The sequence below is a fragment of the Kribbella sp. NPDC004536 genome (assembly GCF_042873835.1).
Classification (GTDB): Bacteria; Actinomycetota; Actinomycetes; order Propionibacteriales; family Kribbellaceae; genus Kribbella.
The window spans coordinates 168,946-283,917 of the sequence record NZ_JBIALY010000003.1 but is presented as its reverse complement, the minus strand read 5'-3'; the positions used below and the strand labels follow the sequence as shown (position 1 = coordinate 283,917).

Below are 114,972 nucleotides of genomic sequence, written 5' to 3'. Positions count from 1 at the left end.
CTCCTCGCCGAGCGACTCGCTCGCCGACACCAGGTCGCGGAGCTCCTCGTCGCTGATCACCTCGCGGTTCGCGTTCGGGTCGCCGCCGAGCGCGCGGACCACCAGGTCGGTGGACCTCGACAGCAGCCAGATCACCGGGCGGGCGCCGGACGCGATCCGGTCCACCAGCGGGCCGAGCGCGAGCGCGAAGGTCTCCGCCCGCTGCAGCGCCAGCCGCTTCGCGGCCAGCTCGCCCAGCACGATCGAGACGTACGAGATCAGCATCGTGATCAGGACCAGCGCGACCGTGCTCGCCACGGACTCGGGCAGACCGAGTTTGCGCAGGTGCGGGGCCAGGCCGTCGGCCAGCGTCGCGCCACCGAAGGCGGCGGACAGGAAGCCCATCAGGGTCACGCCGATCTGCACGGCGGACAGGAAGCGGTTCGGGTTGGCGGCCACCTTGGCGACGATCTCGCCGCGCCGGCCGCGGTGGGACAGGGCCTTCAGCTGGCTTTCCCGCAGCGACACGAGAGCCATCTCGGCGGCGGCGAAGACGCCACCGATCAGCACGAAGACCAGGATCAGAACGATGTTGAGCAGGGTGTCGTTCATGGCTCGGAGTTCCTAGCGCCCTCTCGTCTGAAGTCGAGAGGGCGTGCGTTGGGCGTAGTCGTCCATTTATCTACTCTACCGGCGACGGGTCTCACGATGCATGTTCGAGTTTGTTGGTTTACGATGATTCCTGGCCGGACACGTCGTACGGCCGGGAAGGTCACACGATGAACACACCGCGCGGTGTCCGCCGTACCGACGCCACCCTGTCGGACGGCCGCGAGCTGATCTACTACGACCCGGCCGACACGCCGCCGCGGGTGCCGCTCGAGGACACCCGCGGGCTGCCCGCGCCGCAGCCGCAGGTGGAGATGCGGACCGACCCGCTGACCGGTGACGTGATCACGTACGCGACCCACCGCAACACCCGGACCTATCTGCCGCCGGCGGACCAGTGCCCGCTGTGCCCGAGCAAGCCCGGCAACCCGACCGAGATCCCGGACCACGACTACAACGTCGCCGTCTTCGAGAACCGGTTCCCGTCCTTCGCCGGCCCCGGCCGGACCGAGGTGGTCTGCTTCACCAGCGACCACAACGGCTCGTTCACCGGCCTGTCGCAGGGCCAGGCCCGGCTGGTCGTCGACGCCTGGGCCGACCGGACCGCCGAGCTCGGCGCCCGCGACGACGTCGAGCTGGTGTTCCCGTTCGAGAACCGCGGCCGTGAGATCGGCGTCACGCTGAACCACCCGCACGGCCAGATCTACGCCTACCCGTTCGTCCCGCCGCGGATGCAGAACCTGCTCCGGCGGGCGCGCAAGCACCAGGAGGTTGCCGGCAGCAACCTGTTCGCCGACGTGCTGGCCGCCGAGCGCAAGGAAGGCACCCGGGTGATCGGCGAGAACGGCAACTGGACCGCGTTCGTCCCGGAGGCGGCCCGCTGGCCGGTCGAGGTGCACCTGTACCCGCACCGCCAGGTCGGCGGCATCGACGAACTGTCGGTCGGCGAGCGCGACGACTTCGCCGAGCTGTACCTCGACGTCCTGCAGCGCCTCGACGGCCTGTACGGCGAACCCCTGCCGTACATCGCCGCCTGGCACCAGGCCCCGGTCCGCGTCGACCGCGAGCTCGGCTACCTGCACCTGGAGGTGTTGTCGATCCGCCGGGCCAAGGACAAGATCAAGTACCTGGCCGGCTCGGAGTCCGGCATGGGCGCGTTCATCAGTGACACCCGGCCCGAAGACGTGGCCGAGACTTTGCGGAAGGTTGGTTCGTGAGCTCCTTCGAGGATGTTTTCGGTACGGCGCCCGACGGCAGCTGGCGGGCACCGGGGCGGGTCAACCTGATCGGCGAGCACACCGACTACAACGACGGTCTGGTGCTGCCGATCGCGCTGCCGAACCGGATCCTGATCACCGCGTCGAAGCGCGACGACGGCCGGGTCGCGGTCGCGTCCAGCGGGCACGACGGCGTGATCGAGTTCGCGCTGGAGTCGCTGGCGCCGGGATCCGTCGGTGACTGGGCGGCCTATCCGGCGGGTGCCGCGTGGGTGCTGCGCGAGGCCGGGTACGCGATCGGCGGGGCGAACCTGCTGGTCGACTCCGACCTCCCGTCCGGCGCCGGTCTGTCCTCGTCGGCAGCGCTGCTCTGCGCGACCTCCGTTGCGCTGCTGGGGTTGCACGGGATCGAGGCCGACCCGGCCGAGGTCGCACGGCTGGCGCAGAAGGCCGAGAACCAGTACGTCGGTGCGCCGGTCGGGCTGATGGACCAGATGGCGTCGATGTGCTGCACCGCGGGCCATGCGCTGTACTTCGACATCCGGGCGATGTCCACCGACCAGATCCCGTTCGACCCGCCGGCCGACGACCTGACCCTGCTGGTCGTCGACGTCAAGGCTCCGCACCGGCACGTCGACGGCGAGTACGCCGCGCGCCGGAAGAGCTGCGAGCAGGCCGCGGCCGAGCTCGGCGTACCGGCACTGCGGTCGATCGCCTTCGAGGACCTCGACGCCGCACTCGCACGGTTGTCGGACGACGTCGTACGGCGGCGGGTACGGCACGTGGTGACGGAGATCCGGCGGGTCGAGGACGCGGTCGCGCTGATGCGGGACGGGAAGCTGCGCGAGGTCGGGCCGTTGTTCACCGCGTCGCACGCGTCGATGCGCGACGACTTCGAGATCACCGTTCCGGAGCTGGACGTGGCCGTCGACGCCGCGCTGGCGGCCGGTGCGGTCGGTGCCCGGATGACCGGCGGCGGTTTCGGCGGTTGCATCATCGCGCTGGTCGAGGCGTCCGCGGCGGACAACGTACTGTCCGCGATCGAGAAAGCCTTTGCGGAACACGGTTTCTCCGCCCCTGCGTCGCTCGCGGCAACTCCGTCGGCGGGGGCCTCGCGCGTCAGCTAGTTCGCGATCACCAGGTCGCAGCCCGTGTCGCGCATCGCCTTGCGGGCTGCGGTCGACAGGCCGTTGTCGGTGACGATGACGTCCAGGTCCGACCAGTTGGCGAACGTACTCAGGCCGACCGTGCCCCATTTGGTGTGGTCGGCGACCACGACCACCTCGCGGCTCGCGGCGATGAAGGAGCGGTTGGTCTCGGCCTCCATCAGGTTCGGCGTGCTGAGACCGTGCTCCGCGTCGACACCGTGCGCGCCCAGGAACAGCAGGTCCAGGTGCAGCGACGCCAGCGCGGCGGTGGCGATCGGCCCGACCAGCGCGTCGGAGGGCGTACGGATGCCGCCGATCAGTACGACCGTGCGGTCCGAGCGGCCGTTGCCGTGGAACACGTCCGCGATCCGGGCCGAGTTCGTGACCACTGTGAGGTTCTCCACCCGGAGGAGCTGACGGGCCAGCGCGTACGTCGTCGTACCGGCGCCGATGCCGATCGCGCTGTCCGGCTGCACGCGGGTCGCGGCCTCCGCGGCAATGGCCTGCTTGGCCGCGGACTCCTGCGTCAGCTTGGCGTCGAAGCCCGGCTCGTGCGCGGACCGCAGCCCGACCGAGGTCGCGCCGCCGTGCACCTTGTGCAGCAGGCCGCTGGAGTCCAGCGCGTCCAGGTCGCGGCGGATCGTCATGTCCGACACCCCGAACCGGTCGACCAGTTCGGCCACCGTGATCGCGCCCCGGCTGTTGACCTCGGCAACGATCGTGGCCTGCCGCTGGGCGGCCAACTGGCCACCGCGACCGCGGGGCGGTTCTGCTCCGGCTGCGTTCACACCTCACAGATTAGCCCGCCGGGCCGGAAATGTGTTGCTGCGCCGGCGGTCGCAAGCCACCCTGAAGCATGCGTTTTCCCGAAGATGTGCCGGTGCTGACCGACGGCGTGGTGACCCTGCGTGCGCACACCGCCGACGACGTCGAACCGGCGTACCGGATGTGCCAGGACCCGGTGATGCAGCAGTGGACCACGATCCCGGTCCCCTACCTGCGCGAGCACGCGGAGCTCTTTCTGACCGAGCTGATTCCGAGCGGCTGGCGCGAGAACACGATGTGGGCCTGGGCGATCGAGTACGAGGGCCGCTACGCCGGGACCGTCGATCTGCGCGACGGCGACGGCGGGGTCGGCGAAGTAGGGTTCGCGGTCGGGCCGGAGGTACGTGGCAAGGGCGTGATGCCGCGGGCGCTGCGGCTGGCGGTGCGGCACGCGTTCGACGGCATGGGCTGGACGCGGGTGATCTGGAGGGCGTACGTCGGCAACTACGCGAGCCGCCGGGTCGCGTGGAAAGTGGGTTTCCACGGGCTGGTGACGATCCCGGGCGGCGGCAATTCGCGCGGGGTCCGCAAGGACGAATGGGTCGCGAGCGTCGGCCGCGACGACGAGCTCGAGCCCAACGGCAACTGGTGGACCGTACCGGTGCTGGAAAACAACGGGATCCGGCTGCGGGAACTACGGGAAACGGATGCGCAGCGGGTCCAGGAGGCCTGCGGCGACGAACGGACGCAGCGCTGGCTGACGGGGATGCCGTCGCCGTACACACTCGACGACGCGGCGGGGTTCATCGCGAGCCGCCCGGCCGCGGCGGCCAGTGGTGAAGCGGTGTCCTGGGCGATCGCCGACGCTGCCTCCGACGAACTGCTCGGAAACGTCAGCGTGTTCGACCTGACCAACCGGATCGACCGCACCAAAGGCGAGATCGGGTATTGGATGCACCCGGACGCGCGCGGCCGCAAGGTGATGTCGACCGCCGTGGAAATGGTGATCGCACACGCTTTCCGGCCGGTCGAGGAGGGCGGTCTGGGCCGGCGCCGGTTGGTCCTGAAGTGCGCCGACGTGAACACCGCGTCCGCGCACGTTGCCGAACTCAACGGCTTCACGCTGGTCAGCACCGAGCGGGCCGCCGACCCGCGGCGGGACGGCAGCTACGACAACCTGCTGACCTTCGACCTGCTTACGACGGATTGAAGCCTTGCGTGGTGGTGGCGCCGAGCTGTATTGGTCACCGCCCGCAGGCAGCGGTTTACGGCCGGTTGGTGTCATCCGACACCGGTTCCCCTCGCCGTTGCGCGGGCTTGCTGCTTGAATCGACGGGTGAGAGATCGTGAGGAACTCGTCCGCCGTTGGCAGGCCGGGTGGTCCGTCTCGCGGGGCTGGACCACGGTTGAGGACGACAACGACGGCATTCTGATCGTCCGGGCAGGTGAGGAGAGCCGGCCGACCGAGTACGTCGTACTGGACGCGGACGGGAAACCTGACCGGGTGGAACGCGCCGCCCAGCTGGCCTTCGCCGACGGCGGTGGGCGTGGTTCGGGCTGGATCACGCTGGCCACCGACGACAAGGAAGCCCGGATCGAGCAGCTGGAGGAGCTGGGCCTCGAGGTCCAGCAGGACCAGGACTGGCTGATGACGATCCAGCTCTCGGAGCAGCCGGCGTTGAAGCTGCACGAGCGATATGCGTTGCACACCGAGCTCGAGGACGACCTGATCATCACCCGCGCCACCCTGCACGGCGGCGTGGTGTCCAGCGGCCGGATGGCCGTGGTCGGCGAGGACGCGGTCGCGGACCGGATCGAGACCGACCCGGCGCACCGGCGGCGCGGACTCGGCAGCGCGGTGATGGCTTCCCTGGTCGAGGCGGCCGCCGCGAAGGGCGCCAAACGCGGCATCCTGATCGCCTCCATCGACGGCCTGCGGCTGTACCGGAGCCTGGGCTGGAAGGTGATCGCGGACATCGTGATCGCCCGCTCGCGCTGATCTGGTTCAAACGATTGCCATGGTCAGAGTTTTGTGAAGTGCTTGCTCTCATGAGAGTTGGCGCCTGCTGACCTGGGCAAGGCTGCTCAGCATGACGAACCACCGACGGTCAGCCGGCAAGGGCGTGGCCGGTCCGCTCCTCGCATCGTTGTCCGCACTTGTTCTGCTCGCGGGGGTCGGGTGGTTCGTCATGCGCGAGACCGGCACCCCTCGGGCGACCAGCCAGGACACACCGATCACGACCGCCTTGCCCGCTGACGACGCTTCGTCCGCGGCGCCCTCGGCCGCGGCACCTCGTCGTACGACAGCCACGCCCACGCCGACCAGGTCCACGACCGCGCCGAGCCGCGGTAGTACGCGGACGCCTGCCAAGTCGACGTACACGCCGAAGCCCCGGCACACCGCGACGCCGACTCCTACTCCTACGCGGACGACCACGCCGACGCCGACTCCGACCAGGACCAGCAAGCCGACGAAGACGCCGAAGCCGGTCGGTGGATCGGGTCCGGCCGAGGCGCAGGTACTCACGCTGACGAACCAGGAACGCGCGAAGTCAGGTTGCGGTCCACTGAGGTTCGACAAGTCGCTGGTGAACGCGGCCGAGGCGCACGCCGCCGACATGGTCGACCAGCACTACTTCGCGCACGACAGCCTGGACGGACGCAGCCCGTTCGACCGGATGAAGGCGGCCGGGTTCGGTGGTGGTTCGATGGCCGAGAACATCGCGGTCGGATACAGTACGCCCGCCGCGGTCGTTGCGGGCTGGATGAAGAGCCCCGGCCACCGCGCGAACATCCTGAACTGTGCCTACACGATGATCGGCATCGGGTACGACCCCGGCCAGGTCAAGCCGGACTGGGGCAACGGGAGCTGGGTGCAGGACTTCGGCGGCTGACTTTCCATCGTCAGCGGGTTTCAGTCAATCGTTTTCTTCAGGAATCGTTAAGAGGGTTCACGCGCGTGTAACGATGACCTCGCACGTCGGTTAAGGTCGCTGTTCGGTGACCAGGGGGGACCTGGCTGTACCACGGGGAACGACGCGCTGTTTCGGTATCACGAAGAAACGAAGAGGATTCGCCCACCCCATGACGGATTCGCCAACCCCCCGGCGGCACCGCGGCAGTAGACGAGCTCCCCGGCGGAGCCGCGGCCTGGTCGGCCCGGTCGTCAGCGCGCTCTCGGTGCTGGTCGCGATCGGCCCTGTGGTCTGGCTGATGTCGCACGACCAGACCCGTACCGACGACGCCGCGAAGGTGCTCAACGTTTCCGAGGACACCCGGCTGAACGGCGGCTCGTCGGTCGAGGCCACCACCACCGGGTCGCCGCTGATCACGATCACGACGACGCTGCCGAACGGTGTGAGGACGACCGCTGTCGTCGGTACGCCGGCGCACGGCGCGACGGTTGTTTCCACGACGCCGACCTCGCCGGGTACGCCGAGCAGCACGCTGACCACTCCGGCGACGCCGACCGTGGGTGTGACGACGGTGACGGTTTCACCGACCGCGCCGAGCAGTACCGGCCAGACTCCGAGCGTCACGCCGACCCGCAAGCCGGCGCACCGGCCGTCGAGTACGCCGACCAAGACCCGGACGACCGAGCCGACCCCGAGCACCACCCCGGAAGCGCCGACCGGCGGTGGGGGAACGAACGCGCAGGAACGGCAGGTCCTCGACTACACGAACCAGATCCGCGAACAGCAGGGCTGTGGCCCGCTCAAGCTGGACAGCGCGCTCGTCGAGGCCGCCGGCAAGCACGCCTCGGACATGGTCCGCCGGCACTACATGGACCACACCAACCCCGACGGGCAGGACCCGGGCGACCGGATGAAGGCCGCCGGGTACCGCGGTTCGAGCTGGGGCGAGAACATCGCCGCCGGGTACGACTCCGCCGAGAAGGTGGTCGCCGCCTGGATGCAGAGCGACGGCCACCGCAAGAACATCCTCAACTGCCGGTTCACCACGATCGGCGTCGGCTACGACCCCGGCCAGGTGAAGTCCGACTACGGACCAGGCAGCTGGGTCCAGGACTTCGGCCGAAGCTGATGGCTGTCATTGTCCCGAAAACACCAACCGTGGCGAAAACGTTGTCCTACCGCCACAATGTCCGGCCGATTCAGGGCCGGTCGCGGCGGGTATTCCCGTCCTTGTCAGGTTGCCGGACGTTCCTGGGGGGCTCCGGTGAGACGGCTGGTGAGGCTCGTCTCGTTGATGAGGCACGTCTTGGGGGCGCGACTTTGAAGGGAACAACGAAATAATGTCCGAGTCCGGCAACGGCCGGTACAAACCACGCAGGAAGGCGACCCGGGCGGCCCGCTCGTCGCGTTCCGGCAACCGGTCCACTCCGCCGCCCGCGGAGTCCACCCCGCCGACCCCGCCTGAACCCCCGCGCTACGCCCCGCGCAGCGACGAGTCCCCGTTCTGGGCGAACGCACCCAAGGGCAGCGGCAACGAATCCCCGTTCTGGGCCGGCAGCAACCAGTCGCGCCCCGCCACCCCTCAGTACGCCCCCCGAGGCGCCCTCCCCAGCTACACCTCCCCCGACACCACCTCCGGCCTACCCATCCGCGATGCTGGAACTGCGGCCGGATCCGGGGCGCCCGCGGACGGGGCCGGTGCGCGCGCGGACGGGGTCTACCCGGCTGCGACCGACGCCCGCCCAGCCGGCACCTACCCGGCCGCGGCCGGCACCGACCGGCCCAGCGCGGGAACCGCATCCGCGTCCGCGGCACGCACGGAGGGCATCTCCTCGGGCCTCACCGCAAGCCGCGTGGAAGGCCTCTCCTCCCGCCGCGCAGCGGGCACTCCGTCGTGGGTAGACCAGTCCATCGGTACCGACCCAGAACCCCCCACCCGGGCCCGCCGAGCCGCCCGCCGCCCAGAAACCCCCACCTCCCTCAGCGACAGCTCCCGCGCAGAATCCTCCGCTCGTGGGTCGCTCGGGGACTCCTCCGCGCGGGGATCGCTCGGGGACTCCTCCACTCGTGGGTCGCTCGGGGAGACCGCCGGGACCTGGTCGTCCCGCCGGGCAGCCGACGACTGGGCCTCGCTCGGACCAGCCGCGACCTCGGACGCCAGCAGCACGTCGGACACCCGCAGCACGTCGGACGCCCGCAGCGCTTCGGATGGCTGGCGTACGTCGGACGCGTCCGGTGTGTCGGACGCCCGCGGTACGGCGGGTGACGGGAGCCGCAGCTTGTCCGGGAGCGGCTGGACCGCTGACGCTGTATCGGTCAACCCGACAGTGGCAACCGGCTCACCGGCACGGCGCCGTGCGGCCGACACCGACGCAGCCACCGGCCTCGCCGCAGCCGGCGCAGCCGCCGGCGCCCTCGCAGCCGCCGGCGACGCAACCACCCGCGGCACGGCAAGCACCACCGCAGCTGGCGAGTACGACGCCACAAGCCTGTACGCGAACTCAGCAGACGCACGCAACAGCCACGGCACCACAACCACCACCGGCGCGACCGCAGGTGCAGCGTCGGCCGCCGATGCGCTGAGCATGCGCAGCACCTACGGCGCCGCAACCGACACCAGCGCGATCGCCGACTCCGAAGCCACAACTGACGCCGGTGCGACTGCCGGCTGGAGTGCAGACGCGGCAGGCACACGTGGCCCGTACGGCGCGACAGCTGCCAACCCGGCCGCGGCAGCCGCCGGCTCTGGCGCGGAGACGGCCGACGCAGACGGCGCGTCCGGCGCCGCCGCGGGTGCGGGCGCGGCGATCGCTGGCTCCGGCAAGGACGCCGCGGGCTCGCGTAGTGCCTACGGCTCGGCGGCGGGGGCTGCTGGTGCGGGCTCCGCGATCGCTGGGTCCGGCGCGGACGCGGCAGGCTCGCGTAGCGCCCACGGCTCGGCGGCCGGTGCGGTCGGCGAGGGGGAGCATGTTGCTGCTCCGGGGAGTGCTGGTGTTGGTGGGCGCGGTGGGTCTAGGCCTGGTGGGTCTGGGTCCGGTGGGTCTGGGGCTGGGGGGTCTGGGCCTGGGCGGCGTAGTGCGGCTCGGGTGGCGGCTGGGGGGCGGGCTTCGCGGGGGCGGCGGGCGGTCATTGCTGTTGCCTCGGTGTTGCTGGTGATCACGCCGATCTCGTGGATCCTGTTGCACCAGCCGCAGAACGACCCGGCGGACGCCTCGATCCCGATGGTGACGCGTACGGACGACACCTACATCACCCCGTCAACGAAGGCAGCCGTGGCGACTCCGTCGGCGAAGGTGACGACGAAGCCGACCACAACTCCGACGATCACGCCGACGACCTCCCCGACCGAGACCCCGTCGGCGACCCCGACGAACAGCCCCACCGGCAGCCCGACGGACACCCCGACCCGGGAGTCGACGCGCAACCCGACGACCGCCCCGACCTCGGCCCCCACGTCGACCGACCCGAGCACGGCCCCGACGTCCCCCGGCACCACGGTCACCTCCAAGCCGACTCCCACCACCCCACCCCCGACCACTCCGCCTCCCCCGGTCGACGGAGGTATGCAGGGCACCGAGCAGCAGTTGTTCGACATGATCGACAACGCTCGGGTGAACAACGGTTGCGCTCCGCTGAAGCAGGACCCGAGTCTGACCAATGGAGCACGGTCAACGGCCGGCAGCCGCGCCTCCTCCGGAAGCAACCTCAACGGTGGCTCGGGCTCGCAGGCCGGTGCCGGGGGCGACAAGATGACCGTGCAGCAGGCCTACAACCAGATGATGAAGAACAGCAAGAGCACCCTGCTCAACTGCGGTCTGACGACCCTTGGGGTAGGTACGGGTTCGGCCTCGCACGACACGGGCATCCTCTGCCCGCTGCTCTGCGGGACGACCACGCGGAACGCGTGGGTGGCGAACTTCTCGTAGTGGTTCGGCGGCTGTTCCCGGCGGTTGGTGCGACCATGGGTGGTACCTGGTCCACCAACCTGCGGGAGGCTGGATGTTTTCCGAGCGTGATGATGTGGATCGGGCCGGGCCGGCGCATTTCGGGATTCATCCGGACGCGCTGGCCGAGGAGCGGCCGGATCCGCGGCCGGACGAGGCCCGCCGGATGGGGCTGAGCAGGCATACCGAGGAAGGCGCCGTCCTGTACTTCGCCTCGTCCCTCGACCGCGGGAAGACCGGGCACCGGATGATGGCCTGGATCCTGCTGATCACGTTCGCCGCGCCGGTGGTCTACATCCTGCTCGCGCTGCTGTAGAACTCCTGCCGGTGCCGCTGCGGCGTCGTACCGAGCACCGTGTGGAAGTGGTGCCGGAGCGCGTCGCTGCTGCCGAACCCGCTTTCCGCCGCGACCCGTTCCACCGACAGATCGGTTGTCTCGAGCAACAACCGCGCCCGGTCCAGCCGTTGCCGCAACAACCACGCCTGGCCCGAACTCCCGGTCCGCGCCCGGAACTGCCGGGTGAACGTACGCCGCGACAGCGCGACCGCCCCGGCCCATTCGTCCAGCGACACGGGCTGGTCGAGCCGCGCCCGCGCCCACACCATCGCCTTCTCGATCACGTCGTCGGCCGGGTCCGGCGGTACGGGCACCGGGATGTACTGCGCCTGCGACCCGCTCCGGTGTGGCGCCACGACGATGTCCCGGGCAAGTTGTTCCGCCACCTCGAAACCGTGATGCCGCCGTACCAGGTGCAAGCAGCAGTCCAGCGACGAGGCCGTACCGGCGGACGTCACCAGATCGCCCTGATCCGACCACAGCACGTCCGCCCGCACCTTCAGCGACGGGTACCGCGACCGCAGCTCGTCGGCGAACCGCCAGTGCGTGACAACCTCACGCCCCTGCGCAATCCCGCTCTCCGCAACAAGAAACGCCCCCACGCACAGCCCGACCACGGTCGCTCCGCGGACGTGCGCCCGACGAATCGCGTCCAGCAGTACGTCGGACGCCATCAGCCCGGGCTCCCAGCTCGGCAGCACGACGACGTCGGCGGTCTCCATCGCGTCGAGCCCACGATCCACGGTGATCCCGAAGCCCGCGTTGGTCGGGAACGACCCCGGCTCCTCGGCACACACCTGTACGTCGTACAGCGGCGGCAGACCGCGCCGCTCACCGAGGACCAGGCACGGTACGGCGAGGTGGAACGGGCTCATCCCGGGGTACGCGAAGACCGCGACGCTAAGCATGAGAACAGTATGGCCCGATCTTCGGAAACTATGGCTCCCGGGCCAATGGTGAGACGACCCGCCGGGACGGAGGATCGTGGTCATGAAGATCACGCACATCGGCGGCCCGACCGCCGTCCTGAACCTCGGCGGCCTCACCTTCCTCACCGACCCGGCCTTCGACGAGCCCCGCGACTACCAGCTCCCGGGGCGGGTGATGACCAAGCTGACCGGCCCGGCGATCCCGGCCGCGGACCTCGGCCCGGTCGACGTCGTACTGCTCTCGCACGACGAACACAAGGACAACCTCGACGACTCCGGCCGCGCACTGCTGCCGTCGGTACCGACCGTGCTCTCCACGCCCGGTGCCGCGCTGCGGATCGAGGGTGTACGCGGCCTGGAGAACTGGGAGTCGATCGAGCTCCCCCGGCCGGACGGCGGAACCGTCACGGTGACCGGCGTTCCGGCGCTGCACGGACCGGACGGCGCGGAGGCGGTCGTCGGGTTCGTGACCGGATTCGTGTTGCAGGGCGAGGGTTTGCCGACCGTCTACGTGTCCGGGGACAACGCCTCGCTCGGCCACGTGAAGGAGATCGCGGACCGCTTCGCGCCGATCGACGTCGCGGTGCTGTTCGCCGGCGCGGCCCGTACGCCGCTGCTGAACGGCGCGAACCTCACCCTCACCTCGGAGGACGCGGTCGAGGCCGCGCGGATCCTCGACGACGCGACCATCGTGCCCGTACACACCGAGGGCTGGACGCACTTCACCGAAGGCCCGGAACGGTTCCTGGCCGCTTTCCGGGACGCCGGCCTGGAGGACCGGGTGGAAATGCTGACGCACGGCGTTCCGAAGACGGTTGCTTGAGGGCTTGACGAGTACGGAGCGTGACGACTAGCGTGGCCGACCGCCGGGGGGAACCGGCAGCTTGAGTTCATCGGGCCGGGGGGACATCGGCCCACTGCCAAGGGGGACATTTCCTGTGTTCGGAACACGCTTTCGCACGCTCTTCTCCGCTGCCACGGCCGCAGTGGTGCTGGCCGGGACCGCGGTCCTCGCACCACTGACGGCCGACGCGGCGATCACCGCGGTCCTGAGCGGGATCCAGTACGACCCGCCGGGCACCGACACCCGTACGAACGCCCAGATCAACAACGAGTTCTTCACGGTCCGCAACATCAGCTCGCGCCCGATCAACCTGTCCGGCTTCCGGGTCCTGGACGCCGCGAACCACCTGTTCGTGTTCCCGCGCGGCTACGTGCTGCCCGGCCGGTCGACGGTGATCGTCCGTACGGGCAAGAACCGCAACCGCGCGCTCACCCTGTACTGGAACCAGAGCTGGTACGTCTGGAACAACACCGGCGACACCGCCCGCTTCCAGACGCCCGCAGGCAAGACCTTCGACACCTGCACCTACAAGGCAGTAACCGGCCGCTACCGCGTCGCCTGCTGACTATCGTTGCCCTAGGCAATATCCACAGGACGCGCGGCAGACTTGAGATTGTGGATAACCGGATTCCCTTGAAAACAAGGGAATCCGGCTTTGAAACTGTCCGGGGACGTGGGTACCGTTGCGGGGTCTCCAAACGCTACCGCCGCGACCGCGCCGAAACCTGGCGCGACGTCCGCCTGGCCAGAGCCCTGCCGAAGTACGCCGCCGTAGCGTCCGCGCTGGCCGACGGCATCGAAGTCCCCGGACCTGACGACAGCCCGGCGGACGCGACGACCGTGCGTGAAGTGCGGCCGTTGCGGACCGCGCAGGCAGCGGCGATCGTCTCCGAGCTGGAACGGGTCCGTTCCCGCGTACCGGTCGAGCACCTGGACGTCGCCGAGGAACAGTTCGTCGCACTGGCCCTGCACCTGTCCCCGGCCGAACTGCGCTCCGCGGCCCGCGAAGTCTGCGACCTACTCGATTCCGACGGCCCCGAACCCGAAGAGCACAAGGCCGCCGCCCGGGAATCCCTGACGCTGACCTCCGCCGACCGCGGCGTGAAGTTCAAGGGCTTCCTGGCCAATGAGAACGCCGAACTCTTCCGCGCGGTGATCCACGCCGGCGCCCGCCCCCACAAAACCTCCGACGGCGAACACGATCCCCGCCCCCGCGACAAACGCCAAGCCGACGCCCTGTCCACCGCCCTGACCATCGCCGCCACCGCCTGGGACACCAACACCCCCACCCCCAGCTCGCCAACCGCCGCTCCGGCAGGTGATGCGGCACCTGATGGGTCGGTGACAGTTGATGGAGTGGATGCTCGGGTTTCGCGGTGTGGCGGGCAGGTGCCTGGGTACGGCGCGAAGGCGAGCATCTCCGTCACCATCGACCTCGACGACCTGACGGCTGCTACCGCGGACGCGATCGGGCAGACCGTGTACAGCGGCGGGCTGTCGGCGGCCGCGATCCGGCGACTGGCCTGCGACGCCAACGTCATCCCGATCGTGCTCGGCTCGAACTCCGAACCCCTCGACGTCGGCCGCTGCGAACGCCTCGTCACCAAACCCATCCGCCGCGCCCTGAACGCCCGCGACCGCGGCTGCATCGTCTGCGGAGCCCCGCCCGTCATGTGCGACGCACACCACGTGATCCACTGGCTGGACGGCGGCAGCACCACGATCACCAACCTCGCCCTGCTCTGCCGCCGCCACCACGTCGACGTTCACAACGACCGCTGGACCATCACCATCACCAACGGCCAACCCCACGTAACCCGCCCCACCTGGGCCGACCCACCACCCCTACGCCGACCACGAACCGCGACCGGCAACCCTCTCAGACCATCTGGTACGTCCGAGCGGGCGCGAACAACCCCGGCAGGCACGCCCTGGAACGAACCACCTCGCCGTGGGCCGAACGAGGTGGATACGGTCCCGGGCGAGGTCGACGCGATGAGTGGGCGGAGGAGCCGGTTGCGCGCGGACGCAGCTACCTACGCCGAGGCCGCACGGTTCGCAGTCTGGAACGGAAACGCCGCGAACGACCCCAGCACAGGTCCGCCGTCCTTCGTGATGACCTGACCGCTGTGATGCCCCGGCCCAATGCCATCACCTCCCAGTCCTGTCCAGGTAGCTGCTCGCCCCGGGGCAGCGGCTCGGTTGTCAGGGGGTGCGGGTGGCGGGGGCGGGATCCGCGCCGTCCGGGATCCATTCGTGGACGGTGATGTCGTCGCCGACGCGGATGGTGCCGGGGGCAAGTACTGCGGCCTTTACGCCGAAGCTGACGCCGCCGCCGTAGCTGGGTTCGCGGCGGTAGGTGGCCAGGGTCCGGGTCGGTTCGGGGCCGGACTTGGTGCCGGTCGCCTGGTCGACGGTCGGTACGGCACAGCGGATGCCGCGGGCGGAGTACCCGATCTCGACCTCGCCGGCGGTCATTCGCAGCACCTTGTCCTCGGTGTGCGGGTCGGGCCAGCCGGCGATCACGAGGTTCGGGCGGAAGCGGTTCATCGGGATCGGGGCGCCGCCGCGTTCGAGGATGCGGGCGTTCAGGCCGTCGAGGGACGACTGCGACGTGATCATCAGCGCGTGCGCATCACCGTACCCGGTGAGGCCGCGGTGCGCGCCCCAGCCGGGCCGCTCGTGTTCGGGGGTGACGCGGACCAGCGCGGCCGGCGTGCCGAGCCGCTCGGTGAACCACGCGTCCGCGGCCGGGTCCTGGGCGACGCCTTGGCCGAACCATTTACCGAAGAGGCTCACGTCGCGGCGCTTCCCGTCGTACCGGATCTCGACCTCGAGGTCGGGCGCATCAGGTCCGGACAGCCGGAGCGCGGCGCCGCTCAGCGCGGCCCGCAGCGTGGCCATCGCGGGGAGTTTGCGCTGGCTGAGGAACGCACCGTCGGGCTCGACCAGCATGAACAGACGGTCGTTCAGCAACCCGGTCGGGCCGGCTTCGGCGGATTCGACGGGGATCCCGGCCAGACCCTTCACCGGGTAGTAGTTCAGGGCGGCAACCTTCGCGACAGACACGTGGCTAAGCCTAACCGGCGCTTGATCTGTTGAATCGTGTTGAGTTATGTTTGAACACGTGGAGGACGTCGAGGAGTTCGGTGCCGCGTTGCAGCGGGTACGGCGCAACGCCGGGCTGACGTACCGCGAACTGGCGGACCGCGCGCACTACTCGCACCCGCACCTCATCCGCGCCACGAACGGCAAGCACCTCCCGACCTGGGACGTAGCGGCCGCGTACCTGACCGGCTGTGGAGTACCCGCGGACCTGATGCCGGTCTGGCGCCGCCGCTGGGAGGAGGCGAGCCGCGACCCGCGTGACGTCGTCGTACTGCTGGACGAGGCCGAAACGCTCGAACACCTGGGCGCCGCCGTCGCCGCACTCACCCGCCCACGCTCGCTGCGCGCGCTCGCACAGGACACGGGAATCCCCCGGGCGACGATCCAGGCCTGGCTCCGGGGCACCCGCTTCCCCGGCCGGGATCGCCTGGACCAACTGGTCCGCGCGGTCGGCGGAACGCGGGAAGAGCGTGCTGCCGTCGCCCGTACGCTCGACCGGTTGAGCACCAGCGCCGAGGTTCAGCCGCGAAAGACGGCGGCCGGAGCTCGGGGCGTCGGATAGGCCTCGGCGTCGGTCAGGGGTTTGGCCTTGCCGGCCAGTTCCCCTAGCGGTGCCACGTCGTAAGGCGGTTGGGCGTGCCGGCCGGCGTCGGTGAGGTCAGGGACGGGCTGGCGGGAGGCGACGAGGATGACGTTGCCGAAGCCCTTGCCGCGAAGGATTTTCCGCTCGGCCAGCACCGTCCCCGGACCGATCGCCGAGAGGACCGTGGCGGCCGTCCGGCGGATGAAGGGCAGTCCGGCCTGGCCGTCGATCAGGTTGGCTACGAGTACGCCGGTGGGCCGCAGGACCCGGGCACATTCGGCGAAGAACTCAACTGTGACGAGGTTTGCCGGGACTGCTTCGTGTTCGAACGCGTCGAGGATCAGCAGGTCCATCGAGTCCTCGTACACCGAGGTGATCCCGGCCCGCCCGGTGACCGGCCGGACCTTGATGCCGGAGCGTTTCGGCAGCGGCAGCGCCTCGCGGACGAACTCGGTCAGGTCCTCGTCCGGTTCGAGCACGATCTGGCGGGACCGCGGCCGGGTCGCCGCGACGTACCGCGGCAGGCTCATCGCCGCACCGCCGACATGGACGACGGCGACCGGCTGACGTCGCGGGGCGATCGCGTCCACGACGTCGCCGATCCGGCGCATGTACTCGAACGGCAGGTGGGCGGGGTCCGCGAGGTCGACCTGGGACTGGGGCGTCCCGTCCACCCGCAGTACGAACGTACCGTCGGCCTGCGCCTCGACGCCGGCGAGCCCGGAGGCAGTCCTTCGTTCCACCCGCCCATCCTCGCAGCAGCTACTTGGCCTCGCGCTCCTCGGCCACCGCGATGTCGGTGTTGTCGGTGAACAGGCCGTCGATCCCGGCGCGCCGGTAGGCCGCGATCTCCCCGAACAGGTTGCCCGAGTCCGACGGGACCGCCGAGCTGTCGAACTCGGCCGGCAGGAACGTGTTCTCGACCCGGAACGTGTACGGGTGCACGACCAGCCCGGCCCGGTGCGCGTTCGCGACCAGCGCGGTCGGCGTACCGAGCTTGCCCGCCGCGTCCAGCGGGATGACCTGGTCCTTCGACGGACCGACACCGTCGGCGTACGTCGCCACCTCGCGCAGGCCGGCCGCGCTGACGATGTCGGCGTACGTGCGCTTGTCGCCGGCGGCCACGAAATCGTACGGCGCGCCGCTCGAGCTGGTCAGCTGCACGAGCGGGACCCGGAGCTCCTTGTGCAGCGCCTTCAGGTTGCCGACCTCGAAGGACTGTACGTAGACCTTCGCGCCCGGCCGGTTGAGGCCGTTCTGGTTCAGCGCCCGGACGAGCAGCGGCTCGAGCGGAAGACCCTGGGCGCGGAAGTACGTCGGGTGCTTGGTCTCGGGGTAGATGCCGATCGGCCGGCCCAGTTCCTTGGACAGCCGTTTCGACAGATCGATGACCTCTTGGAACGTCGGGATCTGGTAGCGCCCGTTGAACACGGTGTTGTGCTGCCGGACCGCCGGGATCCGCTCGACCGCGCGCAGCGTCTTCAGCTCGGCCAGCGTGAAGTCCTCGGTGAACCAGCCCGTGGTGGCCACACCGTCGAGCACCTTGGTCTTCTTGCGGTCCTTGAACTCCGGGTGGTTCGCGACGTCGGTCGTCCCGCTGATCTCCGGCTCGTGCCGGGTGACCAGCACGTGGTCCTTGGTGGTGACCAGGTCCGGCTCGATGAAGTCGGCACCCATCCGGGCGGCCAGCTCGTACGACGCCAGCGTGTGCTCCGGCCGGTACCCGGACGCGCCCCGGTGCCCGACGATCACGAAGTCGTCGTGCTGACCGGCCGCGTCGACCGACTGTGGGACCAGGACCGAAGCAGCCAGCGCGAGCGCCGAGACGGCAACCGGAACGATCCGGCGGGGAAACTTCATCAGGTACTCCTCACAAGGCAGGGGGCTCTCAGCTCACTCTCAGGTACTCCGGCGTCCGCGAAGTAGCCGCTCGATGAACGATCGCGCCGAATGTGAGCAACCCAGCGTTGGACCCGGGCGCGCGGCTTGCTAGCGTCCGAAGCACACAATCGGATGAGCTAGGAGCTAGTCGTGAGCACTACACCGGTGAAGGTGGCCGTTACCGGGGCCGCGGGGAATATCGGTTACAGCCTGCTGTTCCGGATCGCGAGCGGTGCCCTGCTCGGGCCCGACACCCCGGTGGAGCTGCGGCTGCTGGAGATCACCCCGGCGCTGAAGGCGCTCGAGGGCGTGGTGATGGAGCTCGACGACAGCGCGTTCCCGACGCTGGCCGGGATCGAGATCGGCGACGACCCGAACAAGGTCTTCGACGGCGTCAACGTCGCGCTGCTGGTGGGTGCGCGGCCGCGGACGAAGGGCATGGAGCGCGGCGACCTGCTGGAGGCGAACGGTGCGATCTTCACCGTCCAGGGCAAGGCGCTGAACGACCACGCCGCGGACGACGTCCGGATCACCGTCACCGGCAACCCGGCGAACACCAACGCGCTGATCGCGAAGAGCAACGCGCCGGACATCCCGGCCGAGCGGTTCTCGGCGCTGACCCGGCTGGACCACAACCGGGCGCTGGCGCAGCTGGCGAAGAAGGCCGGCGTGCACGTCACCGACCTGAAGCGGATGACGATCTGGGGCAACCACTCCGCGACCCAGTACCCGGACATCTTCCACGCCGAGGTGGCCGGCAAGAACGCGGCCGAGGTCGTGAACGACCAGGCCTGGCTTGAGAACGACTTCCTCCCGACCGTGCAGAAGCGCGGCGCCGCGATCATCGAGGCCCGGGGCGCGTCCTCGGCGGCCTCCGCCGCGGCCGCCACGATCGACCACACCCGCGACTGGCTGAAGGGCACGGCCGAGGGTGACTGGACCTCGATGGCGGTCGTCTCGGACGGTTCGTACGACGTCCCGGAGGGCCTGATCTCGTCGTTCCCGGTGACCACGAAGGACGGGAACTGGGAGGTCGTGCAGGGCCTGGAGATCAACGAGTTCTCCCGCGGCAAGATCGACGCCTCGACCGCCGAGCTGGGCGAGGAGCGCGACGCGGTGAAGGACCTCGGCCTGATCGGCTGACAACACCCACAGAAGGCCCCCGGGAACCGATCCCGGGGGCCTTCTGCTGTTCTCACCGCAGGCCGTACGCGGCGATCACCGTTTGCTTCGTGGTGTTCCCAGCCGCGTCAGTCGCGGTGGACCGCAACGAGATCGACGAGCCCGCCGGGGTCGGGAAGATCGCCTGCCCGCCGGCGACCTGTGCCTGGCGCCAGGTGGCCCCGCCGTCACCGGAGTACTCGATCTTCACCTTCGGCACCCCGTGCGCGTCGAACGGCAGTACCGTGACCGGCTTGCGCGTCGCCTTGTTGTTCCCGTCCACGTCCGGCCGGAAGCCGACGGTGTGGATCGGGATGCTCGTCTGGTCCGCGAAGGACGTGAAGGTCGCCTCCACGTCCATCCGGGTCGAGAACGGCCAGAGCGCTTGCGTACCGGTCGTGACGAACTTGTACGACGCCTTGCCGGCCGGCTGATTCGCGACCTCGGCGAATCCGAACCGGTCCGTCGACCCGACCTCGGTCCCGTCCCGGTACAGCTTGGTGCTGCCCGTCGTCTGCGTCCAGCCGAAGTGCCCGTCCGCGTCGGTGAGCGAGTACAGCGAGATGCCGAGCGCGCCCCCGGACCGCGTCGCGTAGTTCACCGCCGGCACGAAGGCAGCCGCGTTCCACCGCTCCCGGTAGTGCCGCCCGGCCTTGTACGGCAGCGACTTCCCCTCCATCGACCACCTCCCGAGCGGGAAGGGCGAGCCGTCGGCGTCCTCCTCGGTCATGCCGCCGAACCCGTACGACGTTTCGTCGACGTAGTAGCGGATGGTCCGCGGCGGGTCGAGGCGGATGACCCGGGCCCAGCCGCTGCTGCCCCACGGCCCGGTCGGGAACAACATCTTGAACATCCGCTCGCCGTCCGCGGAGTTGACCGTCGCGTCGACGGTCGCCAGGTCGGACTGCTTCACCAACCGGTCGAACCCGGTCGGGAAGTCGCCCGGGAAGTAGTTCGCGATCCCGTACAGGTACGGCGTGTTCGTGTAGAGCCCGTCCGCGCCCGGGATCCCCCACTGCGACGTGACGTGCCCGACGAACTGGTCCGCGGACAGCTTCGGACCGGCGTTGTAGGTGAACACCGTGCCGAACGGGAAGTTGGCCGCCTCGTACGAGTACGGGGCGATGTGGGCCTGGGGTGCCAGGTCGAACCCGATCGCCGTGTTCGCCTCCTTGGCGGCCGGATCCGGCAGCGAGGTGGTGACCGCCCGAGCCTTCCGTGCGTCCAGTACGACGGTCTGGTCCGCGGTGAGCTTCACGCCCGGTGCCACCAGCAAGAACGAGATCCAGTCGTCCGGGTGTTGCTCGAACTCCTGGTACATGTGGAGCAGGTACTGACCCTGCGGCAGCCGCACGGTCACAGAGCCGTTCGCGTCCGGCGCCAGGTTCGCGTACTGCGGGTTGTCGACGCCGACGAGCGAAACAGGAAAGTCGGGGTCCGGCTTCCCGTCGCGCGCGATCGTCTTGACGGTCAGGTTGTACGTCGGCCCTTCCTTGTTCACCCCGACCGGTACGACGACGGTCTCGCCGCCACCGGTCGCGGTGATCCGCCCGCTGTACAGCCCGTCCGCGCCGCTGAGCTTGGTGTCCGACGTCGCCTGAACGGACGCCGTACCACCGGCCGGAACCGTCACCGAGTCCGCGCTCAGCTTCAACGCACCGGCCGGAGCCGCCGCACCGCCCGGGCCGGTCAGTACCGAGGTCAACGACAACGTGACGGCGGCATCGCCGAGGTTGCGGAACGACACGTCCCGGGTGACCGGCTGGTCGTCGTTGTGCGGAAACTCCGCGCGGCCGAAGGACACGCTGCCCGGCTCCGAGATCACGCTCTGCTTGATCGCCGTGGTCAGGTTGATCCGGCCCGCGCCCTGCTGGAACGAAGTCTGATCCACCGCGACCTTCGCCGACCCCATCAGCGCGGCCTTCACCTCGGCAGGCTTCCAGTCCGGGTGCTCCTGCAGCAGGATCGCGGCAGCGCCGGCGACGTGCGGCGTCGCCATCGACGTACCGGAAAGCCGCAGGTACTTGTCGCCGACCGGCTCACCGATGATCGAGTTCTTGGCCTTCGCCGCGACGATGTCGACGCCCGGCGCGGTCACGTCCGGCTTCAGCGCGTCGTCCCCGGTTCGCGGACCGCGGCTCGAGGTGTCGGCGAGCTGGTCCTGCTTGTCGACCGAACCAACGGTCAGCGCAGCATCCGCGCTGCCCGGCGACTGGATGGTCCCGTCCCCCGAGCCCTCGTTGCCTGCGGCAACTACGAACAAGGTCCCGGTCTGGGCGGTCAGCCTGTTCACCGCCTCTTCGACCGGGTCGAGCTCCGGCGTGTCGGCACCGCCGAGGCTCAGGTTGACGATCTTGGCTTTGACCTCGGTCGCGGCCCACTCCATGCCGGCCAGGATCGCCGACTCCGCGCAGCCGTCGAGCCCGCAGATCTTGCCGTCGTAGATCCGCGCGTCCGGCGCGACACCCTTGTACTTGCCGTCGGACGCGGCGCCGGTACCGGCGATCGTGGACGCGACGTGCGTACCGTGCCCGACCAGGTCGTCGGCGGACTCGGTGGTGAAGTTCTTCTCGCCGGCGAGCTGCGGCGCGAGGTCGGGATGCGTCGCGTCGACCCCGGTGTCGAGCACCGCGACCGAAACGCCCTTGCCGGTGTATCCGGCTCGCCAGGCGTCGGGTCCACCGATCTGTGGCACCGACTGGTCCAGCAGGACCTTCCGCTTCCCATCCAGCCACACCTTGCTGAACCCGGCAGAGCCGAGGAAGCTCTTCGCGTTGCTCTTGCTGATCTTCATCGCGGCGCCGCTGATCGACGGCAGCTGCCGCGTGACCTTGGCGCCGGCTGGTACGGCGCGTTTCGCGGCGGCGTTCCCGCGGTACGTCGTCAGCACCGGGATCGTGCTCGTCGACGCGTCGTCGTACCCGTCCCGCACCAGCTCCGCGACGTCGAACAGCCGGCGGTCGATCCGCCCGCTGCCGACGTCCTTGACGACATCGGCGGGCAGTACGTACGCGTGCCCGCGGCTGCGCTGCTTGAGGAAGCCGACGTGCTGCCGGCCGGCGCCGGGCTCGACGCTCAGCTTGGTGATGGCACCACCGGGCAGCAGCACCCGGTCACCGGTGATCAGCGTGACACTGACATCTTTGGTGTTGTTCTCAGGGGCGGACGGTGCAGCCTGCGCCGGTGTCAGCGCGCCGGCCGCGAGGCCCGCGACCGCCAGGACGGCGATCGCGGGCACTGCTCTGCGCCTGGATCTCGAACTCACAGGGCCTCCAGAAATCGGTTGTCTGCGCACCCTCTAAATGCCGAAACCGATCTCCGGGGTTGCATGGTCAGCGCAACAGGTAGGCCTTCTGCACGGTCAGGTCCGTTCGGTTCCCGGCGCCGTCGACCAGCTGCGAGCGCAACGAGACCGACGACCCGGCCGGTGTCTCGAAGATCGCCTTGTACCGGCCGTGCCCGATCGGCGCGACCGCGGCGTCGTGCCAGGTCTTGCCGTCGTCACCGGACACCTGGACCGTCAGCTTCCGGATCGCCGGCAACTGCTCGCCGTCCTGCGGGTCGACCACGACCGGCAACACGGTGATCGGCCTGCGGACAGCCTGGTTGTGGTCGTCCACCTTCGGCTGGAAACGGATCCCCACCAACGGCAGCCTGGCCGGCTCGGCACTCGCTGCCGACGTGAACGTCCAGCGCAGGTCCATCCGGGTCGAGGACGGACCGGCCGACTGCGTCTGCGTGGATTCCAGCGTGTACGTCGTCTTCGCGGCAGGCAGACCGCTCGCCTCGATGTAGCCGAAGTACGGCGAATCAGCGACGACCTTGCCGTCCTTGATCAGCTTGCTGGACTGCGAGTCGGCGGCGATGAACCCACGGTTCCCGTCCGCGTCGCTGTGCCCGGACGCGGACAGGTACAGGTCCCCACCGGTACGGACCGCCTGGTCCGGCGCAGCCGTGAACGCCGCCGCGTTGAACCGTTCGCGGTACGGCTTGCCTGCCCGGTAGCCCTTCCACGGCGACAGCAGCATGCTCACCGTCTCCGGGAACGGGTTGTTCGGGTCGGCGCTCGGGATCACCTCGTCCACCTCGGACTGCCAGGTGGCCGGCTTGGCGTCGGCGTACAGCGTCGTCGTCAGCGGCGCCTTGCCGTACGTCAGCCCGATCGCCCAGCTGCCGCTCATGCCCGGCGCGACCCCCTGCACGATCCGCTGGAGCGGGTGATCGCTGGTGGCGTTGACGGTCTGCTGGACCGCGGCCTGCTCCTTCGCCCGCACCGCTCGCACGAACCCGGTCGGGAAGACGCCCGGGAACGTGTTCACCTGACCGACGACGTACGGCGAGTTGGCGAAGCGCCCGTCCGCGTCCGGCTTCGCCCATTGCGAGGCCACATGTGAGGTCAGCTGCGCCGCCGGCAGGACAGTGGATCCCACCTGCGCGCTGTACCTGTCGTCGAAGCCGAACGACAGGCCCGAGTAGCCCAGGCCGTACGCGCCGTCGGCGGACGCGCGGTCGAACCCGATGTCGGCGAGGGCCGCCTTCGCACCGGCCTGCGGCACGGTCACCTTGACCGGCTTCGCCGTCCGGGCGTCGAACACCACCGTGGTGTCCTTCGTGAGCTGGATCGACGGCTGTACGAGGTCGTAGCTGGCGTCGGAGTTCTCGGCGTACTGGTTGTTGGTCACCAGGTACTCGCCCTTCAGCAACCGCAGCTTGAGCGTGTCGCTGCCGTCACCGATGAACTGGAACAGGTCCTGGCTCAGTCCGAGCAGGCTGCCGATGAACTCCGTCGGCTTGCCGTCCGTGCCGACCGCCTTGAGCGTCAGGTTGTAGCTCTCCTTCTCCTTCTCGACGCCGATCGCGGACGTGACGCCGACGTCGCCGCCGGTCGCGGTGATCCGGCCCGAGTACAGGCCGTCGGCGCCGCTGTGCTTGGTGTTCGACGTCGCCTGCACGGCGGCCGTACCGCCCGCCGGAACCGTCACCGTGGTCGCGCTCAGCTTCAGCGCACCCGTCGGCGCGGCGGAACCGTCCGGACCGTTCAGGTTCGCGGCCAGCTTGAGCGTGACCGCCTTGGCGCCGAGGTTGCGGTACGTCAGCGTCCTGGTGACTGGCGTGTCGTCGCCGTGCGGCCACACCGCCGTACCGAAGGAGAGGTCGCCCGGTTCGGCGATCACGGTCTGTTTGATGCCCTTGGCAACATCCACCCGGCCGGCGCCCTGCTCGAACGCGGTCTGGTCCGCGGCCGGCTTGGCCGAACCCATCAGCGCGCCCTTCAGTTCGGCGGCCTTCCAGGTCGGGTGTTCCTGCGCGAGGATCGCGGCCGACCCGGCGACGTGCGGGGTCGCCATCGACGTACCGTCGAGGCGCAGGTACTGATCGCCGACCGGCTCGCCGATCACCGAGTCCTTCGCCTTCGCGGCGACGATCGAAACGCCCGGCGCGCTGATGTCAGGCTTCACCGCGCCGTCACCGATCCGCGGGCCACGGCTGGAGAAGTCGGCCAGCCCGTTCTGCTTGTCGACCGCGCCGACGGTGAGCGCGGAGTCCGCGCTGCCCGGCGACCCGATCGTCCGCTCGCCGGGTCCGTCGTTGCCGGCCGCGATCACGAACAGCGTGCCGGTCTGCGCGGTCAGCCGGTTCACGGCCTCCTCGAGCGGGTCGATCCCCGGGGTGTCGGTGCCGCCGAGGCTGAGGTTCACGACCTTCGCCTTGATGTCCTTCGCGGCCCACTCCATCCCGGCGAGGATCGCGGAGTCCTGGCAACTGCCGCCGTCGTCGCAGACCTTGCCGTCGTACAGCCGCGCATTCGGCGCGACGCCCTTGTACTTGCCGTTCGACGCGGCCGCCGTACCGGCGATCGTCGAGGCGACGTGCGTGCCGTGGCCGAAGTGGTCGCCGTCCGGGGAGTCGGTGAAGTTCTTCATGCCGACGACCTGGGTCGCGAGGTCGGGATGCGACTTGTCGATGCCGGTGTCGAGGACCGCGACGGGGACGCCTTTGCCGGTGTAGCCGGCCTTCCAGGCGGTCGGTGCGCCGATCTGCGGGACCGATTGGTCCAGCGTGACCTTGCGCTTCCCGTCGAGCCAGACCTTGTCGATGCCTGGACTGTTCAGCACCCTGGCGTCCTTGGTCACCGTCAACGCGGCGCCGTTGATCACCGGCAACTGCCGCGCGACGGTCGCGCCCGGGACGGCGGACCGCTGCTGGGCCGTTCCCCGGTAGGTGACGATCAGCGGCAGCGTGCTGCTGCCGTACCCGTCCTTGAGCAGCCCGGCCACGTCGAACAGCCGGCTGTCGAGCCTCCCCTCGGCCAGTCGGCCCCGGACGTCCGACGGTATGACGTAGAGGTGGCCCCGCTCGCGGTACGAGCTGAACGCGACCTTGGTCCGGCCGGCGCCGGGGGTGATCGACGCGCGCGCCGGGTCCCCGCCCAGCAGCGTCACGCGGTCGCCGGTGATCAGCGTGACGCTGCGGTCCGGCGACTTCGACTTCGGGTTGGCGGCCGGCGGTCCGGCGGTTGCTTGGCCCGGGGCGGACAGCCCGAGCCCCAAAGCGGCGATCGAGGCGACGGCGGCTACGCCGAGGCGCCTCGATCGTGGTGTGGCTACCACGATGAGTCCCTCCCGATCGTTGTCCTCACATCAGGTCGCGCTAGACCACTTACAGAACGCAGCCGCGCGACCACTCACCGGTAGATGTCCGGACCCGACCGAAAGGTTGCCAGAACCTGCTGCCACGGCAGGTTCCTGCCTGACTACTTTCCGCTACGGAGCCACAAGAGTGGTGGACTGCCCGGCCGCAGCGAGCGAGGCAGCGACGAAACCGGACGACTTCAGCTCGTCGATCAGGTCACTGAGGTACGCGACCGTCTCCTCGCTCTTGTCCTTCGTCGTACCGACGGCCTGCTGGATCTGCATGAACCGCTCGTCGATCATTCTCAGATCGGGGTTCTCGGCGACGTACTGCGTGATCGGCTGCCGGATCCCGGCCGCGACCTCGAGCCCCTCGGCGCGGAAGACGTCCACGCCCTCGGCACCCCGGACGATCTCGGCGTGCTGCAAGGTCCTCGTCAGGTACAGGTCGTACGCAGAACCCTGCTTGACGCCGATGCGTACGCCGGGCGCGTCCACCTCGGCGACCGTGCTCAGCTCGGAGTCCTGCGGTACGGCGAAGACGCCTTCGATCACGACGTACGGCGACGTGAACGCGACCTCGGCCGCCCGGGCCGGCTCGATCGCGAGGAAGCAGAGATCCGCCTGGCCGGTCGTCAGCGCCTCGAACGACTTGCGGGCCGCGTCGAAGCAGACCAGCTCCAGCGGCAGCTCGAGCCGCTTGGCCAGCTCGCGCGCGATGTCGACGGTGATCCCGGCCGGCGCGTCCGGCGTACCCTGCGCGAGCACCGGATTGCCGAGGTTGATCGAGGCACGGAGGACACCGGTGGGCGCGAGGTCGGCGGCAACAGTCGTCATAGCCGCGACCTTATCCAGCTACCCGGGCCGCGACCGCCGACGACTGACGGATCTCGTCAGTCGTGCAGCATCGACGCGGCGGCGCGTGCCGCGGCCGCGAGCTCGTCGTCCTTGGCCGGCGCGAACACGGTCGTCGTCGGCGTCGGGTGCGCGCGCAACAGCCGGCTGCGCTGCCAGGTCGGTGGATGCTCCGCGTCGCTGCGCCCGTTGCTCGCCTGGTCGACGCGTACCAGCCGCGCGAACTCGTGGTCGGGGATCTCGGCAGCGGTACGACGCAGCACGTCGAGCGGATCCGCGGCGCGGTCGAATCGAACGGATCGCTCGAGCGCGCGCAAGCAGATGCCTGCGAGGAGGACCCGTTCGAGCGAGGCCGCCGTCGGTTCGGAGCCGACGTGCTCCGCGACCCGGCGGTCGATCCGGTACTCGCGACGCTGGCGGCCGGCCAGGTCCAGGCGGTGCAGCAGGCGGTGGTACCCGCGGATCGGCGGGCCGAGCACGGCGCTGCCGAGCTTGACGAGCCAGCTGTGCAGGATCTGGTCGTCGCTGCCCTGCCCGACGATCAGACGGCGTACCGCTCCTGGGGACGGAGGACGCTCCAGGTCGGGAGGCCGATCCGGAGCGTACGGCGGTACCGCCATCCGAGCCGGTCGATCGCGATCCGGGTGTCGGTGGTGACCACGACGTGCTGCAGCTTCGGTGTCCCGGTCTGAACGGCCAGCCGATCGAGTACGCCCTGGAGCTCGGGCGCGCCGGTCACCGTCTGGGCGTTGCCAGGCAGGCGGGTGACGCGCGGGCGGAAGATCGCGGTGATGACGAACAGGACCGCCGCGAACGGCGCCGCGAACCAGATCGGGCGATAGAACGCGAGCAGGGCGATCCCGCCGAGCAGACCGGGTAGCGGTACGAGCAGGACCGGCAGCGACAGCAGGAAGGCACCGAGCGAACGCTCCGGCCCGGACGCCGGCCGCTCGGCCAGCGAGTCGGCAAGCTTCCGTTCCCGCTCGAGCTGCCAGGCCGGCTCGTACGGCGCAGGAGCCGGTTCCAGGTTCCACCCGCAGTGCCGGCACCAGACGGCGTACCGCCGATCCGCCGGCAACGGCCGGCTGCACTGCGGGCAGTCGACCGCACTGTCCATCGTCATCCCGCCAGGATGCTGGCGCTTGGGGGCATCGGGCCAGTTTTTGCAGAGACATTGTGTAAGTCGGTGGGTGGTCCTACTGTGTGGCGCAGGAACCGTCCGATGGGGGTGTTATGAGGCGTCGGAGTTTGGGGCTGCTGCTGGCCGGAGCGATGGTCGTACCAACGACTCTCGCGGTGCCGGCGGAAGCGCACGAGAGCAAGCGAGTGGTGGGGTACTACACCAACTGGAGCGGGTACGGCCGGAACTTCCTGGTCAGCGATCTGGTGAAGAACGGGTCCGCGGCCCGGCTGACCCAGATCAACTACGCGTTCGGCTTCGTCGACGCCCAGGGGAACTGCACCAGCAGCGATCCGTGGGCCGACTACCAGCGGCCGTTCACCGCCGAGCAAAGCGTGAACGGCAAGGCCGACGAGCCCGGACAGGTGCTCAACGGAAACCTCAACCAACTGAAGGAACTCAAGCAGAAGTACCCGAAGCTCCGGATCAGCATCTCGCTCGGCGGCTGGACCGGCTCCGCGCACTTCTCCGACGCGGCCCTCACACCGGCGTCCCGGGCCGCGCACGTGAAGTCCTGCATCGACCTTTGGCTGAAGGGGAATCTGCCGGGACTTCCCGCCGGTGCCGCGAAGGGAATCTTCGACGGTGTCGACCTGGACTGGGAGTGGCCGGCCAGCGACGGCAACCCGGGCAACGTGATCCGCCCCGAGGACAAGCAGAACTTCACCGCGCTGGTGCACGAGTACCGCAAGCAGTTGGACCGGCTGCCGGGACGACGGCCGAACCTGACCGCGTTCCTGCCGGCGAACCCGGCGATGATCGACCGTGGGTTCGAGGTCCGGCAACTGTTCAAGGACCTGACGTTCGGTTCGACCCAGGGGTACGACTACCACGGTCCGTGGGAGAACCTGACGAACCAGCAGTCCGCGCTGCGCGGTCCGGCAGGCGATCCGACCACGCCTGAGTTCAGCTCGCAGGTGACGATCGACGCGTACCTGTCCCGGGGCGCGCCGCGGGACAAACTGGTGATGGGCGTGCCGTTCTACTCGCACGGCTGGACGGGCGTGACGAACCAGAACCACGGGCTGTTCCAACCGTCCACCGGTCCGGCGCCGGCGACGTTCGAGGCCGGTACGGACGACTACCGGTACCTGAAGGCGCAGTTGGCGAACTACACGGTCTATCGCGACGATCGCGCCGGCTTCGCGTGGCTGTTCGACGGTACGACGTTCTGGACCTGGGACGACCCGGTCGAGATGGCGCGCAAGGCGACGTACATCTCGCGGCGGGAGCTCGGCGGCGCGATGATCTGGTCGCTGGACGGTGACACTTCAAATGGGGAGCTGATCTCGGCGTTGCACCGTAACCTTCGGTGAGTGGATCTCAACGTTCTCCAGGATCGATTCGGTGCCGACGGCGCCTCGGTGGTCCAGGTCGGACATTCCGAGGCGACCGTCGTCCGGTTGTCCCGCGGGCCGGAACGCCTTTACTACAAGGCCGGTTCCGGAGTACCGGTCGAGGCCGACCGGCTGGCGTGGCTCGGGTCGACCGGGTTCCCGTGCCCACGGATCGTTGACCGCGGCGACAACTGGCTGCTGACGACCGAACTGCGCGGCCGGGACGCGTCCCAGGACTGGCCGGCCGCCGACCGCCCGGCCGTCCTCGCCGCGCTAGCCTCCGGTCTGCGCGCGCTGGACGAGCTGACCGACTGCCCGTTCAGCTCCCCGTTCCCCGGCGCCGGTTCGGCCGTGACCCACGGGGACTACTGCGCACCGAACGTCTTCATCGACCCGGAGTCATTGCGCTTCGCGGGCGTCCTCGACCTGAGCCGCCTCGGCACCGGCGATCGGTACGTCGACCTCTCCCTGATGTTCGGGAGCCTGCGCGGCAACCTGAACCCGCAGTACGGCGGACCGCTCGCGGCACGGCGGTTCGTCGAGTTGTCCGGCGGCGATCCGGACGATCCGCGGATCGAGCACTATCTCACCGTCGACATCGACGACTACTTGCCCTGATACGCCCTTCGGTAGGCACTGGGCGTGGTCTGCAACGCGGCCCGGAACCTCCTGCGCAGATTGGTCGCCGACGACAACCCGACCTTGATCGCGATCGCATCCACCGACAAGTCGGTCTCCTCCAGCAACACCCGGGTGCGTGCGATCCGCTGCGCCAGCAACCACTGCCCCGGCGAAACCCCCAACTGCTCCCCGAACCGCCGAGCCAACGTCCGCTCAGAAACGTTCCCCCGCCGAGCCAACTCCCCCACAGTCAGCGGTTCCCCGAGCCGCTCCCCCGCCCACTCCAACACCCCACCCAACCCCTCCCCACCAGCCCCCGGCCCACCCACCCCACCAAAACCCGACGCGGCGCCCCCACCAGAACCTGAGGCAGCGACCCCACCCACCCCACCAGAACCTGACGCGGCGCGCCCACCAGAACCTGAGGCAGCGGCTCCTCCCACCCCTGCATCATCCAGTTCTGGGCTCTCGGAGCGGTACTGCAGCTGACCACCTTCGCGATGCGGCGGCATCACCATCCGCCGCGCAACCCTCGCCGCATACCCCGCCCCAAGATCCCGCCGCACCAACTCCAAACAAAGATCGATCCCGGTCCCCGACCCACCACTCGTCGCCACATCCCCGTGATCGATGTACAGCACATCAGCATCCACCCGCACCGCCGGAAACCTCCGCTGCAGCTCATCGGCATACCGCCAATGCGTAGCCACCCGCCGCCCGTCCAGCAACCCAGTTGCCGCCAGCAAGTACGCACCCGAGCAGATACTGACCAACCGAGCACCCCGCCGATGCGCCCGCCGGAGCGCCCTGAGCACAGCCGCCGTCGGCTCACGACTGATCGGCAACCACCCCGGCACCACGATCGTGTCCGCGCGATCCAGCGCCCGCAGCCCCGACGTCACGACCATGTCGAACCCCTCGGTCGTACGGACGTTGCCCGGCACCTCGGTACACACACCGAATCGGTACGGCGGATCGCGGAACACCACCGCCGCACACCCGAACTCGAAGCTCGCCTGCGGCGCGGTCACCAGCGCGACAACCCGATGCATGGCAGAAAAGTACCGCACAGAGACTATCCAGACACTGGGTACGACCCTGTGGACAACCAGACAATCGACCCATGGAAACCTACGAATGGGCGTCGCTGCACGACGCTCCGGTCCGCGAACTGTTCCCCGGCATCCGCCTCAGACCGCTCTGGTCCGGCGAAGTCGCCAAGGCGTACGTCCTGCAGATGGATCCCGGCTCCAGCTGGCAAGGCATCGACGTCCACGACCCGGGCCCCGAGGAGGTCTTCGTCGTCGACGGCACGTTCAACGACGGCGAACGCGACTACCCGGCCGGTTCGTTCATCCACGCCCCGGCCGGTTCGTCGCACGTCCCGCAGTCGACGACAGGCTGCACCCTGTTCCTCTTCTACCCCGAGGGCTGAGTCAGGGTTTGTTCAGCTGCACCACGTTGAAGTCGGTACCGGGCGGCGCGCCGGGCCCCAGCGGCGGCGGGAAGCCGAGGTCGAAGCGGGCGTTCACCAGCGCGAGCCGGTGACCGTCCGCGCCGATCGCCGTCGGCACCCGGAACAGCGCATTGGTGGTGACGCCAACGATCCGCCCGGTACTCAGATCCGGGGCGAGCTCGATCTTCACCAGCTGATTGGCGAAGTTCTGCACCACCCACAGGATCCGGCCGTCGAGCAGGATGCCGTCCGGCGTACCGGGCGTGAGCGCTCCGCCGGTCAACGGAAGCGGCCGGCTCGAGCCGGTCCGTGGATCGACCAGGTACAGCGCGGCCTGCGACGAGTGCCCCACGATCAGCACGTGCCCGTCGCTGGGCGCCGCGATCCCGTTCAGGTTCGGGAAGTCGCCGATGAACGCCGCGGGACCGGTCAGCGGAATCGTCCGCGGGCTGCCGATCCGGCCACCCGGCCCGATCGGGACCTGGTAGAGCACCGGCCGGAACGAGTCGGTGAAGTACGCCGCGCGGTTGGTGACCATCACGTCGTTGATCAGCGTCCCGGCACCGGTACTGAGGACGAGGTTCGCCAGCGTGGACCCGTCCCGGGTGCTGTATACGTATGCATGGCCGCCGAAACCGCCCGCCACCCACAACCGCTGCGCGGACGCCTCGACCTTCATCCCGGTGGCCGAACGTCCAGGCGGCGCATCGACGAAGACCGCACCCTTCCCGGACCGCAGACTGCCCCGGTAGATGTCACCAGTGGTGATCGACCCGGTGTAGAACGTGCTCTCCGGACCGACGGCGAGACCCTCCGGCTGGAAGTCGTTCGGCAGCGCGATCGACGCCGGGAACGGCGCGGCCGCGGCGACCGTCAGTGCCACTGCGGACACGATCAGCGCAAGTTTCCTGAACATGACGACACCCCCTGAATCCCCTTGTTTTGAAGGTAGATCCGGGGGTGTCGGTCGTCCAGAGCAACTACTCGGTACTACGCAGTTCGGTCGGCGCGCCGTGCACCGCGGGGATGCTGCCGAGCTTGCCGGCCTGGAAGTCCTCGAAGGCCTGGATCACTTCGGCGCGGGTGTTCATCACGAACGGCCCGGCCATCGCGATCGGCTCGCGGATCGGGCGGCCGCCGATCACCAGTACGTCGAGGTTCGGTTCCGCCTGCGGCTGGGTCGTGCTCGCGGCCGTACGCAGCACGTCACCCGGGCCGAAGACCGCCAGCTGACCCTTGCGGATCGGCCGCCGGTCGGCGCCGGCCGTACCCTGGCCGGCCAGCACGTACACGAGCGCGTTGTAGTCCGGCTGCCACGGCAGCACCAGCTCGGCGCCCGGGCTGACCGTAGCATGCACCAGCGTGATCGGGGTGTGCGTCGACCCCGGGCCGTCGTGCCCGTCGACCGTGCCGGCGATGACCCGGATCAGTGAGCCGCCGTCCGGCGTGGACAGCAACGCCGAGTCACCACCGCGGATGTCCTGGTAACGCGGCGGCGCCCACTTGAGCGCCTTCGGCAGGTTCACCCAGAGCTGGATGCCGTGGAACAGGCCGCCACTGACGACCAGGTGCTCCGGCGGCGTCTCGATGTGCAGCAGGCCGCTGCCTGCCGTCATCCACTGGGTGTCACCGTTGGAGATGACGCCGCCGCCTCCGTTGGAGTCCTGGTGCTCCATGATGCCGTCGAGCATGTACGTCACGGTCTCGAAGCCGCGGTGCGGGTGCCACGGGGTGCCCTTCGGCTCACCCGGCGCGTACTCCACCTCGCCCATCTGGTCCATGTGGATGAACGGATCCAGGTCGCGCAGGTCGACCCCGGCGAAGGCGCGCCGTACTGGGAAGCCCTCGCCCTCGTAGCCGCTCGGCGCGGACGTCACCGACTTCACGGCGCGCTCGTGCACCACGGCAGGGTCCTGCGGGCTGATCCGGGGCAGGACGGTGATGTCGCTGACGGTCACGGCGGGCATGCTGTGCTCCTCGGTGGTCGGTAGTTCAAGAATAAACTATCTCCTCGAACCACGGCAAGATCGCGGGCATTCCCGGCTCACAGCAAGCTCCCAGCCGGCGCCCAGGGTCGCGGGAGTCCCAGTTGGCACCGTCGTAGACGCAAGCCGTCCGCGAACTGGAGACGATCATGACAACGCTGCTCGACAGACCCACCGCAAAGGACTTCGCCGAACCACCGACCCGGCCACCCGGGCGACTCCGGCGGATGCTGCGTGGACCGGCCGCACAGGCGGCGTACGTCCGGCCGGCTGCGCTGGCGATGCTCGTCGGTACGGCCTTCCTGTATCTGTGGAACCTGACCGCATCCGGGTACGGCAACAGCTTCTACGCGGCCGCCGTGCAGGCCGGGACGCAGAACTGGAAGGCGTGGCTGTTCGGGTCGCTCGATGCGGGGAACGCGATCACGGTCGACAAGCCGCCGGGCGCGCTGTGGGTCGCGACGGCGTTCGCGCGGGTGTTCGGGTTCAACAGCTTCACGGTGCTCGCGCCGCAGGCGTTCATGGGAATCGGCGCGGTCGGGCTGCTCTACCTGACCGTTCGCCGGGTCGCGGGACCGATCCCCGGGCTCGTTGCCGGTAGTGCGCTGGCGTTGACGCCGGTTGCCGTACTGATGTTCCGATTCAACAACCCGGACGCGTTGCTGGTGTTGTTAATGGTGGCCGCGGCGTACTTCGTCGTACGGTCACTCGAGAAGGCTTCGGCGCGGTGGCTGGCGCTGGCGGGCGTCGCGATCGGGTTCGCGTTCCTGACGAAGATGGGGCAGGCGTTTCTGGTATTGCCGGCGTTCGGGCTGGTGTACCTGATCGCGGCGCCGACCTCGTTGCGGAAGCGGTTGCTGCATCTCGTTGGTGCTTTCGGTGCGGTGATTGTGAGTGCGGGGTGGTACGTCGCGCTGGTGGAGTTATGGCCGGCGTCGAGTCGTCCGTACATCGGTGGGTCGACCAACAATTCACTGCTGGAGCTGGCACTCGGGTACAACGGGCTCGGGCGGTTGCTCGGCGGCTCCGGCAACGGTGGTGGGGGCGGTGGCGGTGGTGCCGGCGGGAACACCGGGTTCGGTGGGAGCACCGGGATCACCCGGATGTTCGGCGCTGCGTTCGGTACCGAGATCTCCTGGTTGTTGCCTGCGGCACTGATCGCGCTGGCCGGCGGTCTTTGGGTACGGCGGCATGCGCCGCGGACCGACCTCCTGCGCGCCGGACTTGTCCTGTGGGGCGGCTGGCTGCTCGTGACCGCGGGGGTCTTCAGCTTCATGAGCGGAACGATTCACCCGTACTACGCAGTCGCACTCGCACCGGCGATCGGCGGTCTGGTCGGCCTGGGCGCGTGGATCGGGCGCAAGCACCGGTGGTTGCTCGCGGCAATGGTTCTGCCTACTGCGCTGTGGGACTACGAGCTGTTGACGCGGACGCCGACGTTCGCGCCGTGGCTCAAGTACGCGATCGTGGCGGCTGGTGTCCTCGCCACCCTGTTGCTCCTCCTCGGCCGCGGCATCCGCCGGTCCTTCCCGGCGGCGGTCCTCGCAGTCACCATCGCGCTGGGCCTGGGCAGCACGGCCTACGCCACCTCCACCGCCTCCCACCCCCACAACGGCTCCATCCCCACCTCAGGCCCCACCACCAGCACCACAGGCGGCGCCAGCACCCGAGCCGGGATGGACGGAACCCCACCCTCCCGCACCGCCACCAGCACCGGGGTGGGCGGCACCAGCTCCGGCTCTGCTGGTGCGGGGAGTTCGGAGGTCGGTGGGCCTCAGGGTGGTGGTGGAACGGGTGGTGAGTCAGCGAACAGCGAACTGACTGCTCTGCTCTCGAAGACCACGACGACTTGGGCCGCCGCGACCAGCGGCTCCCAGTCCGCCGCCTCCCTCGAACTGGCAACGGGCAAACCCGTCATCGCCATCGGCGGCTTCAGCGGCACCGACAACGCCCCCACGCTCGCCCAGTTCAAGCAATGGGTGGCCGAGGGCAAGATCACCTACTACATCTCCGGCGGCCAATCCGGCGGCGGCCCCGGCGGCGGCACCACCTCGGCCGCAACCCAAATCCAATCCTGGGTCGAGTCCACCTACACCGCCACCATCGTAGGCAACACCACCGTCTACAACCTCACCTCCTGACCGCCCGGCCGCCCCGCCACCACTCAGCAACCCTCCGCACCCACCCGGCTCGGGCAGCTGTCACGGCTGCGGACCGCAGCCGCGGCGAGGTTGGTGAGTGGTGGGCGTTCGGGGCGTCGCGATCATGGCGGTTCCGCTGGCTCGTGTCGGGCCGGTGCGTCTGCGTCGGCCCGGGGGCTCGGGACGTCGGGGGTGGGTGGGGGAGCTCGGCGTGGGAGACTCTTGCCGTGACGGCGCAGATTTTGGATGGCAAGGCGACGGCAGCCGCGATCAAGGACGAGTTGAAGGTCCGGGTTGCGAAGCTGGCCGAGCAGGGTGTGGTACCGGGGCTCGGCACGATTCTGGTCGGCGACGACCCGGGCAGCCGCGCGTACGTGGCGGGCAAGCACCGCGACTGCGCCGCGGTCGGGATCTCCTCGATCCAGGTCGAGCTGCCGGACACCGCGACCCAGGACGAGATCGCCGCGAAGGTTCGGGAGCTCAACGAGAACCCGGACTGCACCGGCTTCATCGTCCAGCTCCCGCTGCCGAAGCACGTCGACACGAACACGATCCTCGGGCTGATCGACCCGGCGAAGGACGCCGACGGTCTGCACCCGGTCAGCCTCGGCAAGCTGGTCCTCGGGCAGGACGGCCCACTGCCGTGTACCCCGAAGGGCTGCGTCGAGATCCTCCGCCGGTACGACGTACCGATCGCCGGCGCCCACGTGGTCGTCGTCGGACGAGGCGTCACCGCAGGCCGCCCAATGGGCCTGCTGTTCACCCGCCGGAGCGAGAACGCCACGGTGACCCAGTGCCACACCGGTACGAAGGACCTGGCCGCGGTCGTACGCACCGGCGACATCGTGATCGCCGCCGCGGGTTCGGCCGGCCTGATCACCGCGGACATGGTGAAGCCCGGCGCCGTACTGCTCGACGTCGGCACCAGCCGCAGCGCCGAGGGCAAGATCGTCGGCGACATCGACCCGGCGGCCCGCGAGCAGGCGTCCTGGATCGCCCCGATGCCCGGTGGGATCGGCCCGATGACCCGCGCGATGCTCCTCACCAACGTGGTCGAGGCCGCCGAAGCGAGCCTTCCCCGGTGAACCGGGCCAGCACGAGAGGCGTGACGTGCTGATGGCCGGCGAGGCCCAGCGCCGCAGCCAGTGGCCGCTGGCGTTGACGCTCCTGGTCGCCCTCACCGGCCTGGTGGTGATCTGGTTCTACAACTGGCGCAACGGCGTACTGGTCTTCGCCGCCTCCGCAGGCCTCGCCGCCGTCCTCCGCGCCACCCTCTCCGACACCGCAGCCGGCCTCCTCCGCGTCCGCGGTCGCATGTTCGACACCGCGTTCCTGTTCCTCACCGCCATAGCGATCGCGGTGCTAGGCCTGATCGTCCCCAACTAGATGGCAAACGGAGCGGGGAGCACCAGTCGGGCGTTGCGGTCCGCGGCCGTTCCACGGCGGTGATTGCCCGCGGAGACAGCCCCGCCGTACGTCGACTGCCAGTCGTTGGAGGCCAGCTCTCTCGCCAGCGACGCAAGGTTCGCCGGCGTACTCAGATCACCGCCGTACGAGACAGGGGCATCCGCGTCGATCATCGTCGTGTACATGATCAGCTGGTCGCCGGCTGCGCCCAACTCGATGACGCGACTTTGTTGCGGCCAGTCGATGTGTGACGCAGTGTTGACCTCCCAGAAACCACCAGGGATCAGCGATCCGGTCGCACGAGAATGCGCGGTGATCTTGTTTGCATGCGTGTGTCCGTTGGCAATCAGCACAACGTTGGGGAAACGCAGGAGGAGCCGGCGCAGTTCGGTGCCGGAATACCGCGTCGTCCAGTCGAAAACGCCGGTGCAGGTGTTTCCCATCGACGACAACGTGTGGTGACAGAACACAACGATGAGCTTGTCCTGGACAGATTGGTTCACGACAACGCCGTCCGAGCGTAGGTACCGCGAACTGGATGCCTTGAGCTGACCTTCCAGCCATGCCCATTGATCTTCGTCGACTGATCCGTCTGCTCCACCGTGCGGATTCGTCGTGTCCAGAACCACGCAGCGAATGGGCACGTTGCCTGCAGACTGTTCGAAAGCGTAATAGGCACGAGAGGTACCGGTCGCGAAGCCGTGCCCATGCGGCAGACCACTGGTGTTGAAATGTTCTTGGACGAACTGGCGGCGGTCGAGCAACCTCCGAGCCGGGTCAGCGGTAACGGTTGTCACGGCAAGATCGCCTTCGACCAACTTGAGTACCACATCAAGGTAATAGTCGAAACCCGGATCGTACTGCGCTGCCAAGGGATATGAGGTCGGCTTGGTTCCACTGGTTGCCAACCAGATCAGCGGATCACCTGGGCCTATGTCGATCGGCGCATTTCCTTGCACGAGGGCGTCATGGTTCCCGTACGCCGCATACCAAGGCATCGACAAACCATGGCCTGTGAATGCACGGCGCGCGGCGGAGAGCAAGCCACCGACGACGGGATAGCCCAGCCCGATCCGAAGATCTGGCAAGCCACCGGCGGGCGGACCTCCTGGATGCCAGTACCGCCTGTCGTAAGGTAAGCGATAGCCCGAAACGGATTCGTCCAGCGCACTCCCGCTGTTCGGAACGACAGGCTCGCCGTCGAGCAGATCGATGTACCACCGGGTTTCGTTGTACTGGCAATTGTCCGTCATGTCCCCGGTCACCACGGTGAACGCAAGTGGCATCTGAGTCACCGGCCCCGCGCCCAGATTCGCAATGGCTCGGCACATCGCGTCCACGGTGTGCAACGTCAGCATTTCGTTCGGCCGATAGGCAGAATCGAAGAACGAGTAGGACGCCTGGTACGGATCGCCTGGGTCGGCGCCGCGGTCCAGGAATTCCACCCGGGCCGGTGACTGATCATCGACGATGTGGAGGTCGCTCATCTGAGCGAAGGCAAGCAGTGGCCGTGCAGTTGTTGACGGCGGATGGCCGACCAAGTCCAGACGAACCAGCTGCGGCTCGCCAGGCCCTTCGGCGACAGGGCCGTACGATGTCGAGTCCGCCGTGCTTCGGTGCAAGGTCCGATCGAGCGTTGTGAGTTGGACGGTCCGGGTCGCTGCCTGTGATCGGACCGGCAGCGATGTCGTTGCTCCGATAGCGCTGACGCCGGCCACCCGTAGGAGATCACGCCGTGACAACTTCATCTACGCCTCCCTGGTGGGTGAAGGTTCGATGCAGGGGTAGGGCCGACAGTCGGAGCCCGCGCTGATCTACGACTGAGGCAGAGCTGAATCGTGCGCCGGACCTTCAGCCGGATTTCAGCTCGGCTTCAGCGGACCTCGTGCAAATGGGTAGTCACGGGAGTACCAATCGTGATCGGCGAGGTGCTGCGCTATGAATGACCGATTGTTCGATCCACGATGGCGAGGACGTCCCGGACGCCTCGACATCTCGTACGCGACACTCACAGATCAACGAACCGGAACCGGACTCTGGTTTCACCGCCAGCTGAGTGCTCCGACCGGGGCAGGCCACCCGACCGTCCATGGATTCGCCGGGATATTTCCACCGGACGGCAAGCCTCGCGTCGAGCACTTCGGCCCCGTCCAGTGGGGCGCCGGTCTCGAATGGCCAATGGCGATGGGCAAGCACTCGTTGTCGGGCACGGTGAACGACATCAGCTGGTCGCTCACATGCCACCCACAAGGCCCTCCGCTGTACACATTTCCGGCCTGGTCCTGGCGAGGCGAGATTCTTCCGGCCACCCACATGGTGCCGATTCCGGCCGGGAGTTTCAGCGGAACCGTCGACGTCGGCGGCGAAACGCTCGTGCTCGAAGACGCGCACGGAGCTGTAGGACGTATCTACGGGCGGGGCATGGGCCGCAAGTGGGCGTGGCTCCATGCCAATCTCGGCTACGGCGACGCCCTGGAGGTGGTCGCGGCTGTGTCGAATCACGGGCCCTTCCGCCGACTGCCTGCGATGGGATTCAGCCGGCTGCGACTGGCCGGCAAGGACTGGCCCACACACGGGCTGCTGGCGGCCGCCCTCAGAATGCGCGCGGACATCGAGCTACCGACGTGGACGGTGATCGGACGCATCGGCAATCGCCGGCTCACGGTGACGGTTCAGCTGCCTGCCGAGGAGGTCCTTCAGGTGCCGTTCCGGGACCCGGACGGCACCGAAGGGGTCTGCCACAACAGCGAACGAGCAGATGCCGAGATCAAGCTCGAGTCCAGGCGGCGAGGCGCGTGGACGACTGAGCGCCGTTGGTCACTGCAGAAGACGGCCCACGCCGAGGTGGGCCTTCGCTACGAGCAGGAGTGAGGCCAGTCATGTTGAGAAAATTGTCGATCTTCGCCAGCGCGGGACTGCTTGTCGCCTCTTTGCTGGTAGCGCAGAGCTCGCCCGCGGCCGCCACCGGTTACACACCTCCGCCCTTCGGGCCGACCTGCGAGGTGCACGAGTTCGGCGAGGGAGTGCAGCCACCGCTGTGGCTGTGGTTCGTCGATCCGTTGTGTGTCGAGTACCAGAAGCGGGACATCACGTTCGACAACGGCGGCGCAGTCGCGTTCCTGTTCGCGGAGCCGTCGCGCTTCCTGCTTGCCACTGGCCCTTGCAGGTACTGGCAGCAGGATCACTGGAGCATCCAGGTGACGACCGGCGCAACGCCGATCGTCACCTGGGACGGCAACTACTGGTTCGACAAACATCTGCGCTACGCGGCGGCGCACCTTGCAAACTTTCGCATCAATGGCGCCTCGGTGGGCATCGGAGATGTCGTCATTGCCCTGCAGGACTACGCTCCTGAGCTGGCAACCGCGCTGTCGGAGTACGGCAGTACCTATGGCGAGACGGGGATGTCGTCCAGCCTGCCGTTCTCCTTGCGGTGCCCCTGATGAGACGCCGCCAATTCATCGGCACGTTGGCCGCGGCCGCCGGCGCCAGCATCATCGAGGTCGGGCAGCAGTCGGCGTTCGCGAACACGGACTGGACCGGCGACACGCTCGACGCCTTCGCGGACACGATCATCCCAGGCGTCAAACGGTATGGCGGAGATGTTGCAGTCGCAGGCGCCGCAGCAGGGCCAAGCGGAGCCGCGACCGGGTATCTGACGCTCCTGTCGGCGCCCCAGACCGGACTCGGCCCGTTGTTGGACGGCATCGCGGCATTGCTGAACACACGCTCGTCGGCGTACGCCGTCCTCCACGGGATCCTGTTGCCGCCGTGGCGACCACCGTTCGTCGGCCTTGGTTTCAATCACCGATGCACAGTTGTGTCGGACCTGTACCAACCGGACGACCCTGATCGCGATCTGTGGGCGATGATGGCTTTGCTGGCCGGCCTCGCCTTCGATTGCGCCGCACACCTCAATACGGCGACGGCTGTGAGCCAATCACACCCAGGCCTTGCGTGGCTCGGCTTTCCCGCCCCAGGCGCCGACGGGCTGTGGCGGTTTCCCGATTTCTCGTACGGCCTCGTCCTCGCCGGCACCCATCCGGGGACCACCTCCGACGGGCAACCAGCATGAGCTCCACAGAGGTGTACGACGTCATCGTCATCGGCTCCGGGTTCGGTGGCGCGATCCCCGCCTATCGGCTGGCTGCCGCTGGTTGCCGTGTAGTTCTGCTCGAACGCGGGCCGTACTTGACCGCCCAGGACTTCAGACATGACCTGCGGCTGGGCACCTTCACCCGCATCGTCGATGCGATCAAGGGCGATGGACTGACAGTCATCGCGGGCAACTGCGTCGGCGGATCAAGCGTTGTCTACTACGGAGCATCGCTACGAGCGCCGTCGTTCGCCTTCGACAGAACAGGCGGATCGGGTCGACGGCTCTGGCCGGCAGCGATTTCACGGTCGACGCTCGACCCGTACTACGACCGCGTCGAACGAGTGTTGCCCGTGTCCCGGCAGAGCTGGAGTGATGTCAGCTACGCAGGCGGCCTGTTCGCTGCGGCATGCCATCATGCCGGCCACACGGCCAATCCGATCCCGGTTGCAGTCGATCTCAACCGCTGCACAAATTGCAACTGGATGCTCTCCGGCTGCAAGTTCGACGCGAAGCGATCGCTGTTGCTCAACTACATACCTGCAGCCGTCAACGCAGGCGCCGAAATCCGGCCGCTGCACCAGGTCGAACTGATCTCCCGTGCCGCGCTCAGCACATCCCGGTACCGCGTGACGTACACCAAGCTCAGCGCCGACGACTACCGACTACCCGTCGGGACTGGTTGCCTCGAGGCCAACACGATCGTCTTGGCAGCCGGCGCAATAGGCACACCGGTGATCCTCCGGAGGTCCGAGCTACTGCTCGATTCGATTCCGGATGCCGTCGGCAAGTACCTGTCCGGAAACGGCGATCGCATCCACGCCGCGGTGATGAACGAAGCGGCGATCAAATCCGTCCTCGGTCTGCACCGGACCGCCGGCATCGGATACGAAGCGCACCACATCGGTAAGGCCATCAACACGATGTCGTACGACTACCTCGACCCTGCGCTACCCGAGTTCGGACGGTTCGGGTTACAACAGATCGCGCTTCCAGCCCTCACGAACCTGCTTGCGGGATGGCCCGACTGGTTTGGCGTCAACAAGAAATCACTGCGCTCGCTGTGGCGCTCATGGCTGACGTTGCTCGCTATGACCGAGGACGGCAATCCCGGCTACCTCAACGACGTTCCCGTGACGGGGAGCTTCGTGCGTCTCGCACAGGGCTTCGGCACGGGTACTTTCACCTATCAACCCGACAGCCATACCCGCGCCGGCTGGGCCACTGCAGATGACAAGCTGCGCACTATCATCGAGCACGACGCTCTCGGCATGACCCATCCGTGGTCAGACGCAACGAGCGGCAGCGTGACAGCACATCCGCTGGGGACCTGCAGGCTTGGAGACGACCCGGCGATCTCCGCCCTGACGTCCGACCACGAGCTGCGCGGTCACCCCGGACTTTACGTCACCGACGCGGCCGCGATACCGGCTGCTCTGACCGTCAATCCATCCCTCACAGTTGCCGCCTTGGCCGAACGCGCAAGCGAACGAATCCTCGGCGGCCTGTGACTCCCTGGGCTCAGTGGAAGAAGTGGCGCGTACCTGTGAAGTACATCGTGATGCCGGCCTTGGTGGCTGCTTCGATGGCGGCTTCGTCGCGGATGGAGCCGCCTGGTTGGACGACTGCCTTGACGCCGCCCTCGATCAGGACCTCCAGGCCGTCGGGGAACGGGAAGAAGGCGTCGGAGGCGGCCACCGATCCGGTGGCTCGGTCGCCGGCGCGGGAGACGGCCAGGCGGCAGGAGTCGACGCGGTTGACCTGGCCCATGCCGACGCCGACAGACGCGCCGTCGGAGGCGAGCAGGATCGCGTTCGACTTGACCGCGCGGCAGGCCTTCCAGGCGAAGGCCAGGTCGGCCAGCACCTCGGGCGACGCGGCCTCGCCGGCGGCGAGGGTCCAGGCGGACGGGTCGTCGCCCGGCGCCTGGAAGCGGTCGCGGTGCTGGAGCAGCAGGCCGCCGCTGATCGCGCGCAGCTCGACCGGCTCGTCGTCGGTCACCGCCGGGGCGACGAGCAGGCGGATGTTCTTCTTCGCCTGCAGGATCTCGACCGCGCCGTCCTCGAAGGCGGGCGCCACCAGGACCTCGGTGAAGATCTCCGCGACCTGCTTCGCCAGGTCCACCGTGACGGGGCGGTTCGTGGCGATCACACCGCCGTACGCCGACACCGGGTCGCACTCGTGCGCCCGCCGGTGCGCCTCCGCGATGTCCTTGCCGACCGCGATCCCGCACGGGTTCGCGTGCTTGATGATCGCGACCGCCGGCTCACTGAAGTCGTACGCGGTACGACGAGCCGCGTCGGCGTCGACGTAGTTGTTGTACGACATCTCCTTGCCGTGCAGCTGCTCCGCCGCCGCGAGACCACCGCGGCCGTTCAGGTAGAGCGCGGCCGGCTGGTGCGGGTTCTCGCCGTACCGCAGGACGGCGGCCTTTTCCCACGAAGCGCCGACCCACGCCGGGAAGCCGGAGCCCTCCGAGGAGTCGGTGAGTACGTTGCCCATCCACGACGCGACGGCGATGTCGTAGTCCGCCGTGTGTACGAAGGCAGCCGCCGCCAGCCGCTGCCGCTCCTCGAGCGAGAACCCGCCCTCGCCGAGAGCCGCGAGCAACGCCGGGTACTGCGAGGCGGAGGTGACGACAGCGACGTTGGCGTGGTTCTTCGCGGCGCCGCGCACCATCGACGGACCGCCGATGTCGATCTGCTCGATGCACTCGTCGACCGACGCGCCGGACGCGACCGTCTCGGTGAACGGGTACAGGTTGCTGACCAGCAGGTCGAACGGCTCGACCCGCATCTCCCGCAGTTGCTCGACGTGGTCGGGCTTGCGCAGGTCCGCGAGCAGTCCGGCGTGGACGAGCGGGTGCAGCGTCTTGACCCGGCCGTCGAGGCACTCCGGGAAGCCGGTCAGCTCCTCGACCTTGGTCACCGGTACGCCGGCCGCCGCGATCCGGGCCGCGGTGGAACCGGTCGACACCAGCTGGACACCGGCGGTGTGCAGCGCCGTGGCGAGCTCCTCCAGACCGGTCTTGTCGTAGACGCTGATCAGCGCGCGGCGGATCGGCCTGCGGTCGGTGCTCACTTCAGTCGAACCTTTCGTCCGGTGATGGTCCAGCCGTCGCGGACCAGCCGGCCGACCCACTCCACCAACTGGCGGCGTTCGACCTCCTTGATCCGCTCGGTCAGGGTTTCTTCGGTGTCGTCGTCCTCGACCGGTACGGCGACCTGCGCGATGATCGGGCCGGTGTCGACGCCGCCGTCCACGAAGAACAGCGTCGCCCCGGCGACCTTCACGCCGTACTCCAGCGCGTCCCGGGGACCGTGGATCCCGGGGAAGGCCGGCAGCAGCGCGTTGTGGGTGTTGATGTAGCGGTCGCCGAACGCCTCGAGGAAGTCGTCGCCGACGAGCTTCAGGAACCCGGCCGAGACCACCAGATCGGGCTGGTAGGAAGCGACCGATGAGGTCAGCGCCCGATCCCAGTCCGCGCGCTCGGCGAAGGACTTCACCTTGTGCACGAAGGTCGGCACCCCGGCGGCCGCGGCGCGGTCCAGCCCGGCGATCCCGTCCCGGTCGGCGCCGACGGCCACGACCTGAGCGCCGTACGCCGGGTCGGCGGACGCGTCCAGCAAGGCCTGCAGGTTCGATCCCGACCCCGACACGAGCACGACGAGGCGTGCGGAACCGGAGTCGGAAGCAGCAGCAGTCACGGCGGGCAGCCTACCGTTCGGCGTCGGCCTCGCCGTCAGCCGGGCGGCGCGCGGACACCACCGCGGCCGTGATCGCCGCGCCGATCGCCATCCCGGCGGCCAGTACGCCGGCCGCCGGCACCGCGCCCGGGACGCCCACGACCGACATCCGCCCCGGACCGGCCGAGCCGCCGGACATCGCCAGCAGCGCGAACAGGATCACGCCCGCGAGCACCGCCGCGATCGCGCCGCGGAGCGCGAAGGCGTCCCACCCCAGCGCATCCGCGTCCCGCTCGGCGAGTCCACGCCGGACGACGACGAACCCGGCGACGGCCCCGGCCACCAGCGGTACGAGGGCGGTCAGCGCCAGCAGGTACGTCGGCGTCGACCCGTCGGCCGGTACGGCGGCCAGCAGCGGCAGCGCCGGCAGGTTCCCCACGTCGACGCCGGTCGGGGCGATGGTCGTACCGGTCCCGAGCTGGAACCCGGGCCCGGCGAGGAACGCGATCACGTACAGGATCATGTTCGGCATCAGCATCAGGCAGATCGCGAACAGTACGACCGACCCGATCACGCCGGCGTCGAGCAGTTCGAGCATGCCGGTGATGCGGGAGAAGTGCACCGCGAGGAGTACGGCGTACAGCACCGAGGCGAGCGCGACGATCGTCAGCACCGCGGCGAACGCGGCCGGTACGGTGTCCCGCAGCCCGGCCGGGGTGGCGTCGGCGAGGTCCTCGCCCGCGCCGGACTCGACGACGATGCCTGCCAGGCCCGCGACCAGCGCCAGCGAGAACGCGCCGAGGAACGCTGACAACGCGGACACCTTCAATGCGCCGTCCGCCGTGAGCAACGCCACGACCAACCCGCCGAGGCCGTAGACGACCGCGAACCCCAGGGTCAGCGCGATCAGGTCCCTGGTCCGGTCGGCGCCGCTGGAACGGGCTGCCGACTTGCCGCCGCGGTACAGGCACCAGGCGAAGAACAGGGTCAGGCCGAGCGGCGCGACGCTGATCCGGCCGGTACCGATGGTCACACCTGCCTTGTGCGCGACCAGCCAGGCGCCGGCCCCGGCCCGGACCGCGCCGGAGGCGCCGCCGAAGGTCGCGCCCAGCCAGCCGATCACGGCGACCGCGGCGCAGGTCAGCAGACCCGTGAGCAGGCAGGCTCCGGCGGAGATCACGGCCGACACCAGCAACGGCTTGGTCGGGGCGGCGGCGATCTCCGACGTGGGCGTTTCGCCGTCCCGCGCGCCCGGGCGGCTCAGCATGTCGGTCATCTGACTCCCATCGTCTCCCCGGGTACGGACACCGCTCGTGCTGACACGCCGGGTGTGGGAGACTTCAGCCCGCCTGCTCACGCTCGGTTGTCGCCTGTTCGCCTGGTGGTAGTGGAATGGGAGCGGCATGGGTCCACCCGGTACTGTCGGGTGGAATCAGTCAGGAGGTCGAGCTTTGGCCGGTTCCCACCGTGGACAACGCGGCGGCACACGCGCCGCTGCCCGGGAGGCGCGGCGCCAGCAGGCACGCAAGCGGAACCAGACGATCGCGGCCGGGGTCGCGGTCGTGGTCCTGGTCGGCGGCGGCGGTGTCGCTGCGCTGAACGCGTTCGGCGGCGACAACGGGTCCGGCCCGAAGGCGGGCAACAGCCCGAGCGACGACAAGTCGAGCCAGTCGAACGTCCTGGCCGACGACAAGGTGCTGCTGGATGCCACCGGCGCGAAGGCGCTCGGCGCGACCGGCGCCTGGACCGTGACCGGGACGGCGGGCGGCGACTCGGCCCCGGACACCTCGTTCGCGTGCCAGCTCCAGCGGTTCGCCGATCCGGCCGGTCTCCGGACCTGGGTCCGTACGCTGCAGAACGCGACCACGAAGGACACGGCCGTCCAGTACATCGACGTCTCGAACGACAAGGCCACCGCGGCCAAGACGTACAGCACGGTCGTGCACTGGCTCAGCCAGTGCACCACCCCGCAAACCCGGTTGTCGGCCGGGTACACGACCACCGGCGTCGGCGACTCCGGCGTGATCGCGGTCTTCGGGCAGGTGCCGGGCGCGAAGACGACGAAGTACAAGACCGTCTCGGTCACGCTGACGGGCCAGGCGACGATGGTCGTCGAGCACGACACCACGGCGGCGACCCCGCCGCGGCCCGATCTGGTGCTGGCGGCGACCAGCGCCGCGGCGAAGAAGATCTGCTCCGAGACCGGCGGTTGTGGAACCGGAGCGCCGCTGGCGACCCCGGCCCTGCTGCCGAACGTCGACACGCCTGGATTCATGGCGCCGGTCGACCTGCCGCTGCTGGCCGAGGTCGACAAGCCGTGGGTGAGTGCCCCGGCGCAGACCACCGACGGCACCGGCTGCGAGAAGCTCAGCCTGAAGAAGGCCAAGCCGAAGAAGTACGGCACGATCACGTACGTGACACCGGAGGCGAAGGTACCGACCGAGTTCGGGGTCGACGACACGGTCGCCAAGTTCCCGACCGCCGCGCTGGCGTCCTCGTTCCTGGACAAGATCCGCAAGAACGTCGACGCCTGCGAGAAGAACGTCTCGAACGCGCAGGTCGAGTCGACCGGCACGGTCAAGACCAGCACGGTCAGCGGCAAGAGCTGGAAGGCGACATACGACAGCGGTGACGGCAAGAAGTTCCACTACCGGATCGGCGTCGCCGGGGCCGGGGACCGCGTGGTGTACCTGCTGTTCCCGGTGCTGAAGGACCTGGACATCACCGACGCCGCGTTCAACGACACCCTGGTCCGCGCGGTCGACCGCTCCGCCGCCTACAAATAGAAAACGGGGCCTGCCCCAAAGGGACAGGCCCCGCACCAGGGCTTACTTGCTCAGGCCCTGCATGATCTCGCGCATCAGGTTGGCGGTCTCGGTCGGCGTCTTGCCGACCTTGACGCCGACGGCCTCGAGGGCCTCCTTCTTCGCGGCCGCGGTCCCGGAGGAGCCGGAGACGATCGCGCCGGCGTGACCCATGGTCTTGCCCTCCGGCGCGGTGAAGCCTGCGACGTACCCGACGACCGGCTTGGTCACGTTCTCCTTGATGAACGCGGCCGCCCGCTCCTCGGCGTCGCCACCGATCTCACCGATCATCACGATCGCGTCGGTGTCCGGGTCGTCCTGGAACGCCTGCAGCGCGTCGATGTGCGTGGTCCCGATGATCGGGTCACCGCCGATCCCGATCGCGGTCGAGAACCCGAAGTCGCGCAGCTCGTACATCATCTGGTACGTCAGCGTGCCGGACTTGCTGACCAGCCCGATCCGGCCCTGGCCCGCGATGTCGGCCGGGATGATGCCCGCGTTCGACGAGCCCGGCGTGATGATGCCGGGGCAGTTCGGGCCGATGATCCGGGTCTTGCCGGACGCCTGCGCGGCAGCGAAGAACGCCGCGGTGTCGTGCACAGGAACGCCCTCGGTGATCACCACTACCAGCGGCACCTCGGCCTCGACGGCCTCCAGTACGGCGTCCTTGGTGAACTTCGGCGGGACGAAGATGACGGAGACGTTCGCGCCGGTCTCCTTCACCGCGTCCGCGACGGTGCCGAACACGGGAACCGACTTGCCGTCGAAGTCCTGGCTCTGGCCCGCCTTGCGCGGGTTCACGCCACCGACGATGTTGGTGCCCGAGGCGAGCATCCGGGTGGTGTGCTTGGTGCCCTCGGAGCCGGTCATGCCCTGGACGATGACCTTGCTGTCCTTGGTCAGGAAGATAGACATTGTTCGGCGATCCCTTACTTCGCAGCCAGCTCGGCGGCGCGCTTGGCGGCGCCGTCCATCGTGTCGACCCGCTCCAGACCGGCGAGGCCCGCCTCGTCGAGGATCCGGCGGCCCTCCTCGGCGTTGTTGCCGTCCAGCCGGACGACCAGCGGCTTGGTGACGTGCTCACCGCGGCTGGCGAGCAGCTCGAACGCCTGCACGATGCCGTTCGCGACCGCGTCACAGGCGGTGATGCCGCCGAAGACGTTCACGAACACGCTCTTCACCTGCTGGTCGGAGATGATGATCTCCAGCCCGTTCGCCATCACCTCGGCGCTCGCGCCACCACCGATGTCCAGGAAGTTGGCCGGCTTCTGGCCGCCGAACTCCTCGCCGGCGTACGCAACGACGTCCAGGGTCGACATGACCAGGCCCGCACCGTTGCCGATGATGCCGACGGACCCGTCGAGCTTCACGTAGTTCAGGCCCTTGGCCTTGGCTGCCGCCTCCAGCGGGTCGGCCGCCGAGACGTCCTCGAACTCGGCGTGCTCCGGGTGCCGGAAGTCCGCGTTCTCGTCCAGCGTGACCTTGCCGTCCAGCGCCTCGACGTTGCCGTCCTCGAGCTTGACCAGCGGGTTCACCTCGACCAGCGACGCGTCCTCGGCGATGAACACCTCGTACAGCTTGACGATCTCCGGTACGACGGCGTCGATCACGTCGGCCGGGTACTTCGCGGCCTCCGCGATCTCCCGCGCCTTCGCCTCGTCGACACCCGTGGCCGGGTCGATCGAGATCTGCGCGACCGCGTCCGGGTTCGTGTGCGCGACCTCTTCGATCTCCATGCCGCCGGCGGCGGAGGCGATGCAGAGGTAGTTGCGGTTGGCGCGGTCGACCAGGAACGAGAAGTAGTACTCCTCGGCGATCGCCGCGGCCGGGACGATGTTCAGGATCTTGACGACGTGACCCTTGATGTCCAGCCCGAGGATCTCGCGGGCCTTCTCCTCCGCCTCGTCCGGGCTGCTCGCCAGCTTGACGCCGCCTGCCTTGCCGCGGCCGCCGGTCTTGACCTGGGCCTTCACGACCACCCGGCCGCCGATCTTCTCGGCTGCCGCGCGCGCTTCCTCCGGAGTCGTGACGACCGCACCCACGGTCGTCCGCACCCCGTGCTTGGCGAAGACCGTCTTCGCCTGGAATTCCATCAGATCCACGAGTGTGGTCCCTCTCTCGCCTGTACGGATTCCTGACACTAGCCACCCTTGTGCCGAGAGCAACAGCCGGGGTACTGGCTGAGACGACTGTCACAGGCGCTCGCCACACCGTGCGACGCTTGTTCGCATGACCGATCCTGAGAGCAGACCAGCTGACGACTGGTGGCGTAGTGCCGTCGTCTACCAGGTGTACCCCCGTTCGTTCGCGGACGCGGACGGTGACGGCACCGGCGACGTGAACGGGATCCGCGCCCGGCTGCCGTACCTCGCCGACCTCGGGGTCGACGCGCTCTGGATCAGCCCGTGGTACCCGTCCCCGCTGCTCGACGGCGGGTACGACGTCGCCGACTACCGCGACATCAACCCGGAGTTCGGCACGCTCGCCGACGCCGACGCGCTGATCGCCGAGGCGCACGCGCTCGGGCTGCGGATCCTGATCGACCTGGTACCGAACCACTGCTCCTGGGAACACCCGTGGTTCAAGGCCGCGCTGGCCGCCGGAAAGGGCTCGCCGGAGCGGGACCTGTTCTGGTTCCGCGACACCGAGGACGGCAAGCCGCCGACGAACTGGCCGGCCGCGTTCGGCGGCCCCGCCTGGCAGCAGATCGGTGCCGACTCAGGAGACGGGCAGTGGTACCTGCACCTGTTCGACATCTCGCAGCCGGACTGGAACTGGGAGCACCCGAAGGTGATCGAGGAGTTCGACTCGATCCTGCGGTTCTGGTTCGACCGCGGTGTGGACGGGTTCCGGATCGACGTCGCGGACTCGATGGCCAAGGATCCCGCGATGCCCGACGTGGAGCTGACGCACAACGGCGACCCGACCCACGAGAAGTACGTCGGCCATCCGTTCTACGACCAGCCCGGCGTGCACACGATCCACCAGCGCTGGCGGGCGATCGCCGACGAGTACGCCGGCACGCCGCAAGGCCCGCGGGTGTTCGTGGCCGAGGCGTGGCTGTCGCCGGCCGAGCGGCTCGCGCAGTACGTCCGCCCGCACGAACTGCACTCGGCGTTCAACTTCGACGCGCTGCGGGCGAAGTGGGACGCGAAGGAACTGCGCGAGGTGATCGACCACACCACCGAGAACCTGTGGGCGGTCGGTGCGCCGGCGACGTGGGTACTGAGCAACCACGACACGATCCGGCACCGCACGCGGTACGGACGGAGGCTGAAGGACGCGCTGGAGGGTGCGGGCGTCGTACCCACCGATCTCGAGCTCGGGCTCCGCCGCGCGCGGGCCGCCGCGCTGCTGGAGCTGGCGCTGCCGGGCGGCGCGTACATCTACCAGGGTGACGAACTCGGCCTGCCCGAGGTCGAGGACCTACCGGAGGACAAGCTCGACGACCCGACCTGGGAACGCTCCGGCCACACCGTCCGCGGCCGCGACGGCTGCCGCGTCCCGATCCCGTGGTCCGGCACGGAAGCCCCGTACGGCTTCGGTCCTGGCACTGGGCAACCGTGGCTCCCGCAGCCCGCCGACTGGGCACCACTGACCGCGGAGGCGCAGACCGCTGACCCGTACAGCCACCTGAACCTCTACAAGGCAGCACTCCGGATCCGCCACGAGCACCCCGCGCTCGGCGAAGGCCGCCTCGCCTGGGACCCCGACGCCCCCGAAGGCGTCCTCTCGTTCACCCGCGACCCCGGCTTCCGCTGCATCGTCAACATCACCGACGCCCCCATTCCCCTGCCACCGCTGAAGAAACGCCTCCTGAGCAGCGCACCCCTCACGAACGACGAACTACCTCCCGACACCACCGTCTGGCTGCAGGTCTGACAAACGGAAACGGCCGGAGCCACTGGCTCTGGCCGTTTCCTGGTTCAGCGGTATCGCTCGCGGTCCCTTCGGTCCCGGTCCTCCCGGTCCCGTCGGTCGCGGTCCTCCCGGTCACGCCGGTCCCGGTCTTCCCGGTCCCGGCGTTCCCGGTCCTCCCGGTCCCGGCGGGCACGGTCGTCGCGGTCGCGGCGGGACCAGCTCACTTCACGCCACCTGCCGTCAGGCCGGCGACGATCCGCCGCTGGAACAGCAGTACGGCGATCACGAGCGGGATCGTGACCACCACGCCGGCGGCCATCTGGCTGCCGAACGGCTGGTCGCGGCCGGTCGTACCGGTGAACTGCGAGACGATCACGTTCGCGGTCTGGATCGACTTCTTGTTGGTCATGCTCAGCGCGATCAGGAACTCGTTCCAGGCCGCGATGAACGTGATGATCGCGGTGGTGAACACACCCGGTGCCGCGAGCGGGATGATCACCTTGCGGAACGCCTGGGCCGGCGTACAGCCGTCCACCATCGCCGCCTGCTCGAGTTCCTGCGGCATCTGCCGGAAGAACGCGGTCAGGTTCCACACCGCCAGCGGCAGCGCGAACGACAGGCTGGGCACGATCATCGCCTGGTAGGTGTTGATCCAGTGGATGCTGACGAACAGCTTCAGCAGCGGTACGACCAGCGAGATGCCCGGGAACATCGACGTGGTGATGATGATCGCCAGCACGATGTTCTTGCCCCTGAAGTCCAGCCGGGCCAGCGTGTACGCCGCGACCATGCCGATGATCAGCGTCAGGATCGTCACCGACCCGGCCACGATCAGGCTGTTCAGCAGACCCCGGCCGAAGCCGTTGTCGCCGCTGAACACGTCCTTGAAGTTCTGGATCGAGAACGGCGCCGGAATCAGCTTGTTCGAGAACTGGTCCGACGGTCGCCGGAACGCCGAGACCACCATCCAGTAGAACGGCGCGAGGCAGTAGATCACGATCACCGCGACGCCGATCAGCGGCGCCCACCGGCGCAGCGGGCCGGCCTCGGCCGGCTGCGGAGCTACGGCAGCCATTACTGTCCACCTCCCACGGTGACGGCACCGACCGTGGTGCCCGGCGCGGCCTTGACCGCGTTCTTCCTGCGCCAGCCCTTGCCGCCGCCTCCACCACCGGGCTTCTTCGCCCGGGCTTCACCGATCACGTCGGCGCCGAGGATCTTGACGAACATGTACGCGACCACGGCAACGTAGATGAACAGCACGGTCGCGTACGCCGCCGCCGGCCCGTACCGCACGTTGAACGCTTCGTCGTACGCCAGCATCGAGAGCGTCTCGACCGAGTCCTTGTGCGCGCCGACCAGCACGAACGGCAGGTCGAAGATCCGCAGCGTGTCGAGGATCCGGAACAGCACCGCCACCAGCAGCGCCGGCTTCACCAGCGGCAGCGTGATCCTGGTGAACGTCTTCCAGGCGTTCGCACCGTCGACCTTCGCGGCCTCGTAGACCTCGGCCGGGATGGTCTGCAGCCCGGCCAGGACCAGGAGGCCGATGAACGGTGCGGTCTTCCAGGTGTCCGCGATCACGATCGACAACTTGGCCTGCCAGCCGTCGGTCGACCACAGCACCTGGGTGCCGATGATCGCGTTGAAGATCCCGTCGGCCTGGAAGACCCACTTCCAGAGCAGCGCCGAGATGATGGTCGGGATCGCCCACGGGACCAGGATGCTGGCCCGGACGATGCCACGGCCCTTGAAGGCCTTGTGCATGATCAGCGCCATCGCGACGCCCAGCACGGTTTCCAGTACGACGCAGACCACGGTGAAGAACGTCGTGTTGTAGAACGCGTTCCAGAACCGGTGCCCGGTGTCGCCGCGGAAGATGTCGGCGTAGTTCTTCAGCCCGACCCACTGCGATCCCTGGACCACGAACCCGTTCGCGTCCAGGTGCTGGCCGCTCTGGAACAACGACTCGCGCAGCGCCGAGATGATCGGGAACAGGACCACCAGCGCGAGCACGATCAGCGTCGGGGAGAGCAGGATCGCGGCCAGCCGGCCGGTGCCCTCGTCGAAGCGCTGCTCGCGCTTCGGTTTCTTGACCGGCCGTTCCGCGACCGGTGCACTTACTGTCACCTGAGACTCCTTTGCTCCCCGGGAGACACCCGGGCAGGGACGGACCGGGGCCGGTGCGTGGTCACGACAGCTCCACCCACCGGCCCCGCACCACGATCAGTTCGTGATCAGCGACTGCAGCTTGGTCTGCAGGTCGGCGAGTGCCTTGTCCGGCGCCACCGTGCCGCTCAGCGCGCCGTACGCCGCCGCCTGGATCGCCGCGGTGACGTCGCCGTACTTGACCACCTTCGGCCGCGGCTGCGCACCGAGGATCGAAGCCTTCAGCGGGGACAGGTACGGGAACTGCTTCTGCAGTGCCGCGTCGTCGTACAGGGACGCCCAGGTCGGAGCCTGCGACGTCGCCTCCAGGTTCGCCTTCTGGCGGGCTTCGCTCGCCATGAAGTTGATGAAGTCGACCGCGGTCGCCTTGTTCTTGGCGAACGCGCTGATCGCGTAGTCGTGACCGCCGAGCGAGGAGACGCCCGGGCCGGTCTTACCCGGCAGCGGCGCGACCGCGAACTTGCCGGCGACCTTCGACGAGCCGTCGGTCTTGTTGGCCAGCGAGTACACGTACGGCCAGTTCCGCAGGAAGAGCAGCTTGCCGTCCTGGAACGCGCGGCGGCTCTCCTCCTCCTTGTAGGTGATGGCTTCCTTCGGGATGGCTCCCGTCTTGAACCCGTTCACCAGTTCCTCGAGGCCGGCCTTGGCCTCCGGGGTGTTGACGTTCGGCTTGCCGTCCTTGTCGACGATCACGCCGCCCGCGGAGTTGATCGCCTCGGAGAAGTTGACCGTCAGGCCCTCGTACTTCTCGAACTGGCCCGCGTAGCAGCTCATGCCCTTGGCCTCGGGCAGCGCGGCCACCTTCTGGCAGTCGGTGAGCATGTCGGCCCAGGTCGCCGGCGGCGTGCTGACGCCGGCCTTGGTGAGCAGGTCCTTGCGGTAGTACAGCAGGCCGCCGTCGGACGTGATCGGCACGCCGTACAGCTTGTCGCGGTACTTCGCGGTCTCCACCGTCGCCGGGATCAGCTTGCCGAGGTCGGGAATCTTGTCCTCAGGGATCTGGGTGATCCACTGGTTCGCGGCGAACTCCGACGTCCAGACGACGTCCATGTTGAGCACGGTGTACGCGCCCGCCTTGGTCTGGGCGTCCTGAACCATCTGCTGGCGCTGCCCGTCCGCGCTCTCGGGCAGTTCCTTCACCTCGACCTTCTCGTTCGGGTGAGCCGCGTTCCAGGCCTCGACCTGCTTCGGCAGGAAGCCGGACGTGTCCTTGCCGGTGGCAAACGTGATCGGGCCCCGGCCGTCGAGCGCCCCGGCCGAGCTGCCCCCGCTGCTGCTGCTTCCGTTGTCGCCACTACCACACGCGGCGGCAAGCAGCACCAGGCTGCCTGCGACGGCGACGAACGCCGTCCCACGTGCGTGTGATCGTTCAAACCTCATCGTTTACCTGCCCTCTCCCGATTGGGACGTCGCTTGGGTCCTGCGGCAGCCGGTCACAGTCCCCCACCGCACTGCGATCCGCCCTGTCCGGACAGTAACCGAGAACCGGCCGATGTGTTCTGAGCCACACACAGCCTCACCCACGGTCTCTGAAACGGTCAGCCGCATGGCTGTATGCGACCGCGTTTGGGAAGCCCGCACAACCGGGCATTTCCTAACGATTCGGTATTACCGATCAGTAACGTTGCGGAAACGGGGATGCCTGTTCAGAAGTGTTCCGAACGGTCACGCTGTGGTCGAGGCGTCGCCCACGTTCGCGCGGACCCACTCGACGATCTCGGTCGTGGTCGCGCCGGGCGTGAAGATCTTGTGCACGCCGAGCTCCGCCAGCGGCTGCAGGTCGGCGTCCGGGATGATCCCGCCGCCGAACACCACGATGTCCTCAGCGTCCCGCTCCGCCAGCAACTCGCGGACCCGCTTGAACAGGGTCATGTGCGCGCCGGACAGTACCGACAGCCCGACCGCGTCCGCGTCCTCGGCGATCGCCGTCTCGACGATCTGCTCCGGGGTCTGGTGCAGGCCGGTGTAGATGACCTCCATGCCGGCGTCCCGCAGGGCGCGGGCGACGACCTTGGCACCACGGTCGTGACCGTCCAGACCGGGCTTGGCGACGACAACGCGCAACGGGCTCGTAGCAGGCATGTGGGCAGGCTAACGCGCCCGCTTACTTACGGATAAGACACGGACGCGTGTGTTCGCCCACACGCTTGGTGGGAACCGGTTACCGTTGAAAGTGATCGGACCACCGGGGGGTCTGGTTTGGTGAGGAGTCGCCCATGAGCAGCTGGCAGGACGACATCCGCGGCGCGCTGGACGGACTCGCGTACGGCGCCCGCTCCGCGCTCATGCCGAGCGTGCTGCACGGCGCCGCCGTCGAACTCGGCTGGCTGACCACGCACCTGGCGATGTACCCGCTCGGCCTGGTCGGCCGGGCACCCGCGCCGCCGGCCCGGCTGAACCTGGCAGGCCTCGGCCCGGCGCAGCGTGGCCTGCTGGTCAGCGACGTACGCGCAGCCGGTACGCCGATCCTGCTGGCGCACGGGATCATCGACAACCACACGGTCTTCGCGCTGATGCGCCGGCACCTGGCGCGCCGCGGGTTCAGCAGCGTCCACACGTTCTCGTACTCGCCGCTGACGCTGGACGTACGCCGGACCGCCGAGCGGATGGGCCGCGAGATCGAGGCGATCTGCGAGGCGTCCGGGTCGGACCAGATCCATGTCATCGGGCACAGCCTCGGCGGGCTGATCGCGCGGTACTACGTCCAGCGGCTCGGCGGCGACTCCCACGTACACACCTGCGTCACGCTCGGCACGCCGCACCAGGGCACGGTGGCGGCCAAGCTGCTGCCGTGGCCGCTGGTCAAGCAGGTACGGCCGGACAGCGACCTGATGGCGGAACTCGCCGAACCGGCGCCGGACTGCCGGACCAGGTTCATCGCGTTCTACAGCGACGTCGACCAGTTGATCGTGCCGCAGCGGCGGGCGCGGATCCGGCACCCCGACCTGATCGCGAGCAACGTCCGGGTGCACGGCGTCGGCCATCTGTCGCTGCCGTTCCACGGCGAGGTCGTTCATCGGATCACCGGCGCCCTGACCCACCTCGACGCCGGCACGCCTGATCTTGGGCCGAAAACTGCCTGAGCTAGCAGCGTTCTGGCCGGTTTCAGCAGATGCACGTGCAGGCGCGCATGCAAAAGTTTCGTGAAGGAGCCGCGGAAAACGCTGGGAGAGGGTTTGTAGGTCCGTGACTGATCCGTTATCGTGCGTCAGGTCCCTCCGGGAACAAACCCCCGAAGGGATGGACAGAGAGCCCCTCCCCTGTGACCGAAAGGCCACGTTGTGTCCCAGCACCGTGCCGCGGGAGACCGCGTCACGCCCGGCAACGCTGCGCGCAAGAACGGCGCAGGACGTCACAGTGCCAAGCATCGCGTCGCCAGGCGTAACACCCCCAGCAGTACCCAGATCGTCGGTTTGACCGCTGCGCTCGCCGCAGCCGCGGGAGCTGTCGGCTTCAGCCACAGCGCCCTGTCGGACCCGACCCAGGCCAACTCCGCGGTCAACCTCGCGGCCCTCAGCCTGGACAATGGGCAGCTGTCCGGTATCACCACGGCACGCATCCAGGCGCGCCAGCTCGCCACCCGTGACTCCTCCCGGGTCCAGCTGGCCGACACGACCACCAAGAAGCAGTCCGCCGCCAGCGCACTGGCCAAGGCCCGGGCCGCGAAGCTCACCGCCAGCCAGGCGCTGACCGCGAAGCGGGCGAGCGCGCTCGCCCTCGCGAAGGCCAAGGCGGAGGCCGCCGAGCAGAAGGCCCGCGAGTCGGCGACCCGCTGCCAGATCATGCTGACCGGCTACCACATCACCGCCACCTTCGGGCAGGGCGGCAACCGCTGGGCGCACAACCACACCGGCCTCGACTTCGCCGCCCCGATCGGTACCCGGATCGGCGCCGTGATGAAGGGCGTGGTGATCTTCGCCGACTGGGCCGGCCCGTACGGCCGCCAGGTCCAGGTCCGGCACGAGGACGGCACCGTCACCTGGTACAACCACATGTCGAAGTTCAGCGTGTCGGTCGGCGAGACCGTGTACGCCGGTGACCAGGTCGGCGCGGTCGGGATGACCGGCAACACCACGGGCCCGCACCTGCACTTCGAGGTGCACCCCGACGGCGGCCCGGCGGTCGACCCGGATCCGTGGCTGCGCAACCACTGCGGCCTGAACCCGTACACCTCGATGTGACAATTCCGGAGCGCCGGCCGCGGCGGCGGCGCTAAGCTGCCGCGCATGCGCCCGGCTGCCGGTGAGGTCCTGCACTTCTCCGAGGACCCCACCATCACGACCTTCGAGCCGTACGTCGCACGTACCAACGGCAAGGTCACCCCGTACGTGTGGGCGGTCGGTCATGACCGCGCCCCCGACTACTGGTTTCCCCGGGAGTGCCCGCGAGCGATGGCCTGGGTCGGACCGGGCACCACTGCGGACGACCGCGAGCGGATCATCGGCTCCGGCTCGGGTAGTCGCGTACATGCCGTCGAGTACGGCTGGCTGGACGCGATGCGCTCCGTCTCGCTGTATGCGTACCGATTGCCCGCTCAGCCGTTCGCCGAGCACGACGCCGCCTTTGTGGCGACCTCCGTGGTGCGGCCGCTCGGTCCGCCGGAGCGGGTCGGGGACCTGTTCGCGCTGCACGACGAGGCCGGTATCCAACTGCGGGTGCTGCCCCGGCTGCACGACTTCTGGGCCGCGGCTGTCGCCAGTACGCTCGAGTGGAGCGGCATCCGGCTGCGGAACGCGCGGCCATGACGTACGGCGAACTCGCTGAGACGTCCTGGTCCTGGGTGCTGGGCCAGGTCCGGTGGGACGGGAGCGGGCCGTGGATCCCCGTGTCGGGTGACGGTGGCGAGCCTGACGAGTACGTCGACGGCATGCACAGTGGGATCGGTGGGCTGGCGTACGTGCTCGCCGAGATCCGTCTGATCCGCGAGTGGACTGCGGCCGAGCGGGAGCTGGCGGCCGCGATCGGGGACCGGCTTCGTTCCGCGATCCCTTCGACGACCTCTACCACGTTCTTCGACGGGTTGGTCAGCTCGATCGGGGTGCTGACGGCGCTCGACCAGCCCGGAACGTCGGCTTGTCTGGACCGCCTGCAGGAGCTCGAAACCGAGAACGGCTGGCCGGAAAGCTTCCTCGACGAGCCCCGCTACGCACCGGGCGCGGTTGCGAATGACATCACCCTGGGGACCGGCGCCGTTCTCCTCGGCATGTTGTGGGTGTGCCGGCACAGCACCCACCCCGACAGAGCCGCCGGGCGGGCGGCTCAGCAGCCGCCGGTGCCCCCGGCCCCCGACAGGCCCACAGGACAGACGGCGACCACAGCCCCCGACGGGCTCGCAGGACAGACCGCGACCACAGCCCCCGACAGGCTCGCAGGGCGGGAGGCCTCAGCTGGACAGCGGTTGGCTGTGCGGGCGGTGGAGTTGTTGCTGGGTGCGCGGGAGGTTGTGCCGGGCGGGGTGAACTGGCAGTTCGTGTCGCGGCGGTTTCGGGAGGATGAGCCGACCGAGATGCCGAACTTCTCCCACGGGCTCGCGGGGATCGTCGCGGTACTCGCGGTCGCCGGCGTCGAACTCGGCCGTCCCGAGCTCGTCGACGTGGCGCGGCGCGGGGCCGAGCACCTGGTGACACTCGGGATCACCGACGACCGCGGGTTCCGGGTACCGCGGGTGATCCCGTGGGCCGAGCGGCACGGCGACGAGTACACGTACAACTGGTGCCACGGCGGCGCCGGTACAGCGCTCGCGTTCAGCGCCCTCGAACACGCCGACGTACCCGCGATCGCCGGTGAATCACCGACGACCTGGCGCCGGCGCTGTCTGGACGGCATGCGGTATTCCGGGATTCCCGAGCGGCTGCATCCGGGGTTCTGGGACAACGACGGACGCTGCTGCGGTACGGCTGGCGTCGGCGATGCGTTCCTCGACGCCTGGCTGCGCGACGGCGATCAGGCCGACCTGGAGTTCGCCGTACTGATGGGCGACACGCTCGTCGAACACGCCTACCCGGACGGGTACTGGCGGTTCCTCGAGCACAAGAATGAGGATCCGCTGCTCCCGCCGGGCGTCGGCTGGATGCAGGGTACGGCCGGGATCTCGGCGTACCTGTTCCGCCTGCAACGGATGCTCGACGGGGATCAGCGCACGGTCGAACGGATGGACAACTGGTGGGCGCTCAGACGGTGAGTACCACCTTGGCGCGGGCGTGTTCCCCTTCCAGATAACGCATCGCGTCGGCCGTCGCCGCCAATTCGTAGGTGCGGTCAACGATCGGAGCGAGCTTGCCGGCCTCGGCGAGCTCGCGCAACGTCACCAGGTTCTCCCGGCTCGCCCGGACCGTCAACAGAACGATGCTCCGGGCAACGAACGGGGCCAGCAGCTTGCCCCGGAGCATGAGGCCCATCGGACCGAGGAGGCTGCCGCCGGTGAAGACACCGCCACCGGACAGGACGAGTAAGCCGCCAGGCTTCAGCACCCGGCGGAGTTCGCCGAGCGACCGGTTGCCGACGAGATCGAGAACGACGTCGTACCGGCGAGATGCGGTGGCGAAGTCGGTGCTGGTGTAGTCGACGATCTCGTCCGCACCGGCGGTCCGGACCAGGTCCGCGTTGCGCGTGCTGCAGACGCCGGTCACGGTCGCGCCGTACGCCTTGGCGAGTTGTACGGCGAACGTACCGACACCACCGGAGGCGCCGTTGACAAGGATCTCCTGGCCCGCTTCGAGTTTCGCGACGTCACGGATCCCGATCAGGGCAGTGTTGGCGGCGAGTGGGATCGCGGCCGACTGCTCGAAGGTCAGGTTGGCCGGCTTGCGTTCGATCCGGTCCTCCGCAGCGCACACGTACTCCGCGAACGCGCCGGGCACCTCGCCGTACACCTCGTCGCCGGGACGGAAGCGGGTCACGTCCCGGCCGACGGCCTCGACGGTTCCGGCGAAGTCGGTGCCGCGGATCCGGACGTTGGGCCGGCGCCAACCGAGGTCGGCGGACGCGCGGGCGAGGTACGGGTCGCCGCGGAGGACGTGCCAGTCCCGGGCGTTGAGCGCGGCGGCGTGGACGCGGACGAGCACCTGGTGCGATGCCGCGAGGTCGTACGAGAAGCCGCCCGACCGCATCAGCCCGACGAGCCGGTCGTGGTAGATCACGACGGCCGGGCGCATCGTCGTACGGCTCTGCAGAAGTTGGGGCGCCCACGGGTGCCGGAGCAGAACCGCCCTCGCGGTGAGGATGCGATGCCGCATCGCAGCCTTCCAGTCATTCACCACGGTCAGCCGGTCGACGGCGGAGTTGATCTCGTCCATCACCACGTCGACGAGCCCGTCGAGCAGGGCGTTCTTGTTGGTCACGTGGTAGTACAGCGACATCGCCTCGGCACCGAGCCGGTCACCGATCCGCCGCATCGTGACGGCATCCAGCCCGTCCGCGTCGGCAATCTCCACCGCGGCCCCCAGTACCCGCTCCCGACTCAACGGCGCCCGACTCACCATTCGTACAGCGTAAGGTGCCTAACGCTGCCAGACCTCGGCGGTGGTGAGGAAGGCGGAGGAGCCGGGGCGGTCGGGGGAGCCGTCTACCTGGACGAAGCCGGGGACGGAGGCGCCGCCGATCGAGACGGTGGCCGAGCGGACCGGGGCGATCACCAGGCTGAGGCTGTGGTTACCCTCGGCGAGTTGGAAGCTGTCGGTGGCGAACAGGCGCCGGTCGAGTACGCCGCCCATCTCGATCTGGATGTCGGCGGCCTTCGCGCTCAGCCCGTCGGCGAGGTTCATCGAGACCTGGACCAGGTCCCGCTCGACGGCCGGCTCGTGCCACGGCAGGCCCTGGACTTCGAGGAACGAGCGGACGAAGTACCGCTCCAGCCACGAGGCCAGGTCGACGTCCTCGGACACCACCCGGACGATCCCGTCGAACCACAGGATCACAGCCGTACCGGAGCCGCGGATCGACCAGTCCACCATCCAGATCGACGCGTACGCCGTGACCTTGCCGTTCTCGTCGAACAGCCGCAGGCCAGGATTGGCTCCCGCCAGGATGATCCGGCGGTTGGCGGCCGACGACTTGGGCATAGGGGCGCGCTTCCGGGAGGGGGCCGAAGATCCTTGATTGTCTCAATCTCCGGCTCAGATGCAACGCACCCCGTCCAAAACTTGACAAATCTCTCGGCAAACACCCATTTCAGGCCCACTCCGCTGCGCGGACGCGACTGCAGGCGGGGACCCGGATCGCGGCTCAGGACGGGCGCCAAGGCGCGGCGCGCTCGGCGGAGGCAACAGGGTCGTCGGGCCAGACGATGGGGTGGGTTGCGGTGCCGCGGTGGCCGGGGCGGGCGAGCGCAGACTGTACGGCGGTCAGCAAGGCGGACGAAGTGACAGCGTCCGAGTAGCGTTCGCGGATCCAGTTCCGTGCCTCGGTGCGGATCGGGGCGTCGGGCGGTACGTCGACCAGCTCGAGTGCGCGGTCCGCGAGCAGGTGGGGGCGGGCGTCGTCGATCCGCCAGGTCCCCGGCGCCTCGAACAGTTCCTCGCCACCACCGGCCGGGTATCCGACCACCAGGCAGCCGGCCGCCAGCGCCTCCGCGACCGGGAGGCCGAACCCTTCCGAGATCCCGAGCGCAACGAACACCGAAGTACCGCCGAGAGCCTCCGCGACCTGCACCTCGGTGAGCTCGGCCAGCGCCGCCAACTCGACGCCCCCGGCACCCGATTGACCGCCCAGGGCCCGCGGGTCGGCGCTCGGCGTTCGCGGCTCGTGGCCCGGAGGCCGCGGGTCGGGGCCCGGGGGCCGCGGGGGGTTGGGTTGGGTTCGCGGGTCGTTGCGGAGTAGGCGGTCGAGTACGGTCGCCTCGAGTGGGCGGCGGCGGGGCATCCAGGCGATGCGGCGGGCGCGGTGTGGGGCGGGGCGGAACAGTGCGGTGTCGACCGGGTTCGGGATCAGGTGGACCGGCAGGTCGGGGTGCAACCGGCCGAGGACGTCGCAGCTCTCACGCGACACCGCCCACACCTCCGGCGCCGGGTCCCAGCCCGGATAGTCGCCGGTCTCCCGCCACGACCAGTACGTCAGGAAGTGGTTCTGGTTGAAGATCACCTTGCGCACGCCAGGCGCCGGATCCACACCAGGCAAGAGATACAGCTCCGGTACGACGAGCAGGTCGTCCGCGCCGAACTCGAGCTGATCGCCGCCGACCACCGGCGCGGTGGTGCTGAACCACGGCGGCCGGTACCCGGGCTGCCGGAACCACAGCGCCGCGTCGATCCCCGCCGCCCGGAGCAGCTCCACGTGCTTGGCCTGTACGCGGATCCCGCCGCCGGGCGACTCCGGCTCCTTGACCGCGTAGACGACCCGCGGCCTCAGATCTTCTCCACCGGCGCATAGCGCAGCAGAAGCCGCTTCACACCTTCGGACCCGAAGTCGATGTCGGCCTGCGCCTGCTGACCCTCGCCACGGACCACCACGACGGTGCCCATGCCGAAGCTGTCGTGCACCACCCGGTCGCCCGGGTTGAGGCTGATCACCGGCTTGTCGGACGCCGTCTTGCGGGCGGGTTCGTACCGGCTCGGGATCCCGCTGCCGCGGGTCGTACCGGTCCCGGACCAGCGGGTGATCGCGGACTCGTCCCGGCGCCAGTCGAGCAGTTCGGCCGGGATCTCCTCCAGGAAGCGGGACGGCGGGTTGTGCTGCGGAGCGCCGTACGCCGAACGTACCGCGGCCCGGGAGATCGCCAGCCGCTGCCGGGCCCGGGTGATGCCGACGTACGCGAGCCGGCGCTCCTCCTCGAGCTCCTTCAGGTCGGTCAGCGACCGGGAGTGCGGGAAGACGCCGTCCTCCATCCCGGTCAGGAACACCACCGGGAACTCCAGGCCCTTCGCGGTGTGCAGCGTCATCAGCGTGACCACGCCCTCGGTCGCCGCGTCCGGGATCTGGTCCGCGTCGGCGACCAGCGCGACCCGTTCCAGGAAGGCCTGCAGGTCGGCCTGCTCGCCCGCCGCGGTCCGCTCCTCGACGAACTCGCGAGCCACCGAGATGAACTCGTCCAGGTTCTCCAGGCGGGTCTCGTCCTGCGGATCGGGCGACTTCTGCAGGGCCTCGTGGTACCCGGAGCGGTGCAGCGCGACGTCCAGGATGTCGTCCGGCGGCGCGCCCGAGTCCACCATCGCGGTCAGCTCGTCGAGGATGTCGACGAAGGCCTGGACCGCGTTCACCGAGCGGGACGCCATCGCCGGTGCGTCCTGCGCCCGGCGCATCGCCTGCGCGAACGAGATCCGGTCGCGCTGCGCGAGTGCCTCGATCGCGGCCTCGGCCCGGTCGCCGATCCCACGCTTCGGCTCGTTCATGATCCGGCGCAGCGAGACGGTGTCCTCGGGGTTGACCAGCACGCGCAGGTACGCGAGGGCGTCGCGGACCTCCTTGCGCTCGTAGAACCGGACGCCGCCGACCACCTTGTACGGATGGCCGGTGCGGATGAAGACCTCCTCGAACACCCGGGACTGCGCGTTGGTCCGGTAGAACACCGCGACGTCGGACGGCTTGATCCCGTCGGCGTCCGCGAGCCGGTCGATCTCGTCGGCGACGAACTGCGCCTCGTCGTGCTCGTTGTCCGCGACGTACACCGCGATCTGCTCGCCGGCCCCCTGGTCGGACCAGAGGTTCTTCGCCATCCGGCCCTCGTTGCGGGCGATCACCGCGTTGGCCGCGGTCAGGATGGTCTGTGTGGAGCGGTAGTTCTGCTCCAGCAGGATCGTCTCGGCGCCGGCGAAGTCCTCCTCGAAGGCGAGGATGTTCCGGATCGTGGCGCCACGGAACGCGTAGATCGACTGGTCCGAGTCGCCGACCACCATCAACTCGGCCGGCGGCGCGGTCGGACCGTTGTAATCCGCGGCGTCCTCACCGCAGAGCTCACGGATCAGCGTGTACTGCGCGTGGTTGGTGTCCTGGTACTCGTCGACGAGCACGTGGCGGAAGCGGCGCCGGTAGTACTCCCGGACCTCGGGGAAGGCCTGCAGCAGGTTGACCGTGGTCATCAGCAGGTCGTCGAAGTCCAGCGCGTTCGCCTGGGCGAGCCGCTCCTGGTAGATCCGGTAGCACTCCGCGTACGTCTCCTCGAGATGGTTCTCCGCCTTCGCGGCGGCCGTCTCGTGGTCGATCAGCTCGTTCTTCTGGGTGGAGATCCAGTTCAGCACGGCGCGCGGGTTGTACCGCTTGACGTCCAGGTCGAGCTCGCGGCAGACCAGCGTCATCAGCCGGCGCGAGTCGGTGTCGTCGTAGATCGAGAACGTCGAGTTGATCCCGAACCGCTTGATGTCGCGGCGGAGGATCCGCACACAGGACGAGTGGAACGTCGAGACCCACATGATCTTCGCCCGCGGCCCGACCAGGTCCACCACCCGCTCGCGCATCTCCGCGGCGGCCTTGTTGGTGAACGTGATCGCCAGGATCGAGCCCGGATGCACGTCCCGGGCGGCCAGCAGGTAGGCGATCCGCCGGGTCAGCACCCGGGTCTTGCCCGACCCCGCCCCGGCCACCACCAGCAGCGGCTTCCCGGCATGCACGACCGCCGCCCGCTGCTGCGGATTCAGCCCTTCGAGCAGCTTGTCCGGATCCGGGCGGGACGTCTTCGGCTCCTCCAGCGGCACCGGGAGCTCATCAGGCGAGAACAGCGTAGTCATCACCCAACACCTTAGGCGCTCCCCCGGACAGTTTCCGAAAACCGGTCAGCCGAGCAGCCCTCTGGCGATCAGGCGCTGGTTCGCGGCGCTCCGTTCGGCGAGCGGACCGGGCGCGAACACCGGGGTGTCCAGCGTCGCCGCCAGTACCGGTTCGAGCAGCATCGGGCCGAGGATCAGGAACAGGGCCTGGTACGGCGCCCAGCGGGTGTCGGCCTCGTCCACCGGCCCGGTGCGCAACGCGGCCAGGTGCCGGCGAGCACCGTCGAGCAGGCCTTGGAACACGGCGATCCCGGCCGGCCCGCCCTCCAGCAGGACGCGGCGCAGATAGTTCCGGCGAAGCTCGTCGGAGCCGAACAGCTGGGCGGTCACCTGGCCGAGCGCGGCCAGGTCGTCGGAGTCGAGCTTGGCGAGACCTTCGTCGAAGGTGTTCAGTACGTCCTCGTCGACCGCGGCGCGGAGGCCGTCCTTGGAGCCGTAGTGGTGCCGCAGCAACGCGTGCGACACACCCGCCTCGGTGGCGATCGCGCGCGTCGAGGTCGCCTCGAACCCGTGCTCGGCGAACAACCGCAACGCCGCGAGCCGCAGCCGTGCCCGCGCGGTCAGGTCCGAGGACCGTGCGTCAACCATCAGGCTCCTACCCAGGCTCGGAGGTACGGGACACGGCGCAACCCGGCCGCGAGGACGAAGCTGACCGGCAGCGCGATCGCTCCGACCAGCAGGAACTTCACCAGTGGCGCAGCTGCGAGATCCCGGACGAGCAGTTGCAGTACGACGACCACCGGCACATGCACGATATACACGGTGAACGACGCCGCGCCCAGCCGGGCCAGGAAGGCGTTCGGCCGGTTGACGTACTCGCGGAACAGCACGACCAGCCCGACGCACAAGGTCACGCACATCGCCCCTTCGACCGTCGACCAGACCAACGACCGGAAGCTCGTTCCGCCCGGCGCGTAGTACCGCGACAGCTCCGGATACGCGGCGTACTGCGCGATCGCGAGCGCGCCGCCGATCGCCAGGCAGGTGTAGCCGGTACGGCGGGTGGTGCCGGTCAGCCACGCGTACTTGTACGCGAACAGTCCCGCGACGAAGAGCCCGGCGTACTGCACGAGGTCGGACACCTCCGCCTGGATGAACCCGAGGATGCCGACCCAGGTGTCGACCGGCCACTTGATCCGGATCACGTACGTCCCGAGCGCGATCACCGCAGTGAACCCGGCGATCGTCCGGCCGGTGAGCGGGCGTGGTTCCTGGAGGATCACCGGACGGCGCCGGATCGCCCGCCAACCGGCGTACAGGAGCGCATACACCAGCAGATGCTGGAGGAACCACAGATGCGCGAACGAGAACTCCGGGTAGCTGCCGTACGTGCGGTGGTACAGGTACATCAGCACCGGCACGATCACCGCGACCCCGAACACGAACGGCGCCCCGACCCGCCGGAACCGGTCCGCCAGGAACCGCCGGCCGCCCTTGCGCTCGTACGACCGCGGCAGCAGGTATGCCGAGATCGCGAAGAACAGGCTCATGAAGAACGCCCCGTTCACCACCGTGAACCGCTCCAGCGGCTCCCACCGCTCGGTCCCCTGCACATACCACCAGTCCGGCGGCCCGTACGGCTGCGCCGCGTGATGCAAAACCACCAGCCCGACCAGCCCAAGCTTGAGCCGATCAAGAAAGTCCAGCCGCGCCGACTGTCCGATTGGAGCATTTACTGTCCACATGGACAGTAATCTACCATGCTGCCCGTGGATCAGACCGAGAGGTACGACGACCTCAGCGACCGGGTGTTCGCGTTGTACGAGGCAGCCGAGTACGACGCGGCGTTGCGGCTGCTGGATGCGGAGGCCGCGGGGCTCGAGGAGTGGGGGGCGGAGCTGGCGCAGGTTCGGGCGTGTGTGCTTGCGCTGAACGGGGATCCCGACGAGGCGGTGCGGGTGTTGGCAGAGGCGACTGACGCTGGGGCGTGGTGGGTGCCGGAGATCCTGACCGGGGACGACGATCTGGTGGCGTTGCGTGGGCGGCCCGAGTTCGAGCGCGTGGTCGCGGTGTCGCGAGAGCGGGTCTCGGACGACGTCGTACCGGCTCTGGTCGAGCTACCTGATCGGCCTGCGGTCGGGGTTGTCGTCGCGTTGCACGGCGCCGGACAGACTGCGGCGCATGCGCGGAAGGACTGGGGTGGCGTACTGGATCACGGGTACGGGCTGGTGTGCGTGCAGTCGTCGCGGCGGATGTCGCCGAGGTACCGCACCTGGCCCGACCGTGAGCAGGCCGCGGCTGACATCCGGCGGGCTCTGGCCGAGCTGCAACTGCACGGTCCGGTGATCGCGGCCGGGTTCTCCGCGGGAGGACGGGCGGCACTGGACTGGGCACTGACCGCGCGGCCCGCGCCGGTGGCCGGCGTACTCGCGGTGGCGCCGGCGTTGCGGGAGCTCCCCGACGCCGCCGCCAATCCGTTGTCGCCGGCAACTGTTTGGGTCGGGACGGACGACGACCTGCTCGAAGTGGTGGACGGGAAGGCGGCCGAGTTGACCGCCTTCGGGTGCACGATCGAGCGGATTCCCGGGCTCGGGCATGCGTTCCCGGCCGGGTTCGGAGAGCTGTTGGCGGAGGCGCTCTAGGAGGTCTGGCGGGTGAGCTGGAGGAGTACGGGCGTACCGGTGCCGATCCAGTGCAGCTTCGCGTTGTGGTCGTCGTACGAGGTGATGCGGAGGCCGGGGACGCCTTCGATCGTGCCCTCGTAGTCCTTCGCGGCGAGCTGCGCGACGACGTCGGCGAGCTCCGGGCCGTCCATCCACTCGATCCGGGCCAGGTCCGGGCGGGCCTGCCACATGTCCACCCAGGCGACCGGGTCCGCGGTGAACAGCGTCGTCCGCAGAATCATCGACACCGCACCGAGCAGCGTCGCCGCCGGCGTGGCCGTCAGCTCCAGCAGCGCGCGCTCCTGCTCGGACAGCTCGTCAGTCAACATCACCTGCGAGAGATTGCCACAACAGTGGCTTTGCTGTGAGCAGACTTGCCGTCAGCAGAAAAGCTGGGTTCGGGCGACCGGCGCGGACGACTCTTGGAACATGGCAGAAGACATGAAAGCGCCGCTGTTCAACGAGACCGCGCGGCAGCGGCTGTTCGCGCAGCGGATCGTCGTCCTGGACCGCGCCCTCGACGACGACCTCGGGACCCTGCTGGCCACCCAGATCCTGACGCTGGCGGCCGAGGACCCGGATTCCGACATCGCGTTCTGGATCCACTCGCCGGGTGGTTCGGTGCCGTCGATGCTGGCGATCCGCGACGTGATGCGGACCGTGCCGTGCGACGTGTCGACGCTGGCGATCGGGCTCGCCTGCAGCGCCGGGCAGTTCCTGCTGTCGGCCGGTACGCCGGGCAAGCGGTTCGCGCTGCGGCACGCGCGGATCCTGATGCACCAGGGCTCGGCCGGGATCGGCGGCTCCGCGGTGGAGATCGAGATCCAGGCGAACGACCTGCGGCACATCCGCGACACCGTACTCGGGCTGATCGCGAGCGACACCGGGCAGCCGTTCGACGTGATCCACGAGGACTCCCTGCACGACCACTGGTACACGTCGGAACAGGCCCGCGAGTACGGCTTCATCGACCACATCGTCGAGTCGTTCGACCAGGTGATGCCACGGAGGGCGGCCGCATGAGCAGTTACACGATTCCGAACGTGATCGCGTCGCACCCGCGGGGTGAGCGGATCATGGACGTCTACTCGCATCTGCTGACCGAGCGGGTCATCTACCTGGGTACGGCGATCGACTCCGGTGTCGCGAACGCGATCATCGCGCAGCTGCTGCACCTGGAGACGGACAAACCCGAGGCGGAGATCAACCTCTACATCAACTGCGAGGGCGGCGACATGTCCGCCATGCTGGCGATCTACGACACCATGCAGTACATCCAGTCGCCGGTCGCGACGTACGGTGTCGGCCAGGCGATCTCCGCCGGGGCGGTGCTGTTGTCGGCCGGTACGGCGGGGCGCCGGGCGATCCTGCCGCACGCGCGGGTGGTGCTGCACCAGCCGGCCGGGCGCGGTCAGGGCACCATCCCGGACCTGATCCTGCAGGCCGACGAGGTGGTACGGGTCCGTGGCCAGGTGGAGGAGATCCTCGCGCGGCACACCGGCCAGACCGTCGAGCAGCTCCGGCACGACACCGACCGCGACCACGTCCTGACCGCCGAGGGCGCGAGGGCGTACGGCATCGTCGACCACGTGATCGCCGAGCGAGCCCCGCTCGCCGCGCTGACGTGATGCCGGATCTCCAGGCCACCACAATCGCCCGTCCGGCCCGCGCTCGCGCCTGAGCGCCGCGGGAAACCGTGATTGTGATGGCCTGGCGGTCCTAGTCGGCGGCCGCCAGCACTTTGTCGGCGACCGCGGCGTGGTGCGTCAGGTCGGCGTGCGGGCGGCCGACGCGGTTGGTCAGGTAGGCGTAGGCGATCCGGCGGTCCGGGTCGGCCCAGCCGATGCAGCAGTTGCTGCCGTTGTGGCCGAACGTCCGCGGGCTGCTCAGCGACCCGAGCGACGTCGGCGCACCGTCGAGCCAGCGCGGTCCGCCGAGCTGGAACCCCTGCGACCACCGGATCGGCGCCCGCGCCGTCCGGTCCAACTCACCCTCACTGCTCGGCTCGACCGCGACCGCGAGCGTCTCCGGGTCGAGCAGCGCACCGACAAGCAGCCCTTGGTAGAACGTCGCCAGGTCTCGCGCCGTCGTCGACACCCCGGCAGCCGGTACGACGGCGGCGCGCGTACTCCGCCGGTTCAGCACCGACTGGAAGAACGGCCCGGCCGGACCGGCCGCCTTGATCGGTACGTACGAGTCCAGCCGATCGGCCGGCACTCCGAGGAACGTGTCGCCGAGCGCGAGCGGTTCGAGGACGCCCCGGCGTACCAGCTCCCCGATCGGCACCCCGCTGCACCGCCGAGCGACCTCGGCGAGCACGAACCCGAACGCCAGCGGGCTGTACGCGACGGTCCCGATCGGCCAGCGGAGCTTGGCGTCCTCGATCCGGCGCAGCGACCGCTCCCAGTCGGCCATCGCCCGTGCCTCGCCGACGAACGAGCCGGCGTGCGACAGGCCGGACCGGTGCCGCAGTACCTCGCGGACGGTGATCTCACGCTTCCCGTTCCGGGCGAACTCCGGCCAGTACGCCGCGACCGCGTCGTCGAGGTGCAACCGCCCGGACTCGACCAGCTGGTGGATCACGACAGCGACGAAGGGCTTGCTCGCGGAGAAGAGCCAGAACAACGCGTTCGGTGAGCACCCGAAGGAGCGGTCGAGCACCACCCGGCCGTCGCGGACGACGCACAGTTGGGCGATCCCGCCGCGCGCCTCGACCAGCCCGATCGCCTCCGCGAGCCGATCGGGGTCGAAGCCGGCGTCCTGTGGATCGCAGGTGCCACCGAACTCCATAAATCCCACTGTGCCCGTTCGCGCAAGCAGCTAGTGTCAACCCGTGAGCGAACCACGACCGGACAGTGAAATCGAACGCGTTCTCGTGGTGGTCGCGCACCCCGACGACATCGACTTCGGCGGCGCCGGAACCGTCGCGCTGTGGACCAAGGCCGGCCTCGAGGTGCAGTACTGCATCGTCACCGACGGTCAGGCCGGTGGCTTCGAACCGGACCGCGACCGCGCGGAGATCCCCGGCGTACGGCGGGCCGAGCAGACCGCCGCCGCACAGCACGTCGGCGTCCACGAACTGCACTTCCTCGGCTACCAGGACGGTGCCGTCGAGCCGACCGCGGAACTGGTCCGCGACATCAGCCGGGTGATCCGCACGGTCCGCCCGCAGCGCATCCTCACCCAGTCCCCCGAGCGCTCGTGGAACCGCTTGCAGGTCTCGCACCCGGACCACCTGGCCGCGGCCGAGGCGACCGTCCGCGCCTTCTACCCGGCCGCCGGCAACCCGTACGCCTACCCGGACCTGGACGAAGAGGCCTGGAACGTCGGCGAACTGTGGATGATGGACCACCCGACGGCCAACCACTACGTCGACGTCACCGACACGTTCGACCAGAAGCTGGCCGCGCTGATGTCCCACACCAGCCAGCACCGCGACCCCGAAGGCCTCCGCACCGGCATCCGCGCCAACTTCGCCCGCGTCGCCACCACCGCAGGCTTCCCGGCCAACCACTACGCGGAAGCATTCACCGTCGTCCGTATGTAATCGGTTTGCTCGCCGGTGCCGGCACCGTGGAAGGTGCAGCCATGACGATTTCTTATCAGGTGACCGGGGACGGCCCGGATCTGTTGTTGGTGCATGCCGGTGTGGCCGACTCGCGGATGTGGGCGCGGCAGGTGGCGGAGCTGAAGGACCGGTACCGCGTGATCACGCTCGACCTTCGCGGGTACGGCGAGACGCCGCTCGTACCGCAGTACTCCGACGCGGGTGACGTCCTCGCGCTGCTCGAAGAGCTCGGCGCGAACGACGTGACCGCGGTCGGAGCCTCGTACGGCGGGTACGTCGTGCAGCAGGTCGCGACCCGGCGGCCGGAGCTGTTCTCGCGGCTGGTGCTGGTGTGCGCGCCGACCGACAACGTGCAGCCCGACGACGAGCTCCGCGCGCTGTGGGCCGAGGAGAACAAGCTGCTCGAGGCCGGTGACGTCGACGGCGCGACCGACCTGACCGTACGCCGCTGGATCGGCCCCGACGCGGACGACGACGCCCGTGAACTGCTCCGGGCGATGCAGCAGCGCGCGTACGACGTACAGCTGGCGGCCGGCGACGTCGACAACGAGGAGTGGCCGGTCGAGCCGGAGAAGATCAGCGCGCCCGTGCGACTGATCACGGGCGCGCATGACTTCGCGTTCTTCACCGACAGCGCGGACTACCTCGCCGACCGGCTGCCGTCGTCGGAGCAGGTCCGGCTCCCGTGGGCCGGCCACCTGCCGACCCTGGAGCGTCCGTCCGAGGCGCTGGAACTGCTACTGGGCTAGGGCACCCATCGGGTCCCACGCGGGGAGCACGATCGGTGCGTCGTCCAGGCGCGCCTGCAGCTCGGCCGGCAGTGCGGAGCGGCGGACCGCGACCTCGAAGACGTGCTCGCCGAACCACGAGTCGTTCATGGTCCAGAAGCCGCTGTCGGCCTTCTCGTCGCCCCAGCTGTTCTCGACCCGCCAGCGGCGCGGCTCGCCGTCGACCACGTCCACGCCGGTGAACAGCATCGCGTGCGTCATCAGGGTCTCGTGGTGGACCAGGCGCTCGGCCTTGTCCAGCGTGAACTCGGTGTCGTAGACGGCGCCGTAGTCGTACAGCTTGGCGTCCCAGAAGCCGAGCTCGCCGTTCATCTGCTTGCCGACGTCGCAGCCGAACCAGACCGGCTCGCCGCCGACGATCGCGTCCTGGGTGAGCTTCTTCATCAGGTCGATCTCGACGTTCAGGTACACCACCGGCGGCGCGTCGATGACGTTGCCGAGGTAGTCGACGGTGAAGGTCTTGCCGACCGGGCTGGTGGACCGCGGGTCGTGCACGAGGCAGACGTACTCGTCGACCGGGAGCTGCACGTACGCGGCGGCGAACTCGGTCGGGGTGACCCAGCCGTCGCGGTGGAAGCCCTTGTCGCTGTCCTTCCACTGCCACAGGAACTTCTGCGGCGGCGTACCGAGGTGGATGCTCAGCACCCGGTGCACGGTGGTCAGGATCTCGCCCTTGCGCTCGCGGCGCGCCTCTTCGTCGCCGAGCGCCCGCAGGTCGCGGGCACCCTGGCGGAGCAGCTTGCGGAGGATGTCGTTCATCTGCGCGGTCGCGGACGAGCTCTCGCTCTCCGGCATCGCCGACTTCGGCACCAGACCGTGCTTGCGGACCACCGCGATGAACATGTTCCACTGGCCGCCGTCACCGATCGGGTCGGACAGCAGGTGCGCGACGGTCCGGTCGTCGGCGTCGCGGTCCGCGGTCTCGATGATCGCCTCGAGGAAGAAGTTGGCCCGCTCGAACTTGTCCCAGAACAGCACGTAGTTCTGGGAGAACTCGAAGTCCTTGACCCCGAGCTTCTCGGCCGCGCCGACCCGGAGCAGGTTCAGGCCGGCGAACATCCAGCACCGCCCGCTCTTCTTCTGGTTCGTCACCTTCCAGTCGTCCAACTGGTTCGACACCGAATGGTCGATCGAGGTGAGGACCTGACGGTCGAGGGCGATGCTGTTGACCGGCGTCTGCGTGACGGCGTTCTGCATCACCCGGTACTGCGGGTTCGACGCGAACTCCTTCTCGAAGAGCGCGAGCTGATCGGCTGTGAGATTCCGCTCCATAACAGTCGACGGTATAACAGCCACCAAGCCCGGACCGCCGCCACGGAGTGGCGTATCGATGCCCTGGCCAAAACGCGCCACTCAGGTCAGGCGGACGCGGGGGTCTATCAGGCTGTAGGTGATGTCTACGATCAGGTTGAGGGCTACCAGGAAGACTGTGGCCAGCAGGACTGTGCCCATGATCAGTGGCAGGTCGTAGTTGTTGACGCTGTCCAGGGACAGCATGCCGAGACCCGGTAGGTCGAACAGCTTCTCGGTGAAGATCGCGCCGGACAGGCTGCCGGCGATGTCGAGGCCGAAGATCGTGATCACCGGGATCAGCCCGGCGCGGAGCGCGTGCTTGTAGGTGACCGTACGGTCGGCGAGGCCCTTCGCGCGGGCGGTCCGGATGTAGTCCTCGCTGAGCGTCTCCACCATCGAGCCGCGGGCGAACCGGGCGTAGTCCGTGCAGCCGTACAGCCCCTGCACGAGCCACGGCGCCAGCAGCCCAGCGAACCACTTCAGCGGGTTGTGCGTCGGCGGGGTCCAGCCGCCGCGGGGCAGGATCGGATGCAGGACGGTCAGGTAGAGGACCGCGAGCAGGCCGACGATGTAGTACGGCACGGCGCTGACCAGCAGCGCACCGCTCATCAGCATCCGGTCGCCGAGCGTGCCCCGGCGCCGCGCAGCCATGGCACCAGCCGCGACCCCCACGGTCAACACGATGACGGCCTGACCGAGCACCAGCGACACCGTCACCGGCAGCCGAGTCATCAGCAGGCCTGTCACCGGCTGGTCGTTCTTGAACGAGAACCCGAGGCACGGCACGCTGCAGTGCTGCACCACGCCCGAGGTCTCGAAGTCGCGACCGACCGCGATGCCCTCGACGAAGCGGGCGAACTGCTGCACCTTCGGCTCGTCCAGGTGCAGGTTCGCCTTGATCTCGTTGTACCGCTGCGTCGTGCAGTTGCGCTCGCCGCAGATCGCGCCGGCCGGATCGGTCGGCGCGACGAAGAACAGCGCGAAAGTTGCCACCAGGGTGGCCAGGACGACGCTCAACGCCGCGACCAGCCGGCGGACTATGTAGAACCCCACGCGCCGAATAGTCGCACGGTTCCAGCAGAAGTACCCCGGGGGCGCCTTGTCAGACGCCTCACAGGGCGCGGCGTCACACCAGGCGGCGGTCGGTCGCCCAGCGGGTCAGTTCGTGCCGGTTGGACAGCTGCAGTTTCCGCAGTACGGACGACACGTGGGTCTCCACGGTCTTCACCGAGATGAAGAGCTCGCGGGCGACCTCCTTGTACGCGTACCCGCGGGCGATCAGCCGCAGCACCTCCCGTTCGCGCTGGGACAGCCGGTCGAGGTCCTCGTCCACCGAGGCGATGTCGATCGCGCCGGAGAACGCGTCCAGGACGAAGCCGGCCAGCCGCGGCGAGAACACCGCGTCGCCCTCGGCGACCCGGTTGATCGCGTCCACCAGCTCGGTACCGGAGATGTTCTTGGTCACGTACCCGCGGGCACCGGCCCGGATCACGCCGATCACGTCCTCGGCGGCGTCCGACACCGACAGCGCCAGGAACTTCACCTCCGGGTGCCGCTGGTGCACCTGCTTCATCACCTCGGTACCACCGCCACCCGGCAGGTGTACGTCGAGCAGCACCACGTCGGGCTCGGTGCCGACGATCGCCTTCACGGCGGTGTCGACGTCGGAACCCTCCCCGACGATGTCGACCGAGCTGCCGATCTCGCTGCGTACCCCGGCCCGGAACATGTCGTGATCGTCGACGACGACAACGCGTCTGCTCATCTGTCCATCTCCAGTCGCACTTCGGTCCCTGTCTCCGGATCGGACCGCACCGTCGCGCGGCCGCCGTGCCGTTCCATTCTGCCCATCACACTGTGCCGCAGACCGAGCCGGTCGTCGGGGACGTCGTCCACCACGAAGCCCTTGCCGCGGTCCCGGACGAACATCTCCACCCGGTCGCCGTCCACCTCGACGAACACATCGATCTTCGCCGCACCGGAGTGCTTGGCCGCGTTCACCATCGACTCCCGGGCGGCCCGGACCATCGACGCCAGCTGCTCGGTCAGGTCGCAGTCGCCGACCGTGACCACCTCGATCGGTACGCCGTGCGAGTCCTCGACCTCGGCGGCGGCCTGTTTCGCGGCCCCGGCGACGGTCTGGTCGGCGTCGTGCTCCTCGTCGTACAGCCAGGACCGCAGCTCGCGCTCCTGGGAGCGGGCCAGCCGGGCGACCGCCTTGGGGTCCTCGGCCTGCTTCTGGATCAGCGCCAGCGTCTGCAGTACCGAGTCGTGCAGGTGGGCGGCCATGTCGGCGCGTTCCTGCGAGCGGACCCGCTCGGCCCGCTCGGAGTTCAGGTCGCGGGTCAGCCGGTGCACCCACGGGCCGGCGATCACGCCGATCCCGACCACCGCGAGCAGCAGCGCGATCAGTACGTCGCCGACCATCTGGAGCCGGCCGTTCTGGACCAGGAACAGCGTCACGGCGGTCCCGAGCAGGACCAGGCCGACGGCGATCCGGACCAGCGACTTCCAGCCGCCCTTGCCGAGCACCAGGCCGAGGATCGGTACCCGGATGTCCTGCGTCCACTTGTCCTTCTGGGCCTCGTCCGCCTGTCGCCAGATCAGCGCCAGACCGGTGGCCGCGAACACCAGCGGCCAGAACAGCTTCCCGGCGATGCCGAACCCGGCCACCTGCAGCAGGATCAGCACACCGATCCCGATCGCGATCAAGGCGGGCAACTGGCCGCGGCTCTTCTCCCGCTTGCGCTGCTTCGCCTCGGTCACCGGCGCCGGCGGCTCGTCGCTCCGCATCCCGGAGCGGGTGTGCGCGGCCAGGCCGGGCGCGCCCGGCACGGTTTCGGGCGCGAGCGGCATCAGGAACCACAGGGCCGCATAGATCAGTACGCCGAAACCGCCGGACACGGTGGTCGCGATCAGTACGAGCCGTACGACGGTGTCCGAGATGCCGAGGTGGTCCGCGATGCCGCCGGCGACACCGGCGACCACGCGTCCTTCGGTACGGCGGTACGCCCGGCGCGGCGGCGCGTCCTGCCGCGGCGGCGCGGACTGGTACGACGAACCGCTGAACGGACCGGTGTACCCGCCCGAGACGCCTGCCTGGGCGCTCATCCGCGCGGCGTAGGCGGCGTACGGGCCCTGGTACTGGCCGGCCGGGCCTTGCGGGCCCCAGCCTTTGTAGCGCCACTGGTCCTGGTTCTGCCCAGGAGTGTCCGCAGGCGGGGCTCCGTTACCTTGGTCGGAGGGTCCGCCCGGCGGCGCGGCTGCTGGCTGGCTCATCACCACGATCGTCACATGTGGACAGGCCGGACACCAGCAGGCTTGTCCCCGGCCGCCTCCTCAGCGGGCGCCCGCCGCACTCAGGGTCGGCTCGGGGTGAACCCCGAATTCGGTCCACTCCGGGGGTCGTCAGGGTGCATCCCCGATGTCCGGCGCGGGAACTGGTGTGAGTATCGATGGCATGGAGCAGAACCAGAGTGGACCCGCCGGGTTCGACCGCAACCGCCTGCAGAACCCCCAGAGCTGGCGGCGGAGCAGGTCGGACCGCTGGGTCGCGGGTGTCTGCGGCGGCATCGGCCGTTCGCTGAACATCGACCCCGTGCTGGTCCGCGTGGTGATGGCGGTGCTGATCATCAGCGGCCCGGGCATCGTCTTCTACCTCGCCGCCTGGCTGCTGATGCCCGAGGAGGGCAGCGACCGGGCGCCGGTCCAGGGCGTACTCGGCGACCGGGTCCGGACCGACCACCCGTGGTTCTGGCCGGTGGTGATCGGGATCTGCCTGTTCGCCGCGATCGCGACCATGTCGTCGTTCAAGTTCGGCCACTTCGTGCCCGGTCCGGTGATCGTGGTGGCGGTGATCTGGCTGCTCTCCAAGCACCGCAAGAACAACAAGAACGCCCAGAATCAGGCGCAGAACCAGGCGCAGAACCAGCAACCGCCGCGGCCGCAGGACACGCCCGCGAACGGCCAGCAGTTCACCACGCAGCCGTACTCGTCCCAGCAGTACACCTCGGCGTACACCCCACCTCAGACCGGCCCGTCAGCTCCCCCGGCGGGCCCGTCGTCCTCGGCCACACAGCGACCCCAGGACCGCACCGTCGAACCGGTCCAGCCTGTGTGGACCGAGGACGACCCTCTCGGCCTGTACGTCGACGAGCCCGCCGGCTCCACCCGTACGACCGCCACCCGTGAGCCGGCCGCGCCGCCCGCGAGGGGCATGCGCGGGGTGAAGTCGATCGTCGTCGTCCTGACCGGTCTCGCGATCGGGATCGCCGCGCTGGCGCACGCCTCCACCGCGACCATGCTCGTGATCGGCCTGGCCACGCTCGGCGCCGGCATGCTGATCGGCGGCTTCGTCGGCCGTACGCTCGGCCTGCTGCCGCTCGGGATCCTGCTCGCGCTCGGCGCGATCGCCAGTACGGTCTTCACCAACGTGCCGCGGAACTTCGCCGACACGAACTACGTGGCGCCGGCCGGTACGACGATCACGTCGACCAGCTCGATCTACCGGTTCGACGGCGGGTCGCTGCACCTGGACCTGACCAAGGCGAAGTTCGCGAAGGACGCGAAGGTGGAGGTGCACGGCGGCATCGGCGAGGTGATCGTCAAGGTGCCCGCGGACGTCGACCTCAAGGGGCAGCTGTCGGCCGACATGGGAGACGTGGCCTTCTCCGGCGACGACCACAGCGGGCACAATGCGAGGCTGACGCTCGACGACCTCGGCGCCGACGCCAAGGCCGGCGACCAGGTCACCCTGGACCTGAACCTCAAACTCGGCAGCATCAAGGTGGAACGCGGATGAGCCAGCAGCGCAAGACCAAGCCGGATGTTCCCGGCGTGGTGGCCGGCACCGTCCTGACCGGTGCCGCCACGATCTGGATGCTCACCGACAACGGCGTCCTGCAGACCGACGACATCGGCGTCACCAGCGCCCTCCTGCTGGTGACCGCAGGCCTCCTCGGCCTGGCAGCCTCACACCGCGGCTAGACTTCTGCGCATGTCCAGCCCGGAGGCAGACAAACCGTAACCACCGGCCGCTCGCACGTTGAGCCGGCCGGAGACGACCTCATGCCGTCTTCTCATGGTTGCGGAGTACTTCCATGCCTTTCGTGCTGTATCTGCTCGGCCTGGCCGTTTTCGCCCAGGCGACCTCTGAATTCATGCTCTCCGGGCTCGGCCCGCAGATCGCCCAGGACCTGGGCGTCTCGATCCCGGCCGCCGGCTGGCTGACCTCGGCGTTCGCGCTCGGGATGATCGCCGGCGCACCGGCGATCGCCGTTCTCGGCGCCCGCTGGCCGCGCCGCCGGACCCTGCTCGCGACACTGACCGTTTTCCTCGCCGTGCACGTCGTCGGCGCGCTGACCACGAGCTTCGCCGTACTGCTCACCACCCGCGTCCTCGCCGCCCTCGCGAACGCGGGCTTCCTGGCCATCGCGCTCGCCACCGCGACCAGCCTGGTCCACCCGGACGCCAAGGGCCGCGCGACGTCCGTGCTCCTCGGCGGTACGACGCTCGCGTGCATCGTCGGCGTACCGGCGGGTGCGGTGCTCGGGCGTTACCTCGGCTGGCGGTCCGCGTTCTGGGCGGTCGCCCTGATCTCGCTGCCGGCGCTGATCGGGATCCTCCGCTCGGTCCCGTCACGTTCTCCCGGACCGGCTTCGATCGCCCGGTTCAGCGTGTCGCCGCGGCTCGCCGCACTGCTGCTGCTCGGCGCGCTCGTGAACGGCGCCACGTTCTGCTCGTTCACCTACCTGTCGCCCGTGCTCACCGACGTCACCGGGCTCGGCGCCGGGTGGGTCCCGGTTCTGCTCGCGCTGTTCGGCCTCGGCTCGTTCGCGGGCGTGACGGTGGCGGGCCGGTACGCCGACCGCCGCGACCATCGACCCGTCTTCGTTGCCGGGGGCATCCTCTTGCTCGGCTGGATCGGGTTCGCCCTGACGTCGGCGTACGTCGTACCGTCCGTGCTCCTCGTGCTCGTCCAGGGCGCGCTGTCCTTCGCGGTCGGGTCGACCCTGATCGCGTACGCGCTGTACGCGGGCTCGGAGTCTCCGATCCTGACCGGCGGGCTCGCCACCGCCGCGCTGAACGTCGGCGCGGCCGCCGGGCCGGTGCTCGGCGGGCTCGCGATCGGCGGGTCCGGCTTCCGCGGCCCGCTCTGGGTGAGCGCCGCGCTGATGGCCTGCGCGCTGGTTCTCGCGGGCTCGATTAAACTTGCTGGTCGCGAGGGGCCTGGGTAGAGCGGGTTCCGTGGTCGAGGAGATTCGATGGTGCGCGGCACCGTGAAGTGGTTCAACGCGGACAAGGGGTACGGCTTCCTGGCCGTCGACGGTCAGGACGACGTGTTCGTGCACTGGAGCAAGATCGTCTCCGACGGGTACAAGACGCTCGAGGACGGCCAGCAGGTCGACTTCCAGATCGTCGACGGCCCCAAGGGCCGGGAGGCCGACGCGGTCACTCCGATCTGACAGGCAGTGATGACCGGTAACCGGTAACCTGACCTCTCATCGTGTGAGGGGTGAGACGTGGCCGATCCGGTACCGGTGATCCGGAAGCTCGAGCATGCGCTGGCGGACGACGACTTCGCCTGGTCCTTGCTGCTGGTCGGCGAGGACCAGACCGACAAGCTCGCGACGCTCACCGGTGACCTGCGCGGCCCGTTCTCGGACTCCGGCGACGGCAAGCAGATCACGTCCGGCTTCTCGTACTGGGGCATCGGCCCGACGATCGCCTGGGCGAACGCGACGAACGACCCGTTCTACCTGGTGATGAAGGCCGGCGCGGAGTCGTTCCTGCGGCACTGGCGCAAGGTCCGGCCGCACGTCGAGAACGGCGGCTTCCACCTGGTCAGCCTCGGCGTCGGCACCGGCGTGAAGGACCGGACGATCCTCGGCGACATGCGCCGGAACAACCCGGACATGTACTACATCCCGGTCGACATGAGCTCGGAGATGCTGCGGATGGGCACGCTCGAGCCCGTCCGCGGCGCCCGGTTCCCGGTGTCGCAGGTGCTGCCCGTGCAGCTGGACTTCTCGATCGACGACAACATGGACGAGCTCGGCCAGATGCTCGCCCGGCTGGTCGGCGACGACCCGATCCTGTTCACACTGACCGGCAACACGCTGGCCAACTTCGAGAGCGACCAGGAGCTCCTCGCCACCCTCACCCGGGTGCTCCGCCCGCAGGACCGGCTGCTGCTCGAGGTCGCCAGCACGACGCGACTCGACCAGGAGACCGCCGACGCGGCCGCGGACGAGTACCACCAGACCCGGGCGTTCGCGGAGTTCGTGACCAGCGCGCTGCGGTACAACACCGACCTGAAGATCAGCAACGAGCTGGTCCGGTTCGTCGGCGCGGTCGAGGACGACGACGCGCTGCTGGTGAAGATCCTCTGGCAGAACGACACCGGCGCGGAGATCCGGATGGAGCTGCCGGACCACACCGAGGTGGTGCTGCCGGTCGGCGACACGATCCGGCTCTACACCACCCGGAAGTACTCCACCGACCGGCTCAAGCGGCTCACCGAGGCGTGCAAGCTGACCCCGATCGAGGCGATCCAGTCCCAGTTCCGGTACGCCCGCCGGGCGAACCCGTTCGGCCTGGAGCTGCTGCTGCTCGCCCCGGAGGCGGCCGGCGAGGCCGCGCACACCCTCGCCGACGACATCTGGTCAGTGTGAGGTGAAACGGACCGTCGTCAGCCTGGTGACGTACGGGCTGCTCGCCGCCGCTTTCGTACTCGGCGTGATCGCAGTCATCAACCCGGGCAACGGGCGGCTCGACCCGGCGGTGAACACGCTGACGCTGGTCGCCGGGCTGACCGGCATCTTCGTGGAACGCCTGACGTCCGAGGCGGAGCGCCGTACGGAGGTCCTCCGCGCGGTCGCCGACGAACTGCACGAGAACACCCGGACGCTGAACGACCCCCGGTTCTCGCCGGACGCGCCAACCACCCGGCAGGTGTACCCGCGGCTGATCGTGTCCGCGGTGGACCTCGCGTTGGTCTCCGGTGCCCTCGGTCTGCACAAGGACGCCGAGCTGGTCGGGCTGCTGCACCGCTGGCGGGACACCGTACATCTGTTCAACCGGCGCCTCGACCTGACCGAGGTCAGCACGTTCTCGAACACCATCTCGCCGGCCGAACTGGCCGCGTTCCGCCGGGCACTGCAGCGCGACGACAGCTATCTCGCGGCGACCCGCGAGATGCTCCAGGAACTACTGGACAAGCTACCCAAGGCTTAACGGCCGAGGCCGTAACCGGACCGTTCGCTGCCAGTAGTGGCAAATTTCCCTGAGTCGTTGACTTCGTCACGCCGCAGGCGCTTCACTTTCGGACAGGACCGTAAATACGGCACCCCGGAGGCAATCGCATGCGACCAGCCCGCTCACTTCTCGCCCTGATCCTCACCGCGCTGTTCGTCACCACACTCGCGGCTCCCGCCCAGGCGGGCCACAATCCGCCGACCGCGACGGTCGTCCCGCTCGGCCGGCCGCTGTCCGACGTACTGCTGATCGGCGGCACGGTCGCGCCCGGCCCGAACGGCAAGACCGCGATCTGGAACGTGTCCAGCGGGACCCCGGCGTACCTGAACGCCATCGACCCGGCCACCGGGGACAGCCTGCTGTCCGCGCCACTGCCCGGCGGCGACGGCAGCTACGCGGTCGCCGCCGCGCCGGACGGCACCATCTACGCCGGCACCTACTACAACGGTCATCTGTACCGTCTGCGGCCGGGCGCGACGACCGTGGACGACCTCGGGCAGCCGCTGCCCGGCGAGACGTTCATCCTGCGGATCACCCTCGACGAGCAGGGCAACGTGTACGGCGGCACGTACCCGCACGGCAAGGTGTTCCGCTACGACCACGCGACCGGCGCGGTCCGCGACTACGGCACGATCAAGGCGGGCCAGGGGTACGTGAAGAGCATCGACTACTGGAACGGCAAGCTCTACACCGGTTCCGAGCCGGACGCGTACTTCTCCGAGGTCGACGTCGACACCGGCACCGTCACCGAGATTCCGCCGCCGCCCGGGATGGGCGACCCGAAGGACCAGGTCGTGTACGACCTGAACGTACGCGGCGGCCGGATGTACACCCGGGTCAGCACCGCATTCCCAGGCCCGCTGTACGTCTGGGACATCGCGTCGCGGACCTGGGTCGACACGATCCCGAACGAGCACGGCCTGGACATCTCGCCGATCGGCGCGGACGGCGGGATCTACCTGATCCAGGCGAGCGAGCTGAAGAAGTACGACCCGGCGACCAAGACGCTGACCGGGACCGGCCTGACGTTCACCGGCCGGATCCAGAACGCCCGCTCGATCGGGTACGCCGACCTGAACCTGCCCGACTACCCGGGGACGAGCGTGGTCGGCACGCTCTGGCGCGGCGAGGAGTTCCGGTACAACCCGCAGACCGGCAAGTCGGAGATCTTCCAGACCAAGGTCCGGCGGGAGCCGATCCAGATCCTGGCCGTGGCCGGCGGGAAGAACAGCATCTACGCCGGCGGCTTCCTGAACGGGGGCGTGTCCGTCGTGAACCCGGACACGGGCGAGGCCAAGTTCAACCGGTTCTCCCAGGTCGAGGCGCTGCTGGAGGCGTCCGACGGCACGGTGTACGTCGGCGCGTACCCGGAGGCGAGGCTGTACTCGTACGACCCGGCGAAGACCTGGAGCAGCCCGGAGTACTCCCCGGGACCGCCCGGGACACCGGACAACCCGAAGCAGCTGCTGAACCTGAAACCGGACATTTTCCAGACCCGGGCCCGCGCGCTGGTCGAGGTGGACGGCAAGATCGCGGTCGGTACGGTGCCGGACGGCGATCGGCTCGGTGGAGCGCTGGTGATCTACGACCCGGCAACCGGGGCCGCCGAGAAGTACCGGAACGTCGTGCAGGACGAGTCCGTGTACGGCCTGACGACCCGCTGCGGCATCGTGTTCGGCGGCACGTCGATCGCCGGCGGCCTGGTGACCACGCCTCCGACCCGTTCGGCGGGCACAGTATTCGCGTGGAACGTCGCCGCGAAGCAGAAGCTCTGGGAGACCGTACCGGTGCCGGGTGCGGCGACGGTCTCGTCGGTCACGATCGGGCCGGACGGCCTGCTCTGGGGTGTGGCCGGCAAGACGGTGTTCGCGCTCTCGCCGGACAACGGCAAGCTCAAGCGTTCCTTCACGCTCGGGACGACGACCTCCAGCGGCGACATCGTCGCGACCTCCGAGGCCGTCTACGTGAGCATCGACCTCAAGAAGATCTACCGGATCGCGCCGGGCAGCAAGTCCGTACCGACGCTGTTCGTCGAGCACGCGCACTCGCGGCTCGGCGTCCGTGGAGATCACGAACTGCTGATGACGAACGGCCCGGACCTGTTCCGGATCGATATCAGCCGTTGACAGCCGAAATTCGCCCCGGCTACTTTCGGTCCTGACCGTTATTAGGTTCTATGCTTTTGACGTTTTCCGGACCTGACATCCGGACACACCCTGGGGGTGCCATGAAACCCATGCTGCAACTCACCGTCCGCCGCATTGCGGCACCACTCACGGCGCTCGTGCTGGCCGCGGCGCTCAGTTCCTGCGGCGGCAGTGACAGCGGCAGCAGCGGGGGCAAGAAGAGCCTCACGCTCTGGATGTACCCGGTGATCGCCGACAAGGCGGCCAACGACACGTACTGGAAGAAGGTCGAGACCGACTTCGAGGCGGCCAACTCGAACATCGACCTGAAGATCGAGCAGCAGCCCTGGACCGACCGCGACCAGAAACTCGCGGCCGCGTTCTCCGGCAAGAAGGGCCCGGACGTGCTGCCGATGATCCCGGACCAGATCCCGCAGTACGTCGCGAACGGCAACCTGGAACCGGTGGACGACGTGGTGGGCCCGCTGAAGGACCAGTTCCTGCCGTCGGCCGTACCGGGCCTGACCGTGCAGGGGAAGGTGTACGGCGCACCGATCTACCACACCGTCACCACGACGATGTACAACAAGACCGTGCTGGCCAAGGCCGGGATCGCCAAGCCGCCGGAGACTTGGGACGAGGTCAAGGCGGCCGCGCCGAAGCTGAAGGCCGCCGGGTTCCAGACGCTGGACTACTCGGCCTCGCCCGAGGCGACGCTGAACCTGAACTTCTATCCGCTGCTGTGGCAGGCCGGCGGCAAGGTGTTCGCGGACGACGGCAAGAGCGTGACGTTCAACCAGGCGCCGGGGCTGAAGGCGCTGACGTTCCTGAAGACGCTGTGGGACGAGGACGCGATCCCGAAGACCGCGCTCACCGCGGGCAACGTGGCCGCCGACTCGCCGTTCGGCAAGGGCAAGGTCGCGATGTCGTTCAGCTCCGTACTGGGTGACGCCGGCACGGTCTCCAAGACGTGGGGTGCGGCGAACGTCGAGGTCGGGCTGCCGCTGAAGGACGAGAAGCAGGCCGCGCTCGGTCTGCCGGGTGGGCTGGTGGTGAACGCCGCGTCGGCGAACGTCGACGGTGCGAAGAAGTTCCTCACGTTCATGATGCAGCCGGCGCAGCTCGACGGACTCGCCAAGGCGTCCGGGTACTACTCGCCCCGCACCGACGCGAAGTCCGAACTCGCCGACCCGAACGCCCCGAAGTTCGCCGCCGCCCTGCAGTACGCCGTGCCCGGCGAACCGAACCCGGCCGCCCGCCAGATCATGTCCTTCCTCAGCACCGACATCCAGGCCGTCCTGACCGGCAAGAAACAACCCCAAGACGCCCTCGACGACGCCGCCAAACAAGCCAACGACCTCCTCTCGAGACAACGTTGACCAACGCCCACCGTCCGGACACGGCGACGGGTCAGGACGCAGCGCCAGACACGGCGGCGGGTCGGGACACAACACCCGCCGACCCGGCGAACCCGGCGGCGGGTCGGGACGCAAGGCCCGTCGGCCAGGCGGACACGGCGGCGGGTCGGGCGGGGCCCGTCGCCGGTGCGGCCCAGGCCGGCGCCGCTGCCGGCTCGAGGCAGACTGGCGCCGCTGGCGGCCCGGGGCAGGCAGGACCGGGCACCGGCTCTGCCTCACCCACCCGCGCCGCGCCGCCCGCAGGGCGGCGCGGCGCGCTGAAGCGGCCTTGGGTCGGTCTGCTCTTCGTCGCTCCGATGCTGATCCTGTTCCTGGCCTTCCGGTTTTTGCCTGTGGTTGGGGCGGTTCTGCTTTCCCTGACCGACTACCGGATCAGCGGAAAGTGGGAGTTCATTGCTCTCGACAACTACAAGCGGCTGCTGTCGGACCACATGTTCGGCGACGCGCTGGTAGTCACGCTGACGTACACCGTGATCTTCGTACCGCTCACCGTCCTGCTCTCCCTCGGCACCGCCGTACTCCTCCACCGCGTCGTCTGGAACCGCGGCTTCTTCCGAGGCGTGTTCTTCCTGCCGTACGTGACCAGCATCGTCCTGGCAGCCGTGATCTGGAAATGGATCTACGACGTCCAGGACGGCCTGCTGAACTCGGTCCTCGGCTGGTTCAGCATCGGCCCGATCGACTTCCTCAGCCGGTCGAGCACCGTACTGCCGTCGATCGCGGTCACCTCCGCCTGGAAGGGCTTCGGCTACTCGATGCTGATCCTCCTCGCCGGCCTCCAGGCAGTACCGAAGTCGTACCTCGAGGCCGCGATGATCGACGGCGCCGGCACCTGGCAACGGTTCCGCTACATCACCCTGCCGCAGCTCCGCCCGGTGCTGTTCTTCGTACTGGTGATCGAGACCATCGGCGCGTTCCAGGTCTTCGACGCGATGTACGTGATGACCGGCGGCGGACCGGTGCGCTCCAGCTATTCGCTCGTGTACTTCCTGTACGACAGCGGTTTCAAGTACTTCGACTTCGGCTACGCCAGCGCGATCGGCCTGGTGCTGTTCCTGATCGTGCTGATCGTCTCGCTCGTACAGCGCCGGCTCGTCGGGAGGGACGACTAGATGACCCAGGTACTCGAGGCCCGCCCGGTGGTCGAGTCGCGCGCCGCGGGTCGCCGTACGACGGCCCGCCTGACCCTGCCGACCCTGCTGGCGCTGACCGCGATCGTGACCGTCGTCCCGTTCGCGGCGATGGTGCTGGTCGCGTTCGCGCCGCCCAGCGGGCAGACGTTCCCGGGCGCCTTGAATCCCGCGCACTTCACGCTGGAGAACTTCCGCAACGTGCTGAGCAGCTCGGACATCCCGCGCTGGACCGTCAACTCACTGCTGTACTCGCTGGTGTCCGTCGGCTGCGTACTGCTGTTCGCGTCGATGGCCGGGTACGCCTTCGCGAAGAAGAAGTTCCCCGGCCGGGAGATCATGTTCTGGGCATTCCTGGCCACGCTGATGGTCCCGTTCCAGGCGACGCTGATCCCGTCGTACATCCTGGTCGCGAACCTGAACTGGGTGGACAGCTACTGGGGCCTGATCGTGCCTACGCTGGCGAACTCCCAGGCGGTCTTCTTGATGCGCCAGTTCATCATGCAACTCCCCGACGAACTGTTCGAGGCCGCCGAGATCGACGGCGCGGCGGAGTGGCGCATCTACACGATGATCGTGCTCCCGCTGATCCGCCCCGTCCTCGCCACGCTGGGCATCTTCGTCTTCCTCTGGCACTGGAACGACTTCCTCTGGCCCCTGGTCATCGGCCAGTCCGGCAAGATGCAAACCCTCACCGTCGGCCTCGCCACCCTCCAAGGCCAAGCAGTCCCCATCAACCAGGTCATGGCCGGCGCCACCATCACGGTAGTCCCCAGCCTCCTGGTCTTCGGCCTCCTCCAACGCTACTTAACCGACAGCATCGCCATGTCCGGCCTGAAAGCCTAAGCGCGCGGGGGCCTACTGCAGGAGGTTGCCGAAGTGTTCGATGGATTTGAGGGTGTCGGTTTGGGGCATGCCGGGGGGTTGGATGCGGAGGATGATGCCGTCGGCGCCCAGTGACTCGTAGTGGGCGAGGCGGTCGGCGCATTCGGATTTGGAGCCGATGATGCTGCGGTTGGTGATGTCGTCCCAGCCTTGGGTGTAGCGGGAGACGTCGGCGGACGTACGTTTCCAGCCGGTGTAGGCGTCGTACAGGTCGCGCAACGGCTCCTCGAGGGCGGTGCGGGCGGCCTGGGAGGTGTCGGCGCAGTAGCCCTCGCGGCAGAGGATCACCCCGCGGCCGAGCGACGCGGCACCCTGCGGGTACGACCGGTACTCGGCGATCTTGTCCGGCAGGTCGGCGTCGAGTTCGTTGAAGGAGGTCGTCCACCCGTCGCACATCCGCGCGGTCCGTTCCAGTACGGCCGACACCCGCCCGCCGTTCCAGATCCGCGGCCGCGGCGTCTGCACCGGCCTCGGCGACAGGTACGCCTCGGCGATCGACGTGAACTTCCCGTCGTACGTCACCTCGTCGGACGTCCACAACCGGGTCAGGATCTCCAGCCCCTCCTCGAACCGCGCCACCCGCTCCGACTGCGTCACCCCGTACAGCGCGAACTCCTCCGGCCGGTACCCCAGCACGAACCCCGCCGTCAGCCGCCCGCCGGACAGTACGTCGATGTGCGCCAGCGTCTCCGCCAGCACTACCGGGTCGTACAACGGCGCCACGATGCCCGCCGTGGCGATCCCGATCCGCGAGGTGTGCGCGGCCAGCCAGGTCATCGACGTGAGGATCTCGTGGTACCCGGGCCGGTGCAGGTGGCGTTCACCGAGCACGACCCACTCGAACCCGGCCTGTTCGGCCAGCTTCGCCTGTTCGACGGCGTCCGCGAGCTGCGGGCGCTCGTCCGGGGTGCCGTAGAGGTTCAGATACAGACCCAGCCGCATCGGGGGTGCCACCTTCCGTTGACAGGGAGCGCTCAAGGTATTTACGGTCTTGACCGTAAATGCTTTCCGCCCAGAACGCTAGGAACCGGTCTTGACGTCCTCCTCTCTCTGCGGGAGAGGATTCCAACTGCGCTACGCGGAGGTGGCGAGTTGAGGTTCACGCTTCTCGGACCCAGTCATCGGATCTCGGCGTGCTGTCACGGCCCGTCCGGCCGCAGTACTGCGTGCTGCGATATTGCATGCTGCATTCACGTCAGCGTTCGCGATGTAACCGCAAGACCGACACCGGAAGGCGGCTTGGCTCTCGCGCGCCCCTCCATCCACGACCCCGCACTGCGAACACGTCTGACTCGTGTAGGCAGGATTGACCCTCTCAACTCGCCCCCGTGCCTTCTGCTCCAGACGGGTCACCAGCATGCCCCAGGCGTTCGCGAGAATGCCTCGGTTCAAACCCGCCTTCTGGGCGACATTCCGGCCGGGCTCCTCGATGGTGCCGTGCCCAGAACGAGTCATCTGCGCGATGCGGAGGTCCTCGACCACGATGACATCGAACCTGCGCGCCAGATCGGTCGACGTCTGTTCGGCCCAGTTCGTCCGCCGATCCGTTTCGCGGGCCTTTACCTTCGCGATCGCGACGCGCAACCTCCTGCGCCGGCTCGACCCACGCTGCGCCCGCGCCAGCCGCCGTTGCAACCGCAGCAACCGACGCCGTTCGCTGCACCGCAGCCCCGGGACAGCGAGGATCTCGCCCGTCGACAGCGCCGCCGAGACAACGACACCGCGATCAACACCGACCACTGCACCGGTCCCCGGCGCAGGGATAGGTTCCGGGATCGCGGCGAACGCGAGATGCCAGCGTCCCGACCGGTCACGGGTAATCCGGTAGGACTTCGCGGTCGGCAGCGACCGCGTCCTCCGGAACCGAACCCACCCGACCTTCGGGACGAGTACACGAGCCCATTTTCGCGACAACCGCTCTACCCGCTCGGCCTGTGGTCCGACGACCCTAAACCCCTCATGGGCACCGGCTCGCCGCCACGTCGGCCGCCGATGGGTGCCTATGTAGAAGTTCGCGACCGCTTGGCTGAAGTCTCGCAGTGCCTGCTGCTGCACAGTCTGCGATCCCGCCCGCAGCCAGTCGTTGTCGGCGCGTGCCTCGGTCAGTTGCGCCGATTGCGCGCTGTATCCAGGCGATGCGGTACGGCGGCCTGGTCGCCACATCGACCACTGCTCGAGAGCGAGGTTCCAGATGAACCGCGCATGGCAGCAGAGCCCGAGCAAAGCCGCCTCCTGCTCCGTGGTGGGTGCGAGACGAAACCTGGACACGAAAGGAACACTGCCATGCATCACCGACAGTTCCCGCACCACCCCAGACCATCTAGGAGCTCTTCCCACGCTGAACGACCGGGCTGCTTCCGGAGCTCTCGATGACTCTCGCAGCAGAATCGGCGGGATTGCCAGACGGGGCCACGGTTGCGCCGATCAGTGCGGTCAAGACCCGGGTGGTGAGCGCCCGGTACCGCCGGCCGTTCCAGATCAGCAGCGGGGTCAGCAACGAGCTGATCAGCCTGGTCGTCGAGGTGCACACCGCGGACGGCGCGGTCGGGATCGGCGAAACGTCGCCGATGACCGCGTACACAGGTGAGACGCTGGCCGGCGTCCAGGCCGCGATCGAGGAGCACCTGGCCCCGGCGCTGGTCGGCCGCGACCCGCTCGACCGGGCCGGCGCGCACGTCGTGATGGACGGCGTACTGCGCGGCCAGCAGGTGGCGAAATCCGGTCTCGACATCGCGCTGTTCGACCTGGCGGGACGGCTCAGCGGCTGGCCCGTCCATGCCCTGCTCGGCGGCAGCGTCCGCGACCGCGTGCAGACCACCTGGGTGGTCGGCCTCGGCACGCTGGACGAGATGGCCGCCGAGGCCGCGGAGTACGCCGGCCGCGGTTTCCGGCACCTGAAGGTGAAGGGCGGCCACGACCCGGCGAAGGACCTCGAACTGATCCGCGCGGTCCGCGCCGCGATCCCCGCCGACGCGGAGCTGTGCCTGGACGCCAACGAGGGGTACGACGCCACGACCGCCCTCCCGTACCTCGCGAAGATGAGCGCCGCCGGCCTCACCCTCCTCGAACAGCCGCTCCCCCGCTGGGACCTGACGGGGCTGGTCCGGCTCCGCGACCGCCTCGACGTCCGGGTGATGGTCGACGAGAGCATGCACACGTTGCACGACGCGTTGGAGATCGCCCGCCGCGGCGCCGCCGACGTACTCAACATCAAGATCCTGAAGGTCGGCGGCCTGCACCGGGCGCTGCAGATCGCCGCGGTCGCCGAAGCCGCCGGGCTGGCGGTGAAGGTAGGCTCGATGCCGGAGCTGGGCGTGGCCACGCTGGCCGCCGTCCACCTGGCCGCCGCCGTTCCGGGAGCGACCGTGGCGGCCGACCTCGTGGGCCCGCTGATGGTCGACGAGGACCCGCTGGCCCCGACCGTGTTCGCCGATTGCGACGGCTGGATCGACGTACCGAAGCGCCCCGGTCTCGGCCACGACGTGTGAGAGGTCACCTGATGCATCCGCTGGTAGAACGCCTCCGCGGCACGCTGCTCCCCGCGGTCGTCACCCCGATGGACTCCGACGGCGTGATCGCGTACGACGCCCTCTCCGCGTACGCCGTGACCCTGACCCGGCACGCGATCGGTGGCGTCGCGGTATGGGCGCACACGGGCCGAGGGCTGTACCTGTCGCCCGGTGATCGCGTGAAGGTGCTCGAGACGTGGCGGGCCGCTACTGACGTACCGATCGTGGCCGGGGTCGGCGTACCGAAGTCTGTCGAGGCCCCGACTCTGCAGGAGGCGGCGGACGCGACCGTCGAGATGGCGCTGGCCGCGGCGGCCGGCGGGGCCGATGCGGTGATGGTGTATCCGCTGGCCGGGTTCAACGACGTCGCGGACGGACACGCGCAGGCCGTGGCGCTGCACGAGCGGGTCGCAGCCGAGAGCGGGCTGCCGTTGGTCGGGTTCTACCTGCACGGCGAAGCCGGCGGCTACCCGTACTCGCCCGCGCTGATCAAGGACCTGCTGTCGCTGGACGCGATGCTCGGCGTGAAGACCGCGACGCTGGACCGGGCGATCGGCTGCCAGGACGCGATCTGGGCCGGCCGCGGTACCGGGAAGCTACTCATCACCGGCGAGGACCGGATGTACGGCCCGTCGTTCATGTGGGGCGCCGACACCGCGCTCGTCGGGATCGCGTCGGCGCAGGTCGAGCTGTCGGCCGCCGTACTGCGGGCCTGGACGGCCGGCGAGCACTCGGAGTTCCTGACCGCGTCGGACCGCCTGGACCGGTTCGCGGCGGCGACGTTCTACGCGCCGATCGAAGGGTACGTCCAGCGGATGCTCTGGGCGGCCGAGTGGGAAGGACTCGTACCGGCCGCGGCCGCGCACGATCCGTACGGGCCGTCATTGCCGCCGGGCGAACGTGCGCTGGTGATCCGCTGTCTGGAGCAACTCCACGGACAGTGAGGTGGCGCGCTCCCTCCTGCGCTCCACCACGCTAAATGTGGTCTTGACCGAAACTAGGAGAGTGCGGCCCGAACGTCAATATCTCGCGCCGACCTGCGCTATTCTGCGTTTGGAGGGGACTTGAGGGCCGGGCCATAAGTCGTCGGGAGGTGCGCTGATGGCGCTTGTGGTCGGAGTGGTCGGACCTGAGGACCTGGTCCAGCGGGTGGCCGCGGTCGGCGCGCCCAGCGGTACGACGCTCGTCCCGCTCGCGTACCGGCACGAGACCGAGGCCGTCGACCTGGTCCGGCAGGCGCACGGCGACGTCGACGCGTTCCTGTTCACCGGCGTCGTCCCGTACACGATCGCCACCGAGGCCGGCGCGATCGACCGACCGGCGATGTACGTCTCGTACGACGGGGCGACGCTGCTGCGCGCGCTGGTCGAGCTGCTCCGGCTCGGGCACAACGTCACCCAGTTCTCGATCGACACACTCCGGCGGTCCGAGGTACTCGAGACCCTGATCGAGGCGAAGCTGCCGACGGACCGGATCCACGTACTGCCGTACCGGCCCGGGCTGACCTCGGACGACATCGTCGCGTTCCACCGCGCGGCGCACGACAAGCACGACACGAAGGTCGCGATCAGCTGCCTCGGGTCCGCGTTCCACCTGATCGAGAACGAGATGCCGTCGGTACGGCTGGCCCCGTCGCGGTACTCGATCCGCTCGACGCTGCAGGCGCTCGTACTGACGACCACCGGGCAGCACGTCGGCGACGCGCAGGTCGCGCTCGGCGTCATCGACCTGCCGGAGCCGGACGACGCGCTCGCCGCGGACCTCATGACGCTCGGCGGCAGCCTGGCCGCGCTGCCCGACGGGCGGCATCTGGTCGTCACCACGCGCGGTCTGCTGGAGCAGGCGACGGAGCAGTTCTCGCGGATGCCGTTGCTGGATCATTTGGCGGCCCGGCACCGTACGGCGTACGTCGGGTTCGGCGTCGGACGTACGGCGGCCGAAGCCGAAGCCCTCGCCCGTCGTGCCGTCGGCCGCGCCGCGTCGATCGGCACCGTCGCCGCGGTGGTGTCGATGTCGGACGACGTGGAGATCGTGATCGAGCCGAGCGGCGACCAACCGGTGAGCGTACGCGGCCCCGAAAGCCTTCCGCTGCTGGCGCGCCGGGTCGGCCTCAACACCCAAACCCTGGCCCGCATGCGAGAACTCACCGCCACCCTCCCCGACGGCCTCACCACCCAAGACGTGGCCGACCACCTGGCCGTCCAACTCCGCACCGCCCGCCGAGTCCTGAAACGCCTCGAACGAGCCGGCCTCGCCGCCCCCACCGGCACCCAACAACACGGCCGCACCGGCCGCCCACCCACGGTCTACCTGATCCGCCTCTGACTGTCACGTTTCCGCGGCTGTACCCGGAGCTGCACCTCCTCGATTCCAAAGGGTACGGCGTCGAAGCCACGTTCAGCTGCACCAGCCGGGTGACGCCCTGCGTTTGCGGAAACAAATCCGCACCAGGCGAGGAAAATGCTCCGCAAAGACCGGCGCTGACGGGGGCCTAGCGATCGGACGTCACGGCACGATGACCGTGACGCCGGCCGGGGTGCCGTTCGAGAGTGCTGCGAGGGCTGTTGGAGTTTCTTCCAGGGTGATGCTGCGGGTGATCAGCTGGTGGGGGTTGAGGTTGCCGGTGGCAACTAGTTCGAGCATCTCGGGGTAGGCGTGCGCGGGCATGCCGTGGCTGCCCAGCCAGGACAGCTCCTGCCCGATCAACCGTCCCACGTCGAGATTCACCCCGCCCGGCAGCAACCCCACCTGCACATGCCGTCCCCGCGGCCGGAGCGCCCGTAGGGCCTGCTGCACGATCTCACCGGAGCCGAGCGCGTCGATGGTCACGTGCACACCGCTCAAGTCCTGCACCGGGGCCTGGAGCGTGTCGGTGGCGCCGTAGGTTCGCGCCAGCGCGAGGGCGTCCGGGTTGGTGTCGATCGCGATGACCTCGGCGCGCAGTGCTGAGGCAATCATGACCGCGGACAGGCCGACTCCACCGCAGCCGAAGACGGCGACCCGTTCACCCGCACGTACTTGGCCGACCTGGTGGACGGCGCGGAAGGAGGTGGCGAAGCGGCAGCCGAGGCCTGCGGCGGTGGCGAAGTCCATCTCGTCGGGCAGCCGTACCAGGTTCTCCTCGGCGTACGGCACGGCGACGTACTCCGCGAACGAACCCCAGTAGTTGAACCCGGGCTGCAACTGGTTCGGGCAGACCTGCTGGTTCCCCTCCAGGCACTGCTCACACTTCCCGCACGCGCAGACGAACGGGGTGGTGACCCGATCTCCGACCTCCCACCCGGACACCCCAGCACCGACCGCCGCAATCGTCCCGGCAAGCTCATGCCCAGGCACATGCGGCAACGCGATGTCCGAGTCATGCCCCATCCACCCATGCCAGTCACTACGACACAGCCCGGTGGCCTCGACCTTCAAGACCACCGAGCCGTCCGCCACGACAGGCTCCGGCACCTCCCGGACCTCGGGCACAACTCCGTACTGCGAAACGACTACGGCACGCACCGCAGCAGCTTAATCAGCCGCCGGCGACGGCCGGGATGATGGAGACCTGGCCGCCGTCCTTGATGGTGGTTTGGAGGCCGTCGGCGAAGCGGACGTCGTCGTCGTCGACGTACACGTTCACGAAGCGGCGTAGTTCGCCCGAGTCGTCGAGGACGCGGCCCTTGATGCCTGGGTACGACGCGTCGAGCGAGTCGAGGACCTCGGTCAGGGTCGTACCCTCGGCGGACACCTCGGAGACTCCCTGGGTGTAGGGCCGCAGGATGGTCGGGACGCGGACGCTCACACTCACTGCAGGCCTGCCTTCACGAAGGCGTCGTACGACGCGGGGATGGTCACCTTGGGGCCGACCCGGTCGGCCACGGCGTCGAGTGTCTTCAGCCCGTCGCCGGAGTTGATGATCACGGTCTCGGCCTCGGGGTCGAGCTGCCCGGTCGCGATCAGCTTCTTCAGCGTCGCCACCGTCACGCCACCGGCGGTCTCGGCGAAGATGCCCTCGGTGCGCGCCAGCAGCTGGATGCCCTCGACGACCTCTTCGTCGGACACGTCCTCGATGGCGCCGTTGGTACGGCGGGCCACGTCCAGCACGTACGGCCCGTCGGCCGGGTTGCCGATCGCGAGCGACTTCGCGATGGTGTCCGGCTTCACCGGCTTCACCACGTCGTGCCCGTCGCGGAACGCCTGCGCCACCGGCGAGCAGCCGGTCGCCTGCGCGCCGTACACCTTGTAGTCGGTCGCGTCGACCAGCCCGAGCTTGCCCAGCTCGGTGAAGCCCTTGTCGATCTTGGTCAGCTGCGACCCGGACGCGACCGGTACGACGATCTGCTCCGGCAGCCGCCAGCCGAGCTGCTCGGCGATCTCGAACGCGAGCGTCTTCGAGCCCTCGGAGTAGTACGGCCGGACGTTGACGTTGACGAACGCCCAGCCCTCCTCCTCACCGGCGATCTCGGAGGCCAGCTTGTTGACGTCGTCGTAGTTGCCCTCGACGGCGACCAGGGTCCCGCCGTACACGGCGGTGGTGATCACCTTCGGGCGCTCGAGGTCGTGGGGAATGAACACGACCGAGCGGATACCGGCCCGGGCGGCGGCCGCGGCGACCGCGTTGGCCAGGTTGCCGGTGGAGGGGCAGGCGAAGACCTTCATGCCGAGTTCGCGGGTCGCGCTCAGCGCGGACGCCACCACCCGGTCCTTGAACGAGTGCGTCGGGTTGCCGGAGTCGTCCTTCACCCAGAGTTTGCGCAGGCCGAGCTCGCGGGCCAGGTTCTGCGCGTCGACGAGCCGGGTGTAGCCGGGCTCGGTGTTCGGGAAGCTCGCCACGTCGACGGGGACGGGGAGCAGCGGCTGGTACCGCCAGATGTTCTTCGGGCCGGCCTCGATCTGCTCGCGGGTGATCGTCGGGTACTCGTACCCGACCTCCAGCGGACCGAAGCACTCCATACAGGCGTAGAACGGGCCGAGCGGCGACTTCGCCCCACAGGCGCGACAGCTCAGGTGCGTACCGTTGCCGAAGGCACCTTCACGGATCGTGTGGGTGGCGGTCTGGCTCATGAGTGAGGTTCCCCTCTCATCTTCCCCGGGGGCCGGATCTCGGCGCGGGACGGATTTGGCACCGTTCCCTCGCGGAGATTGCCCCGGACGGGGGCTCCACGGGGAGGGTTGCCGGGACGTCAACGGGCCGTTTCCCTCAGTCCCTCTGGATGAGCTGCCCCGAGATTACCCAATCGGGTCCATATTGTGTCTTGTGATCCCACCATCCGAGACGCGAGGTCTCACGGGGTCGGCCCGAACCCCCAGGCCATCACAATCCGATCCGCGAGGGGTCGCCGAGCGGGCGCTGCGCCGTCCGCGGCGATTGTGATGGCCTGGACGTCCGCACACCCGCGGACGTGCGGGTGGTGTGGCTACAGGCGGTGGGTGGCGCCGGGGGTGTGGGTGGGGAGGGATTTGCGGGGGCCGAAGCGGGGGTGGCCGATGCCGGCGAGTTCGATCAGGCGCTGGACGCGGAAGCGGTGGCCGCGGTACGGCTCGATCAGTTCGGCGCAGCCGTCGTCGTCGAGTTCTTCGCCGATCAGCGCGTACGAGACGTTCCGGGACACGTGGTAGTCCGCGAACGAGAACGCGTCCGCGTCACCGTGCGCCCGCTGGCGTACCTCGGCCGCCGTCCACACGCCGACACCGGGCAGTGACCGCAGCCGTCGCTCGACCTCCGCGCCGTCGGTCAGCTCGAGCGTCCGCTCCAACGCCGACGCCCGGGCGGCCGCCGTCAGCACGACCCGCGAGCGCCGGTTCTCGACACCGGCCAGCAGGAACTGCCACGACGGGATCAGCCGCCACTCCTCCGGCGACGGCGGCACCATCATCGCCCGACCCCCCTGCTGCCCGGGCCCCGGCGCGGGTTCGCCGTACTCACGCAGCAGCAGCCGCCACGCGCGGAACGCCTCCTTGCCGGTCACCACCTGCTCGATCCCCGCCGCCGCCATCGCCTCGAACACAGCCCGCGACCGCGGCACCCGGAGGTGCGGGAACCGCCGCGCCGCGTCCACCAGCACCCGGTGCTCCGGCAGCGGCTCGAACCCGTCCCAGCTGTCCCGCTCCCCGAGCAGCTCCGGTACGCCGTCCAGCGCCCACTCGGCCCCCGGCCCCCACGCCTCCGCCTCGACGGCCCCGGCGTACGGCGTCAACCGCAGCAACACCGGCCCGTCCGGAGTCCGCGTCGCCCGCCACACGGTCCGCCGCCCCGCATCGAACACATACGCCGGATCCCCGGGCCCCTTCCGCAACCCACCGATCACCGAATGCGGATCCACCACCCGCCCAGCCCGCCAAACCCGCACCACCGAACTCACCCACCAAGTCTTACCCACCCCACCGACAGAACCTCATACTGATGCCCATGACCGGCTGGCAGTGGGTGAAGGTTGTGGGGAACTTTCTTAATTTGTCCACGGTTGCGGGGGTCTTGGTCGGGGTGGTTGGGCGGGCGGAGTTCAGTCGGGGGCCTCGGGGGTTGTGGTTTGCGAACGGGTACAAGCTGGGGTTTCCGGTGGCGGGGGCGTTCACGGTCGGGAACGTGATTCTGAGCAAGAACGGCCGGGAGTACTTCGACGACGCGGCGCTGGTGCGGCACGAGGAGCGGCATTCGTGGCAGTACTTCTGCCTGGTCGGGTTGCCGATGCTGCCGTTGTACGTCGTCGGCGTGGTGATCTCGTTCCTGCTGACCGGGGACCCGGCGTCGCGGAACCCGTTCGAGCGGCTGGCGAGTCTGAAGGACGGTGGGTACGTCGAGCGTCCGATCCAGCCGATCGGCAAGACCGTGACGCAGGCGTTCAGCGTGCTGCGATCGCGTCCGAAAGGGCCGTGAGGACGGTCACCACGCCGCTCGGGTCGTCGACCACGATGTCCGCGGCGTCGATCAGCTCGGTCGCGTTCGAGGACCGGGTCGCGAGCAGTACGGCGCTCAGCCCGGCGGCCCGTTCCGCCTCGATGGCGCGGAACGCGGCCAGGTCTCCCAGGTCGTCGCCGGCGTACAGGATCGACCGCGCGCCGGTCGACGCGAGCAGGCCGCGGATCGCGACGCCCTTGTCGATACCGGGCGGACGGAGTTCAAGGACGAGATTGCCGGGTTCCAGCCGCAGCTCGGTCTCCGCGGCGAGCGCGGTCAACGGGCCGCGGAGCCGCTCGAACGCGCCGGCCGGGTCGTCCAGCCGGCGGGTGTGTACCGCCAGCGAGCTGTCCTTGTCCTCGACGAACGCGTCCGGTACGCCGGCCTCGCGGAGCAGACCGGGCAACCGGTCCCGGGCGGTCGCGACGCCGGGCGGAACCGGTTCGCTGGTCACCTTGCCGGTCGCCGCGTCCCACCGCTCCAGCCCGTAGTGCCCGAGTACGACGAGCCGCCCGAGGCCAGGGTGGCCGCTGACGCCGGTGAGTTCGGTGGCGACCAGTGCGGGCCGGCCGGTGACGATCGCGACCTGGTTCACCGACTTCGCCAGCCGGGCGAGCGCGTCCAGCGCGCCCTCGATCGGGCGGGACCGGGCCGGGTCCTCGACCAGCGGGGACAGTACGCCGTCGAAGTCCGACGAGATCACCGCGGACGCGGGGTCCGAGACGATCGCGTCCCAGCCCTCGTGGCCGGCCTCGGTCTTGATGACCGGAGCGTTCATCCTGCGTAGTCCGAGGTCAGAATCACCGTCAGGCGGTCCTTCTTCATGTTGTCCAGCGCGCCCTTGGTCCGGCCGACGCCGAGGTCGTGGGCGAGCTGGTTGGCGGCGTCGAGCATCCCGGGCGGGTAGTACACGGTGCTCTCGGCGACCTTGCCGTGCCAGTTGTCGGGCGAGCCGGACACGGTCCAGCCGGCCTGCCGGGCGCGGATCGCGACCGAGTCGGCCAGGCCCTTGCGCGGGGTGTTGTTGTACACCTCGATGGCCGGCCGCTCCTCGGCGGGAATCGTCACCGCGTGCGTCGGCTGAGTCGTGGTCGCCGGCGGCTGGGTGGGCTGCGTCGGCTGAGTCGTCGACGGTGCCGTAGTAGGCGGCACGGTGGCCGAGGTCACCGGCGGTTTCTCCGAAGGCTTCTCAGAAGGCTTCGCGGACGGCCGCGGGATGCTGGCCACCGCGGTCGACGGTCCATGCGAAGGCGTACCGGACGCGGCCGGCTTCTCGTCGGCCTTGCTGTCGTGGCCACGAGTGCCGAACAGGACGAGCAGCCCGGCCACGATCGCCACGACCGCGCCGACGGCGACCAGGGACGACAGGACCTGTCCTCGTTCACCCCGCGGACGTGGGGCAGCGAAGCACGCCCTGAGGCGGCGGGACATGTGTCAGACCTCGATGCCCAGGCGGCGTGCGGAGCGGGCGCGCTGGCGGGCGGCGCGGAGGCGGCGCAGGCGCTTGACCAGCAACGGGTCGTGCGCGAGGGCCTCGGGCCGGTCGATGAGCGCGTTCAGGACCTGGTAGTACCGGGTCGCGGACATCTGGAACTGGTCGCGGATCGCCTGCTCCTTGGCGCCGGCGTACTTCCACCAGTGCCGCTCGAAGGCGAGAATCTGCCCGTCCCGCTCGGAAAGCCCCGCGACGACCGGCGGCGCAGCTTCGGCGGGGCCGGGAGAGCTGGCGTTGGCGCTGTCCATCTGCTGCTGACTCCTGTGCGGTCGGTGATCGTCCGTCCGCCTGCCACTGTACGTGTTGAACAACAGCAATGTCATTCACCGACGACCGACACGAAGCGTGTCGCTGACAAGGCAACCGGACACTAGGTCGGGTGTGGTGGCCGCGCGCCGTCGCGAGCAGGTGCTCGGTGCGGCGAGGTGCCGTGCCGAGTGCCGCGCAGTAGGCGCGCGGCCACCACGCCCGACCTTCACAACTCTGGCAGGATCTTGAGCGTGAGCTCAACCGACTCTGACCGGGGTGGTGGGGTGGGGAAGGAATTCAATGCTGTGGCGCTGGTCGAGGGGCTGCAGGGGCGGATCGGGGATGTCGACCGGTTGGTCAACGCCGTCTGCACGCCGAACCCCGCCGCGCTCACCGACGCCGCCCGGCTCGACACGGAGCGTGCCGAAGGACGGGTCCGCGGCCCGCTGCACGGCGTGCCGGTGCTGGTCAAGGACAACATCGACACCGCCGACCTGCCGACCACGGCCGGGTCGCTCGCGCTCGCCGACCAGCCCCCACCGCCGCAGGACGCGCCGCTGGTACGCCGCCTGCGCGAGGCCGGCTGCATCGTTCTCGGCAAGACCAACCTCAGCGAGTGGGCGAACTTCCGCGGCGCGTCCTCCTCGTCCGGCTGGAGCGCGTACGGCGGCCTGACCCGGAACCCGTACGCGCTGAACCGCTCGCCCGGCGGCTCCTCCTCCGGCTCCGGCGCGGCGGTCGCCGCCGGCCTGTCCGAGTACGCGATCGGCACCGAGACCAACGGCTCGATCGTCTGCCCCGCCGCGCTGAACGGTGTGGTCGGCCTGAAGCCCACCGTCGGCCTCGTCCCGCAGCAGGGCATCGTCCCGATCTCGCACTCGCAGGACACCGCCGGACCGATGACGAAGACGGTCGAACAGACCGCGGCACTGCTCTCGGTCCTCACGGGCGGGCAGACCGACTACACCGACGCCTGCCGTGGCACGGACCTCAGCAACGTACGGATCGGCGTACCGCGGGGTCCGCTGTGGGGCTACTCCAAGGGCCTCGACCAGGTGACCGAGAGAGCGCTGGAACTGCTCAGCCAGTGCGGGGCCACGCTGGTGGACCATCTGTCGCTGCCGACACCAGGCGGTGACGAAGACCAGTTGCAGGTCCTCTCGCACGAGCTGAAGGTCGACCTGGCCAGCTACCTCGCCACGCGCGTTCCGGGTGGTCCACGGACGCTGGACGACCTCATCGCGTTCAACAAGGAGCATGCAGACCAGGAGCTGCAGTGGTTCGGCCAGGAGCTGTTCGAACGCGCTGCGGAGACCGAGGGCCTCGACTCCCCGGTGTACGTCGCCGCGCGCCTCACAGCGCTCCGCGCCGGGCGGGACGGGATCGACAACCTGCTCCGCGACAACCAGCTCGACGCGCTGGTCTGCCCGTCGTACTCGCCGGCCTGGGCGATCGACCTGGTGAACGGCGACCACGTGCTGGGCAGTTCCTCGTCGCACGCGGCGCTGGCCGGGTATCCCCTGCTCTCGGTCCCGTCCGGAATGGTCTCCGGCCTGCCGGTCGGGCTGACGATCAGTGGTACGGCGCGAAGTGAGGTCACGCTCATTCGCTTGGCTCACGCCTTCGAAACCGCGAGAATCGCTGCTGACGGACCGTTCCCGACCCCGGAGTTCAGACAGTGGGTATAGATCGCGTCAGGTGGGGAATCGTTGCGACCGGCAACATCTCGACGCAGTTCACCCAGGACCTGGGGCTGCTCGCGGACGACGCCGTCGCCACCGCGGTCGCGTCCCGTTCGCAGGACAGCGCCGACCGGTTCGCCGCCGAGTTCGGGATCCCGCACGCGTACGACGACTACCGCCGGCTGATCGACTCCGGCGAGGTCGACGTGATCTACATCGGTACGCCGCACCCGCAGCACTACGCGATCGCCCGGACCGCCCTGCAGGCCGGCATCGCCGTACTGTGCGAGAAGCCGGTCACGCTCACCGCCAAGCAGGCCGGTGACCTGATCGCGGTCGCCACCGAGCACAAGACGCTGTTCGCCGAGGCGATGTGGATGCGTACGAACCCGGTGATTCAGGCCCTCTTCAAGGACCTGCAGTCGGGTGTCATCGGCGAACCACAGCAGGTGGTGGCGGACTTCGCGTTCCACAAAGCTTCATTGCCGGTTCGCCTGCTCGACCCGGCGCTCGGGGGAGGCTCGCTGATGGACGGCGGCATCTACCCGATGACCTTCGCCTCCATGGCTCTAGGACGACCGAACGAGATCAAGGCAGTCGGTTCGCTCAACGACGACGGCGTCGACCTGAACGTCGCGATGGCCTGGCGGTACGACTCCGGCGCGGTCGCCGCGCTGACCTGCGGCCTGCGTTCGCAGAACCCGTGGGTCGCGTCGGTCAGCGGGCCGGACGGCAATCTGCAGCTGCCGCACAGGTTCCACCACCCCGAGTACTACGTGCGTACGACCGCAGCCGGAGCGGAGCGGATCGACGTCCCGGCGCATGGACGTGGGTACCACTATGAGGCAAGCGCAGTGATCGACGCGCTGCGTGCCGGACTGGTCGAGGTACCGGTCCTGCCTCATGCCGCCACCCTCGAGATTCTCGACCTGCTCGACGAGACACGGAGCCAGATCGGGGTCCGTTACCCCGGTGACGACGACGACCTGAGTGGATGACGCTGAAGATGCCGAACGGTAGGAGTTCCTTCGTAGTGGTGGCCAACCGGCTGCCGGTCGACCGGATCGAGATGCCCGACGGCAGTACGGCGTGGCGCCGCAGCCCCGGCGGACTCGTGACCGCGCTGGCACCGGTGATGCAGGGCCACCACGGGGCCTGGATCGGCTGGACCGGCAGCCCCGACGAGAAGCTGGACCCGTTCGACAACGACGGGATGCACCTGGTCCCGGTGATGCTCAGCGCCGAGGACGTCCAGCTGTACTACGAGGGCTTCTCCAACGCGACGCTGTGGCCGCTGTACCACGACGTGATCGTGGCCCCGGAGTTCCACCGCGAGTGGTGGGAGTCGTACGTCGCGGTGAACCGCCGGTTCGCGGAGGCCGCCGCCGAGGCCGCCGACGACAACGCCGACGTCTGGGTGCACGACTACCAGCTGCAGCTCGTTCCGGCGATGCTGCGGCGGATGCGTCCGGACGTACGGATCGGGTTCTTCCTGCACATCCCGTTCCCGCCGACCGAGCTGTTCGCGCAGATGCCCTGGCGGCGGCAGATCCTGGACGGGCTGATGGGCGCCGACCTGGTCGGGTTCCAGCGGCCCGGCGCGGCGTCGAACTTCGCCCGGCTGGCCCGCAACCGGATGGGCCTGCGTACCCGCGGCGACCGGATCCACCTGCCCGACGACCGGATCGTCCGCGCCAAGGCGTTCCCGATCTCGATCGACGTGAACGAGCTCGAGCACATCGCCCGGCAGCCGGAGACCACCGCCCGGGCCGCCGAGATGCGCGAGGAGGTCGGCAACCCGACGCACATCCTGCTCGGCGTCGACCGGCTCGACTACACCAAGGGCATCCGGCAGCGGCTGCGGGCGTTCGGCGAGCTGCTCGACGAGAAGCGGATCTCGGTCGACGACGCGGTCTTCATCCAGGTCGCGACGCCGTCGCGGGAGCGGGTCGAGCAGTACCGGGTGCTCCGCGACGAGATCGAGCTGCTGGTCGGCCGGATCAATGGCGAGCACGGCCGGATCGGTACGCCGGCGATCAACTACCTGCACACGTCGTACTCGCGGACCGAGATGGCCGCGTTGTTCCGGGCCGCGGACGTTGCGGTCGTGACACCGTTGCGGGACGGTATGAACCTGGTGGCGAAGGAGTACGTGTCGACGCGGTACGACGACACCGGGGCGCTGGTACTGAGCGAGTTCGCCGGGGCGGCGGACGAGTTCCGGCAGGCGTTCCTGGTGAACCCGCACGACATCAACGGGATGAAGGACACGATTGTCGACGCGATGAACACCGACGAACGGCAGCTCGGCCGGCGGATGAAGGCGATGCGCAAGCACCTCGCGGCGCACGACGTGAACGTCTGGGCCCAGACCTTCCTCAAGGCCCTGCATGACGAGGACTGACGGGCGGGTACTCGCTCTCGACCTCGGTACGTCGTCCGCGCGGGCACTCGTTCTGCACGAGGAGGACGCCGCGCCGATCCCCGGGGCCCTCGCCCGGCACAAGATCTCCCCGACGTACGGTCACGACGGCTCCGCGACTCTCGATCTGCACGAGTACGTCGAGGGCCTGCTCGGCTGCCTGGACGAGCTCGAGCAGAACGGGCACCTCGATCGGATCGGCTCGATCGTGCTGTCCTCGCAGTGGCACTCGATCGTTGCCCTGGACAACAAAGGGGCCGCACGGACGCCGGTGATCACCTGGGCGGACACGCGTTCGGTGGACCTCGGCCTCGGTCCATCGTTCGACGAGCAGGCGTTCCACGCCCGGACCGGCACGTGGCTGCACCGGTTGTACTGGACCCGGCGGATCCCCTGGCTGCTCGCCCCCGACTCGCCGGCCGCCTTCGCCGGTCTGCCCGACCTCGTACTGGAGCGGCTGACCGGCGAGCGGGTGACGTCGGTGTCGGTCGCCTCCGGGACCGGGACGCTGGACCTGACGACGGGCGCGTACGACGCCGAGGCGCTGGAGATCGCGGGCGTGACCGCGGACCGGCTGCCGCCGATCGTGCCGACCGGGTGGACCGGCCGGCTGTCGAAGGAGTACGAACGCCGCTGGCCCGGGCTGGTCGGCGTACCGGTGCATCCGCCGACCGGCGACGGCGCCGCCTCGAACGTCGGCACCGGCGGGTACGACGTGGACACGGCAGCGGTGACGGTCGGTACGTCGGCCGCCGTACGGGTCGTCCACCCGATCGAGAACGCGCCGGAGCTGCCGTGGGAGCTGTGGCGGTACCGGGTCGACGACAAGCGCGCGGTGACCGGCGTGGCGTTCTCGGCCGCCGGAAACCTGCACGCCTGGCTGACCGGCGTACTGCGACTCGAGTCCGACGAACCGCTCGGCGTCGAGCTCGGCGGGACGCATGCGATCGCGATCCCGTTCATGGCCGGCACCCGGCCGCCGGCGAACGTGCCGGGCGGCTCCGGGGTGTACTTCGGGCTCTCGTTCGACGACAGCTCCGCCGACCTGCTCGCGGCCGCGCTCCAGGGCGCGTCGCTGGAGATCGACCGTGGGCTGCGTCAGCTCGACGCGCTGTTCGACCGGCAGCTGGACGTCGTACTGGGCGGCGGCGGGATCGACGCTTCCGAGTGGTGGCGCCGCTGCCTGACGGCGACGTTCGCCCGGCCGACGACGGTCTGCGCCGAGCCAGAGGTCGGCGCCCGCGGTGCGGCGGCTGTCGCCCTCGGCCTCTCCCCAGAGCCCGGCGGCGAGCACCTCACACCGGTCCCCGAGGACGTAGCCCGAGTCGCTGCACTCCGTGAACGCTACGAGGCCCTCCGCGAGCTGGCTGTGCAGGCGTCGGCTATCTAGTACTGCGTTCGCGGTAGTCGGCGGATACGGCCGGAAGACGACGCGGGCGTCTCGGTGACCACGTACTGTGAGCGGTATGGACGCGCGGTGGCGGTACGTGCGGGTGCACCCGTTGGTGTACGACGTCGTGCTCGCCTTCGCGATCCTGATGCTGAACGGGATCCTGCTGAGCCACCGTCAGAACAGGCAGTCGTTGACGGTGTCCGGAACGTCGCTGATCATCGCTGGGGCCCTGTTCATGCTGCTGCGGCGGCGGTTTCCGGTGCTGGCGTTGGCGCTCACCACCGCGGTCGGGGTCACGTACACGATCACCCAGCAGGCCAAGAGCCCGATCGGGCTGTTCATGGCGTGCGCGGCGTACACCCTGGTGCAGCGGACGGAACGGCGGACCAGGGCCGTGGCGATCGTCGCTGTGATGGCGGTGACCGTGGTTGCGGCGGCGGTCTACACCGACGGTGAGCTGTTCGCGAACCTGGTGAACGGGCTGCTCGTACTGTGCGGCGCGGCGATCGGGGAGGCGGCGCAGTACCGGAGGGCATACCTGCAGGAGCTGGAGGAGCGCGCTGTCCATGCGGAACAGTCCCGTGAGGAGGAGGCCGAACGGCGGGTGATGGAAGAGCGCATGCGGATTGCCCACGAGCTGCACGACGTCATCGCTCACCACATCGCGCTGATGAACGTCCAGTCCGGGGTTGCGGCTCACGTACTGCGTTCCCAGCCTGACCAGGCCGAAGAGGCTCTGGCCCTGGTCCGCTCCGGCGGCCGGACCGTACTCCAGGAACTCACGGTCCTCCTGGGCGTCCTACGCCGCTCAGGCACTCCCATGCCGACCGCCCCCGCCCCCTCCCTACAGCAGCTGGACACCCTGGTCAGTACCTTCACCGCAGCCGGGGTAGACGTCCATTGGACCCCACCGCCATCACTGGGCCCTCTCCCCGACGTCGTAGAACTGACGGCCTACCGCGTCATCCAGGAGTCCCTCACCAACGTCCTGAAACACGCCCCCACCGCCACCGCCCACCTGACCATCACCCGCACCCCCACCACCCTCACCCTCACAATCACCAACTCCGCCCCAACCACTCCCGCCGGATTGCCCGGAGCCACGCAGCTCCGGTCGGGGCACGGACTGGTGGGGATGCGGGAGCGGGTTGCCGCCGTAGGCGGGGTCTTGCAAGCCGGGCCGGATGCTGCCGGTGGGTTTGCTGTTCGTGCAGTTTTGCCTTTGGAGACGGGAGTTGTGGGTGACGATCAGGGTGTTGCTGGCCGACGACCAGACGTTGATCCGGAGCGGGTTCCGGGTGCTGATCGGCTCGGCGCCGGACCTGCAGGTGGTGGCTGAGGCGTCGAACGGGCGCGAGGCGGTCGAGCTGGCCCGCAGCGAACGGGCCGACGTCGTGCTGATGGACATCAGGATGCCCGAGGTCGACGGCCTCGCGGCGACCCGGACCATCACCGCCGACGAGGCGCTGGCCGGCGTGAAGGTCCTGATCCTGACCACGTTCGAGGTGGACGAGTACGTGTTCGACGCGATCCGCGCCGGCGCCAGCGGCTTCCTCGGCAAGAGCGTCGAACCGGCCGAACTGATCGACGCCATCCGCGTCGTCGCCCGCGGTGACGCCCTGCTGTCCCCGAAGGCGGTCCGCGGCCTGATCAACCGCTTCCTCGCCGAGCCCACCCCGGGCAAGCCCCTCGGCCCGACGGTCCTCGACGTCCTCACCGACCGCGAACGCGAGATCGTCGGCCTGGTCGCCCTCGGTCTGTCCAACGACGAGATCGCCGAACGCCTGGTGCTGTCCCCGTCCACCGCGAAGACCCACGTCAACCGCGCCATGATGAAGCTCGACTGCCGCGACCGCGCCCAGCTGGTCGTGCTCGCGTACCAGACCGGCCTCATCCGCCCCGGCATACCGCAGTCGCAGTAGCCCGTACAGCAAACGCGGTACGGCCAGAAGCCCGCACCCGGCGGACGCGCGCGACGACGGCCCGCCGGGAGCATCGGCGGTATGGCTACGTATCTCTACCGGCTCGGCCGCTTCGCGTTCCGGCGGCGACGGCTCGTCGTCCTGATCTGGCTCGCGCTCCTCGGCGCGGGCGTCGTCGGCGCCGTCACGCTCTCCGGTCCGACCGCGAACGGCTTCTCCATCCCCGGCACCGAGTCGCAACGCGCCGCGGACCTGCTGAACGAACGCTTCCCGAAGGCCGGGGCGGACGGGGCGACGGCACGGATCGTCTTCCAGGCCCCCGCCGGGCAGAAGCTCACCGAGAACACCCCAGGACTCCGGCAGACCCTGGACCGGATCGAGGCCGCGCCACAGGTCGACCGGGTGCTGGACCCGTTCAAGTCCAAGGCGGTCTCACCCGACGGCCGCACGGCGTACGCGCAGGTGACGTACAAGGTCCGGGCGGCCGACGTGACCCCCGAAGCCCGCGAGGCCATCACCTCCGCGGTCGAACCGGCGCGCGCGGCCGGCCTCACGGTCGAGTACGGCGGTGAGGCGCTGAAGGAGGGCGGCGAGCAGCAGCTGACCGAGGTGATCGGCATCGGTGTGGCCGCGGTCGTCCTGCTGATCACCTTCGGCTCGCTGGTCGCCGCCGGGCTCCCGTTGCTGTCGGCAATCATCGGCGTCGGCATCGGGGTCACCGCGATCTCGACGGCCAGCGGTTTCGTCGACCTCGGCTCCGGTACGCCGATCCTCGCGCTGATGATCGGCCTCGCGGTCTCGATCGACTACGCGCTGTTCATCATGTCGCGGTACCGGCACGAGCTGAACACCGGCCTGGAACCGGAGGAGGCGGCCGGCCGCGCGGTCGGTACGGCGGGATCGGCCGTCGTCTTCGCCGGCCTGACCGTGGTGATCGCGCTGGCCGGACTGTTCGTGGTCGACATCCCGTTCCTGACCCAGATGGGCCTGGCGGGAGCGTTCACCGTGGTCATCGCGGTCGCGATCGCGATCACGCTGCTGCCGGCGCTGCTCGGGTTCGCCGGGCGCCGGGTCCTCGGCGGCCGGATCCCCGGCCTGCGCGGCGGCGACCCGGAGGCCGCGGACCGGCCGACGGCGGGCCGGCGGTGGGTGCGCTTCGTCACCCGGCGCCCGCTGGCCGTACTGCTCGTCACCGTGGTCGGCCTCGGCGCGCTCGCGATCCCTGCGACCGATCTCGAACTCGGGCTCGGGGACGACAGCACGGCGGCTCCCGATTCCACCCAGCGCAAGGCGTACGACATGCTCTCCGAGGGCTTCGGCCCCGGCTTCAACGGCCCGCTGCTGGTCGTCGTCGACGCCGGCGCTGCCACCGATCCGCGGTCAGCGACCGCGGCGACCGTAGCGGCCGTCCGTGCCCTGCCGGACGTCACGAGGGTGAGCCCGCCGGTCTTCAACCCGGAAGGGAACACCGCAATGCTGACCGTGATCCCGGCGAGCGGCCCGAGCTCGCAGGAAACGAAGGACCTGGTGAAGGCGATCCGGTCGTTGCCCGAACACGACCAGGCCGAGGTCGCGGTCACCGGGGCGACGGCGGTCAGCATCGACATCTCGAACAAGCTCGGCGACGCGCTGGTGCCGTACCTGACGCTGATCGTCGGACTGGCGCTCCTGCTGCTGATGCTGGTGTTCCGCTCGATCCTGGTGCCGTTGAAGGCGACGCTCGGATTCCTGCTCACCGTGGCGGCGACGTTCGGTGCGCTGGTCGCGGTGTTCCAGTGGGGCTGGCTCGCCGGGCTGTTCGGGATCGAGGGGCAGACCGGGCCGGTGATCAGCATGCTGCCGATCTTCCTGATCGGCGTGGTCTTCGGCCTCGCGATGGACTACCAGATCTTCCTGGTGACCCGGATGCGTGAGGAACACGCGCACGGGGCGGCGCCACAGGCGGCCGTCGTCGACGGGTTCTCCCACGGCGCTCGGGTCGTCACCGCTGCGGCGGTGATCATGACCGCGGTCTTCTCCGGCTTCATCATGTCGGGCCAGACGCTGATCCGCGAGATGGGCTTCGGCCTGGCGCTGGCCGTACTGCTGGACGCGTTCGTCGTACGGATGACCGTCGTACCGGCGGTGATGGCGCTGCTCGGCCGCCGCGCCTGGTACCTCCCCCGCTGGCTGGACCGGCTGCTCCCGAACGTCGACGTGGAGGGCGACTCGCTCCGCCACCCATCCGCACCAACGTCAGCTTCAGGGCCGCTTCAGGGTGGCTCTGTACTTTCGCGCGGTGAACTCCGCGATCTGGCCTGAAGGCGTCGAGGCTCGCCCACTGGACAAAGAGGATGCATATGCGTGGGCGGAGCTGATAGCCGCCGGCAGGAGAGCGGATGGCGAACGAGCCATCGATGGCTTGGACGGGCTGATCGACGAGCTGGCTGACCCTGGGCTCGAGCCGACGGCCCTGTGGACAGACGATCTCATGATCGGCTTCGGGACCGTGCGATCCGAACCCTCGGTGGTCGATGTCGACAGGGTCGAGATCAAGGGAGCCGTGCGTCCAGGCTTTCGTCGTCAAGGGATCGGGACCGCCTTGATGCGATGGCTAGTCGGACGCGCCCGTGAGATACACACCGCACGGTATCCCGACGTTCCGGGCGAGGTGACCACGACATCGATCACTTCAAGCGGCGGTGCCGCAGAGCTGTTGCTCGGTCTGGGTTTCGAGGAATGCAGATACCTGTTCGACCTGAGAGTCACGTTCGGCGGCGCAATCCCGCAGGCGCCTCTCCAGGACCGGTTTCAGCTGGTGCCATTCGAACCCACGCTGGATGAGGCACTCCGACGGACGCACAACGAGTTGGTCGTCGACCATTGGGGTGCCACGCCTGAAGACGCCGAGAGCTGGACCAGCAGCATTACCGGCGTCCCCACGTTCCGCGGCGCATCCTCCTACTTGGTCATGGATGGCAAGCAGATCGCCTCTTACGTTCTCGGCTACGAACGGGAGTCCGAACCCGGGCACCGTGAACTCATCATCGGTCAGCTGGGCACCCGACACTCGCACCGGGGCTCTGGCCTCGCACGAGCCGCACTGGCGAAGGTGTTGTCCGAAGCTGCCAAGGCCGGCTACCACTGTGCCCATCTGAGGGTGGACGCCGATAGGCCGGACGGAGCATTACAGCTGTACGAGGGGCTCGGCTTCGAGCTGGAGAACACGTGGGTCACATACCGCCTGCTGCTGTAAATCGCACCAGCGCCATTTCAGCACGCCCCGATAGCTTCTGGGCAGCTCGGTCGAAGCCACCGAGTCAGTGAAGCGAAAAGATCTCACATTGGGGGACGCAATGAAGTACGTAAGGCTGAAGATACGAATTGGGGCACTCGGCGCAGCCCTGGCCGCTGCAGTAGCGGCGATCTTTGCAGTGGGAACCGGGACCGCGCAGGCCGCAGACAACCCCTACTTCCTGCCACTTCAGTTCGTGCACAGCAACCGTTGTCTGCACATCATCCCGAACGGCTACACCGACGGGAACCGCGCGATCCAGGATGACTGCGTCTCAACGGACACCTACGGCCAATTCAGGTTCATCACCATTCCGGGCGCTGGGTATCAGATTCAGGTCTATGCGACCGGCAAATGCCTGAGCCTGGAATCGTTCACCACGGCGGACGACGCGCGCGTTGCACAGCGACCCTGCCAGATCACCTCTCCGCAAATCTGGCAGTACCGGCAGATCGAGACCAACACCTTCTCACTGGTCAATCTCTGGTCCGGCAAATGCATGGATGTCGAAGGCGCTTACACGAGGAGGGGCGCCCGCGTTTGGCAGTACACGTGTTGGGGGGGAACGAACCAGCAGTTCTACGCTCGGCCAGATGTGACCGGCGTCTACTGACGCCCGGCTCCGACCGGTAGGGCCTCGCAAGCTACGGGCTTGCGAGGCCCTACCTTTCTCGTGTCTGGTGATCGGGGCCACTGACAGCGGCCCCGATCGGACTGGAGTATGGCCCGCATGTGGCGCGAGATGATGAAGTCGAAGGTGCACCGGGCGACCGTGACGCAGGCGGACCTGGACTACGTCGGGTCGTGCACGCTGGACGCGGACCTGATGGACGCGGCGGACCTGCTGCCGGGTGAGAAGGTCGACATCGTCGACATCACCAACGGGCAGCGGCTGTCGACGTACCTGATCGAGGGACCGCGCGGGACCGGCATCGTCGGGATCAACGGAGCCGCGGCGCACCTGATCCATCCGGGCGACCTGGTGATCCTGATCGCGTACGGGACGTTCGACACCGCCGAGGCCAAGGTTTTCGAGCCGAGCGTAGTCTTCGTGGACGAGCACAATGCGATCACCCGCATCGGCTCCGACCCCGCGGAGGCCCTGCCGAACACCGGTACAGGCAGCAGCACGCTACGTGGGGACCAACTGCACCCGTAGCGAGATGAGGACTGGTCGAGGATGACCGAGAACGTCGAAGCAGCCGCGCCGAAGACCGCGTCGCACGACAACGAGCCGAGCCCGAAGCTGCGCGCGTTCATGAACTCGGGATGGGCCGACTCCGAGCGGCACGATCTGTCACTGGCCGACGTCGGCGTGTGGGCGGCCAAGCGCCGCGACGCCCTCTCGCAGGCGTTCCCCGGCGAGCGGCTGGTGGTCCCGGCCGGCACCTACAAGGTCCGTTCGAACGACACCGACTACGTCTTCCGGCCGCACACCGACTACGTGTGGCTGACCGGCGACCAGACCTCGGACGCGGTCCTCGTACTCGAGCCGAACGGCACCACCGGCCACGACTCCGTGCTGTACTTCCGCCCGCGCGCCGACCGCGCCCAGGGCGAGGAGTTCTGGCGCGACCGGATGTACGGCGAACTCTGGGCCGGCCGCCGGCCGTCGCTGACCGAGACCGCGAAGGAGTTCGGGATCGAGACCCGGCACGTCGACCAGCTGGCCGACGCGTTGCAGGGTGACGTACCGACCCGGGTCCGGCGCACCGAGGACTCCTCGATCGCCGCGCTGCTGACCGGCGCGCGCACCGACGACCTGAACGACAACGAGCTGGCCGCGGTGCTGTCGGAGCTGCGGCTGGTCAAGGACGCGTACGAGCTCGACCAGCTCCGGGACGCGGTCGCGATCACGCACCGCGGCTTCTCCGACGTACTCGCCGAGATGGACAAGGTCCGGCAGTACGGCGAACGCTGGATCGAGGGCACGTTCTGGCGGCGGGCGCGCGCCGAGGGGAACGACGTCGGCTACACGTCGATCGCCGCGGCGGGTCCGCACGCGACCACGCTGCACTGGATCGAGAACGACGGCCCGGTCACCGACGGCACCCTGATGCTGCTCGACATGGGCGTGGAGAACCGGCAGCTGTACACGGCCGACATCACCCGCACGCTCCCGGTGAACGGCGAGTTCACCCCGCGCCAGCGCGACCTGTACCAACTGGTCCTCGACGCGCAGAACGCCGGCATCGCGGCGCTCACCCCCGGTGCGGCGTTCCGCGCCGGACACGAGGCGGCGATGGAGGTCATCGTCCGTGGGCTCGACGCGATGGAGCTGCTGCCGGTCTCGGCCGAGGAGGCCCTCGACCCGGAAAGCCGCCTGTACCAGCGGTACACCCTGCACGGCGTCAGCCACATGCTCGGCCTCGACGTGCACGACTGCGCCGCGGCTCGCGAGGAGAACTACCGCAAGGGCCCTGTCCAGCCCGGGCACGTCCTGACCGTCGAGCCCGGCCTGTACTTCCAGGCCGACGACCTGACCGTGCCCGAGGACCTGCGCGGGATCGGCATCCGGATCGAGGACGACATCCTGATCACCGACGGGGCCCCGGAGAACCTCTCCGAGGCCATGCCGCGCACGGTCGACGGCATCCAGAACTGGATGGCTTCCTAGGTCCTACGCGTCCTGGTAGCGGGGGTGCGGCGCGAACTCGCCGAGCTTGCCGGTTCGCAGCCGCATCCGTACCAGCATCTCGACCGTCGTGGTCGCCGCCGCGACACCGTCGATCACGCTCACCCCGAGCTCGGCCGACAGGTCGTGGCACAGGTCGGCCATTCCGGCGCAACCCAACACGATCGCGTCGGAGCCGTCCAGCGCAAGGGCTTCCTCGCAGGCACGCAGGATCTTCGCCCGCGCGTGCGGATCGGTTTCCAGTGCGAGTACGGGGATCTCGCACGCGTGGATCCCGAGGCACTGCCGCCCCAGGCCGTACTCCTCGGCCAGGTCGTGGGCGTGACCAACGGTCCGGGCGAGGGTGGTGACGACGCTGAACCCGCGGCCGAGATACGCCGCCGTACGCATACCGGCCTCGGCGATCCCGACGACCGGGCCGCGGGCGAGCTCCCGCGCCGCCTTCAGGCCGGGGTCGCCGAAGCACGCGATCACGTACCCGTCGTACCCGGCCGCCTCGCCGTCGACGATCTCCCGCAGCAGACCGGGTACGGCGTACGCGTCGTCGGCGTGGCTCTCGATCGACGCCGGTCCGTGTGCCGGGTTCACCGCGTCGACGGTGACCCCCGGACCGGCGACGGCCCGGGCGCAGTCACCGATCAGCGCCGTCATCGACGCGGTGGTGTTGGGGTTGACCACCTTGATCCGCATCATGCCTGCCCTTGGGCGACCCCGGCGCGGCGGGCGAGGACCGTGTAGATCGCGAAACCGACACCGCAGCCGATGAACCAGCTGTAGTCGCTGATCCACAGCGCCTCGCCGATCCAGCGCGGGACCAGCACCGAGGCGACCGAGACGACACCGGCGGCGATCACGGACTGGATCGCGACCGGGTTGTAGCCCTTGCGGTAGTGGTACGCGCCGTCCTTGTCCAGCGTGAACATGTCGTCGACGACGAGTTTCTGCTTGCGGATCAGGTAGAAGTCCGCGATCAGGATGCCGAACAGCGGGCCGATCAGCGCGCCGAGGATGCCCAGCGTGTAGTGGATCGCGGTGTCGTTGTTGTACCAGTTCCACGGCGTCAGCAGGACCGAGCCGACGGCCGCGATCATGCCGCCCATCCGCCAGCTGATCTTCTGCGGGCTGACGTGGGAGAAGTCGAAGGCCGGCGAGATGAAGTTCGCGACGATGTTGATGCCGACGGTCGCGGTCACGAAGGTCAGCGCGCCGAGCAGGATCGCGAAGGTGCTGTCGATCCGCTCGACGGTCTTGATCGGGTCGGTCAGGAGTTCGCCGTACACCGGGACCGTCGCGCCGGCGGTCAGCACGGTCAGCAGCGAGAAGAAGACGAAGTTGACCGGCAGGCCCCAGAAGTTGCCGCGCCGGACGCTCTTGAAGCTGTTGCCGTAGCGGGCGAAGTCGCCGAAGTTCAGCATCGGGCCGGAGAAGTACGACACGACCAGGGCGATCGCGCTGAGCATCGTGCCGATCGTGGCCCAGCCGGTGAGGCTGTGGCCGGACAGGTTGAGGTCGATGTGGAAGTCCGACTTGACCAGCAGGTAGCCGCAGAGCAGCAGCATCGTCACGTACACGGCCGGACCGGCCAGGTCGATGAACTTGCGGATCGTCTCCATCCCGCGCCAGAACAGCGCGGCCTGGGCGACCCACAGGATCGCGAAGCTCACGTACCCGAGCACCGACAGCCCGGCGAACCCGTGCACCTTCGCGTCCGCCCACGGACCGAGCGCCGGCCAGAGCTTCAGGAACACGATGTTCAGCGACTCGGCGGCCAGGAACGTCTGCACGCCGTACCAGGCGACGGCGATCAGGCCGCGGATGATCGCCGGGATGTTCGCGCCGAGGACGCCGAACGAGACCCGGCTGATCACCGGGTACGGAACACCGGCCTGCTGGCTCGGTTTGGCGACCAGGTTGCAGAAGAACTGCACGATGCAGATCCCGGCGATCAGGCAGACGAACACCTGCCAGCTGGTCAGGCCGAGCGCGAACAGGCTGCCCGCGGTCAGGTACCCGCCGACGCTGTGCACGTCGGACATCCAGAACGCGAAGATGTTGTAGCTGCGCCAGGTCTGCTCCTTCAGCGGCGCGAGGTCCT

Annotated in this window: 106 protein-coding genes and 1 riboswitch (2 of these 107 cut by a window edge); of the genes, 59 read left to right on the top strand and 47 right to left on the bottom strand. The window is 69.0% G+C overall.

Going from position 1 to position 114,972, the window contains the following annotated elements:
• Positions 1-591, bottom strand: partial view of a hemolysin family protein gene (locus ACFYRU_RS26510; RefSeq protein ID WP_387663272.1) — the 5' portion only. The gene continues 729 nt to the left of window position 1, outside the view; 591 of the gene's 1,320 nt are visible here — the first part of the coding sequence; the start codon lies at positions 589-591; the stop codon falls past the left edge of the window.
• Between the two features lie 167 nt (positions 592-758).
• On the opposite strand from ACFYRU_RS26510, the gene galT reads away from it, so the two are divergent.
• Entirely contained in the window at positions 759-1,805 is a 1,047-nt protein-coding gene (gene galT / locus ACFYRU_RS26505; RefSeq protein WP_387663271.1) for a galactose-1-phosphate uridylyltransferase, read from the top strand.
• On the top strand, positions 1,802-2,932 hold the full coding sequence (gene galK / locus ACFYRU_RS26500; protein WP_387663270.1) for a galactokinase: 1,131 nt from the start codon (positions 1,802-1,804) through the stop codon (positions 2,930-2,932). The genes galT and galK overlap by 4 nt, the downstream gene beginning before the upstream one ends.
• On the opposite strand, the gene ACFYRU_RS26495 is transcribed toward galK, so the two are convergent.
• On the bottom strand, positions 2,929-3,741 hold the full coding sequence (locus ACFYRU_RS26495; RefSeq protein ID WP_387663269.1) for a DeoR/GlpR family DNA-binding transcription regulator: 813 nt from the start codon (positions 3,739-3,741) through the stop codon (positions 2,929-2,931). The two genes, galK and ACFYRU_RS26495, sit on opposite strands and share 4 nt — an antisense overlap.
• Positions 3,742-3,809: 68 nt before the next feature.
• Here ACFYRU_RS26495 and ACFYRU_RS26490 point away from each other — a divergent pair, with 68 nt between their 5' ends.
• From ACFYRU_RS26490 to ACFYRU_RS26465, 6 genes are all read left to right on the top strand, one after another.
• Positions 3,810-4,928, top strand: coding sequence for a GNAT family N-acetyltransferase (locus tag ACFYRU_RS26490; RefSeq protein WP_387663268.1), 1,119 nt, complete (start codon positions 3,810-3,812; stop codon positions 4,926-4,928).
• A 126-nt stretch (positions 4,929-5,054) separates the two neighbouring features.
• Positions 5,055-5,717, top strand: a complete 663-nt coding sequence (locus tag ACFYRU_RS26485) for a GNAT family N-acetyltransferase (protein WP_141858399.1) — start codon at positions 5,055-5,057, stop codon at positions 5,715-5,717.
• Between the two features lie 91 nt (positions 5,718-5,808).
• Positions 5,809-6,612, top strand: a complete 804-nt coding sequence (locus ACFYRU_RS26480; protein ID WP_387663267.1) for a CAP domain-containing protein — start codon at positions 5,809-5,811, stop codon at positions 6,610-6,612.
• A gap of 190 nt (positions 6,613-6,802) precedes the next feature.
• Positions 6,803-7,762 (top strand): CAP domain-containing protein, encoded by a 960-nt coding sequence (locus tag ACFYRU_RS26475; protein WP_387663266.1) that lies wholly within the window; start codon positions 6,803-6,805, stop codon positions 7,760-7,762.
• Between the two features lie 211 nt (positions 7,763-7,973).
• A complete protein-coding gene (locus ACFYRU_RS26470) occupies positions 7,974-10,559 on the top strand; it encodes a hypothetical protein (RefSeq protein ID WP_387663265.1) in 2,586 nt (861 codons plus the stop codon).
• Positions 10,560-10,632: 73 nt separating this feature from the next.
• Complete coding sequence (locus tag ACFYRU_RS26465; protein ID WP_387663264.1) at positions 10,633-10,893, top strand: hypothetical protein; 261 nt, start codon at positions 10,633-10,635, stop codon at positions 10,891-10,893.
• Here the strand turns inward: ACFYRU_RS26465 and ACFYRU_RS26460 are convergent.
• On the bottom strand, positions 10,869-11,822 hold the full coding sequence (locus tag ACFYRU_RS26460; RefSeq protein ID WP_387663263.1) for a GlxA family transcriptional regulator: 954 nt from the start codon (positions 11,820-11,822) through the stop codon (positions 10,869-10,871). The genes ACFYRU_RS26465 and ACFYRU_RS26460 overlap by 25 nt on opposite strands.
• Positions 11,823-11,904: 82 nt before the next feature.
• Between ACFYRU_RS26460 and ACFYRU_RS26455 the strand changes: the two genes are divergently transcribed.
• The 3 genes from ACFYRU_RS26455 (at position 11,905) to ACFYRU_RS26445 (ending at position 14,811) form a co-directional block, all read left to right on the top strand.
• On the top strand, positions 11,905-12,666 hold the full coding sequence (locus ACFYRU_RS26455; protein ID WP_387663262.1) for an MBL fold metallo-hydrolase: 762 nt from the start codon (positions 11,905-11,907) through the stop codon (positions 12,664-12,666).
• Between the two features lie 115 nt (positions 12,667-12,781).
• Positions 12,782-13,252 (top strand): lamin tail domain-containing protein, encoded by a 471-nt coding sequence (locus ACFYRU_RS26450; protein ID WP_387663261.1) that lies wholly within the window; start codon positions 12,782-12,784, stop codon positions 13,250-13,252.
• A gap of 68 nt (positions 13,253-13,320) precedes the next feature.
• Entirely contained in the window at positions 13,321-14,811 is a 1,491-nt protein-coding gene (locus ACFYRU_RS26445) for a DUF222 domain-containing protein (protein WP_387663260.1), read from the top strand.
• An 81-nt stretch (positions 14,812-14,892) separates the two neighbouring features.
• On the opposite strand, the gene ACFYRU_RS26440 is transcribed toward ACFYRU_RS26445, so the two are convergent.
• Positions 14,893-15,756, bottom strand: coding sequence for an MOSC domain-containing protein (locus tag ACFYRU_RS26440; RefSeq protein ID WP_387663259.1), 864 nt, complete (start codon positions 15,754-15,756; stop codon positions 14,893-14,895).
• Positions 15,757-15,814: 58 nt separating this feature from the next.
• On the opposite strand from ACFYRU_RS26440, the gene ACFYRU_RS26435 reads away from it, so the two are divergent.
• Positions 15,815-16,357 carry a helix-turn-helix domain-containing protein gene (locus ACFYRU_RS26435; RefSeq protein WP_387663258.1) on the top strand — a complete coding sequence of 181 codons (543 nt, stop codon included), beginning with the start codon at positions 15,815-15,817 and terminating at the stop codon, positions 16,355-16,357.
• Here ACFYRU_RS26435 and ACFYRU_RS26430 read toward each other — a convergent pair.
• Entirely contained in the window at positions 16,315-17,121 is an 807-nt protein-coding gene (locus tag ACFYRU_RS26430; protein WP_387663257.1) for a spermidine synthase, read from the bottom strand. The genes ACFYRU_RS26435 and ACFYRU_RS26430 overlap by 43 nt on opposite strands.
• 19 nt (positions 17,122-17,140) lie before the next feature.
• A complete protein-coding gene (locus tag ACFYRU_RS26425) occupies positions 17,141-18,238 on the bottom strand; it encodes a glycerophosphodiester phosphodiesterase (RefSeq protein WP_387663256.1) in 1,098 nt (365 codons plus the stop codon).
• A 171-nt stretch (positions 18,239-18,409) separates the two neighbouring features.
• On the opposite strand from ACFYRU_RS26425, the gene ACFYRU_RS26420 reads away from it, so the two are divergent.
• On the top strand, positions 18,410-19,402 hold the full coding sequence (locus tag ACFYRU_RS26420; protein WP_387663255.1) for a malate dehydrogenase: 993 nt from the start codon (positions 18,410-18,412) through the stop codon (positions 19,400-19,402).
• 52 nt (positions 19,403-19,454) lie between these two features.
• Here the strand turns inward: ACFYRU_RS26420 and ACFYRU_RS26415 are convergent, their stop codons facing one another.
• The 5 genes from ACFYRU_RS26415 to ACFYRU_RS26395 form a co-directional block, all read right to left on the bottom strand.
• Complete coding sequence (locus ACFYRU_RS26415) at positions 19,455-22,685, bottom strand: S8 family serine peptidase (protein WP_387663254.1); 3,231 nt, start codon at positions 22,683-22,685, stop codon at positions 19,455-19,457.
• A gap of 67 nt (positions 22,686-22,752) precedes the next feature.
• Positions 22,753-26,031, bottom strand: a complete 3,279-nt coding sequence (locus tag ACFYRU_RS26410; RefSeq protein ID WP_387663253.1) for a S8 family serine peptidase — start codon at positions 26,029-26,031, stop codon at positions 22,753-22,755.
• 153 nt (positions 26,032-26,184) lie between these two features.
• Positions 26,185-26,889, bottom strand: a complete 705-nt coding sequence (locus ACFYRU_RS26405; RefSeq protein WP_387663252.1) for a transporter substrate-binding domain-containing protein — start codon at positions 26,887-26,889, stop codon at positions 26,185-26,187.
• A gap of 56 nt (positions 26,890-26,945) precedes the next feature.
• Positions 26,946-27,527, bottom strand: a complete 582-nt coding sequence (locus ACFYRU_RS26400; protein ID WP_387663251.1) for a hypothetical protein — start codon at positions 27,525-27,527, stop codon at positions 26,946-26,948.
• Positions 27,449-28,030 carry a hypothetical protein gene (locus ACFYRU_RS26395; protein ID WP_387663250.1) on the bottom strand — a complete coding sequence of 194 codons (582 nt, stop codon included), beginning with the start codon at positions 28,028-28,030 and terminating at the stop codon, positions 27,449-27,451. The genes ACFYRU_RS26400 and ACFYRU_RS26395 overlap by 79 nt, the downstream gene beginning before the upstream one ends.
• Positions 28,031-28,140: 110 nt before the next feature.
• Between ACFYRU_RS26395 and ACFYRU_RS26390 the strand changes: the two genes are divergently transcribed.
• On the top strand, positions 28,141-29,403 hold the full coding sequence (locus tag ACFYRU_RS26390; RefSeq protein ID WP_387663249.1) for a glycoside hydrolase family 18 protein: 1,263 nt from the start codon (positions 28,141-28,143) through the stop codon (positions 29,401-29,403).
• Entirely contained in the window at positions 29,404-30,042 is a 639-nt protein-coding gene (locus ACFYRU_RS26385) for a phosphotransferase (protein ID WP_387663248.1), read from the top strand.
• On the opposite strand, the gene ACFYRU_RS26380 is transcribed toward ACFYRU_RS26385, so the two are convergent.
• Entirely contained in the window at positions 30,030-31,097 is a 1,068-nt protein-coding gene (locus ACFYRU_RS26380) for a GlxA family transcriptional regulator (RefSeq protein ID WP_387663247.1), read from the bottom strand. The genes ACFYRU_RS26385 and ACFYRU_RS26380 overlap by 13 nt on opposite strands.
• Positions 31,098-31,168: 71 nt before the next feature.
• On the opposite strand from ACFYRU_RS26380, the gene ACFYRU_RS26375 reads away from it, so the two are divergent.
• Positions 31,169-31,480, top strand: coding sequence for a cupin domain-containing protein (locus ACFYRU_RS26375; RefSeq protein WP_387663246.1), 312 nt, complete (start codon positions 31,169-31,171; stop codon positions 31,478-31,480).
• 1 nt (position 31,481) lies between these two features.
• Here ACFYRU_RS26375 and ACFYRU_RS26370 read toward each other — a convergent pair whose 3' ends face one another.
• Both ACFYRU_RS26370 and ACFYRU_RS26365 read right to left on the bottom strand, forming a co-directional pair.
• Entirely contained in the window at positions 31,482-32,417 is a 936-nt protein-coding gene (locus ACFYRU_RS26370; RefSeq protein ID WP_387663245.1) for a hypothetical protein, read from the bottom strand.
• Between the two features lie 64 nt (positions 32,418-32,481).
• Positions 32,482-33,468 (bottom strand): pirin family protein, encoded by a 987-nt coding sequence (locus tag ACFYRU_RS26365; protein ID WP_387663244.1) that lies wholly within the window; start codon positions 33,466-33,468, stop codon positions 32,482-32,484.
• A gap of 167 nt (positions 33,469-33,635) precedes the next feature.
• Here ACFYRU_RS26365 and ACFYRU_RS26360 point away from each other — a divergent pair, with 167 nt between their 5' ends.
• From ACFYRU_RS26360 to ACFYRU_RS26350, 3 genes are all read left to right on the top strand, one after another.
• Positions 33,636-35,627, top strand: coding sequence for an ArnT family glycosyltransferase (locus ACFYRU_RS26360; protein ID WP_387663243.1), 1,992 nt, complete (start codon positions 33,636-33,638; stop codon positions 35,625-35,627).
• A 227-nt stretch (positions 35,628-35,854) separates the two neighbouring features.
• Positions 35,855-36,712, top strand: a complete 858-nt coding sequence (locus tag ACFYRU_RS26355) for a bifunctional methylenetetrahydrofolate dehydrogenase/methenyltetrahydrofolate cyclohydrolase (RefSeq protein ID WP_387663242.1) — start codon at positions 35,855-35,857, stop codon at positions 36,710-36,712.
• A gap of 31 nt (positions 36,713-36,743) precedes the next feature.
• Positions 36,744-37,013 carry a DUF3017 domain-containing protein gene (locus ACFYRU_RS26350; protein WP_387663241.1) on the top strand — a complete coding sequence of 90 codons (270 nt, stop codon included), beginning with the start codon at positions 36,744-36,746 and terminating at the stop codon, positions 37,011-37,013.
• On the opposite strand, the gene ACFYRU_RS26345 is transcribed toward ACFYRU_RS26350, so the two are convergent.
• Positions 37,010-38,782 (bottom strand): TIGR03767 family metallophosphoesterase, encoded by a 1,773-nt coding sequence (locus ACFYRU_RS26345; RefSeq protein WP_387663240.1) that lies wholly within the window; start codon positions 38,780-38,782, stop codon positions 37,010-37,012. The genes ACFYRU_RS26350 and ACFYRU_RS26345 overlap by 4 nt on opposite strands.
• Positions 38,783-38,972: 190 nt before the next feature.
• Here ACFYRU_RS26345 and ACFYRU_RS26340 point away from each other — a divergent pair, with 190 nt between their 5' ends.
• Genes ACFYRU_RS26340 through ACFYRU_RS26325 form a run of 4 tightly spaced genes read left to right on the top strand, consistent with a single transcriptional unit; the run spans position 38,973 to position 42,641 of the window.
• The gene (locus ACFYRU_RS26340; RefSeq protein WP_387663239.1) at positions 38,973-39,905 is read left to right on the top strand and encodes a hypothetical protein; all 933 of its coding nucleotides are present in this window, start codon (positions 38,973-38,975) and stop codon (positions 39,903-39,905) included.
• 8 nt (positions 39,906-39,913) lie between these two features.
• A complete protein-coding gene (locus ACFYRU_RS26335) occupies positions 39,914-40,477 on the top strand; it encodes a hypothetical protein (RefSeq protein ID WP_387663238.1) in 564 nt (187 codons plus the stop codon).
• Positions 40,477-41,109, top strand: a complete 633-nt coding sequence (locus ACFYRU_RS26330) for a DUF5987 family protein (protein ID WP_387663237.1) — start codon at positions 40,477-40,479, stop codon at positions 41,107-41,109. The genes ACFYRU_RS26335 and ACFYRU_RS26330 overlap by 1 nt, the downstream gene beginning before the upstream one ends.
• Before the next feature lie 11 nt (positions 41,110-41,120).
• The gene (locus ACFYRU_RS26325; RefSeq protein WP_387663236.1) at positions 41,121-42,641 is read left to right on the top strand and encodes a GMC family oxidoreductase N-terminal domain-containing protein; all 1,521 of its coding nucleotides are present in this window, start codon (positions 41,121-41,123) and stop codon (positions 42,639-42,641) included.
• Positions 42,642-42,651: 10 nt separating this feature from the next.
• Here ACFYRU_RS26325 and purH read toward each other — a convergent pair whose 3' ends face one another.
• Genes purH through ACFYRU_RS26310 form a run of 3 tightly spaced genes read right to left on the bottom strand, consistent with a single transcriptional unit; the run spans position 42,652 to position 46,092 of the window.
• Entirely contained in the window at positions 42,652-44,211 is a 1,560-nt protein-coding gene (gene purH / locus ACFYRU_RS26320) for a bifunctional phosphoribosylaminoimidazolecarboxamide formyltransferase/IMP cyclohydrolase (RefSeq protein ID WP_387663235.1), read from the bottom strand.
• The gene (gene purN / locus ACFYRU_RS26315) at positions 44,208-44,837 is read right to left on the bottom strand and encodes a phosphoribosylglycinamide formyltransferase (protein WP_387663234.1); all 630 of its coding nucleotides are present in this window, start codon (positions 44,835-44,837) and stop codon (positions 44,208-44,210) included. The genes purH and purN overlap by 4 nt, the downstream gene beginning before the upstream one ends.
• A gap of 10 nt (positions 44,838-44,847) precedes the next feature.
• Positions 44,848-46,092 (bottom strand): DUF6350 family protein, encoded by a 1,245-nt coding sequence (locus ACFYRU_RS26310; protein WP_387663233.1) that lies wholly within the window; start codon positions 46,090-46,092, stop codon positions 44,848-44,850.
• Positions 46,093-46,267: 175 nt separating this feature from the next.
• Here ACFYRU_RS26310 and ACFYRU_RS26305 point away from each other — a divergent pair, with 175 nt between their 5' ends.
• Positions 46,268-47,602, top strand: a complete 1,335-nt coding sequence (locus tag ACFYRU_RS26305) for a hypothetical protein (protein ID WP_387663232.1) — start codon at positions 46,268-46,270, stop codon at positions 47,600-47,602.
• 42 nt (positions 47,603-47,644) lie between these two features.
• On the opposite strand, the gene sucD is transcribed toward ACFYRU_RS26305, so the two are convergent.
• Positions 47,645-48,535 (bottom strand): succinate--CoA ligase subunit alpha, encoded by an 891-nt coding sequence (sucD, locus tag ACFYRU_RS26300; protein ID WP_387663231.1) that lies wholly within the window; start codon positions 48,533-48,535, stop codon positions 47,645-47,647.
• Between the two features lie 14 nt (positions 48,536-48,549).
• A complete protein-coding gene (sucC, locus tag ACFYRU_RS26295) occupies positions 48,550-49,722 on the bottom strand; it encodes an ADP-forming succinate--CoA ligase subunit beta (RefSeq protein WP_387663230.1) in 1,173 nt (390 codons plus the stop codon).
• Positions 49,723-49,849: 127 nt separating this feature from the next.
• Between sucC and ACFYRU_RS26290 the strand changes: the two genes are divergently transcribed.
• A complete protein-coding gene (locus tag ACFYRU_RS26290) occupies positions 49,850-51,502 on the top strand; it encodes a glycoside hydrolase family 13 protein (RefSeq protein WP_387663229.1) in 1,653 nt (550 codons plus the stop codon).
• A 199-nt stretch (positions 51,503-51,701) separates the two neighbouring features.
• Here the strand turns inward: ACFYRU_RS26290 and ACFYRU_RS26285 are convergent, their stop codons facing one another.
• The 4 genes from ACFYRU_RS26285 to ACFYRU_RS26270 form a co-directional block, all read right to left on the bottom strand.
• Complete coding sequence (locus ACFYRU_RS26285; protein WP_387663228.1) at positions 51,702-52,556, bottom strand: carbohydrate ABC transporter permease; 855 nt, start codon at positions 52,554-52,556, stop codon at positions 51,702-51,704.
• A complete protein-coding gene (locus tag ACFYRU_RS26280) occupies positions 52,556-53,611 on the bottom strand; it encodes a carbohydrate ABC transporter permease (protein ID WP_387663227.1) in 1,056 nt (351 codons plus the stop codon). The genes ACFYRU_RS26285 and ACFYRU_RS26280 overlap by 1 nt, the downstream gene beginning before the upstream one ends.
• Before the next feature lie 96 nt (positions 53,612-53,707).
• A complete protein-coding gene (locus ACFYRU_RS26275) occupies positions 53,708-55,030 on the bottom strand; it encodes an ABC transporter substrate-binding protein (RefSeq protein ID WP_387663226.1) in 1,323 nt (440 codons plus the stop codon).
• A 285-nt stretch (positions 55,031-55,315) separates the two neighbouring features.
• Positions 55,316-55,732, bottom strand: a complete 417-nt coding sequence (locus ACFYRU_RS26270; RefSeq protein ID WP_387663225.1) for a cobalamin B12-binding domain-containing protein — start codon at positions 55,730-55,732, stop codon at positions 55,316-55,318.
• Positions 55,733-55,866: 134 nt separating this feature from the next.
• Between ACFYRU_RS26270 and ACFYRU_RS26265 the strand changes: the two genes are divergently transcribed.
• The 4 genes from ACFYRU_RS26265 (at position 55,867) to ACFYRU_RS26250 (ending at position 59,831) form a co-directional block, all read left to right on the top strand.
• Positions 55,867-56,733: an esterase/lipase family protein gene (locus tag ACFYRU_RS26265; protein WP_387663224.1), complete on the top strand. Its 867-nt coding sequence runs from the start codon at positions 55,867-55,869 to the stop codon at positions 56,731-56,733.
• Between the two features lie 330 nt (positions 56,734-57,063).
• Positions 57,064-57,831 (top strand): M23 family metallopeptidase, encoded by a 768-nt coding sequence (locus tag ACFYRU_RS26260; protein ID WP_387663223.1) that lies wholly within the window; start codon positions 57,064-57,066, stop codon positions 57,829-57,831.
• Positions 57,832-57,876: 45 nt separating this feature from the next.
• Positions 57,877-58,395, top strand: a complete 519-nt coding sequence (locus ACFYRU_RS26255; protein ID WP_387663222.1) for a DUF6886 family protein — start codon at positions 57,877-57,879, stop codon at positions 58,393-58,395.
• A complete protein-coding gene (locus tag ACFYRU_RS26250; RefSeq protein WP_387663221.1) occupies positions 58,359-59,831 on the top strand; it encodes a lanthionine synthetase LanC family protein in 1,473 nt (490 codons plus the stop codon). Before ACFYRU_RS26255 ends, ACFYRU_RS26250 begins: the two co-directional genes overlap by 37 nt.
• On the opposite strand, the gene ACFYRU_RS26245 is transcribed toward ACFYRU_RS26250, so the two are convergent.
• From ACFYRU_RS26245 to ACFYRU_RS26220, 6 genes are all read right to left on the bottom strand, one after another.
• On the bottom strand, positions 59,821-61,131 hold the full coding sequence (locus ACFYRU_RS26245) for a zinc-binding dehydrogenase (RefSeq protein ID WP_387663220.1): 1,311 nt from the start codon (positions 61,129-61,131) through the stop codon (positions 59,821-59,823). The genes ACFYRU_RS26250 and ACFYRU_RS26245 overlap by 11 nt on opposite strands.
• An 18-nt stretch (positions 61,132-61,149) precedes the next feature.
• Positions 61,150-61,710, bottom strand: a complete 561-nt coding sequence (locus ACFYRU_RS26240) for a hypothetical protein (RefSeq protein ID WP_387663219.1) — start codon at positions 61,708-61,710, stop codon at positions 61,150-61,152.
• 163 nt (positions 61,711-61,873) lie between these two features.
• Complete coding sequence (locus ACFYRU_RS26235) at positions 61,874-62,920, bottom strand: glycosyltransferase (protein ID WP_387663218.1); 1,047 nt, start codon at positions 62,918-62,920, stop codon at positions 61,874-61,876.
• A 71-nt stretch (positions 62,921-62,991) separates the two neighbouring features.
• Positions 62,992-65,307, bottom strand: coding sequence for a DNA helicase PcrA (gene pcrA, locus ACFYRU_RS26230; protein WP_387663217.1), 2,316 nt, complete (start codon positions 65,305-65,307; stop codon positions 62,992-62,994).
• 45 nt (positions 65,308-65,352) lie between these two features.
• A complete protein-coding gene (locus tag ACFYRU_RS26225) occupies positions 65,353-65,934 on the bottom strand; it encodes a TetR/AcrR family transcriptional regulator (RefSeq protein WP_387663216.1) in 582 nt (193 codons plus the stop codon).
• Complete coding sequence (locus tag ACFYRU_RS26220; RefSeq protein ID WP_387663215.1) at positions 65,934-67,031, bottom strand: acyltransferase family protein; 1,098 nt, start codon at positions 67,029-67,031, stop codon at positions 65,934-65,936. Before ACFYRU_RS26220 ends, ACFYRU_RS26225 begins: the two co-directional genes overlap by 1 nt.
• A gap of 15 nt (positions 67,032-67,046) precedes the next feature.
• Here ACFYRU_RS26220 and ACFYRU_RS26215 point away from each other — a divergent pair, with 15 nt between their 5' ends.
• On the top strand, positions 67,047-67,928 hold the full coding sequence (locus ACFYRU_RS26215; RefSeq protein WP_387663214.1) for an alpha/beta hydrolase: 882 nt from the start codon (positions 67,047-67,049) through the stop codon (positions 67,926-67,928).
• Here ACFYRU_RS26215 and ACFYRU_RS26210 read toward each other — a convergent pair.
• Complete coding sequence (locus ACFYRU_RS26210) at positions 67,925-68,281, bottom strand: hypothetical protein (protein WP_387663213.1); 357 nt, start codon at positions 68,279-68,281, stop codon at positions 67,925-67,927. The two genes, ACFYRU_RS26215 and ACFYRU_RS26210, sit on opposite strands and share 4 nt — an antisense overlap.
• 97 nt (positions 68,282-68,378) lie before the next feature.
• On the opposite strand from ACFYRU_RS26210, the gene ACFYRU_RS26205 reads away from it, so the two are divergent.
• Both ACFYRU_RS26205 and ACFYRU_RS26200 read left to right on the top strand, forming a co-directional pair.
• Entirely contained in the window at positions 68,379-68,972 is a 594-nt protein-coding gene (locus ACFYRU_RS26205; RefSeq protein ID WP_387663212.1) for a ClpP family protease, read from the top strand.
• Complete coding sequence (locus ACFYRU_RS26200) at positions 68,969-69,577, top strand: ClpP family protease (protein WP_387663211.1); 609 nt, start codon at positions 68,969-68,971, stop codon at positions 69,575-69,577. The genes ACFYRU_RS26205 and ACFYRU_RS26200 overlap by 4 nt, the downstream gene beginning before the upstream one ends.
• A 91-nt stretch (positions 69,578-69,668) precedes the next feature.
• On the opposite strand, the gene ACFYRU_RS26195 is transcribed toward ACFYRU_RS26200, so the two are convergent.
• Complete coding sequence (locus ACFYRU_RS26195; RefSeq protein ID WP_387663210.1) at positions 69,669-70,739, bottom strand: serine hydrolase domain-containing protein; 1,071 nt, start codon at positions 70,737-70,739, stop codon at positions 69,669-69,671.
• A 43-nt stretch (positions 70,740-70,782) separates the two neighbouring features.
• Here ACFYRU_RS26195 and ACFYRU_RS26190 point away from each other — a divergent pair, with 43 nt between their 5' ends.
• Positions 70,783-71,496 (top strand): PIG-L deacetylase family protein, encoded by a 714-nt coding sequence (locus ACFYRU_RS26190; protein ID WP_387663209.1) that lies wholly within the window; start codon positions 70,783-70,785, stop codon positions 71,494-71,496.
• Between the two features lie 41 nt (positions 71,497-71,537).
• Positions 71,538-72,266, top strand: coding sequence for an alpha/beta fold hydrolase (locus ACFYRU_RS26185; protein WP_387663208.1), 729 nt, complete (start codon positions 71,538-71,540; stop codon positions 72,264-72,266).
• Here the strand turns inward: ACFYRU_RS26185 and ACFYRU_RS26180 are convergent.
• The 4 genes from ACFYRU_RS26180 to ACFYRU_RS26165 form a co-directional block, all read right to left on the bottom strand.
• Positions 72,255-73,577 (bottom strand): aminopeptidase C, encoded by a 1,323-nt coding sequence (locus tag ACFYRU_RS26180; protein WP_387663207.1) that lies wholly within the window; start codon positions 73,575-73,577, stop codon positions 72,255-72,257. The two genes, ACFYRU_RS26185 and ACFYRU_RS26180, sit on opposite strands and share 12 nt — an antisense overlap.
• Before the next feature lie 81 nt (positions 73,578-73,658).
• On the bottom strand, positions 73,659-74,651 hold the full coding sequence (locus ACFYRU_RS26175; RefSeq protein WP_387663206.1) for an ABC transporter permease: 993 nt from the start codon (positions 74,649-74,651) through the stop codon (positions 73,659-73,661).
• A 73-nt stretch (positions 74,652-74,724) separates the two neighbouring features.
• On the bottom strand, positions 74,725-75,363 hold the full coding sequence (locus tag ACFYRU_RS26170) for a response regulator (protein WP_387663205.1): 639 nt from the start codon (positions 75,361-75,363) through the stop codon (positions 74,725-74,727).
• Positions 75,360-76,877 carry a PspC domain-containing protein gene (locus ACFYRU_RS26165; RefSeq protein ID WP_387663204.1) on the bottom strand — a complete coding sequence of 506 codons (1,518 nt, stop codon included), beginning with the start codon at positions 76,875-76,877 and terminating at the stop codon, positions 75,360-75,362. The genes ACFYRU_RS26170 and ACFYRU_RS26165 overlap by 4 nt, the downstream gene beginning before the upstream one ends.
• A 181-nt stretch (positions 76,878-77,058) precedes the next feature.
• On the opposite strand from ACFYRU_RS26165, the gene ACFYRU_RS26160 reads away from it, so the two are divergent.
• The 10 genes from ACFYRU_RS26160 (at position 77,059) to ACFYRU_RS26115 (ending at position 87,374) form a co-directional block, all read left to right on the top strand.
• A complete protein-coding gene (locus ACFYRU_RS26160) occupies positions 77,059-78,399 on the top strand; it encodes a PspC domain-containing protein (protein WP_387663203.1) in 1,341 nt (446 codons plus the stop codon).
• Positions 78,396-78,584 (top strand): hypothetical protein, encoded by a 189-nt coding sequence (locus ACFYRU_RS26155; RefSeq protein ID WP_387663202.1) that lies wholly within the window; start codon positions 78,396-78,398, stop codon positions 78,582-78,584. The genes ACFYRU_RS26160 and ACFYRU_RS26155 overlap by 4 nt, the downstream gene beginning before the upstream one ends.
• Before the next feature lie 113 nt (positions 78,585-78,697).
• Positions 78,698-79,834, top strand: a complete 1,137-nt coding sequence (locus ACFYRU_RS26150) for a Cmx/CmrA family chloramphenicol efflux MFS transporter (RefSeq protein ID WP_387663201.1) — start codon at positions 78,698-78,700, stop codon at positions 79,832-79,834.
• A gap of 27 nt (positions 79,835-79,861) precedes the next feature.
• Positions 79,862-80,062, top strand: coding sequence for a cold-shock protein (locus ACFYRU_RS26145; RefSeq protein WP_387663200.1), 201 nt, complete (start codon positions 79,862-79,864; stop codon positions 80,060-80,062).
• A gap of 57 nt (positions 80,063-80,119) precedes the next feature.
• Complete coding sequence (locus tag ACFYRU_RS26140; protein ID WP_387663199.1) at positions 80,120-81,271, top strand: L-histidine N(alpha)-methyltransferase; 1,152 nt, start codon at positions 80,120-80,122, stop codon at positions 81,269-81,271.
• A gap of 1 nt (position 81,272) precedes the next feature.
• A complete protein-coding gene (locus ACFYRU_RS26135; RefSeq protein ID WP_387663198.1) occupies positions 81,273-81,833 on the top strand; it encodes a hypothetical protein in 561 nt (186 codons plus the stop codon).
• A gap of 128 nt (positions 81,834-81,961) precedes the next feature.
• Positions 81,962-83,980, top strand: a complete 2,019-nt coding sequence (locus ACFYRU_RS26130; RefSeq protein ID WP_387663197.1) for a hypothetical protein — start codon at positions 81,962-81,964, stop codon at positions 83,978-83,980.
• 101 nt (positions 83,981-84,081) lie between these two features.
• The gene (locus ACFYRU_RS26125) at positions 84,082-85,359 is read left to right on the top strand and encodes an extracellular solute-binding protein (protein ID WP_387663196.1); all 1,278 of its coding nucleotides are present in this window, start codon (positions 84,082-84,084) and stop codon (positions 85,357-85,359) included.
• A 335-nt stretch (positions 85,360-85,694) separates the two neighbouring features.
• The gene (locus ACFYRU_RS26120) at positions 85,695-86,510 is read left to right on the top strand and encodes a carbohydrate ABC transporter permease (protein WP_387663195.1); all 816 of its coding nucleotides are present in this window, start codon (positions 85,695-85,697) and stop codon (positions 86,508-86,510) included.
• Entirely contained in the window at positions 86,511-87,374 is an 864-nt protein-coding gene (locus ACFYRU_RS26115) for a carbohydrate ABC transporter permease (RefSeq protein WP_387663194.1), read from the top strand. It begins immediately after the preceding gene.
• Between the two features lie 12 nt (positions 87,375-87,386).
• On the opposite strand, the gene ACFYRU_RS26110 is transcribed toward ACFYRU_RS26115, so the two are convergent.
• Together ACFYRU_RS26110 and ACFYRU_RS26105 are read right to left on the bottom strand one after the other, a co-directional pair.
• A complete protein-coding gene (locus ACFYRU_RS26110; RefSeq protein WP_387663193.1) occupies positions 87,387-88,355 on the bottom strand; it encodes an LLM class flavin-dependent oxidoreductase in 969 nt (322 codons plus the stop codon).
• Positions 88,356-88,487: 132 nt separating this feature from the next.
• Positions 88,488-89,723 (bottom strand): RNA-guided endonuclease InsQ/TnpB family protein, encoded by a 1,236-nt coding sequence (locus ACFYRU_RS26105; protein WP_387663192.1) that lies wholly within the window; start codon positions 89,721-89,723, stop codon positions 88,488-88,490.
• A 59-nt stretch (positions 89,724-89,782) separates the two neighbouring features.
• Here ACFYRU_RS26105 and ACFYRU_RS26100 point away from each other — a divergent pair, with 59 nt between their 5' ends.
• The 3 genes from ACFYRU_RS26100 to ACFYRU_RS26090 all read left to right on the top strand — a co-directional run bounded on the left by ACFYRU_RS26100 (position 89,783) and on the right by ACFYRU_RS26090 (position 93,247).
• On the top strand, positions 89,783-90,901 hold the full coding sequence (locus ACFYRU_RS26100) for a mandelate racemase/muconate lactonizing enzyme family protein (RefSeq protein WP_387663191.1): 1,119 nt from the start codon (positions 89,783-89,785) through the stop codon (positions 90,899-90,901).
• An 11-nt stretch (positions 90,902-90,912) separates the two neighbouring features.
• The gene (locus ACFYRU_RS26095) at positions 90,913-91,866 is read left to right on the top strand and encodes a dihydrodipicolinate synthase family protein (protein WP_387663190.1); all 954 of its coding nucleotides are present in this window, start codon (positions 90,913-90,915) and stop codon (positions 91,864-91,866) included.
• Positions 91,867-92,023: 157 nt separating this feature from the next.
• Positions 92,024-93,247, top strand: a complete 1,224-nt coding sequence (locus tag ACFYRU_RS26090; RefSeq protein ID WP_387663189.1) for a hypothetical protein — start codon at positions 92,024-92,026, stop codon at positions 93,245-93,247.
• Between the two features lie 180 nt (positions 93,248-93,427).
• On the opposite strand, the gene ACFYRU_RS26085 is transcribed toward ACFYRU_RS26090, so the two are convergent.
• The 4 genes from ACFYRU_RS26085 to ACFYRU_RS26070 all read right to left on the bottom strand — a co-directional run bounded on the left by ACFYRU_RS26085 (position 93,428) and on the right by ACFYRU_RS26070 (position 97,269).
• A complete protein-coding gene (locus ACFYRU_RS26085; RefSeq protein WP_387663188.1) occupies positions 93,428-94,426 on the bottom strand; it encodes a zinc-dependent alcohol dehydrogenase family protein in 999 nt (332 codons plus the stop codon).
• A gap of 13 nt (positions 94,427-94,439) precedes the next feature.
• Positions 94,440-94,715, bottom strand: a complete 276-nt coding sequence (locus ACFYRU_RS26080) for a ubiquitin-like small modifier protein 1 (protein ID WP_387663187.1) — start codon at positions 94,713-94,715, stop codon at positions 94,440-94,442.
• The gene (thrC, locus tag ACFYRU_RS26075) at positions 94,712-95,971 is read right to left on the bottom strand and encodes a threonine synthase (protein ID WP_387663186.1); all 1,260 of its coding nucleotides are present in this window, start codon (positions 95,969-95,971) and stop codon (positions 94,712-94,714) included. The genes ACFYRU_RS26080 and thrC overlap by 4 nt, the downstream gene beginning before the upstream one ends.
• Before the next feature lie 13 nt (positions 95,972-95,984).
• A riboswitch (SAM riboswitch) is annotated at positions 95,985-96,127 on the bottom strand.
• A 197-nt stretch (positions 96,128-96,324) separates the two neighbouring features.
• Entirely contained in the window at positions 96,325-97,269 is a 945-nt protein-coding gene (locus ACFYRU_RS26070; protein ID WP_387663185.1) for a DNA-3-methyladenine glycosylase family protein, read from the bottom strand.
• 224 nt (positions 97,270-97,493) lie between these two features.
• On the opposite strand from ACFYRU_RS26070, the gene ACFYRU_RS26065 reads away from it, so the two are divergent.
• Complete coding sequence (locus ACFYRU_RS26065; RefSeq protein WP_387663184.1) at positions 97,494-97,784, top strand: hypothetical protein; 291 nt, start codon at positions 97,494-97,496, stop codon at positions 97,782-97,784.
• On the opposite strand, the gene otsB is transcribed toward ACFYRU_RS26065, so the two are convergent.
• Genes otsB through ACFYRU_RS26050 form a run of 3 tightly spaced genes read right to left on the bottom strand, consistent with a single transcriptional unit; the run spans position 97,750 to position 99,548 of the window.
• Complete coding sequence (otsB, locus tag ACFYRU_RS26060; RefSeq protein ID WP_387663183.1) at positions 97,750-98,583, bottom strand: trehalose-phosphatase; 834 nt, start codon at positions 98,581-98,583, stop codon at positions 97,750-97,752. The genes ACFYRU_RS26065 and otsB overlap by 35 nt on opposite strands.
• Positions 98,580-99,236 carry a LytR C-terminal domain-containing protein gene (locus ACFYRU_RS26055; RefSeq protein ID WP_387663182.1) on the bottom strand — a complete coding sequence of 219 codons (657 nt, stop codon included), beginning with the start codon at positions 99,234-99,236 and terminating at the stop codon, positions 98,580-98,582. The genes otsB and ACFYRU_RS26055 overlap by 4 nt, the downstream gene beginning before the upstream one ends.
• A 3-nt stretch (positions 99,237-99,239) precedes the next feature.
• Complete coding sequence (locus ACFYRU_RS26050) at positions 99,240-99,548, bottom strand: DUF3263 domain-containing protein (protein ID WP_359938456.1); 309 nt, start codon at positions 99,546-99,548, stop codon at positions 99,240-99,242.
• Positions 99,549-99,833: 285 nt separating this feature from the next.
• On the opposite strand from ACFYRU_RS26050, the gene ACFYRU_RS26045 reads away from it, so the two are divergent.
• The 11 genes from ACFYRU_RS26045 to ACFYRU_RS25995 all read left to right on the top strand — a co-directional run bounded on the left by ACFYRU_RS26045 (position 99,834) and on the right by ACFYRU_RS25995 (position 112,859).
• Complete coding sequence (locus tag ACFYRU_RS26045; RefSeq protein WP_387663181.1) at positions 99,834-101,237, top strand: amidase; 1,404 nt, start codon at positions 99,834-99,836, stop codon at positions 101,235-101,237.
• Complete coding sequence (locus tag ACFYRU_RS26040; protein ID WP_387663180.1) at positions 101,228-102,229, top strand: Gfo/Idh/MocA family protein; 1,002 nt, start codon at positions 101,228-101,230, stop codon at positions 102,227-102,229. Before ACFYRU_RS26045 ends, ACFYRU_RS26040 begins: the two co-directional genes overlap by 10 nt.
• An 8-nt stretch (positions 102,230-102,237) precedes the next feature.
• The gene (locus ACFYRU_RS26035) at positions 102,238-103,635 is read left to right on the top strand and encodes a trehalose-6-phosphate synthase (RefSeq protein ID WP_387666021.1); all 1,398 of its coding nucleotides are present in this window, start codon (positions 102,238-102,240) and stop codon (positions 103,633-103,635) included.
• Complete coding sequence (locus ACFYRU_RS26030; protein ID WP_387663179.1) at positions 103,622-105,043, top strand: FGGY family carbohydrate kinase; 1,422 nt, start codon at positions 103,622-103,624, stop codon at positions 105,041-105,043. Before ACFYRU_RS26035 ends, ACFYRU_RS26030 begins: the two co-directional genes overlap by 14 nt.
• Positions 105,044-105,119: 76 nt before the next feature.
• Positions 105,120-106,385 (top strand): sensor histidine kinase, encoded by a 1,266-nt coding sequence (locus tag ACFYRU_RS26025; protein ID WP_387663178.1) that lies wholly within the window; start codon positions 105,120-105,122, stop codon positions 106,383-106,385.
• A complete protein-coding gene (locus tag ACFYRU_RS26020) occupies positions 106,288-106,968 on the top strand; it encodes a response regulator (RefSeq protein WP_387663177.1) in 681 nt (226 codons plus the stop codon). The genes ACFYRU_RS26025 and ACFYRU_RS26020 overlap by 98 nt, the downstream gene beginning before the upstream one ends.
• An 81-nt stretch (positions 106,969-107,049) precedes the next feature.
• Positions 107,050-109,269, top strand: coding sequence for an MMPL family transporter (locus ACFYRU_RS26015; protein WP_387663176.1), 2,220 nt, complete (start codon positions 107,050-107,052; stop codon positions 109,267-109,269).
• Positions 109,247-110,203, top strand: a complete 957-nt coding sequence (locus ACFYRU_RS26010) for a GNAT family N-acetyltransferase (protein ID WP_387663175.1) — start codon at positions 109,247-109,249, stop codon at positions 110,201-110,203. The genes ACFYRU_RS26015 and ACFYRU_RS26010 overlap by 23 nt, the downstream gene beginning before the upstream one ends.
• A gap of 100 nt (positions 110,204-110,303) precedes the next feature.
• Positions 110,304-110,855, top strand: a complete 552-nt coding sequence (locus tag ACFYRU_RS26005) for an RICIN domain-containing protein (RefSeq protein ID WP_387663174.1) — start codon at positions 110,304-110,306, stop codon at positions 110,853-110,855.
• A 117-nt stretch (positions 110,856-110,972) separates the two neighbouring features.
• Positions 110,973-111,401 (top strand): aspartate 1-decarboxylase, encoded by a 429-nt coding sequence (panD, locus tag ACFYRU_RS26000; RefSeq protein WP_387663173.1) that lies wholly within the window; start codon positions 110,973-110,975, stop codon positions 111,399-111,401.
• A gap of 21 nt (positions 111,402-111,422) precedes the next feature.
• Positions 111,423-112,859, top strand: coding sequence for an aminopeptidase P family protein (locus ACFYRU_RS25995; protein WP_387663172.1), 1,437 nt, complete (start codon positions 111,423-111,425; stop codon positions 112,857-112,859).
• A gap of 3 nt (positions 112,860-112,862) precedes the next feature.
• On the opposite strand, the gene ACFYRU_RS25990 is transcribed toward ACFYRU_RS25995, so the two are convergent.
• Both ACFYRU_RS25990 and ACFYRU_RS25985 read right to left on the bottom strand, forming a co-directional pair.
• Positions 112,863-113,567, bottom strand: a complete 705-nt coding sequence (locus ACFYRU_RS25990; protein WP_387663171.1) for an aspartate/glutamate racemase family protein — start codon at positions 113,565-113,567, stop codon at positions 112,863-112,865.
• On the bottom strand, positions 113,567-114,972 hold the 3' portion of the coding sequence (locus tag ACFYRU_RS25985) for an NCS1 family nucleobase:cation symporter-1 (protein WP_387663170.1). The gene runs 97 nt beyond the window's last position; 1,406 of the gene's 1,503 nt are visible here — the last part of the coding sequence; its start codon lies off the right edge, out of view; the stop codon is at positions 113,567-113,569. Before ACFYRU_RS25985 ends, ACFYRU_RS25990 begins: the two co-directional genes overlap by 1 nt.

Coding starts and splice junctions, on each gene's coding strand:
- ACFYRU_RS26290 (WP_387663229.1), top strand. CDS start 49,850: ATGACCGATCCTGAGAGCAGACCAGCTGACGACTGGTGGCGTAGTGCC.
- ACFYRU_RS26130 (WP_387663197.1), top strand. CDS start 81,962: ATGCGACCAGCCCGCTCACTTCTCGCCCTGATCCTCACCGCGCTGTTC.
- ACFYRU_RS26225 (WP_387663216.1), bottom strand. CDS start 65,934: ATGGTTGACGCACGGTCCTCGGACCTGACCGCGCGGGCACGGCTGCGG.
- ACFYRU_RS26245 (WP_387663220.1), bottom strand. CDS start 61,131: ATGGTGAGTCGGGCGCCGTTGAGTCGGGAGCGGGTACTGGGGGCCGCG.
- ACFYRU_RS26030 (WP_387663179.1), top strand. CDS start 103,622: ATGACGAGGACTGACGGGCGGGTACTCGCTCTCGACCTCGGTACGTCG.
- ACFYRU_RS26220 (WP_387663215.1), bottom strand. CDS start 67,031: ATGTGGACAGTAAATGCTCCAATCGGACAGTCGGCGCGGCTGGACTTT.
- ACFYRU_RS26470 (WP_387663265.1), top strand. CDS start 7,974: ATGTCCGAGTCCGGCAACGGCCGGTACAAACCACGCAGGAAGGCGACC.
- galT (WP_387663271.1), top strand. CDS start 759: ATGAACACACCGCGCGGTGTCCGCCGTACCGACGCCACCCTGTCGGAC.
- ACFYRU_RS26120 (WP_387663195.1), top strand. CDS start 85,695: ATGCTGATCCTGTTCCTGGCCTTCCGGTTTTTGCCTGTGGTTGGGGCG.
- ACFYRU_RS26005 (WP_387663174.1), top strand. CDS start 110,304: ATGAAGTACGTAAGGCTGAAGATACGAATTGGGGCACTCGGCGCAGCC.
- ACFYRU_RS26350 (WP_387663241.1), top strand. CDS start 36,744: ATGGCCGGCGAGGCCCAGCGCCGCAGCCAGTGGCCGCTGGCGTTGACG.
- ACFYRU_RS26460 (WP_387663263.1), bottom strand. CDS start 11,822: ATGCTTAGCGTCGCGGTCTTCGCGTACCCCGGGATGAGCCCGTTCCAC.
- otsB (WP_387663183.1), bottom strand. CDS start 98,583: ATGAACGCTCCGGTCATCAAGACCGAGGCCGGCCACGAGGGCTGGGAC.
- ACFYRU_RS26270 (WP_387663225.1), bottom strand. CDS start 55,732: ATGCCTGCTACGAGCCCGTTGCGCGTTGTCGTCGCCAAGCCCGGTCTG.
- ACFYRU_RS26115 (WP_387663194.1), top strand. CDS start 86,511: ATGACCCAGGTACTCGAGGCCCGCCCGGTGGTCGAGTCGCGCGCCGCG.
- ACFYRU_RS25990 (WP_387663171.1), bottom strand. CDS start 113,567: ATGCGGATCAAGGTGGTCAACCCCAACACCACCGCGTCGATGACGGCG.
- ACFYRU_RS26425 (WP_387663256.1), bottom strand. CDS start 18,238: ATGAAGTTTCCCCGCCGGATCGTTCCGGTTGCCGTCTCGGCGCTCGCG.
- ACFYRU_RS26025 (WP_387663178.1), top strand. CDS start 105,120: ATGGACGCGCGGTGGCGGTACGTGCGGGTGCACCCGTTGGTGTACGAC.
- ACFYRU_RS26090 (WP_387663189.1), top strand. CDS start 92,024: ATGGCGCTTGTGGTCGGAGTGGTCGGACCTGAGGACCTGGTCCAGCGG.
- ACFYRU_RS26035 (WP_387666021.1), top strand. CDS start 102,238: ATGCCGAACGGTAGGAGTTCCTTCGTAGTGGTGGCCAACCGGCTGCCG.
- ACFYRU_RS26100 (WP_387663191.1), top strand. CDS start 89,783: ATGACTCTCGCAGCAGAATCGGCGGGATTGCCAGACGGGGCCACGGTT.
- ACFYRU_RS26170 (WP_387663205.1), bottom strand. CDS start 75,363: ATGAGCAGACGCGTTGTCGTCGTCGACGATCACGACATGTTCCGGGCC.
- ACFYRU_RS26125 (WP_387663196.1), top strand. CDS start 84,082: ATGAAACCCATGCTGCAACTCACCGTCCGCCGCATTGCGGCACCACTC.
- ACFYRU_RS26360 (WP_387663243.1), top strand. CDS start 33,636: ATGACAACGCTGCTCGACAGACCCACCGCAAAGGACTTCGCCGAACCA.
- ACFYRU_RS26015 (WP_387663176.1), top strand. CDS start 107,050: ATGGCTACGTATCTCTACCGGCTCGGCCGCTTCGCGTTCCGGCGGCGA.
- ACFYRU_RS26165 (WP_387663204.1), bottom strand. CDS start 76,877: ATGAGCCAGCCAGCAGCCGCGCCGCCGGGCGGACCCTCCGACCAAGGT.
- ACFYRU_RS26400 (WP_387663251.1), bottom strand. CDS start 27,527: ATGGCGGTACCGCCGTACGCTCCGGATCGGCCTCCCGACCTGGAGCGT.
- ACFYRU_RS26155 (WP_387663202.1), top strand. CDS start 78,396: ATGAGCCAGCAGCGCAAGACCAAGCCGGATGTTCCCGGCGTGGTGGCC.
- ACFYRU_RS26480 (WP_387663267.1), top strand. CDS start 5,809: ATGACGAACCACCGACGGTCAGCCGGCAAGGGCGTGGCCGGTCCGCTC.
- ACFYRU_RS26200 (WP_387663211.1), top strand. CDS start 68,969: ATGAGCAGTTACACGATTCCGAACGTGATCGCGTCGCACCCGCGGGGT.
- ACFYRU_RS26330 (WP_387663237.1), top strand. CDS start 40,477: ATGAGACGCCGCCAATTCATCGGCACGTTGGCCGCGGCCGCCGGCGCC.
- ACFYRU_RS26185 (WP_387663208.1), top strand. CDS start 71,538: ATGACGATTTCTTATCAGGTGACCGGGGACGGCCCGGATCTGTTGTTG.
- ACFYRU_RS26145 (WP_387663200.1), top strand. CDS start 79,862: ATGGTGCGCGGCACCGTGAAGTGGTTCAACGCGGACAAGGGGTACGGC.
- ACFYRU_RS26340 (WP_387663239.1), top strand. CDS start 38,973: ATGAATGACCGATTGTTCGATCCACGATGGCGAGGACGTCCCGGACGC.
- ACFYRU_RS26150 (WP_387663201.1), top strand. CDS start 78,698: ATGCCTTTCGTGCTGTATCTGCTCGGCCTGGCCGTTTTCGCCCAGGCG.
- panD (WP_387663173.1), top strand. CDS start 110,973: ATGTGGCGCGAGATGATGAAGTCGAAGGTGCACCGGGCGACCGTGACG.
- pcrA (WP_387663217.1), bottom strand. CDS start 65,307: ATGACTACGCTGTTCTCGCCTGATGAGCTCCCGGTGCCGCTGGAGGAG.
- ACFYRU_RS26365 (WP_387663244.1), bottom strand. CDS start 33,468: ATGCCCGCCGTGACCGTCAGCGACATCACCGTCCTGCCCCGGATCAGC.
- ACFYRU_RS26240 (WP_387663219.1), bottom strand. CDS start 61,710: ATGCCCAAGTCGTCGGCCGCCAACCGCCGGATCATCCTGGCGGGAGCC.
- ACFYRU_RS26195 (WP_387663210.1), bottom strand. CDS start 70,739: ATGGAGTTCGGTGGCACCTGCGATCCACAGGACGCCGGCTTCGACCCC.
- ACFYRU_RS26310 (WP_387663233.1), bottom strand. CDS start 46,092: ATGACCGACATGCTGAGCCGCCCGGGCGCGCGGGACGGCGAAACGCCC.
- ACFYRU_RS26275 (WP_387663226.1), bottom strand. CDS start 55,030: ATGAGGTTTGAACGATCACACGCACGTGGGACGGCGTTCGTCGCCGTC.
- ACFYRU_RS26390 (WP_387663249.1), top strand. CDS start 28,141: ATGAGGCGTCGGAGTTTGGGGCTGCTGCTGGCCGGAGCGATGGTCGTA.
- ACFYRU_RS26285 (WP_387663228.1), bottom strand. CDS start 52,556: ATGGCTGCCGTAGCTCCGCAGCCGGCCGAGGCCGGCCCGCTGCGCCGG.
- ACFYRU_RS26160 (WP_387663203.1), top strand. CDS start 77,059: ATGGAGCAGAACCAGAGTGGACCCGCCGGGTTCGACCGCAACCGCCTG.
- ACFYRU_RS26255 (WP_387663222.1), top strand. CDS start 57,877: ATGCGCCCGGCTGCCGGTGAGGTCCTGCACTTCTCCGAGGACCCCACC.
- ACFYRU_RS26110 (WP_387663193.1), bottom strand. CDS start 88,355: ATGCGGCTGGGTCTGTATCTGAACCTCTACGGCACCCCGGACGAGCGC.
- ACFYRU_RS26180 (WP_387663207.1), bottom strand. CDS start 73,577: ATGGAGCGGAATCTCACAGCCGATCAGCTCGCGCTCTTCGAGAAGGAG.
- ACFYRU_RS26375 (WP_387663246.1), top strand. CDS start 31,169: ATGGAAACCTACGAATGGGCGTCGCTGCACGACGCTCCGGTCCGCGAA.
- ACFYRU_RS26205 (WP_387663212.1), top strand. CDS start 68,379: ATGGCAGAAGACATGAAAGCGCCGCTGTTCAACGAGACCGCGCGGCAG.
- ACFYRU_RS26395 (WP_387663250.1), bottom strand. CDS start 28,030: ATGACGATGGACAGTGCGGTCGACTGCCCGCAGTGCAGCCGGCCGTTG.
- ACFYRU_RS26465 (WP_387663264.1), top strand. CDS start 10,633: ATGTTTTCCGAGCGTGATGATGTGGATCGGGCCGGGCCGGCGCATTTC.
- ACFYRU_RS26095 (WP_387663190.1), top strand. CDS start 90,913: ATGCATCCGCTGGTAGAACGCCTCCGCGGCACGCTGCTCCCCGCGGTC.
- ACFYRU_RS26050 (WP_359938456.1), bottom strand. CDS start 99,548: ATGGACAGCGCCAACGCCAGCTCTCCCGGCCCCGCCGAAGCTGCGCCG.
- ACFYRU_RS26405 (WP_387663252.1), bottom strand. CDS start 26,889: ATGACGACTGTTGCCGCCGACCTCGCGCCCACCGGTGTCCTCCGTGCC.
- ACFYRU_RS26055 (WP_387663182.1), bottom strand. CDS start 99,236: ATGTCCCGCCGCCTCAGGGCGTGCTTCGCTGCCCCACGTCCGCGGGGT.
- ACFYRU_RS26380 (WP_387663247.1), bottom strand. CDS start 31,097: ATGCATCGGGTTGTCGCGCTGGTGACCGCGCCGCAGGCGAGCTTCGAG.
- ACFYRU_RS26370 (WP_387663245.1), bottom strand. CDS start 32,417: ATGTTCAGGAAACTTGCGCTGATCGTGTCCGCAGTGGCACTGACGGTC.
- ACFYRU_RS26345 (WP_387663240.1), bottom strand. CDS start 38,782: ATGAAGTTGTCACGGCGTGATCTCCTACGGGTGGCCGGCGTCAGCGCT.
- ACFYRU_RS26490 (WP_387663268.1), top strand. CDS start 3,810: ATGCGTTTTCCCGAAGATGTGCCGGTGCTGACCGACGGCGTGGTGACC.
- ACFYRU_RS26455 (WP_387663262.1), top strand. CDS start 11,905: ATGAAGATCACGCACATCGGCGGCCCGACCGCCGTCCTGAACCTCGGC.
- ACFYRU_RS26475 (WP_387663266.1), top strand. CDS start 6,803: ATGACGGATTCGCCAACCCCCCGGCGGCACCGCGGCAGTAGACGAGCT.
- thrC (WP_387663186.1), bottom strand. CDS start 95,971: ATGAGCCAGACCGCCACCCACACGATCCGTGAAGGTGCCTTCGGCAAC.
- ACFYRU_RS26215 (WP_387663214.1), top strand. CDS start 67,047: ATGCTGCCCGTGGATCAGACCGAGAGGTACGACGACCTCAGCGACCGG.
- ACFYRU_RS25995 (WP_387663172.1), top strand. CDS start 111,423: ATGACCGAGAACGTCGAAGCAGCCGCGCCGAAGACCGCGTCGCACGAC.
- ACFYRU_RS26335 (WP_387663238.1), top strand. CDS start 39,914: ATGTTGAGAAAATTGTCGATCTTCGCCAGCGCGGGACTGCTTGTCGCC.
- ACFYRU_RS26265 (WP_387663224.1), top strand. CDS start 55,867: ATGAGCAGCTGGCAGGACGACATCCGCGGCGCGCTGGACGGACTCGCG.
- sucD (WP_387663231.1), bottom strand. CDS start 48,535: ATGTCTATCTTCCTGACCAAGGACAGCAAGGTCATCGTCCAGGGCATG.